Genomic DNA, 115,343 nt, shown 5'->3' with positions numbered 1-115,343 from the left:
CGGGCGCTCCGCAACGTCCTCGACAACGCCTGCCGGGTCGCGGGCCACCGGGTGAACGTCCGGGTCGGCGTCGAACGCGGCTGGGTCGTGCTCCAGGTCGACGACGACGGCCCCGGCTTCGGCCAGGCCCCCGGCGGCCTCGCCTCGCTCGGGCTCGGCATCGTGCACGACCTGGTGTCCGGCTACGGCGGCAGCCTGGAGATCCGCACCTGCGAGATGGGCGGCGCGCGCGTCCGCCTGCTCCTCCCGTCCGCCCCGCCCCCGTCCGTCACCGACGCCCGCGACGTGAGCTTCGACACGGACCTCGACGCAAGCCTCGACGTGGACGCGGGCCGCGACCTGGACCACGGCCTGCGCGCCGGGCTCGGCAGCGACCTGGACGACGCCGACTGGGACGACTGGCGGCCGATCGGATGAACCCGACAGAGCACGCGGGGCACCGGCGGACGGCGCGAACCGGGCGGACGGCATGACGGCCGCCGCCGTCACCGTGGTGGTCTGCGACGACCACCGCGTGTTCACCGAGTCACTGTCGCTGGTGCTCGCCGACGCCGGGTACGCGGTCGTCGGGCAGGTCGACTCCCCCGCCGAGCTGCTCACCGTGCTGCGCGCCCGGCCCGCCGACCTGTGCCTGATCGACCTCAACTTCCCGGGCACCACCGCGCTGGAGTGGATGCCGCGGCTGCGCGCGGCGGCGCCGTCCACCCGGTTCGTGGTGCTGACCGGTTACCTGGAGCCGCCGGTCCTGTCGGCGGGCCTGACCGCCGGGGTGAGCGGGTTCGCGCACAAGGGCCAGCAGGCGGGCGACATCCTCGCGGTGCTGCGCCGGGTCGGCCGCGGCGAGATCGTCGCCGAGCGCGCCGCCCCGCGCCGCCCGGACGCGCGTCCCGGCGTCCCGGGGCAGAGCCAGGCGCAGCGGGTCGCGCGGTTCCTCACTCCGCGTGAGCGCGAGGTCCTGACCCGGCTGGCCCGGGGCGAGTCGACCCAGGCGCTCGCCAAGGCCATGGGCGTCACGCGGAGCACGGCGCGCAGCCACGTCCAGTCGGTGCTCAGCAAGCTCGGCGTGCACTCCCAGCGCGAGGCCGTCATCGAGGCCGCGAGGCACGGCCTGGTCAGCGTGGAGACGGGAGAATGGCTCGCGGGATGACCCCTCCGGGCGGGCTCGGCCGTGTCCCGTGAGCAGGGTCGCGGCGGGTCGCGCAAGGGTCCCCACCTGAAGGTTCGCTGAAACACCGGGCGAGCCCATCTGATCTTGCACATAGGGTAAACATGTGGCTAACCCTCTGGTCGGTAGGGTGACCGCACGGAATCGCCCAGGGCACTCCCGCGCCCCTACGATCCGGTTTCTGAATCTTCGCTGGAACTCTGCCGCATGTTTGCCGAGTTCTCTAAGGGCGCCCGGATGGCGAGGCGAAGCGTGAACCACTAGGGGGACCGACACATGCTGGGATTGACGAGCTGGGGGCTCATCATCCTGCTCTTGGTGATCCTGGCCGCCGCCGTGGGGCTGGTCGCGCTGCGCGGCTGGAACCGGCTGGCGGGACGGGGCCCGCTCGCCCTGGCCGGGCGGATCGGTGTGATGGCGGGCGTCCAGCTGGTGATCGTCTCGCTGGTCCTGACCGCGGTGAACAGGTACTACCTCTTCTACGGCAGCTGGTCGGACCTGCTCGGCGCCGCGGGCGGGAAGTCCCAGGTGCTGGAGAAACCCCCGGCGAACCCGAACGCCGCCGCGTCGTCCCAGGTCACGGTCACCTCGGCGGCGAAGCTCGGGCCGGGCAAGGGCCACACCCCGTCCAAGGACGGCCTGGTCCAGCACCTCGACATCCAGGGCGTCCGGACGGGCCTGAAGTCCGAGGCGTACGTGTACCTGCCGGCGCAGTACTTCCAGAAGCAGAACGCGGCCAAGCGGTTCCCCGTGGTGCTGTTCATCGCCGGTTACCCGGCCGCCGACCGGCTCACCTGGATCGACAAGGGGCACGTCCCCGAGGAGGCGTTCCTCCAGGTCTCGGCCAAGAAGGCGCAGCCGATGATCTACGTGATGATGCGCCCGACCATCGAGAACGGGTGGGACACCGAGTGCGCGGACGTCCCGGGCGGCCCGCAGGTCGAGACCTTCTTCTCCCAGGACATCCCGGACGCGATCTCGAACACCTACAGGAACCGCACCGCCCGCGACCGGCGCGGCTGGGGCCTCGCCGGGTACTCGACCGGCGGCTACTGCGCCACGAAGCTGGCGATGCTGCACTCCGACCGGTTCTCCGCCGCGTCCAGCATGGCCGGGCACTTCCACGCGCTGCTCGACACGACCACGCGTGACCTGTACGGCGGCAGCAAGGCCGTCCGCAACAGCAACAACCTGACCTGGCGCCTGAAGAACCTGCCGCAGCCGCCGGTCTCGATCCTGGTCGCGTCCGCGCTGACCGGCGAGAAGACCTACCCGTCCGCGCAGAAGTTCATGGCGGCCGCCCGGCCCCCGCTGCTGGTGGAGAAGTGGATGCTCCCGTCCGGCGGCCACAACTTCAAGGCGTTCCGCAAGTACATCCCTCCCACGATCACGTGGCTGAGCGATCACCTCCAGGGGGAGTGACGTGGAGCCGTCGAATCTCACGTTCATCGGGCCCGTGTGCCTGCTCGCCGCCGTGCTCGGGGTCGGCACGCTGTGGCTGTGGCCACGGCTGGCCGGCGGCGGGCTGAAACGGCTCGGCGCCCGCACCCTGCTGCTGGGCGTCTCCCAGGTCGCGCTGACCCTCGCGATCACCCTGCTGGTGAACCGCTGGTTCGTCTTCTACAACACCTGGGACGACCTGTTCGGGCCCGTCCGGGCCAACGCCAAGGTGCAGACCGTCCAGCCGAGCCGGGGCAAGGAGAGCACGCTCACCAAGCTGGTCAAGCGCACCACGACCACGCTCGGCCCGCGCCACCCGAACCGTCCCGCCGACCCCAAGGTGGACGGACGCGTCGACAGGCTGCAGATCACCGGCGCGACGACCGGGCTCACCACCGAGGCGTACGCCTACCTCCCCGCGCAGTACTTCCAGCCGCAGAACAAGGGCAAGCGGCTCCCGGTCGTGCTGGCGATCTCCGGAGGGTCCGGGCCGTCCGACGACAAGCTCGCCTGGATCAAGCAGGCGCGCCTGCCGGACGAGGCCGCCAAGCTCACCGCCGCGAACAAGATCCAGCCCGTCATCTACGTGATGCTCCGCTCGGTGAAGGGCCTGACCCAGGCGTCCGCGCCGCCCGCGGGCGGGACGGGCGCCGAGCCGCCCGACGGCCCGACCGGACGCCCCGTCGGCACCGGCGAGAACGGCGTGAAGCCCCCGGCCTCGGCGGGCACGCACCCGGCGTCCTGCCTGAACCTGCCGGGGAAGGGCACCGGGCAGGCCCTCGACTTCTACGCGCAGGACGTCCCGCTCGCGCTCAGCGACCTCTACCACCTGCCGAACGACCACAAGGGCTGGGGCGTGCTGGGCTTCGGCACGAGCGGCCAGTGCGCGGCCCGGCTGGCGATGACCGGCTCCTCCCGGTTCGGCGCCGCCGCGACGATCAACGCGGACTTCGACCTGTCCGCCGAGACGCCGTCCCCCCTCGCCGCCGACGAGACCCCCGGCCGCCCCCGCCCCGGCGACCCGTTCGGCGGCAGCGTCGCGTTCCGCCAGCAGCAGGACCTGTTCTGGCGCCTCGAGCACATGCCCCCGCCCCCGATCTCGATGCTGGTCTGGGTCGGGTCGGACGGACGCCGGGTCCAGCAGAGCGCCCGGTTCGCCTCCCTCGCCAAGGCCCCGATGCAGGTGGAGAAGTACGAGGAGCGCACCCTCCCGCCCGCCGCCGAGGGGACGCTCGGGGCCTGGCGCGGCCAGATCCCGAACGTCCTCAGCTGGTTCAGCCCCCGCCTCCAGGGCGAATGACCCCCTGCCCGGGCCGCGTTCCCGCGCGGCCCGTGGCTCGGCTCCGGCGGCCCGGGCATGGCCGCGCCGCCAGCGCTGTCGGGCCGCGTACTCCCGCGGGAGTACGGATGATCGCGCCCGGTGGGGGACGCGAGGGCGCACGCGGGCGTCCTAATGTGCCCGGGTGAGCGTTTCCGCACCGTCCGCCGCCCCCCGGCGGCTCCGGCCCCGGCTGCGGCCGGCGGCCTGGCCCTTCTGGGTCGTGCCCGTGTTCCTGGCGCTGTTCCAGGTGGGCGCGACGGAGGGGGCGGCGCACCGCCGCTGGGACCACGGCGGCCACCAGGCCCCGCCCGCGACGCCGCTGGACGCGCTGGGGCTCGCGCTGCTGGTCGGGGGTCCGGCCGTCCTGCTGCTGCGCCGCCGGTACCCCGTGGTCTCGCTGGCCTCCACAGGGCTGGTCACGGGCCTGTACTTCCTGCGGGCCTATCCGTACGGGCCGGTGCCGGTCGCGGCCTTCGTGGCGATCCTGGCGGCCCTGTACGCGGGGCACCGGCTGGTCGCCTGGGCCGGGACGCTCGGCGGCCTCGGCGTCTACTTCGCGGTCGCCTGGCTGATCGGGGTCGACCCGGAGCAGCGCGGCCTCTCGGCGAACACCTTCCCGGTCCCCCGTCCGGAGATGGCCGAGGTGCTGTTCGCGCTGGGGTGGGCGCTGGTCGTCCTGGTCTATGGCGAGCTGATGCGGATGCGGGCGCAGCGGTCGGCCGCCGCCGAGCGGTCGCGGGCCGAGCGGGAGCGCCGGCAGGCCAGCGAGGAGCGGCTGCGGATGGCGCGCGAGCTGCACGACGTCCTGGCGCACAACGTCTCCATGATCAACGTGCGGGCCGGGGTGGCGCTGCACCTGCTGGACGACGATCCGGAGGAGGCGCGCGCCGCGCTCACCGCGATCAAGGAGGCCAGCAAAGAGGTCCTCACCGAGATGCGGTCGGTGATCGGGGCGCTGCGCGCGCAGGACGAGTCCGCGCCGCGCTCCCCCACGGCCGGGCTGGTCAGGCTGGACGAGCTGGCCGCCCGCGCCCGCGCCTCCGGGCTGCGGGTCGAGGCCGGGACGAGCGGGGACGTCCGGCCGCTGCCCGCCGCGTGCGACCTGGCCGCGTTCCGGATCGTCCAGGAGTCGCTGACCAACGCGGCGCGGCACGGCGGGCCCGGTCCGGTGACCGTGCGCGCGCACATCGACTACGGCGAGCGCGAGCTGACCGTCCGGGTGGAGGACGATGGACGCGGCGCGCCGGGCCCGGAGGACGACGGTGAGCGGCTGGGCGGCGGCGCGGGCCTGCGCGGGATGCGGGAGCGCGCGGCGGCGCTCGGCGGCTCGTTCCGCGCCGGGCCGCGGCCGGGCGGCGGGTTCCGCGTGGAGGCCGTCCTGCCGATCGACGCTGATGAGGAGCGGGCATGATCAGGGTGTTGCTGGCCGACGACCAGGCGCTGGTCCGGGCGGGGTTCCGGGCGCTGCTGGCCGCGCAGCCGGACATCGAGGTGGTCGGCGAGGCGGGCGACGGCGAGGAGGCCATCGCGGACGCGCGGCGGCTGCGTCCCGACGTGATCCTCATGGACATCCGCATGCCCGGCCTGGACGGCCTGGAGGCGACCCGCCGGATCGCGTCCGACGAGCGGCTGGGCGAGGTCCGGATCGTCATCCTCACCACCTTCGAGCTGGACGAGTACGTCTTCGAGGCGGTGCGCGGCGGGGCCAGCGGCTTCCTGGTCAAGGACACCGAGCCGGTCGAGCTGATCCACGCGGTGCGGGTGGTGGCGGACGGGGACGCGCTGCTGTCCCCGAGCGTCACGCGCCGGCTGATCGCCGAGTTCGCCACCCGGACGCGTCCGGCGCACGTGTCGCCCCGGCTGAACGACCTGACCGACCGGGAGCGCGAGGTGCTCGGACTGGTCGGCGAGGGGCTGTCCAACGAGGAGATCGCGGCCCGCCTGGTGGTCAGCCCGGCCACGGCGAAGACGCACGTCAGCCGCGCGATGGTGAAGCTCGGCGCGCGCGACCGGGCGCAGCTGGTGGTGCACGCCTACGAGTCCGGCCTCGTCCGGCCCGGCTGGCTCACCTGACCCCGGCCGACCGCTGGCACGACCCCGGCGGCCTGTCGCCCTGGGCGCCGGGGCCCGCGCCCGAGGCCCGGAGGGGAATTCTCACTCTGCGACATTCCTCTGTCGCTGAGCGTGCGGACATGCGATGGTGTGAGATCCGGGGGGTGCACGGCGCAGGCTGAGAGGTGTGCTCGGAGGGTTGGCGTGGCCGACGTGACCAGGATCCTCGCGGTCGACGACAGGGCGGACAATCTCGTTGCCTTGCGGGCGGTGCTCGACGCGCTGCCCGTCGAGGTCGTGTGCGCCGACTCGGGCCGCGCGGCGCTGCGCGCGCTGCTCGACGGGGATTTCGGGCTGATCCTCATGGACCTCGTCATGCCGGGCATGGACGGCCTGGAGACCGCGCGGCACATCCGCAGCCGTCCGCGCACCCGGCACGTCCCGATCGTCTTCCTGACCGCCAGCGACACCCCCGACCTGGCCCCGCGCGTGTACGCGGTCGGCGCGGCCGACCTGCTGACCAAGCCGTTCGACCCCTGGCTGCTGCGCGCCAAGGTGACGGCGTTCGCCGAGCTGGACCGGCACCAGCGCGAGCTGCGGCGCCAGGCCGCCCTCCTGCGGGCCGCCGCCACCGCGGCCACCGCCGCGGCGACCGGTTCGTCCACCGTGTCCGTCCCGGTTCAGGTCGCCGACCCCGGTCCGGCGGAGACGCGGCTCAAGCTCGTGGACGCGCGGCTGCGTGAGATCGAGTCGCTCGCGGAGGGCCTGGACCCGGCCGTTCCGCCGCTCTGCGCGCAGGTCCGGGCGCTGCGCCAGGCGCTCGATCCGCTGCTGCGCGGGGGCGTCGCGCACCGAATTTGATCACTGTGGGTAGCGCTTTCCGGTCGCCCCGAACCGCCGCTATTACATGATCAATCGAATATCCCCCCAGCTCAGCCACTGTCAGGTTTTACCTTTAATTTCGGACCTGGGTTTGAGCAAGTAAGTACTTGAGGGTAACTTGCACGATGAGTTACCGAGGTGACGATCGTCACCTGATGACCGTTTCCCACCCCCTCGTCCCCCAGGGAGAGCACATGACCGACTCCAACGAGGCCGCGCTCGGCAAGGTCCGCTGGAAGCGTTTCGCCGCCCTCGCCGGGCCCGCCGTGGTCGGCGCCGGAGCCCTGGTCTTCATGACCGCGCAGGGTGCGCTCGCGTCCTCGTTCGCGGTCTCCGGCGGCAGCTTCAAGGTGAAGGCCGCGGCCCTCGACGGCACCGGCTTCGTCCAGTACGGCGGCGCGGACGAGCAGAAGAACGGCACCAAGCACCTGGTCCAGATCTCCGGCATCAAGAACGCCGAGATCACCAACATGTGCCAGTCGGTGAAGGTGCTGCCGGGCGTGGTCCTGCGGCTCACCGCGGGCGACGCCGGCACCCCGGTCCAGGCCAGCAACCTCACCCTGGACGTCGAGCAGCTCGACGCCGACGCCGAGTTCAAGAACATCGAGATCGGGCGCGACGCGTCCACGATGGACAAGAACACCCAGGCCCTCGGCCGCGCCGGCGCCGGCATGTTCGGGCAGCAGGCCGACGAGGTGCACCTGAAGAACGTCCGCCAGGTCGCGTGGGCCACCACCGCCGGCACGTTCAAGCTCCACAACCTTTCGATGAAGCTCGGCGACGAGTGCTTCTGAGGCGCGCATGAGTTCTCCCACTCCGCACGGGTTCCGCCGGTGGCGGCGCACGCGTCCCTTCTGGGGCGGGCTGCTCGCCGTCCTCGGCGGCCTGGAGATCATCTCCATCCCGCTGGCTCCGATGCCGATCGTGATCCACCAGGGCATGGCCGGGATCGCGAGCTGGCTGTTCGGCGCCCTGCTCGTGGTCGCCGGTCTGCTGCTGTGGTTCCAGCCCGCCCAGCGCTCCTTCTTCGGCGTGCTGGCCGTCCTGCTGTCGCTCGGCTCGTTCCTGACGTCCAACTTCGGCGGGTTCCTGCTGGGCATGCTGCTCGGGCTGATCGGCGGCGCGCTCGGCTTCGCCTGGACGCCCGGCGCCAAGAAGCGCAGGGGCCGCGACCCGGTCCCCGCCTCTGACACGCCGGCCGCCCTGGCGACCGCTCCGCTGGTGGAGGCCGCTCCCCAGGTCGTCCAGGAGTCGCGGAGGGGCGCGCACGCGGCCCCGCGCGGCGGACGGATCCTCGGCCTCGCCCTGCCGATCGCGGCGGCCCCCGCGCTGCTCGGCGGGCACCTGCTGAGCACGTCCCCCGCTCCGACTCCGTCCTCGGCGGCCACTCCGTCCTCCGCGGTCACTTCGTCATCGGCGGTCACCCCGTCATCGGCGGGCACCCCCTCATCGGCGGTCACTCCGTCGGCGTCGCCGAGCCCCAGCGCCTCGCCGAGCACGTCCCCCAGTGCCTCGCCGAGCACGACCGCTTCGCCGAGTCCCAGCGCGACGCCCAGCGCGACGCCGTCGGCGAAGGCCGAGACGAAGTCGGCGGGGTCGGTCCCCGGGATGTACGGCGACGTCTCGACACTGCGCGCGAGCTCGCTCGCGATGTCGGGACTGAGCTACGACGGCGTCGCCGACCTCCAGACCCGGCAGGGGACGGTCAAGGCCCTGAAGTTCAGCATGGACAAGGCCGTGCTGAAGAACGTGAACCAGACCGTCCGGCATGGCGCGGCGTCCTCCTCGATGACCACGCCGAAGCTCACCCTGACCGGCGACGTGGTCATGTACACGACGAAGATGTCGTCGAAGCTGCTCGGGATCCCCCTGACGTTCAGCCCCGAGCACCCGCCGCCGCTCGTCCTGCCGATCATGACGATGACGGACGTGGTGTCGGAGCAGCCCTCGGTGAGCGCGCGCGCCGCGAGCGCCGACGGTCTCTCCATCGGCGCCTGACGACGGCCGGGGGCCGGGCGGTCAGCCGACCTTGAACGTGGCGTACATCGTGTCGCGGGTCTTCTGGCCGGCCGCCCAGTTCTTCTCCGGCGTCCGGAAGTACAGCGCGAACGGACGGCCCTTGATCTGGACGAACCGGTCCACCACGTGGAACCGGGCGTCCCGGGTGAAGGTGAACTCCCAGTCGGCGGCCGGAACGCCCTGGTAGGACACCGGGGTGACGCCGATCTCGTGGTAGCCGGGCAGCCGCGACGACCCCGGCGCCAGCCTGCTCTGCCTCCGGGCCTGCAGGACGGGCGTCGAGGCGTCGGTCGTCCAGGACGTGATGTCCACCTGGAGGAACGAGGTGCCGTCCGGGGACTGGATCTTCGGCGCGCCGTCCGCCGAGTCCGTCCACTGCCAGTCCACCGGCGCCGACAGCGAGTACCCGTCCCGCGTGAAGGTCTTGTAACCGGCGGGCGCGCCCCCGCCCGTGACCCGCTGGCGGATCAGGTACGCGGCGGCCAGCACGGCCCCCACGACCAGCAGGACGATGATCGTCACCAGGACGGTATGGCGGTGGCGTCCCTGGGACGGCGACGCGGGCTGCGGCGCCGGCGACCGGGTGTACGGCTCCCGCTCGAGGGTCTCGGAGGCGTGGGAGGCGGGCCGGGTGGACGGCTCGTCCGGGGCCGTCCGGGCGAGGGGCACGTGCGGCGTGTCGCGGCGGACCGACTGCGGGTCGCGATGGACCGACGGCGGGTCGCGATGGACCGACTGCGGCTCGCGCCGGACGGGCGGCGGCTCCTGCCGCACCGCCATCCGGTGCATCTCGCCCGGGTCGGTGACCGTCTCGACGGGGCCGTCCATGACGGTCCGCGGCTCGTCGCCCATCGTCTCCCCGGCCGACGGCTCGGGCGTCGAGGCGACCCGCGCGAGCAGCGGCTCGGCCTGCTCACCGCTCATCCGGTGCATCGGCTGCCGCGCCAGCAGGCCGTCCAGGACCTGCCGCAGCGGGCCCGCGTTGCGGGGCGGCGGCACCGGCTCCAGGAGGGCGGCCTGCAGCGACGCCATCGCGTCCGACCGCTCGTACGGCGACCGTCCCTCCAGCGCCGCGTACATGGTCGCGCCGAGGGACCACAGGTCCGACGCCGGGACGGCCCGCACCCCCTGCGCCCGCTCCGGCGGGATGTACGCGGGAGACCCCATGACCAGCCCGGTCTGGGTCAGCGTCGCGTCCCCCTCCATCTGCGCGATGCCGAAGTCGGTCAGCACCACGCGGCCGTTGTCGCACAGCAGCACGTTCGACGGCTTGACGTCCCGGTGCAGGATCCCCTTGGAGTGCGCGTGCCGCAGCGCCCCGAGCATCTGCAACCCGATGTCGGCGACGCGCGCGTGCGCGAGCGGCCCCTCCTCGTCGAGGACGTCCTGGAGCGACGGCGCGATCAGCAGCTCCATGACGATCCACGGCCGCCCGTCCTCCTCGACGACGTCGTGGACGACGACCACCCCGGGATGGCTCAGCCGCGCGGACGCCCTGGCCTCCCGCAACGTCCGCTCGTACATGACGGCGCGCTCGTCGTCGGCGAGGCCGGGCGGCAGCAGGACCTCCTTGACCGCCACCTCCCGGTGGAGCATGGTGTCCCGGGCGCGCCACACCGTGCCCATGCCGCCACGGCCGACCACCGCGTCCAGCCGGTAGCGGCCCGCGAGCAGACGTCCCTCTCCCATGACCAAATGGTCCCCCGTCGGAGCAAATGCTGCTGAGTGGGACGCTCCGCGGCGTCCCCCGGTTCATTGGACCAGCATTATCCGGCGCTTTCGAGCACTTGCCGGAGCGTGGGACGCATCGCCGCCCACCGCGTCTCGGGCGCGACGACGATGATCGCGTAGGGCTGGCCCGCCTTGCGGAAGCCCCGGTCCAGAGCGTGCGTGGGCTCGTTGCTGCGGAGCCAGGTGAACTCCAGGTCGGACGCCGGCTGGTTGTTCCTCGCGACGGACGGGCGCAGGTCGAGCTGGGTGAAGCCCTTGAGGGTCCTGAGGGTGTTCGGGTCGCGCACCCAGGTCCTCCAGTGCTGCTCGGGCGTTCCGGCCCAGAAGTTGTCCTGGACCTGGACGTAGCTGGAGGTGTTCGGGTCGACGAAGGTCTTGGCGTCCTGGCGCCGCCACCCCTTCGGGACGGCGACTCGGAGGCCCCCGACGTTCTGCAGCGTCATGCCGGGCGGCGCGCTAGGGGGCCGCTTCACCGGCGTCCCGGAGTGGCCGCCGCCGCCCTTCGGGGGCGTGGTGCCCGACTGCGTCGGCGACGGCTTGGCCCCGGGCTTCTGGTCCTCTCCGGACCGTCCGAGGGCGTAGTAGCCCACCCCGCCGACAAGGGCCAGGGCGGCGAGAACCCCGACCACGGACAGGACGGCCTTGCCCGATCCTCCGCCGGTCGCCACCGCTTGCGTGCCGTCCTGGGGCGAGACGTGCGGAACGCCCCCCTGCGGCGAGACATGCTGCGTGGCGCCCTGCGGCGAGACCTGCTGCGTGACCGGCTCGGCCGTCCAGGCCGGCGGAACCGGCACCTGCGCCTGCGGGGCGGGGACCTGCGGAGCGGGCACCGGCGCCGGGAGAAGGGGCGTCTGCGCGTCCCGCACGGTCGGAGGGCCGGTGGAGACGGCGAGCCGACCGAGCTCCTGCTCGACCCGGTCGATGTCCGGACGGCGCGCGGGGTCGCGGTCGAGCATCGCGGTCAGCAGCGGCGACAGCTCCCCGGCCTGCCGCGGCGGCGGCGCGTCCAGCGTCATGATCGCGGCCAGGACGGCCATGGCGTCGCTGCGGTGGTGCGGCGCCTTGCCCTCCACCACGGCGTACAGCGTCGCGCCGAGCGCCCACACGTCCGACGCGGGGCCCGCCGCCTCGCCCTTGACCCGCTCGGGCGCCATGTAGGCGGGCGAGCCCATGACCATGCCCGTCCGGGTGAGCGTCGCGTCCCCGGACAGCTGCGCGATACCGAAGTCGGTGAGGACGGCCCGTCCGTCGGCGGTGACGAGCACGTTGGCGGGCTTCACGTCCCGGTGCAGGATCCCGACGGCGTGCGCGGCCCGCAGCGCGCCCGCCAGCTGGCGGCCGAGCGCCGCGACCCGCTGCGGCGGCTGCGGACCGTCCTCGTCCATGATGTCCTGCATCGACCGCGACGGGACGAGCTCCATGACGAGCCACGGCCGGTCGTCGTGCACCACCACGTCGTGGACGGTCACGACCCCCGGGTGCCCGAGCCGCGCGGACGCCCGCGCCTCCCGCATCATCCGCGCGTACGCGGTGCTCCGCTCCTCGTCGGTCAGCGAGGGATGAAGCCGGATCTCCTTGATCGCGACCTCGCGGTCCAGCGTCTCGTCCGTGGCCCGCCAGACCGTCCCCATCCCGCCTCTGCCCAGCACGGACAGCAGCCGGTACCGGCCAGCGAGGGGGACGTCGGTCCCCGGTCCCGTCACTTCACCCTCCGCCATGAGCAGCGACTTTACCGACAACGGGTAACGGATCGGCGAACCAGCGGCATTCCGCGCCCGGTCAACCCCGGAAAAATCCACCTTGCCACCCCCGCCCCCCTGTGCTCGCACACCCCACGATCACCATCGAGCGAAGGAGCGACGCGGGCAGGGCCCCTGGTCATGGGAGTCGGCGGGGGCCGGGGGATCACTTGTCGGAGGTGAATCCGGCGTAGACGGGTTGTAGGGCGGACCAGGTCTTGTCCCAGTCGCTGTCGGGCGCGTAGAGGACGATCGCGTAGCCGTGGCCGCTCATCACGAAGCCCCGGTTGAGGGCGTGGAGGCGGCCGTTCTTCCCGTCGAACGTCCACTCCCAGTCGGCGGAGCGCACTCCGGTCGGGTCGCTGACGGGCTTCCCGGTGCGCACCGGCTGGATCGCGATCAGCTTGTAGCCCTTGAAGACGTGCTTGCGGGCGGGCTCGAGGTCCTTCCAGTCCTGGAGCGCGCTGGTGTCCGCCCTCTCCGCCCGGTCGACCTGGATGTAGGACTGGCGGTCCGGCGAGTAGAAGAACAGCCCGCCGCCGCCCTCCCGCCGCTCCGGCTTGCTCCAGTCCTGCGGGATCGGCAGAGAGTATCCCTGCGGGTCCTTGTAGGTGCGGAAGCCGGCGGGGACCGTGGGGGACGCCGGGGGCGCGCTCGACGAGGCCGGCTTGACGGGAGTGGTGGCCGTGGTCGTGGGGGCGTGGGACGCCGGGTGCGACGGGCCGCTCCCCGTCTTCGGGTCGCCCTTGCCGCGCGCGGCGCCCCAGACGATGCCCGTTATGGCCAGGATGATCACGATGATCATCGCGACGACCAGGAGGGCGCGGCGGGCGGAGACGCCCGCGAGCGCGGACGGGAGTCGCGGAAGCTGCGGACGGGTCGTCGGGCGGTCCGGGGACGGGGTGGTCTCGACGGACGGGGCCTGGTGGGTGTGCTCCTGCACGGCCGGGGGCGCGGGCGTCCGGTCCCTGGACGCGGGGGCCGGGGCCGGGGGCTCCACCGGGGTGTACTCGACGGCGATGGTGCGCTGGGTGTCGACCGTGGGGGCGCGGACGATGTCGTCGAGGAGGCGTCCGGCCTCGATCGCGTCCATGCGCTCGTCGGGGTTCTTGCGCAGCAGGCCCTGGATCACCGGGGTGAGGGGGCCGGAGCGGGTCGGCGGGTCGGGCTCCTCGGAGATCACCGCGACCAGGGCGGCCATCGGCTCGTTGCGCTCGAACGGGGAGCGGCCCTCGACCATGGCGTACATGGTGACGCCGAGCGACCAGAGGTCGGAGGCGGGGCCGGCGGTGCGTCCGCGGGCGCGCTCGGGCGCGATGTACGCGGGCGAGCCCATGACCAGGCCGGTCTGGGTGAGGGTCGCGTCGCCGGCGGCGGTGGCGATGCCGAAGTCGGTGAGGACGGCCCGGTCGCCGCCCGCGAGCAGCACGTTGGACGGCTTGACGTCGCGGTGCAGCACGCCCGCGTCGTGCGCGGCGTGCAGGGCCGCGAGCATCTGGCGGCCGATGTCGGCGGCCCGCTTGGGCGGGAGGGCCCCCTCCTGCTTGATCACCTGGTCGAGGGAGCGCGCGTGGATGAGCTCCATGACGATCCAGGGCCGGCCGTCCTCCTCCACGACGTCGTAGACGGTGACGACGCCGGGGTGGCCGAGGCGGGCGGCGGTGCGGGCCTCACGGAAGGTCCGCTTGTACTGGACGGACCGCTCCTCGTCGGTGAGACCATGCGGGAGGATGACCTCCTTCACCGCGACGTCTCGGCCGAGCACCTCATCATGGGCCTGCCAGACCGTTCCCATGCCACCACGACCGACCTGGGTCACCAGGCGGTAGCGGCGGGCGAGCAACCGCTCCCCGGTGGTCTCCTGTGGCATATCCGCGACCATATCGACTTTTGATGACAATCTTGGACCCGGCCCGCGAACGATCCTCTCACCCGCCGGCGCCGGCCGTGGCGAACCTCGCCGAAGACGGCCACGGCACACCGGGCCGATCGTCACCCTACCCAACAGACATAGGGGACGGACCGGACGGGATGGTGACTATCGTCAGCGGTAGGCGTGCTCAAGGCGTCACCCGGTACAAATATCCCTACATTCCGACAGTCCTGACGGGAGAACCATGGCGGCAACAGGCGAAACGGGGAGCCTGCGCACCGGTTGGCGAAGACTCGTGGAGGCGGCGCCCACCGTCTTCTTCTGGTACACCCGGCTCTCCGGGATCGTGTCCATCCTCTCCTGGCTGTCGTCGGACCTGATCGTCCGACTCGCCGACATCTGGGCCCTGCGGTGGCTCTACTACCTGGCGGTCTTCCCCAGCATCCCGTGGGGGCTGCTGTTCATCCTGCTGTCGATGGGGATCCGGCGGCGGAAGAAGGCGGCCTGGCGGGTGCTGGTGCTGCTGTTCGGCCTGTACACCGCGTTCTCGGTGGCGCTGCTGCTGCACACGGCGCTGGATCCGAGCCAGCCGACGGCCCTCGGGGAGGTCGCCACCACCGCCGCGTACGCGCTGGTGCTCGGCACGGCGCTGGCGTCGCGCAGCCAGTTCACCTCGCTGCCGGACCGTGCCAACCGCCGCCTGGCCGCCGTGGTGTTCTCGGTCCTGCTGGTGCTGAGCGGCGGCATCGGGACGTTCCTGGTCACCGTCACCGACGAGGACAAGGCGGGCAGCTTCTGGACGCACCCCTGGTACGTGGCGGCGCAGACCGTCCTCGGTGCGGGGATCACCGGGGAGCCGATAGACGTCAAGGTGCCCGGCTGGGTGGACGTGATCATCGGCGTGCTCGGCACCGGGCTGCTGATCGTCACCATGTGGGCGCTGTTCCGGCCCGGACGGCGGGACGCGGTGCTCAGTCCCGAGGAGGAGCTCGCCGCGCGCGGCCTGCTCGCGGAGTACGGCGACCAGGACTCCCTCGGCTACTTCGCGCTGCGCCGCGACAAGGACTTCATCACCGCGCCGAACGGCAAGGCCGGGATCGCCTACCGGGTCGAGGGCTCGGTCTCGCTGGCGTCCGGCGACCCGCTCGGCGACCCCGAGTCGTGGGACCAGGCGATCGAGGCGTGGCTGAACGAGTGCCGCACGCACTCCTGGATCCCGGGGGCGGTCAGCGTCGGGGAGCGCGCCGCCCACATCTACGCCCGGCACGGCTTCGATGCGCTGGAACTGGGCGACGAGGCGATCCTGGACCTCACCGACTTCAACCTGGACGGCCGGGAGATGCGGCAGGTCCGGCAGGCCGTCCACCGGGTGGAACGTGCCGGGTACACCGTGCGCATCCGGCGTCACTCGCAGATCCCGGACTGGGAGATGGCCAAGCTGATCCGCAACGCGGACGCCTGGCGCGGCGAGGCCACCGAGCGGGGATTCTCGATGGCCCTCGGCCGCCTCGGCGACCCGACCGACGGACGCTGCGTCATGGTCGAGGCGTTCGACTCCAGGGGCGAGCTGCGCGGCCTGCTGTCGTTCGTCCCGTGGGGACGGGCCGGGCTCTCGCTCGACCTCATGCGCCGCGACCGGGGCGCCGAGAACGGCCTGAACGAGTACATGGTCGCCAAGCTGGCCGAGCGCGCGGCGGCGGTCGGCGCGCAGCAGCTCTCGCTGAACTTCGCGATGCTGCGGTCGGCGTTCGAGCGCGGCTCGCAGATCGGCGCCGGGCCGATCGCGCGCTTCTACTACAGGCTGCTGTCGTTCGCGTCCCGGTTCTGGCAGCTGGAGTCGCTGTACCTGTCGAACTCCAAGTACATGCCGCACTGGCGGCCGCGGTTCATCTGCTACCGGCAGTCCCGCGACCTGATGCGGCTCGGCCTGGCCTACGCCCGCGCCGAGGGGTTCGTCCCGTCGCTGAACCGGATCAAGCTGGAGCGGGCCGCCAACCGCGTCCCGACGCCGGAGCTGGTCTCCAAGATCGCCGAGATCGAGGAGGCGGCGGAGGCCCGGCGCGCCCCGCAGCGCCGCCTGTCGGAGCAGGAGCGGGTCCGGCACGCCAAGCTCGCGCAGATCCGCGAGGCCGGGATGGAGCCCTACCCGCTCGGCTTCGAGCGGACCGACTTCGTCGCGGACGTCCTCGCCGCGCACCCGGGCCTCGCGCCCGACACCCGGACAGGGACGCGGGTCGCGATCGCCGGGCGTGTCGTCCTCGCCCGCGAGCACGGCCGCCTGGTCTTCGTCCGGCTGCGGGACGAGACGGGCGACATGCAGGTCATGCTGACCTCCGACGAGCTGGGCGACGAGCCGCTCGAACAGTGGAAGCGGCTGATCGACCTCGGCGACCAGGTCGGCGTGACCGGCGAGGTCGTCACGTCCCGGCGCGGTGAGCCGTCGGTGCTGGCGTCCCAGTGGAAGCTGACCGCCAAGTGCCTGCGTCCCCTGCCGAACAAGCGGACGGGCCTGTCCGACCCGGAGGCGCGCGTCCGGCAGCGGTACGTCGACTTCATCGTCAACGACGAGTCGCGGAAGATGCTGCGGATGCGCGGCGACGCCGTGGCGGCCGTCCGGGACACGCTCCGCGACGGCGGGTACCTGGAGGTCGAGACGCCGATGCTCCAGCCGATCCACGGCGGTGCGACGGCGCGTCCGTTCACGACCCGCATCAACGCCTACAACATGCAGCTCTACTTGCGGATCGCGCCCGAGCTGTACCTGAAGCGGCTGCTGGTCGGCGGCGTCGGCAAGGTCTACGAGCTGAACCGCAACTTCCGCAACGAGGGCGTGGACGCCACCCACAACCCCGAGTTCACGATGCTCGAGGCGTACGAGCCGTACGGGAACTACGACACGATGGCCGTCCTCACGCGCGACCTCGTCGTGAACGCGGCGCTCGGGGCGACCGGCGGGACGGTCGTGGTCCGCGACGGCGTGGAGTACGACCTCGGCGAGCCGTGGAAGGAGATCACCGTCTACGGCTCGGTGTCGGAGGCCCTCGGCGAGGAGGTCACCCCGGACACGCCGCTCCCCGCCGTCCGGCGTCTGGCCGACCGGATCCACCTCGGGTACGCGCCCGAGTGGGGGCAGGGACGGATCGTCCAGGAGCTGTTCGAGGAGCTGGTCGAGGGCGACCTGATGTTCCCGACCTTCGTCCGGGACTTCCCCGCCGAGACATCGCCGCTGACCCGCCCGCACCGCAAGGACCCTCGGCTCGCCGAGAAGTGGGACCTGATCGTCTTCGGGCTGGAGCTGGGCACCGCCTACTCCGAGCTGATCGACCCGATCCTGCAGCGGCGTCGGCTCACCGAGCAGTCGCTCCAGGCCGCCGGGGGGGACCCCGAGGCGATGGAACTGGACGAGGACTTCCTGCGCGCCCTGGAGTACGCGATGCCCCCCGCGGGCGGCATGGGCATGGGGATCGACCGTCTGCTGATCACGCTCACCGGGCGGTCGATCCGGGAGACCGTTCCGTTCCCGCTGGTGCGTCCCGGTATGTAGTTGTTCATTGCTTCTCGCTGACCCCGGCCCGGATTCCTTCCGGCCGGGGTCTTCTCTTTGGGGCAGGGCCTGCTTAGAGGAAGGGCCTGTGGACGGCGCGGAGATTGTGGTCGGCGAGCCACTGGCGGGCGCGTCCGCGTTGCCTCTCCTCACGGAACAGCTCCCAAGCGAACTCCAGGTGGGTTCCGGCCAGGGCGTCGGTGTAGGTGTGGACGGTCTGCATGGGGGCGGGGGTGTTCGCGCTCGTTTCGGCGAAAGCGAGCATGTCGTCGTGGGCCGACGCCATGTCTCTGTAGAGGGCTATGAGGTCGTGAGGGTCGGGGGTGCTGTGCGTGGCGTCCGGTTCCGGTTCCAGGTCGTCTTCGGCCAGGAGGTCGCCTGTCCGGAGGTCGAGGATCGTGATCGGATCGCCGTCCGCGAGGGCGTACGCCAGGGCTCCCAGGTCCACCGGGACGGGTTGGGCGTCGCCGTCGGGCTGGGAAGCGTCGGCGGAGCGGGCGTCCAGCGCCTGGCGGAGGGTCGCCGCTAGGAGCGCGTCACCGGGGGCGTCGCGGGCGTCCAGCGCGTCCAGGCATCTGCGGGCCAGGGGTTCGGCCTCGGTGCGACCCTCGCGCAGCGCGGCCGTCAGAAGGTCGCCCGCGAACTGCAGGACGGGTTCGACCGGACGGTTCCGGAGCATGCCGAAGGCGGCGGCCCCGTCCCCACGGAAGGCCGCCGCACGCAGCTCTGCCAGCGCGTCCGCGTCCCAAATCGCCACAGACCCCAGCCCCGTCCTCCCAGCGGAATGCGGTCGTGGCGCACCCTACGGCACACCTCTGACGATTCGCGTCCGGCCCCGTCCGGGGTCACCAGACGTACGGGACGAGGCGGGCGCGGGTCCGGGCGAACTCGCGGTAGGCGTCGCCCAGTTCGTCCGACAGGACGCGTTCCTCGACCCGGATGCGGACGAGCATCGCGATCGACACGCAGACCAGGAAGACGACCAGGGCGACAAGGTTCCCGAAGCTCAGCGCGGCCCCGACGAACACCAGCATCAGCCCGGTGTAGGACGGGTGCCGGACGACCCGGTACGGACCGCTCGACACCACCTGGTGCCCCTCCTGCACATGCACGCTGGACCGGAAGAACTTCCCCAGCGTCACTATGGCCCAGAACCGCACGGCCAGCCCGGCCAGCATGACCGCCGCCGCGACCAGGTAAACGGTCGTGCCTACGCGCCAGTCCAGGGACGGCACCGCGTGGCCGACCAGCGTGCCGACGACCGCGCCGCCGACGCCGAGGACGACGAAGAGCCCGAGCGTCCCGTGCTCGCTGACCCGCACCGTCGCGGCCTTGCGCATCTCCACGATCCGGAGGCCGATCTCGCCGCCCAGCCAGAGGATCAGTACCGCGTCGAAAATCCAGACACCCATGTCCTTCACCGCCGATTTCTCCGCCCGACGATTACCGACGGTAGCCGGGATGGTGGGTCGCGGTCATCGGCGGTGGGGTGGAGTCACACGCGTCCACCCGGGGGACGAGTCACCCGGGACCCGTCGCGCGGCGGCTAGTCGTCCTCCTGTTGACGCGCCATCACGATCGCTATCACGTAGGGCGCGAGGAGTTGCGCCACGGCCTCGGCGGCGCGGTCGGCCTCGCGGCAGGGGGCCAGCCAGACGCCCGTCCCGGAGCGGAACCAGCCTCCGTCGATCACCACGCTGTCGCCGATGCAGGTGCTCACCGGGGACAGCACGCGGAGCAGCGGGCGCTCGTCCTCGTAGCGGCGCACGACGTCCCAGCCGAGGCCGAGCAGGCAGTGGCGCAGGCGCTCCATCCACCGCCGCTCCCGGCGCGTGGCACTGGTTCTCATGACCGCCTCCGTGGGACGGGCTCCTCGACGCCCCGGCGAGCGGGACGTCCGGCTCAGCGGTCATCGTCGGCCACCGCCGGTTCCGCCCCGAGGCTCGTCCGAACGGCCTTGTCCTCCCCGGACGATTCCGGGGCCCGTCCATGACCGGCCCCGGCCCCCGCGTCCGGCGTCCTGGCTCGGGCTCGGCTCGTCCGCACGACGGCCGACGCCGCCAGGACGGGCGGGACGATGACCCTATCCGGGGCAGTGTGACGGAAGGCTTACCCTCAGGGACCCCGAACTCTCACCTTCGGCATGGGACCAGACGGGCATCGAACACCCGATTCCAGGATGACCCCGAGCAGGCGTCAACCGACGCTCCCGGCCCTCGCCTCCGCTCCCTGGGCGACGGATTCGGATTCGGCCTCGGGCTGCGCCGGGGCGGCGGGCGTCCGCCAGGGCAGGAAGACGACCGAGCCCATGACCAGGACGCCCGCGACCGCGACCGCCGTCCGGGCGCCCGTCGCGGCGGCCAGTCCGGCCCAGGCCAGCGTCGCCGCCGCGATGCCGACCTGCCCGCCGACCTTCCACGCGGTGAGGACGCGGGCGGTGGTGCGGTCGCCCGACAGCTCGAGGCGGCGCGTCGCGAACGCGGGGGTGAAGATCCCCGAGCCGACGATGAGATCGAGCTGGGACACCATGAACACGAGCAGTCCGAGCGGTCCGGGCCCGACGAGGGCCAGGCCGAGCAGCCCGGGGAGGCGTCCGGCGCCCGAGCCGACCAGGACGGCGCGCAGCCCGAACCGCGCCACCAGCGGACGCGACACGCGCGCGCCGAGGAGCCCGCCGAGGCACGGGACCCCGACGCCGAGGCCGTACTCCAGCGGCGAGAAGCCCAGGTCGTCGATCATCCGGAAGGTCATCAGCGGGGACACCGCCATGATCAGCGAGTTGCTCAGGACGGTGGCCGCGAACAGCAGGCGCAGCTCGCGGTCCGCGGCGATCACCCGCCAGCCCGCGGCGATCTCGGCGCGGCGGGACGTCCCGGCGCGCCGTTCGGGCGGGGCGGGCTCCGGCCGCTCGATCCGCCGGATCGCGAACGCGGAGCCGAGGAAGCTGAGCGCGTTCAGCACGACCGTCGCGACCGGCCCGAACAGCCCGATCAGAGCACCGCCCGACGGTGGCCCGATCGCCGTGGACAGCCAGTTCACGGACTCGAAACTGCCGTTGGCGTCGCCCAGCCGGTCGTTCGGGACGAGCGCCTTGAGGTGCGAGCCGGACGCCCCGACGAACACGATGTTCGCGACCGCGACGACCACCGCGACGACCAGCAGGTGCGTGTAGGTCAGCGCGTCCGCGAGGTAGGCCAGCGGGACGGTCGCGAGGGCGGCGAACCGCACGAGGTCCGAGCGGACCATCAGCCGCCGCTTCGGCCGGTACTCCACCCACGGGCCGAGCGGGAAGGCCAGCAGCGCGGCCGCCGCGCCGCCCGCCACCGCGATCAGCGACACGCGCGCCGCGTCCACGTGCAGGGCGAGGACCGCGATCATCGGGAACGCGTCCAGCGCGAGCCACGTCCCGAGGGCGCTGACCGCGTAGGCACGCCAGAGCCAGGCGAAATCCCGTCCGAGGGACAACCGGAGAGCCACATCCGGGATCCAACACCCACCCGTGACCTGCGCTCAAACAACGCGAACCGGCTTCCCCACAACCCGCGGTTGTACCCCGAGGTCGGCGGCGGTGGCCCGCATACCGCGTTCAGGCGCGGGCGTCCTGCCGCCGATGTGTTCCGGCGCGAGGCTGATGCCGGACGCGGAGCTGATGCCGGACGCGGAGCTGATGCCGGACGCGGAGCTGATGCCGGACGCCGGCGTTGTGACACGGGCGCTGGGTCAGGCGCGGGCGTTCCAGTCGATGTGGAACTTGTGGACGGGGGCGAACATCTGCTCCGGCGTCGGGAAGGACGGCTTGTCGCCCGTCTTCCCCGCCTTGGCCTTGTTCTTGCGCTGGGCGTCGCCGGTGATGGCCTCGACGCGCGGGCGGCGCAGGGCCTCGTAGGCGGCGAACGCCTCGGCGGCGGTCGGACGGTCACGGAGGCAGCGGGCCAGTTCGACGGCGCTCTCAGCGGCCAGCGACGCGCCCTGCCCGGAGCTGGAGGACGGCGCGTGCACCGCGTCCCCCAGGAGGACGATCCGGCCGGTGTGCCAGGTCGGGACGTCCGGCATGAATTCCATCGGGCCGACCACCATGAGGTCTTCCGGGGCGGTCCGTCCGATCAGGGCCTCGCCGGGGACGTGACCGGTGTACAGCTCGCGCAGGCGCGCGAGCCATTCCTCGTTGGGCACCTCACGGACCTCGGCGAACGTCAGCGACTCCTCGCGCGGCAGGCTTCCGAACCAGACGACGCGTCCGTCGGGGAGTGACCAGAACCCGAGGAACGTCCGGCCGAACGCGAAGTACATCATTCCGGACTCGATCGGGACGTCCAGGCCGCCTGACGCCGCAGCGTCCACGATGCCGCCGAAGCTGAGGACACCGCCGTAGCCCGGGGCGGGCGCGTCGGGGTCGATCAGGCCGCGGACGGTGGAGCGGATGCCGTCCGCGCCGATGAGGATGTCGGCGGTGGCGGTGGTCCCGTCGGCGAACTCGGCCGTGACGCCGTCCGCGTGCTCGACGACGTTGACCAGGCGCTTTCCATAGCGGATGTCGATGCCGCCCGCGATGGCGTGGTCGGCGAGCGCGCGGAACAGGTCGGCGCGGCGGAGGGCGAGCGACTCGGGCAGGCCGGGGAAGCCGTGGAAGTCGGCGAGGGTGCGTCCGGTGCCGTCCTGCATGACGACGCCCGGGACGGGCTGGCCGACCTCGCGGACCGCCTCGTCCGCTCCGACGACGGCGAGGGCCGCGAGGCCGTTGGGGGCGATGCTGAGCATCGCGCCGACGCCGTCGGCGGCCTCGGGACGCCTCTCGAAGACGGTGGCCTCGATGCCCGCCCTGGCGAGCGCGAGGGCGGTGACGGGGCCGGCGATGCCGCCGCCGATGACCAGGGCCGTGCGAACGTCGGTGATGCGAGTTCCGGTGGAGTTCGTCATGAATGGATAGTCACACTGAAACTAGTGTTGTGTCAACTAGTTGCGTGTCCTAGGCTGGCCGCATGGCCGTACGAAGCTCACCGCTCGCGCTGACCGTCCTGGCGTTGCTGCAGTACAAGCCACTGCACCCGTACGGGATGCAGCGGCTGATCAAGGAATGGGGCAAGGACCAGGTCGTCAACGTCGAGCAGCGGACGAGCCTGTACCGGACGATCGACCGGCTGGCCGAGGCGGGCCTGATCCGCGTCCACGCGACCGAGCGCGACCAGGCGTACCCCGAGCGGACCGTCTACGAGATCACCGGCGAGGGCCGCTCCACGGCGCGCACGTGGCTGGACGAGATGCTCGCGACGCCGCGCCGGGACTTCCCCGACTTCCCGGCCGCGCTCTCGAACCTGCTGATGATCGCTCCGGAGGAGGCGCTGTCGGCGCTGGAGCGGCGCGTCACGCGCGTGTCCGCCACGCTGGACGAGCACGACCGGATCCTCGCCGAGAGCGCGCGGACGGGGCTCGACCGGGTGTCCGGACTCGAGACCGAGTACGCGCGGACGGTCGCCGCCGCCGAGCACGCCTGGCTGCTGTCGGTGATCGACGATCTCCGTTCAGGCGCCCTCACCTGGACCGGCGCGACTCCGTAACCGTCCAGGCGGCGCGAGGCCATGAGCGGCGCCCTGAGGCTCCAGCACGAACCGCTGAAACCTTGCCAGGAGTAACGCGACCGCTGGGGACGCGAAGTCGCCGGGTCGCGTTTTCGGCCTTCTCTCCTTGCGCGACCAGTGCCGCAACACCACGGGCGACGGAGTTATCCACAGTTCGGGCGAGCAGTTCCGTGGGGCCGTCCGGCCGGGTCATCCTCGTCGTAGGAGGTGAGACCGATCCGACCCACGACACTCATCGCGACACGCGACCGCCGACCTCGATCAGGCCGTCCTCGAGCGGTCTGGTGAAGATCTGCGACCCGCGTCCCTGCGTCACGACGAGCGGCCGTCCCAGCTCGGCCGTCAGCAGCAGCGCGGCGGCGCCGGTCGCCTCGTCCTCGTCGATCCCGTCGTCCCGTCCGGGGAACCCCCGGGCCCTGATCCCCAAGGAGTCCCCGACCGCATCGTCCGTTCGCGCCCAGGCGTAGATCCACTCGCCGGGCGGCGGCACCTCCAACGCGTCCACCTCGCCGGACGACCCGTACTCACGCAGCGTCCGCGCGGGCGCCCAGTCCACCCGCGCCGCGATCCACGTGACGTCCCCGTCCCGGCGCACCGAGACCGTCCCGGCCGCCGTCACGAGTTCCGGCACGCCCAGCAACCACGCCGTCCCCACACACGGATGCCCGGCGAACGGCAGCCGCAGCGTGGGCGTGTAGATGTCGATCACTCCCCGCGCCGCGTCCTCCACGAACACCGTCTCACTGAACCCCAGCTCGCCCGCGACGGCCTGACGCTCCTCCCGCGTCGCCACCGCCGGGCCGTCCAGCACCACGCCGAGTTCGTTCCCGAACCGCCCGTCGGCCCCGCAGAAGACCCGGAGCACCTCATGATCCGTCACACACCGGAGTCAACCACGCTCATGCAACGCATACCGAATCCGCACCTCCACCAGCTCGGTCTCGTCCGCCGGACACGCCAGCAGCCGTGTGGCCCGAGCCACCACCTCGTCCTCCGAGAGCCCCGGAGCCGCCCGCAGCAACCTCTCCACCAGAATCCGCAGATCCTCCCGCGCATAGCTCACGATCGACCGGCCCGGCTCGATCCGAACCGCCGGCACGACCTCGTCCGCCCGGCCTCCGCCCGTCGCAGGCCCCTGCCCACCCGCGGAACCGCCCTCTTCACCCCGCGCGTCCGCTGCCTCGTGCACACCCTCGTCGACCGGCCCCTCATCCCGCGCATGCCGAGGTCCTGGCGCACCCCGCCCACCGGGGCCCTCCCCTCGCGCGGAGCCCGGGCCCGTCCCCTCGCCATGCACGCCCGCGTCACCCCGCGCATGCCTGGGAGCAGACGCGTGCCCCTCCGCAGGGCCCTGCCCGTGCGCAGAGTCCTCAACGCGCTCGCTCTCCTCACCACGCGCGTGTCTCGGTCCGGACGCGTGCCTCTCATGAGAAGCGCCGCTCCCAGCGTCCCCCTGCCCCCCACCACTCGCCCCCCGTGCAGAGCCCTCCTGGTCAACGTCCCCTCGAACATGCGCAGACCCGTCGCCACTCACAAGCCGCGCAGCGGAAGTCCGGCTCGGCAAAGCTGCACTCTCCGGCGTAGACGCCACGCCGGATATCCGGCGTGGCGAAGCCGTGTTAATCGGCGTGGACGCCACGCGTCCAGGAAGCGACCCGCCTTCCCCTTGCCCGCCTCCCTCGCCACGCACGTCGCCCCCAGCCCGGTCAGCACCCCCACCCACCGCGACACCGCTAGCCCGCGCAAGCCCCTGCACCGAGCCGTCACCTCGCACGTCACCCCCAGCCAGGTCAGCACCCTCGCCCGCCCCGACATCGCCTGCCCGCGCGGACTCCGGCCCCTCGACCGAGCCGTCCCCTCGCACGTCGCCCCTAGACAGGCCAGCACCCTCGCCCGCCGCGACGCCGCTTACCCGCGCGGGCTCCTGCACCTGCACCGAGCCGTCGCCTCGCGCAGAGCCCTCCACGCCTCCAGAGCCGCCGTCCTCGGACGCGTCCTGCACCTGCGGGGCATCCTCCGCACGCGCGGACATCCTGCCTCGCACATGCTCCTCAAGGCGCGACTCAGACCGCCCTCGCGCGTTCCCCAGAGCCGGGCCAGCCGCCTCCCCCTGCCCGGAGTCTTCAGTCTCTCCGCCGCTCCCGGCATGCGGAGCCGCCTGAGCAGGCCCGCGCCCTTCGGAACGCACCGCCTCGCGCGCGTCGCCCTGCACAGCGCCCGGGCCGCCCGGAGGCGCGAACACCGCTGGCCGCGCGCCCACCCATCCCTCACCCGAGCCCTCGCCCTGGTCCGCCACCTTGGCCAGCGCCGAACCAGAGGCACTCCCAGAGCCCTCGGCACCCACACCACCACGCGCGCCCGCCCGGCCGCCTCCACCGTCCCCGGCGTTCGACAACATCTCGGCCCGCACGGCATCAGACACGCCCGCAACGCTCGCGGCATCCACTTCACCAGACGCGCCCGCCATCCCGTCCGCACCACCCGTGACGTGCGACAGCGCCTCGGCCTGCGCGGCACCCGACGCGCCCGCCAAGCCCTCAAGGGCCACACCACTGTGTGCGCCCGACGGGCCGTCCGCACCGCCCGTGGCGTACGACGACCCCTCGGCCTGAGCGGCATCCGACGCGCCCGCAACGCTCTCCGCACTCACATCCGGGTATGCGCCTGCCGTGCCCTGCGCGGCACCGCCAGCTCGCGCCCGCACGTCACCGTCCACGCTCTGAGGCGCGCCATTCCGGGCAGCGCCAGGCTCGTGGGTGCTCCTTCCCGAATCCCCATCCTCCGCTTCGCGCCCGTAATGCGCCCGGGGCTCGCCCCCCACCGCGCCCTCGCCACCACGCGCGATACCGCCACTCGACACCACCCCGGGAACACGCGGACCAGCCCCCACGCCTTCCCCCGGCCCGCGCGGGCCAGCCTCCACTCCAGTTCCCGGCCCGCGCGGGCCAGCCCCTGCCCCCCGGCCCGCCGCGAGCGAGCCAGCTTCTACTCCAGTTCCTGGCCCACGCGGGCCAGCCTCTGCTCCCCCGCCTGGCCCGCGCGGGCCGCCCTCAGCGCCCGCTCGCGGCGCGTGCGGGCCGGTCTCCCTCGCGCCTGGCACGCGCGAGGCAGCGCCGGCTTCCATACGTGCGCCACGTCCGGATCCCGCCGTGGACGCCTCACTCCGCGCAGAGACGTCCGAGGGCTCGAAGCCCTCCGCGTCCTCACCAGCGTGCGCGATCGGGCCACTCGGTGCGTGGCCTTGCATCTGCGCGTCCTCGGCCTCCGTGGCTTGCACGGCGCGGGCGGAATCGGCGACATGTGGCGTCCCCTCGTGGGGCCGAGGACCCCCGCCCGGACGCGCCCGTGCGGCTTCTTCCTCACTCGGGGCGACCTCGGCACGTCCGGAACCCTGCGTACGCGCATTGGGCTCAGCGTCACGCGCTTGATCGCGTCCTGGTGCTTCAGCGTCCGCAGCTTCGGCCCCCTGCGTGGGCCCGTTGTCCGACTCAGAAGTCCGTGGGTACGCGGTGTCCTCAGCAGACGCCAAGTCCCGCGCTGGCCCAGCTGTCCCATCCCGCACGTCCGGCTCACCACGAGCCCCAGACTCCGCGCGCACGCCATGCTCGGCACGAACATTCGGCTCCACAGGTACACGCGGTTCGGTAGGCGCGCTGGGCTCGGTGGGCGCATCGGGTTCAGCAATGACGCCTGGCTCCGTAGGTTCACCCGGCTCGAGGCGCACGCCTGGCTCCGCACGCACGCTCAGCTCCGTGTGCGCGCCTGGCTCCGCAGGTACACGCGATTGGATGCGCGCGCTGGGCTCGGTGCGAGCGTCGGGCTCAGCACGGACGTCGGGGTTGAGGTGCTTGTTGGGGGCGGGGTGGGGTGGGGCTTTGGTTGGGGGGAGTGCGGAGGCGGGGTGGGTGGGCTGCGAGCTCGATGGGTTGTCGGCGTCTGGGCGGGTGTGGGTGTTTGTTGGGGGTTTACGGGGTTCCAGGGCTCGGGAGAGGAGGGCCTGGTAGAGGGGGGTGGTGGGGGACAGGGATTCGTGGAGGTCCTGTGGGAGGGGTGGGCGTGGGGCGTCCAGGGGTGGGAGGTCCTCGCCCGGACGGCCCAGGAGGATCACGCGGGGGGTGTACCAGAGGAGGAAGAGGGCTTCGGGGCCGGCGTCGTGGACGCCGTCGAGGATGATCGCGTCGAGGGAGTCGGGGGCCGCGGGGACGGCTGCGGGGACGTCCCAGAGGGGGACGGCGTCGGGGTCGATCCGGCGGGCGGCGGTCCACGAGGTCGTCCAGGTGCGGGGCAGGGACGCGAAGGCGGACGGGTCGGCTGCCATACGGGCAGTGAGGTCGGGGTGGACGGTGTGGAGGCGGCCGAGCAGGGCGTCGCGGCGGGTCCGGATGCGCTGGGAGTCCGCCAGGGCGTGGAGGGCTCGGGCGTAGGCGTCCGGGTCGCGGGCGTCCAGGGTGGCGCGGAGGTCGGTGAGGGACGGGTCGATCGCGTCCCTCAGGTGGGTGAGGGCGGCGGAGGCGCGGTCCGCCTCGGTGGCGAGGTGGGCGGCGGCGAGGCCGATGGTCAGGCCGTGCCACTGGAGGGGGTGCGTCAGCGGGATGCCGAGTTCGGCGACCTCGTTGAGGACCGGGGAAAGGATGCGGACGCGGGCCAGGCGGGCGTGGGCCTCGGCGAAGCGGGCGGCGCGGTCGGCGAGGGGAAGGTCGGCGCGGAAGGGGACGCCCGCCGCCTCCCAGGTGTAGTGCAGGTCCTGGCAGGTGACCTCCGCCGTGAGGTGGGTGAGGGCGATCTCCAGCAGGGGGAGCGTGGTCGGCGGCTGGCCGTCGACGGTGGCGGAGGCGAGGAGGGGTTCGGCCTTGCGCTGCGCGGCGGAGCGCATCGGGCCGCGTTTGAGGGTGCCGCCGGTGAGGAGGTGGGCGCGGAGTTCGTGCGCGGCGTCGGCGAGGTCGCGAGCGGACACGTCCGGCGGGAGGAGGACGCGGTGGCCGCGCAGCGAGCGGAGCGCGCGCTGGGCGCGGTCGGCCTGGACGGCCATCTCGAAGACGCGGTCCCAGGCGGGGAGGTTGCGGCGGGCGAGGATGTCGGCGAACGCGCGGGCGGCGGGGTCGGCGGACGGCCAGCGCGACGGGTGCCCGCCGAGGCCGAGTTCGTTGAGGATGCCGTCCACCTGCGCGACGCGTCCGGTCAGGCGGGTCAGCACGGCGGGGTCGAACTGGCGGAGGCGGCGCGCGACCTCCCCGGACGCCTCCGGCGGGACGGCCCGTTCGACGTTCACGAGCGCGCGGATCCGGTTCGGGTCGGGGAGCGCGGCGGTGTCGGCCGGGGGCGCGAGCGTGCGCTGGGTGAGCAGGCGCAGGAGTTCGGCGGCCTCGCCGTCGGTGAGCGGCGGGACCTCGGGCAGGTCCGGGCGCGGCGGGATGCCGCCGGTGTCGGTGTCGGGCCGGACGACCAGGACGCGGCGTCCCTGCGCGGTCATCCCGGCGAGCATCCTGGCGGCGGCGTCCGGCTCCGGGTCCGGAACGTGCAGGACCATCAGGTCGGCGGCCAGGAAGCGGACCAGGCCGTCCGGCGGCGGGTCGGCGAGGCTGGAGATCAGCAGGTCGTAGTGCGCGGCGAGGCCGGTGCTGCGCGGCCTCTGGCGGACGACCAGGGCGGGCGCGAGCCGCACCGCCGGGATCTCCCCCGGCTGCCCGCCCGGCGCCCAGTCGTCGCGGTAGACGAACGCCGGGTCGTCGTCGGTGGCGAACGCGGCGGTGCACCATTTGCGCAGGACGTCCGAGACCGAGGCGCGCAGCGCGAAGCCCTGGCCCGCCTGGACGGCGTCCCAGACCCAGGCGGCGTGGCCGGGCTGGTAGCCGGGCACGTCCGCGAGCAGCTCGTGGTCGAGCGGAGTCGTCGGCCCGGACACGATCACGTCGACGCGCTCGGTCCGGTCGTCCAGGACGATCTCGACGGGCGTGGACAGCAGGTGCCCGCGCACCGGCGGACCGTCCGGGGGACGCCACGACAGCAGACCCGTGACCAGCGCCAGGTCCTGGTCGGCGAGATCGCGCAGGGCCCGGTACCAGTGCCGCATCTCCAGCCAGGTGTCGAACTCGACCGGCACGGACGGAGGCCGCAGCGGGATCAGCGGCACGCTGAACAGCACCTGCCCGGGCCCCGCCTCCGCCTCCACGAACACCTCGGCGGGCAACTCAGACAACCAGTGCACGCCGGACGCCGCCGCGTGCCCGCCGGCCCCGGACGCCACCAGATGGCCGCCAGAGGCCCGCCCGGCGGCCGCCGCGTACCCACCCAGATGATCACTGCCACCCACCGCGTGCCCGCCCGACGCGGCCGCCTGAGGCCCCGACACGCGACCACCCGGCGCGTGGGCACCGGACGCGTTGGCACGCTCCCCGGAGCCGTACTCGGACGCCCCCGCACCCGAGCCGTACTCGGACGCGCCCCCGCCAGAGACGCGCTTGGGCGCGCTCGCGCCGGAACCGTACTCGGGCCCGCTCGGGCCAGAGCCGTACTCGAGCGCGCTTGCGCCAGAGCCGCGCTCGGACGCGCTCGCGCCAGAGCCATACTCGAGCGCGCTCACGCCAGAGCCGTGCCCGGACGCGCTCGCGCCAGAGCCGCGCTTGGACGCGCTCGGGCCGGGGCCGTACTCGGGCGCGCTCGGGCCGGAGCCGTGCTTGGGCGCGCTCGGGCCGGGGCCGTACTCGGGCGCGCTCGGGCCGGAGCCGTGCTTGGGCGCGCTCGGGCCGGGGCCGTACTCGGGCGCGCTCGGGCCGGAGCCGTGCTTGGGCGCGCTCGGGCCGGGGCCGTACTCGGGCGCGCTCGGGCCGGAGCCGTGCTTGGGCGCGCTCGGGCCGGGGCCGTACTCGGGCGCGCTCGGGCCGGAGGCGTGCTTGGGCGCGCTTGCGCCGGGGGGGTGCTCGGGCGGGTGGGTGTGGCCTTCGGAAGCGTGGGCGGGCGTGTCGGGGGTGGGAGGGGTGGGGCCGGATGGGCCGCGGCGGGAGCGCGCGCGGGCCAGCTCGCCGAGGTGGCGCAGGAGGGCGCGCGTCACGGCGAGCGGGTCCGGGGCGGCGTGCGCGCCGGTCGCGGTCGGCGGGGGGAGATCCGGCACAGGACGTCCTTTCCGGAAGTACCCCCAGATCTAACACCCCGCCGGGCCCCCGTTCCAGCGAACGGGGCGTATCCGCCCGGTGCGGCGGCGCCGCCTTGACTCGGCCGGGTCAACGCGGCCCGCCGTGCGGCGGCCGGACGTCCCGTCGACCCGATGCTCCTGGACCGCAGGGACCGCGCCAGCATGGCCGTCGGGGCGCTACTCGCTCGGGAGCATGATCCAGAGGACGATGTAGACGACGAACTGCGGGCCCGGCAGCAGACAGGACAGCAGCGCGAGCAGCCGGACGGTCCACGGGCTCATCCCGAAGCGCCGGGCGAGGCCCGCGCAGACGCCACCGATGACGCGGCCGTGGCGAGGACGGTAGAGGCCGTTCATGTCGTTGTTCTCCCTCGGGGATCGTCGGACCGCGCGTTCGCGGTCACGACAACGACACTATGAATCGGACACCCGGCCCCACATCGCCCTTCCGGCTGGTTCGCACGCCCTACTCCGGGTCTAGGGGGCTTCCCCTAGGGGGAGTTGAACTCGGCCACGCGCGCGGGGAGGGAGGCCAGGTCGTCCAGGACGAAGGTGGCCTGGGCCTCGGCCTCCGGATCGCGCCAGATGTGGCCCCAGGGGCCGCGGCGCAGGAAGGCGGTGCGCATCCCGAAGCCGGCGGCCGGGAGGACGTCGTTGTCCAGCCGGTCCCCCACGTACAGGACGTGTTCGGGCAGCGCGTCGGCGAGCTGGGCGCAGCGTTCGAAGAACTCCTGGTCGGGCTTGCTGACGCCCCACACGTCGGAGATCCCGAGGACGTCGGCGTCCAGGTCGAGCGCCTCGATCTGCTCGGCGGCCTCGACCGGCTGGTTGCCGGCGATGCCGATGAACAGTCCCTGGGCGCGCAGCCCGGCGAGGCATTCGCGCACGTCCGGGTACAGGTCGGACGGCCCGAACCCGTTGGGGACGCCCGCCTCCGCGCGCGCCTTCTCCTCCCGCTCCAGATCGAAACCCGGACGGAAGTACTCGAACACGTCCATGTTGGACGCGCCCTCGGAGATGAACGCGCCGAGGACGGTGAGGAAGGTGTGCCGGGGGACGCCGAGCCAGTCGGCCCAGCGGGCGTAGATCTCGCCCTCGCTGATCAGGGTCTCGCCGATGTCGAAGAAGACGGCCTCGACGCGCACGCTCGTCACAGCTCCACCGACTCACCGGGCGCGAGGCGGCGGAAGTCGCGGCCGAGCTCCTCGCCCGCCGCGTCGACGTGCTTGTTCATGACGCCGATCCCGGCGTCGTTCAGCAGGCCGTCGTGGATCACGAACGCGCGCTCGGGGTTCACGGCGCGGGCGTAGGCGTACAGCTCGGGGACCTTCATCCAGGGCGCGTTGCCGGGCAGGCACAGCGTCCGGACGGTCTCGGACGGCACGGTCAGCGCGTCCCCGGGGTGGAAGACCTCGCCGTCGACCAGGAAGCCGGAGTTCGGGATCGGCGGGACGTCCGGGTGCAGGATCTCGTGCTCCTCGCCGTAGACGTGCACGTCGAACCCGGCGACGGTGACCGCGTCGCCGTGCCCGACCTCGTGGACGCGTCCGCCCAGGTCGGCGAGGGACGCGGCGACGGCGCGGGAGCACCAGACGTCCAGCCGCGGGTCGGCGGACATCGCGGCGCGCAGCCGGTCCGGGGCGAAGTGGTCGAAGTGCTCGTGCGTGATCAGCACGGCGTCCGCGCCGTCCAGCGCGCCGGTCTCGGGCGTGAGCGCGCCGGGGTCGATGACGAGGGTCCGGTCGTCCTTCTGGAGCCGCACGCAGGCGTGGCCGAGCTTGGTGAGCCGCATTCGCCGATTTTTTCACGCCCGCCCCGCGCCCCCGCACACCGGTCGGCATTGACCGGAACGGGGGCCGTTGATAGAACACGTTCTAGTTTCACCTTCCGGAGGTGCCCGTGCCGGTGCCCGACCTACGTGATCCCGAGGTGACCCGCGACGCGCTGACGCGGTGGCTGGCGGGCCGGCTGCCCGGCGCCCGCATCCCGGTGATCGAGACCCCGGAGACCAGCGGGTTCTCGTCCGAGACGCTGATCTTCGACGCCGTCTGGACGGACCCGAGCGGCATGGAGAACCACGAGCCGCTGGTCGCGCGGGTCGCGCCGTCCCGCTACCAGATCTTCCCCGAGCCGCGGTTCGGCGAGCAGTACCGGCTGATGCGCGTGCTGGACGAGCGGACCGACGTGCCCGTCCCGCCGATCCGCTGGTACGAGCCGTCCGACGGGCCGCTCGGCGCGCCGTTCTTCGTGATGGGACGCGTCGAGGGCCGCGTCCCGACCGACATGCCGCCGTACCACATGGACGGCTGGGTCACCGGGGTCCCGGAGGCGGAGCGGGCCGCGATGTGGTGGTCCACGCTGGAGATCCTCGCCCGGCTGCACACGCTCGATCCCGACGCTCTCGGCCTCGGCTTCCTGGACCAGCCGAAGTGGGGCGAAACGGGCCTGGACCAGCGGCTGAACTACTACGAGCACTACCTGCACTGGGCGTACGACGGCCCGCAGGAGACCGCCCTGCGCGCGCTCGACTGGCTGCGCGCCCACCGTCCCGCCGAGCCGGACGGCCCGAAGGTCCTCTGGGGCGACGCCCGGATCGGGAACGTGATCTTCCGGGAGGGCCTGCCCGCGGCCGTCCTGGACTGGGAGAACGCCGTCCTCGGCGCGCCCGAGGAGGACCTCGCCTGGTTCCTGTTCCTGGACCGGCACCACAGCGAGGGGATCGGCGTCCCGCGGCTTCCGGGATTCCCGTCCGCCGCCGAGACCGTCCGCCGCTACTCCGAGACGCTCGGCCGTCCGATGCGGGACATGGAGTTCTACGAGGTCCTGTCCGGTTTCAAGTTCTCGGTGATCATGTCCCGGATCGGGCAGGCGATGATCGACTTCGGCTGGATCCAGCCGGACGACGCCTTCCCCCACGACAACAACTGCACCCGCCTGCTCGACCGCATCCTGGGAGGTCTCGCGTGACGCTCTCGCCGCTGGACGACTACCCGATCCACCAGGCCCCGGAGGTGATGCGGCACGTCGCGACCTCCGACCGCAACTTCTACGACCGCTACTACTTCAACGTCCACGACACCTCCGGCGAGTTGATGATGCTGATCGGCGTCGGGCAGTACCCGAACCTCGGCGTGACGGACGCGTTCGCGGTCGTCCGGCGCGGGCCGTGGCACAAGGTCGTCCGCGCGTCGCGCGAGCTCGGCGCGGACCGCATGGACACCACCGTCGGGCCGTTCCGCGTCGAGGTCATCGAGGGCCTGCGGAGGCTGCGCGTCGTCCTGGACGAGACCGAGCACGGCCTGTCGTTCGACCTGACCTGGGACGCGTCGGTCCCGGCGCAGCTCGAACCGCCGCACTACGTCCGCTGGCAGGAGCGCGTCATGTTCGACTCGCGCCGCCTCGCCCAGACCGGCCGCTGGACGGGCCACATCCTCCTGGACGGCGAACGGATCGACGTCACACCCGACGCCTACTGGGGATCGCGCGACCGCTCGTGGGGCATCCGCCCGGTCGGCGAGCCCGAGCCGCCCGGCATCCAGGCGAAGAACGCGGGCACCTTCTACTGGGTCTACGCGCCGTTCCAGTTCGACGACCACTCGGTGCTGTGCATCCTCCAGGAGGACGAGAAGGGACGCCGCGTCCTCGAGGAGGCCGTCCGGATCTACCCGGACCCCGAGCGCGAACCCGAGCATCTCGGACGCCTGGACTACCGTCCCGTCTACGCCGAGGGCACGCGGGACGTCGTCACCGCGACGCTCGGGTTCCATCCGCCGGGCGGCAAGCCGTTCGAGATCAAGGTGACGCCGATCCTGCCCGTCCACCTGATGGTCGGCACCGGCTACGGCCTCGAACCGGACTGGAAGCACGGCATGTACCAGGGGCCGGGGCCGGTCGTCCAGGGCGTCGCGTACGACACCCGCGTCCCGGCGGACGCCGCGCGCATGTGGGGCATGGTCGACGCCGTGGGCCGCTACGAGTACCAGGACGGCTCGGGCCGGACCGGCTACGGCCTGTTCGAGTACTGGGCGCTCGGACCGCATCCCACGTTCCCCGGGTGACGCTTCCGGCGGACGCCCGCCCGGCGTGACGGGCGTCTGCCAGACTGACCGCCGTGGACACCGGAGACGACGCGGGCCGGGCCCCGCGAGAGGAGCTGGACCGGCAGGTGCGCGGCCACTACGGCAACTGGCGCGACCAGCCCAAGGGGCTGGCCTGCGCCGTCGTCGCCGCGTTCTGCCTGCTCACGACCCTCGCGCTCGGCGTGGTCGTGCTCCTGATCGTCCTCGCGATCAACCGCTGAGAGCCCGCCCGTGAGCCCCCCGTGAGGCCGCGAAGCGGGCTGAGAGGCCGTACAGGCGGCCCTGAGAAGGTCGTGGGCGGCCGGATCAGGTTCCGGCGGCGGTGTCCGCGAGGGTGAACGCGACGTCCCCTCCGGCGTCCACCTTGGCGTCAAGGGTCATGTCGGAGAGCATCTCGGCGGTGCTGCGCTCCAGGTAGACCCGCGCGCCCTGCTCCTCGACGACCTCGTCGCCCGCCTCCGGCGCGGGCGCGACCGAGAGTTTGAGCGAGTCGGAGCCGTCGATGCCCTGCTGGATGCGGATGCCGCTCTCCGGCGGGAGCTGCGGATCGGCGGTGACGGTACGGATGACCTGGACGGCGTCGTTGGTCAGGGTGAGCATGGGAGCTGACTTCCTCTTTGCCTATGGGTTCGGACCCGCACCCCCTGCCCTGGTTCGGCGTCCGTAAACACTCAGCTCGGGCCCGTCACACGTTGCGTGAGCCACTCGAACGACTTCGGGAGCATCCCTTCCCACACCTTCGGGAGGTGCCCGCCGTTGTCCAGGATGTACTTGAACGTCCGCGTCGGGGGCTGGACGTGCGTGACCATGTCGTCGATCGCGGCGGCCGTCCCCCGGTCGGTCCGGGTGCCGCCGAGCAGCAGGTCCACAGGCGGACGCGTCGCGAGCAGTTCCCTCGGGCTGTTGGCGTGGACGGCGTTCGCGTCGCGGGTGATATCGGGCGAGGTCGGCTTGAAGTAGCCCGCGAGGCTCACCGCCGCGCGGAACAGGTCCGGCCGCTGCTCGGCCAGCTTCACCGCGCAGAACCCGCCGGTCGAGTAGCCCATCGTCGCCCACGACTCGGCGTTCGGCAGCGCCCGGAAGTCGCGCGTCACGGCCGTCCGGACGTCGGTGGTGAGCCAGGTCGCGACGCGCGGGCCGCCCGCGATGTCACTGCACTCGGTGTCGCGGCCGGGCTGGACGGTGATCGTCGGCGAGACCAGGATGTACGGCTTGGCCTGGCCGTTCTTCATCGCCTTCTCCAGCTCGCCGGCCACGTGCAGCGCGCCGAACCAGGTCCAGGACGAGCCGGGGAAGCCGGGCAGCAGCTCGATCACCGGGAACCGGCGTCCCCGGTACTCCGCGTCGTCGTACTGGGGCGGCAGCCACACCCGGACCTCGGCGCGGATCCCGGACATCGCGCCCCGCGGATGCCCGACGTGCGTCCGGCTGTCCCGGTCGAAGCGGAACCCGCCCTCGTCCAGGCCGCGTCCGCCCGCGGGCCGCGTCAGCGTGGGCCCGGCCGCCTCGATGTTCCCGTTGCGCCCGGCAGTCCCGAACAGGTCCGCCCACGTCGGGTACAGGTGCAGGCTGCGGTTCAGCAGCGTCCCGACCAGCAGCAACGCCGTCGCCTGGCACAGCGCGATCATCCCGAGCCGCGCCGCCACCCGCACGGCGTCCGGTCCCGGCACCCGGTTCCAGGCCGCCAGGCAGCCGACCGGCGCCGCCAGGGCGAACACGACGAACAGGACGAGCAGCGGCCAGCCCAACAACGACATCCGGATCGGTCCCCCGTCAAGGTGCGCACCTCCCGAGGGTGCAGCGAGACCCTAGGGAACCCATCCGAATCCGGCGTGAACACCCCGTAAATGAGCGGAGCTCCCGGCGCCTCGACGGCGCCGGAAGCTCCGCGCACCGACCGAATCCACGCGAGCGCGAAGGGGTGGGGCGGGGGTTAGTCGTTGGTGGGGGCCAGGGCTCTCACGGCCTCCGGCAGGGACAGGCCGCCACCGGGGACGACGGCCAGGACGGGGGTCGTGAGGCCGTTGTCGACGTACTCGCGGACGCGGGCGCGGCACGCGGACGGGGAGCCGTGGACGATGAGGTCGTCGACGACCTCGTCCGGGATGACCTCGAGGGCCTTCTTGCGGTCGCCCGCCGCCCACGCCTCGTTCATCGGGGCGAGGGCGTCGCCGCGGCCGAGCCACTCGTGGAAGGCGCGGTAGACGGGGACGGTCATGTACGCGGCGATCATCCAGCGGCCGATGGCGCGGGCCTCGTCCGCGTCCTCGGTGGGGCAGACGAAGAGGCGGGCGATCAGCTCGGGCTCGTCGCCCAGCTCGGCGCGGACCTTCGGGACGTCCGTGGGGGCGAGCCAGTTGGTGATCGCGCCGTCGGCCTCGCGGGCCGCCAGGCGGAGCATGCCGGGACGGAGGGCGGCGAGGACGATCGGGGGCGGCGTCGCCGGGGCCCGCTCCAGCTTGAAGCCCTGGACGGAGAAGGTGGCGTAGTCCTCCTTGACCTTCTCGCCCGCGAGGGCGCGGCGCAGGAACCGCAGGGTGTCGCGGACGCGCTTGTACGGCTCCTCGAACGGGATGCCGTTCCAGCGTTGGACGATCGTGTCGGACGAGGTGCCGACGCCCATGACGAAGCGTCCGGGCGCGAGGTCGGCGAGGGTGGCGGCCTGCTGGGCGAGCAGGGCCGGGCCGCGCGTGTAGACCGGCACGATGGCCGGGCCGAGGCGCAGTTCGGGCGCCCACTGCGAGGCGAGGGCCAGCGGGGTGAACGCGTCGGTGCCGTTCGTCTCGGCCGACCAGGCGTCGGTGTAGCCGAGGGACGGCAGTTCGGCGACGAGCGCGGCGTGCTCGGCGAGCGGGACGCCGGTCAGCGGAATGGTGAGTCCCCAGCGTGACATCGCGTCCCCCTAGGCGATCGAGGGACGGATGGTCGCGCCGCCGTCGACGACCATGGTCTGCCCGGTCATCCAGGACGAGGCGGATCCGGCGAGGAAGACGGCGGCGTTCGCGATGTCCTCGGGCTCGCCGATGCGGCCGAGCGGCATGTACTTGTTGATCTGCTCCTCGTTGTTCTCCCACAGCGCGCGGGCGAGGGCGGTGCGGACGAGGCCGGGGGCGATGCAGTTCACCCGGACCTTCGGCGCCAGCTCCATGCCGAACTGGCGGGTGATGTGGATCACGGCGGCCTTGGTGGCGTTGTAGTAGCCGATGCCATGCTCGGTGACCAGGCCGCCGACGGACGCGATGTTGATGATCGACCCGCCGCGCTCGGCCATGGACGCCCTCCAGGCCAGCTGCGTCCACTGGACGACCGCGAACTGGTTGACCTGGACGGTCTTGGCGGCGGCCTCCGGGGAGATGTCGGTCATCGCGCCGAAGTGGGGGCTGGTCCCGGCGTTGTTGACCAGGACGTCCACGGCGCCGAACTCGGCGACCGCGGCGTCCACGCAGGCGGCGGCCTGCTCGGCGTCGCCGACGTGGGCGGCCTTGGCGAACACGCCCACGCCCGGGTGGGCGGCGCGGATCTCGGCGGCGACCTCGTCCAGGGCCTCCTGCTTGCGCGAGGAGAGCACCACGTTGGCGCCCTCGGCGGCGAACGCGGTCGCGATCGCCCGGCCGATCCCCCGGGACGCGCCCGTGACGAGCGCGGTCTTGCCCTCAAGTCCAGTCCGCATGTGCTGCTCTCCTCGTTCGAATCCGGCTCGGTTTCACTCTACCGAAGTAACTGACGAGTCAGTTAGCTGGCTCCGGGGCCGTCCCGGGGGTGAGCACGAACCGCCGGAACGCCTCGGCGACCGGTGGCCGTGTCCGCCCGTCCGACCAGGTCAGGCCGATCGTACGGACCGCGAGGGGGTCGGCGAGGCGGACATGCGCGACACCGTGCGACTCGCCCGGCAGCGGCGGCGCGACGATCGCGACGCCGAGCCCGGCGGCGACCAGCCCGCGCACGGTCGCCGACTCCTCGCCCTCGAACGGCATCTCCGGCGCGATCCCGGCCCGCGCGAACATCTCCTCGGCGATCGCGCGCAGGCCGGTGCCCTGCTGGAACGCCACGACCGGCTCGCCCGCGAGCTCCGCCGTCCGGACGAGGCGGCGGCGCGCGAGCGGATGCCCCTGCGGGACGGCCAGCAGCAGCCGCTCGGTCACCAGCGGACGCCACTCCAGGTCCGTCCCGGACGGGCGGGGGCTGGTGATCGCGAGGTCGGCGCGTCCGTCCCGGACGGCCGCGACGATCCGCGCCGACCGGTCCTGGATCAGCCGGAACGTCACGCCGGGACGCGTCTCCCGGAACCGCCGGACGAGGTCGGGCACGAACGACGGCCCCTGCGTGTGCAGGAACGCGAGCGCGACCTCCCCCCGCGACGGGTCGGCGGCCTGCGCGAGGACGCGCCGCGCCGCCTCCTCCTCGGCGACCAGGCGGCGGGCGTGCTCGGCGAAGACCCGTCCGTACGGGGACAGCTCGACGCCGCGTCCGACCCGGTCCAGCAGCGGGACGCCGAGGTCGTGCTCCAGCCGGGCGATCGCGCGCGACAGCCCCGGCTGGGAGACGCGCAGTTCGAGTGCGGCGTTGGTCACATGCCCGTGCTCGGCGACGGCCAGGAACCAGCGCACCGTCTGGAGGTCCATACCTTCATGCGTATCACGCATCGATCTCCGCCAGAACCGTCATTGGACGCATCACTCCCGGCGGACGCACGCTTCTCGGCATGACCGCCGTCCTCGAACCCCCTCTCGAACGGCACCGGACGGGTTCGGCCGGGCTCCACCGGATCAACCTCGCCCTCTTCGCCGCCGGGCTCACCACGTTCATGTCCCTCTACTGCACGCAGGCGCTCCTGCCGCAGCTGTCGGAGGCGTTCGACGTCTCCCCCGCGCGCGCCAGCCTGCTGGTCTCGCTCGCGACGGGCGCGGTCGCGCTGGCGGTCATCCCGGTCAGCTCGCTGTCGGAGCGGTTCGGCCGGACGCGCGTGATGATCGTGTCGTCGGTGGCGTCCGCGCTGGTCGGGCTGGCGATCCCGCTGTGCTCGACGTTCGCCGAGCTGGCGGCCGTCCGGGCCGTCCAGGGGGTCGCGCTCGCGGGCGTCCCGGCGGTCGCGATGGCCTACCTCGCCGACGAGGTGCACGGCGCGTCGCTGGGCGGCGCGATGGGCCGGTACGTCGCCGGGACCGGGATCGGCGGGGTGCTCGGACGCCTGGTCCCCGGCCTGGTCTCGGACGTCGCGGGCTGGCGCTGGGCGCTCGCCGCGACCGTCCTCGTCGCGTTCGGGTTCACGCTCGCGTTCTGGGCGCTGCTGCCGCCGTCCCGTTTCTTCACCCCCGGACGCGTCGACTACAGGCCACTGCTCGCCCACCTGCGCGATCCCGGCCTGCGCCGCCTCTACCTCGTCGCACTGACCGCGATGGCCGGGTTCGTGACCGTCTACAACTTCCTCACCTACCGCCTGCTGGACGCGCCGTTCCACCTGCCCATGGCGGTCGTGTCGCTGATCGCGGTGACGAACCTGGCGGGCTCGGCGTTCTCCGCCCGCGCCGGGACGGCCGCCGACCGGCTCGGGAAGCGGCCCGTCCTGCTCGGCTCGATCGCGCTCGCCGCCGTCGGGCTCCTCCTGACCCTGCCGTCGACGCTCGCCCTGGTCGGCGCCGGACTGCTGATCTTCACCTGCGGCTTCTTCGGGACGCACGCGGTGGCCAGCGGCTGGGTCGGCCTGCGCGCCCGCACCGGCCGGGCCCAGGCGTCCGCGTTGTACCTGTTCGCGTACTACTTCGGCAGCTCGATCGGCGGCTCGGCGGGCGGCGTCGCGTTCGAGCACGGCCACTGGACGGCCACCGCCCTCTACGTCCTGGCCCTCTACGGCGTCGCCTTCGCCGCCGCGTCCACCCTTGATTTGAGCGTGCGCTTGGTTGGTAAACTGCGCCGGTGAGCGACACCAGGCGACACGACCCGGGACGGCACGGATCCAAGGAACGGCGGCCCGCCGTCGAAGGATGGTTCACCGCCGCGGACGGCACGACGCGCCTGCTCGGCACGCGCTGCGCGTCCTGCGGCACCCCCTACTTCCCCCGCAACGAGCTGGCCTGCCGGAACCCCGGCTGCACCGGCCCGAAGGACGGATCCGAACTCGTCCCCTACGCGTTCTCGAACCACGGCCGGGTCTGGTCGTACACCGACGCCCGCTACCAGCCGCCGCCCCCGTACGTCGCCGCCGACCCGTTCCGGCCCTTCGCGATCGTCGCGGTCGAGCTGGAAGCCGAGCGCATGGTGGTGCTCGGGCAGGCCGTCCCGGAGGTCACCGTGGACGACCTGTCCGTCGGCATGGAGGTCGAGCTCACCGAGGGCGTCCTCCACGAGGACGACGAGACCGTCCACACGGTCTGGATGTGGAGGCCGGTCTCGTGAACGACGTCGTCATCCTGGGCGCGGGCATGCACCCGTGGGGCAAGTGGGGCCGCAACTTCGTCGAGTACGGCCTCGCCGCCGCCCGCGCAGCCCTCGCCGACGCGGGCCTGACCTGGCCGGACGTCCAGTACGTCGCGGGCGCGGACACCATCCGCAACGGCTACCCCGGCTTCGTCTCGGGCGCGACGTTCGCCCAGGCGCTCGGCTGGTCGGGCGCGCGCGTGTCCAGCTGCTACGCCGCGTGCGCGTCCGGCGCGCAGGCCATCGCGAACGCCCGCGCCCAGATCCTCGCGGGCCTCGCGGACGTCGCCCTCGTCGTCGGCGCGGACACCACCCCGAAGGGCTTCTTCCGGCCCGTCGGCGGCGACCGCCCGGACGACCCGGACTGGCTGCGCTTCCACCTGCTCGGCGCGTCCAACCCGACCTACTTCGCCCTCTACGCCCGCCGCCGCATGGCCCTGTACGGCGCGTCCACCGACGACTTCGCCGCCGTCAAGGTCAAGAACGCCCGGCACGGCCTCGGCAACCCGAACGCCCGCTACCGCAAGGAGGTCACGGTCGAGGACGTCCGCGCGTCCGCCGTCGTCGCCGACCCCCTGCGCCTCCTGGACATCTGCGCCACCAGCGACGGCGGCGCGGCCCTCGTCCTGGTCTCCGCCGACTACGCCCGCCGCCACGGGGTGACGGACCCCGTCCGCATCGCGGGCCTGTCCACGGTCACCCCGACGTTCCCCAAGACCGTCCTGGACCTGCCCGACTTCGCGACCGACTCGGCCATGACCGTCCCGCCGCCCGAGCGTCCGTTCCGCGCCGCGCTGGCCCACGCCGCCTACGAGGAGGCCGGTCTCGGCCCGTCCGACCTCTCCTTCGCCGAGGTCTACGACCTCTCGACGGCCCTCGAACTCGACTGGTGCGAGGACATCGGCCTCTGCCCCGAAGGCGAGGCCGAGGCCCTCCTCCGCTCGGGCGCGACGACCCTGGGCGGCCGGATCCCGGTCAACCCGTCCGGCGGGCTGGCCTGCTTCGGCGAGGCCATCCCCGCCCAGGCCATCGCCCAGGCCTGCGAACTGACCTGGCAGCTGCGAGGCCGGGCCGAATCCCGCCAGGTGGAGAACGCCCGAGCCGCCATAGCCGTCAACCAGGGCCTCTTCGGCCACGGCTCCGCACTCGTCGCCGTCACCTGACGGTGAACCCCGAACAGCCGATCAGGCGCGCCCCGCCGTCGCCCTGCACGTGGTACCAGAGGACGGTCCACATGCCGCCGTCCAGCGGCCATGCCTCGGGCGCGACGAAGCCGGGCGTGCCGTTCCAGGCCCCGGATACCCGCCGACCTGTCGCGGATCACCATCCCGCAGAGCCTCCACGAGCGGATCATGCCACCCCCAACCGGCACGATCCGCCGAAACCCTGATTACTCCACCGCGAACCCCGCTGCGAGGTCAGCTCACCAGGACGCGCCGTGACCGCAGTGTTGGATGTTGACGTCGACGACACAGAGCTCGACCCGGGCCTTCACGGAATTGTTCGAGCCGTCCCAGTGCCAGCCCGTCTTCCGTCCGCCACCACCTGCCGTCATCGTGTCCTTGGACACCTGACGCCATCCCTTGCCACTGTTGACCTCGACCCACCCGTAGCACACGCGATTGAGGCCGGGGGTCTTGTAAAAGACACCCTGAACGTACGCGGTGTGCCCACTCCATTTGGTGTTCATCGCAGCGGAACAGTGGCCTCTGCCCAGATTGATTCGGACGTAGCCGACCTTTGATCCCGCTGAAGCGTCGACCGAACCCGACATGACGGCACCGAAAACGAGCCCCGCCACAGAAACTCCCACAACTCTTCTATGGAATTTCCTCATCACACCCCTTACAGCAGTGATCACAACGCTTTTCCCACAAGATAGGGGCTGTCACGAAGGCCAGAGGAAGTCCTTGACCGAACCCGGCCATCCACCGGGCTCGGATCGCGACACCCGGCCCGGATCAGGGCACCGCGAAGCCGTCGCAGGAGAGGTAGTAGGCGTCCCCGTTGGGACGGACGTGGAGCCAGATGACCGTGTAGTTGCCCTTGACCAGCTCCGCGTGGTCCTTTCGGTTGAAGTCGTCGGGGAAGGTGAAGTCGGCGTAGTCGCCGTCGGTGGGCAGGAGTTTCGGCTTGCTGAGGACGACCCCGCTCGAGTCGCTGCCCGTGAGGGAGTCGGGCTGACGAACCTCGGCGGCGACGTAGTAAGGCGAGGGCCGTTCGTACTTGAACCGCGCGGACAGGGTTGTCGAGCCTCCGGCCTTGACGTCCGACGTCGAGCGCGGCGCGCTGCTCTGGAAGCCGTCGGGCGCTCCTGGTTCGGTCCGGGAGTTCGGGCTGCACGGCGTGAACAAGCTCGTCCACTTGACCTTCAGGAAATGGTCGTCGAGTGGCTGGACGAGGATGTCGTCCGGGGGGACGCCGTTGGTTGCGGCGGGTGGGGAGTTGGTGGGGTTTGTTGCGCTGGACGGGGTGGAGGGGTGGGGGCCTGTCGGGTTCGCCGACGGGCCTTGGGAGCCCTTGGTGGGGGCGTACTGGACGATCAGGGCCACGGCGACGGCCACGGCGCCGACTCCGCCTGCGGCCAGGGCCGGGAGGAGGAGGCTGGAGCGGCGGGGCTGGCTCGGGGCCAGGCCCATCGTGACGGCTTCGGCGCGGCTGGCGGGGAGGCGGTCGCCGGTGCCGACGATGGCCCGGTAGGCGGGGACGGAGCCGGGTGGGGCGGCGTCGGCGGTCAGTTCGAGGAGGCGGGGCAGCGGGACGCGGCGCCTCGGGTCCTTCTCGGCGCACATGCGGATGAGGGCGGCCAGGCGCGGGTCGACGCCCGCGACGTCGATGTCGCCGGTGAGGGTGCGGTGCAGGAGGGCCTCGACCGGGCCCCGGCCGAACGGCGGACGTCCCGTGGCGGCGAAGGCGATGGTCCCGGCGAGGGAGAAGAGGTCGGCGGCGGGGCTCTGGGCCTGCTCGCGGATCACCTCGGGGGCGACGTAGCCGGGCGTGCCCGCCCAGGCGCCGGTGCGGGTGATCTGGGTCTGGTCGGAGCCGCGGGCGATGCCGAAGTCGATGAGGCGCGGGCCGTCGGGCGCGAGGATCACGTTGCCCGGCTTGAGGTCGCGGTGCTGGACGCCCTGGCCGTGGATCTCGGCAAGGCCGCGGGTGAGGGCGGCGAGGAGGGCGAGGCAGAGGGGCACGGGCAGGGGGCCGTTGCGCTCGACGGCCTGCCTTAGGGTGGGGCCCGGGACGTGCTCGGTGGCCAGCCAGAACGGCGGTTCGCCGAGGCCCGCCGCGACCATGGCGGCGGCGTAGCGGCTGCGGACGCGTTCGGCGGTGGCGACCTCGCGGCGGAAGCGGGCGAGGGCCTCCGGGGCGTCGAGCCCGTCGTGGATCATTTTGAGGGCCACGTGACGTCCGCCCCGGGTGACGCCGAGGTAGACCTGGCCCATGCCGCCCGCTCCCAGGCGCGCCAGGACGGGGTAGCCGCCGATCTCCGCCGGATCGCCCGGCCGCAGGGGTTCCACGCGCGAATCCTGCCAAAGCGGTCACGCCGTCGCCAGAGGGCGCGGGTGGTGAAGCTCACCCGGAGTCCTGGACGTTCCAGCCATCCGCCCGCGTTAACGTTTTGTACTGACCGGTCAGTTCAAAAGTTGCGAGGGATCCGAGATGGCGGACGACGAGCACTCCAGGACTCCGGCGGCGGACGGCGCGTCCGGGGGGAACAGCGCCTCCGCCGCCGGTTCGGCCGCTCCGGCGGCCCCGGCCGCCAGGCCCGCGGCCGTGCGTGCTTCCGAGGGGGGCAGGCGCGCACGGCGCGGGCGCACGGCCGGCGCGCCGGTCCGCGTCACCGCGGACGGCCTGGCGATGCGCGGCAGGCGCGGCATGGTCTACTCCGGCGTCACGTTCGACGTCCCCGCGGGCGGGCTGCTCGCGGTCAGCGGCGCGGGCGGCACCGGCCGGACGGCCCTGCTCCTCACCCTCGGCGGACGGATGAGGCCGACCGAGGGCGGAGCCGAGGTCGGACCGTTCCGGCTTCCCGGCGACCTGCGGGCCGTCCAGCGGATCTCGGCGCTCGGGATCGTGCCCGGCGTGAACGAGCTGGACCCGGCGCTGACCGTCCGCGAGCACCTCGGTGAGGCCCTCGACCTGCATGAGGGCATGTTCGGCCGGTGGCGCGGCCGGGCTCAGCGGGCCCGCCACGCGCTGGAGCGCGTCGGCCTCGGCGACCTCGACGTCACGCTGCCCGCGGGTGACCTCACCCCCGAGAAGGCCCAGCTGCTCGGCGCCGCGTGCGCGCTGGTCGGCCGCCCCGGCCTCCTCCTGCTGGACGACGTGGACGAGGGCCTGCCCCTCGACCGGCAGCGCGCCCTCTGGGAGCGGCTGCGCGCCGTCGCCGACTCCGGCGTCACCGTCGTCGCGTCCTGCCAGGATCCCGCCCCCGCGCGCGGCCTGGCCCTCGAACTGCGTTTGGAGACCCCCCGATGAGACTGCCCTCGCTGACGGCGGGCGCGCTGGAGCTGCGACGGTTCCGGCGGCATCCGCTGACGATGATCGCGCTGGTCGGGATGGTCCTGCTGCCCCTGCTGTACGCGGGGTTGTACCTGTGGTCGTTCTGGGACCCCTACGGCCGGATGCACAACCTCCCGGTCGCGCTGGTCGTCGACGACAAGCCCGCGAAGGCGGGCGGCACCAGCGTGAACGCCGGGCACGACCTGGCCGAGCAGCTGAAGAAGCGGCAGGTCTTCGACTGGAAGAGCGTGGACGACGCGACCGCCGAGAAGGGCGTCCGCGACGGGAAGTACTACATGTCGCTGACGATCCCGGCGGACTTCAGCGAGCGCATCGCCGGGGCGTCCGGGAAGGGCCTGCCGACTCCGGCCGACCTGAAGGTCCGGATCAACGACTCGAACAACTACGTCGTCGGGACGCTCGCGCAGGCCGCGTTCAAGGAGATCGGCGCGGCGGCGGGTGACACCGCGGCGAAGGGGTACTTCGACCAGGTCTTCGTGTCCTTCGGGACGATGCACGGGCAGCTGGAGAAGGCCGCGAAGGGCGCGGGCGAGCTGGCCGACGGCAACAGGAAGCTCGCCGAGGCGGGCGGCAAGGTCCAGGACGGCGCGGGACAGCTGAAGCAGGGCATCGACAAGGCGCACGGCGCGTCCCAGCAGATCACCGACGGGCTCGGCACGCTCCAGCAGGGCGCCGACCAGGTCGCGGCCGGGAACAAGAAGCTCGCGGCGGGCGTCCAGCAGCTCGACACGGCCGTGGGGAACGCGGCCGACACGATCGTCCCGCTCCTTCAGAAGCACGCGCCGGAGATCCGGGACGGGGCGCTGCTCGTCGCCCGGGGCGCGGACGCGCTGTCGGCGGGGGCCGGGGAGCTTCCGAAGCAGAGCGCGGACGCCGTCCGGCAGGCCGAGGCCGCGCAGGCGGAGCTGAAGAAGTACCTGGCCGCCCATCCGGAGATCCCGGCGGACGTCCGGGGGCAGCTCACCGGCTCGGCGGAGCGGGTGACCGGCGTCGCGCGGCAGGTGGACGCGTTCGTCCGCTCTCACACCGGTGACCTCAAGCGGCTCGCCGCGAACGCGCGGGAGGTCAAGGCCGCCGCGCAGAAGATCGCCAAGGACGCGCCGACGCTCGCGGGCAAGGTCGAGGCGGCCCGGCAGAACGTGGACAAGCTGAACGCGGGCGCGCAGCAGCTCGCCGGTGGCTCGGCGCAGCTCTCCACGGGTTCCGGCAAGCTTCTGAACGGTTCGACGCAGCTGACGTCCGGCATCGGGCAGCTGTCGGGCGGCGCGGTGACGCTGGAGACGGCGCTCGGGCAGATCAGCGACGGCAACGCCAAGGCCGCGCGCGGCGGCGGGGAGCTGTCCGGGCAGCTCGGCAAGGGCGCCGGGCAGGTCCCGGACTACGGCTCGGACGAGCGGAACTCCCGCGCGGACATGATGAGCAGCCCGGTCAAGCTCGCCAGCACGACCGACAACGCCGTGCCGAACTACGGCACCGGGTTCGCGCCGTTCTTCGTCCCGCTGTCGCTGTGGGTCGGCGGGATGGTCGTCTACATGCTGCTGCGTCCGGTGAACCCGCGCGCGGCGGCCGGGACGGCGCCCGCCTGGCGGGTCGCGCTCGCGGGCTGGCTGCCCGCCGCCGCGATCGGCGTCGCGCAGGTCGCGGTCGTCCTGGCGGTGCTGCGCTGGGCGCCCGCGCTCGGCCTGCACGCCGAGCGGTGGCCGGGACTGATCGCGTTCCTGTCGCTGGCGTCCGCCTCGTTCCTCGCGGTGATCCAGTGGGTGAACGTGAAGTTCGGGCCGGTCGGACGGGTGATCGCGCTGGCGCTGCTGATGCTCCAGCTGACCTCGGCCGCGGGCACCTACCCGATCGAGACCAGCCCCGGGTTCTTCCAGGCCATCCGGCCGTTCCTGCCCATGTCCTGGGTGGTGGACGGGGTCCGGCGGCTGATCAGCGGCGGCGAGCTCACCCCGGTATGGCAGGGTACGGGAGTGCTGGCGGCCTTCCTGGTCGGCGGGCTCGCGCTCACCGCCCTCGCCGTCCGCGGGAACCGGGTGTGGACGATGAAGCGGCTGCACCCCGTCCTCAAGCTCTGAGCGGAGACACAGGAGACACACGTGAGCCGGACCGAGACGCGCGAGCGGCTGTTCACCGCGGCGATCGAGCTGATCGCCGAGCGGGGTTTCGCGGCGGCCTCGGTCGACCAGATCGCCGACCGGGCGGGCTGCGCCAAGGGCACCGTCTACTACAACTTCGGCAGCAAGAACGCGCTGTTCACAGCGCTGCTGGAGTACGGCGTCGAGCGGTTCGGGGCCGCCCTGCGGGACGCGTCGGAGGGCCTCGCGCCCCTCGACGCGCTGTCCGCGGTCGTCCGGGCCGAGCTGGTGTTCATCGGCGAGCACGAGTCGTTCGCGCGGCTGCTGATCGCCGAGACGTGGCGGGCGGGCGGCGACTGGCCGCAGGCCGCCCGGCTGATCCGGGAGCGCACGATCGACGTGGTCGGCGACGTCGTCCGCGCCGCCGTCGCGGCGGGCGACCTGCGCGCCGACCTGGACGTGGGCATGGCCGCGTCCGCGGTGTTCGGGATGGTGCTCACGGTCGCGCTCGACTGGCGCACCCTCCAGCCGGACCGTCCGCTGGACGACGTCCACGCCACCCTCATGGACCTGCTCCGGGGCCGCATCACCACGTGAGCGGCCTCGCCGCGCCGTCAGCCCGTCTCGCGGAGCTCCGTCAGTCCATCCCGCGGATCTTCTCCGTCAGTCCATCCCGCGGATCTTCTCCGTCAGTCCATCCCGCGGATCTCGGCGATGACCGACGGCATGACGCGGTTGTTCTCCTCGATCCAGTCGAGCAGGACGCGCAGCCTGTCGTCGTCCATCCCGGCCATGCGCTCGCCGAACGCGCGCGCGATGGGCTCGAAGTAGGCACCGAACGCGGCGACCCGCTCGGGGACGGGCTCGACGATCACGCGGCGCCGGTCCTCCGGGTCGGGGCTGCGCCGGACGTAGCCCGCGCGCTCCAGCCGGTCGATCACGGTGGTGATCGCCCCGCCGGTGGTGATGCCCATGAGCTGGGCGAGCCGTCCCGGCGTCTGGGGGCCGTCCAGGACCAGCGCGTTGATGCACTGGGCGTCGGTGACGTTGAGCCCCGCCTTGGCCGCCGTGGCGTGGTGCAGCAGCACCGTGTACATCGTGCCGCGCTGCATCGCCGCGCGCAGCTCCTCGACCATCCGGGCCCGTTCGGGGGTCACCGATCACCTCCGGCAAACGTCTCTCAACAGCAGGGACGTTACAACGTTCCCAGCTCACGGACGTGAGGGGTGACCGGTCGGCGCGGTCGGGTCACGGGCGGGCGCCGGGAGCTGGCGCCCGCCCTCATCGGTCAGGTGTCAGTTGGCGGGTCAGTTACAGGACTTGCCCCAGGCCTTCACCAGGTCCGCGGGCACCTTGCCGCAGAGGGCGCCGCCGGTGTCGCCGACGTAGGACCAGCTGTTCTGGCTGTCGTCCTTCTTCCAGACGTGCGGGCCGTCCTGCTGGGAGACCGGGTCGTTCTTGAACCCGATGTCACCGACCGCGTAGAACTGGACGCCTCCGTTCGCGCCGGTCACCTTGCCGAACAGGACGTGCTTCGGCAGCATCACGTTCTCGCGCTTGCGCTTCGCGTCGCCCTTCCCGGCCACCGCGAAGTAGGTGTCCTGCAGCGCGCCGGACAGGTCCCCGGGGACCGGGAGCTTGACCGCCTTCAGCGAGCCCTTGGGCTTGGGGGAGGAGCCCGCCGCCGGAGCGCCGCCGTTGGTGTCAGAGCCGCCCGTGCCATCGGTTCCTCCCGAACCCTCCGCTCCCTTACTGGAAGTGGCCGTGCTTCCGGCTTCCGTCTTGTCGTCGGACTTGGAGTCTCCGCCGCAGGCCACGAGGGCCGGGGAGGCGAGGCACAGCGCCATGGCGAGGGTCGCGCCCCTCACGATCATCTTGTTCATGCGTCATGAGATACAGGACATCGCCGGAAGGTTGGCGACCAGGGTGATCTTTTTCCCCGTTTCCGATCTTCCCGAAACGTGAAAGGCATCACCTCGGACGATCTATACTCGGCAATGGTCTGGACCACTGACCAGCGATCCGTGCCGTACCAGGGCGAACCCGCCCGCGAGCGGCGCGCGCGACGAACACGATTCCGCGCGGGGGCGAGAGCTTGAGCACCAACATCATCTCCACCGAGACCGTCGGCCTCTCGTCCGGCGAGGAGGCCGCCGTATGCCTGCGGCTGTCCGGCCTGGCGCCGGGCGAGCGCGGCACCCGGACGGTCACCGTCCGCTACACCGGCACCTGCGACGCGGTCGTCGCGATGCGCGTCCGCCGCGAGAACGCCCCCTGCCCGCAGGCCCAGGACATCCGCGTCGGCATCTACGAGGCGTCCCGGCGGCGGCTCCCCTACCCGGTCTTCAGCGGCTCGCTCGCCGACTGCACCAGCCCCGAGCGCCCCGAGCGCGGCTTCGGCAACTGGACGGCCCAGGGCGACGGCGCCCCGCACGAGGTCACCTACCAGGTCTGCTGGCACCTCCCCGAGGACGCCCCGGCCGACGACGCCGACCTGACCCTCACCTTCGCCGCCCGCAGCGTCGCCTGACCCGGACGCCCTCGCCCGCCCGCCTGGCCCGGCACCACCGAAGCTGATCAAACGCCTTCGGCGATCTCCCGCGCCCACCGGTAGTCGGCCTTGCCCGCCGGGGAGCGCCTCATCTCCTCCACGAACGCGTACGCGCGCGGCACCTTGTACCCCGACAGGTGCCGCCGGCAGTGCGCGTCGAGATCGTCCGGATCCGGGGACACTCCGGACGACGGCTGGACGACGGCGGCGACCCGGGCGCCCCAGCGCTCGTCCGGGACCCCTGTGACGACCGCGTCGTAGACGTCCGGATGCCCCTTGAGGACGGCCTCGACCTCCTCCGGGAAGACCTTCTCGCCGCCGGTGTTGATCGCCTGCGAGCCGCGTCCGAAGACCGAGATCGTGCCGTCCGCCTCGACCGTCGCGATGTCGCCGGTGAGCAGCCAGCGGCGGCCGTCCGCCTCGGGGAACGTCCGGGCGGTCTTCTCCGGGTCGTTGTAGTAGCCGCGCGCGATGTACCCGGTGCGGGCGAGCTGCCCGATCACCCCCGACCCCGGTTCGACGGGCCGGAGCGCGTCGTCCAGGACGGCGATGTTCGGCACGTCCGGGGTGAAGCGCAGGCCCTTCTCGGGCGAGGTCCCCGCGACGGCCTCGGCGGTGGAGCCCGACTCGGTCGAGCCGAACCGGTCCAGGATCATCGTGTTCGGCAGCAGCGCGGCGATGCGGTCGCGGACCGTCCCGGTGAGGATCGCGCCGGTCGAGACGAACGCCAGCAGCGAGGACGTGTCGTAGCCGCCGCGCGCCAGCTCGTCCGCCATCGGGATCGCCATCGCGTCGCCGGTGATCGTCAGCGAGTTGACCCCCTCGCGCTCGATCGTCCGCCACACCTCGGCGGCCTCGAAGCGGCGCGCGTAGACGACGGTCGCGCCCATGCACCAGGAGATGAACGTGGCCTGCTGGGCCGCGCCGTGCATGAGCGGCGCGATCGGCATCATCACCATCGGCCCGGACGAGCGCGCCAGGTCGATCACGTCGGCGGGCTTGTCCGGGGGCGGGAAGGACGGGTTCCAGAAGGCGCGGAGCATGCTCTCGACGCCCCACATGACGCCCTTGGGCATGCCCGTCGTGCCCCCCGTGTAGATGATGTAGGTGTCGTCGGCGGAGCGCTCCGGGAAGTCGCGCGTGTCCGGCTGGGCGGCCACGGCGTCGTCGTACCGGACGGCCCCGGCGATCGACGACTCCCCGACCGAGACGAGATGCCGCAGGTCAGGGACGTCCGAGAGGGCCGCGGCGACGCGGTCGTCGAACTCGGCGTCGTAGATCAGCGCGACGCTGTCGGAGTCGCGGTAGAGGTAGCGCAGCTCGTCCTCGACGTACCGGTAGTTCACGTTGATCGGGACGGCGCGGATCTTCAGCGCGGCCAGGATCGCGGCGGCGTACTCGATCCCGTTGTAGAGCTGGATCGCGACGTGCCGGTGCGGTTCCACCCCGGCCGCGCGCAGGTGGTGCGCGAGCCGGTTGGCGTGCGCGTCCAGCTCGGCGTACGTCATGCGGCGGTCGCCGCAGACGACGGCGGTACGGTCCCCGACCGCGTCGGAGACCCCCTCGAACAGATCGGCGTGGTTGAACTCCATCGGGGCCTCCGGGGGGTGGGCCGCCGGGACGGCCCGGGCCGTGTTGCCTGTTTCTCTCGGGGTTGCCTGGTTTCTCTAGGGCTTGTCGCTACCGACGATCCACATCGCGAAGAACTGCGCGCCGCCTCCGTAGGCGTGGCCGAGGGCGCGGCGCGCGCCGTCCACCTGGTGCTCTCCCGCCATGCCGCGCACCTGGAGCGCGGCCTCGGCGAACCGGATCATCCCGGACGCGCCGATCGGGTTGGACGAGAGGACGCCGCCGGACGCGTTCCACGGGATGTCGCCGTCGAGCGCGGTCGCGCCCGCCTCGGTGAGCTTCCAGCCCTCGCCCTCGCCGCAGAACCCGAGGTTCTCCAGCCACATCGGCTCGTACCAGGAGAACGGCACGTACACCTCGGCGACGTCGATCTCGCGGCGCGGGTCGCTGATCCCGGCCTGCCGATAGACGTCGGCGGCGCAGTCCTTGCCGCCCTGCGGGTTCACGGTGTCGCGTCCGGCGAAGAAGATCGGCTCGGACCGCATGGCCGTGCCGTGCACCCAGGCGGGCCTGTTCGGGGCCGCTTTCGCGGCGTCCTCGGACGCGAGGACCATCGCGCACGCGCCGTCCGAGGACGGGCAGGTCTCCAGGTAGCGGATCGGCTCCCACAGCATCGGCGTCGACTCGACCATCTCGCGCGAGATGCCGGGGATCCTGAGGTGCGCGTACGGGTTCTTCAGCGCGTTCTGGCGGTCTTTGACCGCGACGAGCGTGCCGATGTGGTCGGGGGCGCCGCTGCGCCGCATGTACGCGCGGATATGCGGGGCGAAGTAGCCGCCCGCGCCCACGACCAGCGACGTCGTGAACGGGCCGGACACGGTCAGCCCCCACGTCGCGTTCGACTCGGACTGCTTCTCCCACGCGACCGTGAGGACGCGGTCGTGGACGCCCGACTGGACGAGGCTCGCGGCGACGATCGCGGTCGAGCCGCCCACCGACCCGGCGGTGTGCACCCGCATGATCGGCTTGCCGGACGCGCCGAGCGCGTCGGCGAGGTACCCCTCGGGCGTCATGACGCCCTCGAACAGGTCGGGCGCCTTGCCGATGACGACGGCGTCGATGTCGGTCCAGGTCAGGCCCGCGTCGTCGAGCGCGCGGCGGGCGGCCTCGCGGAGCAGCCCGGCCATCGACACGTCCGGCCGCTTGGTCCTGTAGGCCGTCTGGCCCACGCCGATCACGGCGCACGGGTTAGCCATCGCTCTGTTCTCCCGACATCACGCAGACGAGGTTCTGCTGGAGGCAGGGTCCGGACGTGGCGTGCGCGAGGACGCGTCCGGCCGTCCCGCCCGCGATCCGGGCGGCGGCCTCGCCGATGCGGATCAGGCCGGTCGCCATCACCGGGTTCGCCGCGAGCGGCCCGCCGGACGGGTTGACCGCGACACCGTCGCCGAGGTCCAGGGCGTCCCGCAGGATCAGCTCCTCGTGGCTGAACTGGGTGTGCAACTCGGCGACCTCCACGCCGCCTGTGCCCCCCGCCTTCGCGGCGGCCAGGCGGGTCGACGGCGAGCACGTCAGGTCGCGGAAGCCCGGCTGGTGCGGCTCGCTCCGATGGTCGATGCCGGTGATCCAGGCCGGACGTTCGACCAGGTCACGGGCCCTCTCCCCGGCCGCGAGCACGATCGCGGCGGCGCCGTCGGTGACGGGTGCGACGTCGTGCGGGCGGAGCGGCGCGACCTCGTAGTCGGCTTCGCCAGGGTCGTCCAGGTGGAGGGCGGACGGGTTGTCGCGTCCGCCCGCGCGGGCCTTGGCGGCGATCTCCTGGAGCCGCCGTTCGTCGGTGCCGGTGTGCTCCAGGTAGGCGCGGGCCTGGAGGGCGGCGAGCGAGACCTGGTCGACGCCGAGCGGCGCGAGGTAGTACGGGTCGAGGCCCTGGGTGAACACCTCGGGGTAGGCGGCCTGCGACGTCTTCCCGAAGCCGTACACGAGCGCGGTGTCGATCTCGCCGTGCTGGAGCTTCACCCACGCCTCGTACAGCGCCCACGCGGCGTCCATCTCGACGTGGCTCTCGGAGATCGGCGGCCACGCGCCGACCGCGTCCAGCGCGGACACGAACGAGAACGGCGCGCCCGCCAGGTAGTCGTTGGAACCGGAGCAGGTGAACCCGAACCGGGTGACGCCGGTGGCCCGCTTGATCTCGGTGATGACCGGGGCGAGCAGCTCGGTCTCGGAGAGTCCCGCGTCCTCGCCCGTGTGCCGGGTCTGCGCGAACGCGACGACCGCTACGGGACGCATCAGTGGTGGTCCTTCGCTACGGGACGCATCAGAGGTAGTCCTTGATCTCGTCGAAGGGGACGTCCGGCTCGCCGGTCGGCTCGAACCACCTGATGTTGGCCATCGACCGGGTCCACTCCTCGCGCGGACGCCACGCCGCGCGGACCCGCATGCCCATCCGCACCTGGTCGGCCGGGACGCCCGCGACCAGCGCCAGCATCGTGAGCCCGGCGCCGTCCAGCAGGATGTAGGCGGACACGAACGGGACCTCGGGCGCGCGCGGGTCGGGCAGGTTGTTCACCGCGAACGTGGTGACGGTCCCGGTGCCCGGAAGCTCGACCTCCTCCGACGTCGGGACGCCGTCCTTCGGGCACAGCCCCTTCATCGGGACGATCACCTGCCCGCACACGTCGCAGCGGTGCCCGAGGATCCTTCCCTGCTCGATCCCCTCCAGGAACCGGTCGAGGGCGCGGCCTCCCTGGAGGCGGTACTCCAGGCGGCTCGGCGCGGTGATCATCGTGACCTCGGGCTGGAAGCACTCGATGTCGCCGATGCCCCCGACGCGTTCCGCCCGCCAGCGGGGACGCACGCGCATCCCCGTCCTGAGCGCGCGCGGCGGCTTCGCGCCCGGTTCGAAGACGCCCATGTCGAGGGCGTGGAGGAGGGCCGTGTCCGCGCCGTCCGGGCGGATGAGCGCCCAGGCGAACGGACGGTCGAGAGGGTGCGTCTTCCGCGGGTTCGGGACCCATGACCAGCTGGTCACTGTCCCGATCGGGCCGACGTCCACGAACTCGCCGGTGACGTCGTCGCCGGTGTCCGGGTCGTACTCGACGGGCGGGAACAGGACGCGGCCCGCTTTCGTCCGCACGCCTGTCAGGCGACCGTCGCGGAGGTCGGACAGGAAGCGTCCGATGACAGGGCCGACCGAGCGCGTGTAACCGCCGGGGAACTCCAGGACGTGGTTCGGCTCGCTCGTCTTCCCGGAGTCGAATGGCACGCTCGCGGGGTCAGATGGCACGCTCGCGGTCCTTCCAGTACGGGTCCCGGAGCTTGCGTTTGAGGAGCTTGCCGTTCGGCTCGCGCGGCATCGTCTCGATGAAGTCGATCGTCCGCGGCCACTTCATCTTCGCGAGACGGCCTTCGAGGGCCGCGAGGATCTCGGCGGCGAGGTCCGGGCCGGGTTCGACGCCCGCGGCGGGCTCGACGACCGCCTTGATCTGCTCGCCCCACTCCTCGTCCGGGATGCCGAACACGGCGACGTCGGCGACCTTGGGATGCAGGACGATCTCGTTCTCGATCTCGGCCGGGTAGATGTTCGCGCCGCCCGAAATGATCATGTCGGACTTGCGGTCGGACAGGAACAGGAAGCCGTCCTCGGTGAGGTGGCCGACGTCCCCGACCGTGAAGAAGCCGTTCAGCCGCGACTCCTCGGTCTTGACCTGGTCGCCCTTGTACTCGAAGTCGCCGCTGACCATCTTCATGTAGATCGTCCCGGGCGCGTTCGCGGGGACGGGCTCGCCGTCGTCGTCCACGAGCAGCAGTTCGCTGATCGGCCACGCCTTGCCGACCGTCCCGGGATGCTCGCGCCAGTCCTGCGGGGACGCGATCGTCCCGCCTCCCTCGGTCGCCGCGTAGTACTCCCAGATGCAGTCGCCCCACCAGTCGAGCATCTGCTGCTTCAGCGGCACCGGGCAGGGCGCGGCGGCGTGGATCGCCCAGCGCATGGACGACACGTCGTACCGCTTGCGGACGTCCTCCGGCAGCGACAGCAGGCGCTTGAAGTGCGTCGGGACCATGTGCGTGTTCGTGATCCGGTGCTCGTCGATGAGGCGGAGGGTGTCCTCGGCGTCCCAGTGGTCGACGTAGACGAGCGTGTGGCCCATGTGCAGCGCCGTCCCGCCGAACTGCGTGACGGCCGTGTGGTAGTTCGGCGAGGTGATCAGGTGCGCCTGCGGGTCCTGCCCGGCGGGACGTCCCGGCTGGATGCCGAACAGGCCGAGCAGGAAGGTCAGCAGCTCGGCCGAGTCGTCCGGGTCGATGCCGTGCAGCTTGCGCTTGACGCCCTTGGGACGTCCGGTCGTCCCGGACGTGTAGTGCATCGTCGCGCCGCTGCTGCGGTCGTCCGGGAGGGTTTCGGGCTGGCCGTCCTCCACCTCGGACGCGGGCCGGAACCCGGGCACGTCCCCGAACGCGAACCGCCGCCGCGCGTCGAGGTCCGACTCCTCGGCGGCCTCCGCGCCCGCCTCCGCGAACCGCTCGTGGACGAAGAACGCCTTCGCCTCGCTGTCGGCGACGATGTAGCCGATCTCGGGTCCGGTCAGATGCCAGTTGACCGGCGTGTAGTACCAGCCCGCCTGGAGCGCGGCCAGGTAGAGCACCAGCCCCTCGACGCCGTTCGGGACCAGGCCGCAGATCCCGTCGCCCGCCTCCAGCCCGAGCCCTCGCAGCCCGTGGACGAGACGGTTGGCGCGGGCGAGCAGGTCCCCCGCGCGGTGCTCGGTTCCGTCCGGATCGACGGCCGCGACCCACTCCGGATCGGCCTGCGCCAGCCGCCAGAAGCCCAACGATCCCATCGGCTCTCCCTCGGTGATCGCGTGCGTCGCCGGAGCCTCGACACCTCCGACGGCAAAAGTAGAGCACGTTCTCGTTTTGTCCGGCAAGACCTGTTGGCGTCGGCGGATCGTTACTAGAATCCGTTCCTGTTTTCTGGACGTCGCCGGAGGTGGCCATGCCCGAGACCCTGCCGATCAGCACCAAGCACTGCACCATCGAGCGGGACGGCCACGTCGTCGTCGTCACGATGAACCGCCCCGAGGCCCGCAACGCGCTGTCGTCCGCGATGCTCGTCGGCCTCGCCGACGCCTGGGCCTACATGTCCGAGACGCCCGAAGTGCGCGTCGGCATCCTGACCGGCGCCGAGGGCCACTTCTGCGCGGGCGCGGACCTGAAGGCCATGGGCAAGCCCCCGTCCGACCCGCGCGTGCAGGAGCGGATGTCGCAGATCCCGAACTTCCACTGGAAGGGCCTGCTGCGCGAAGGCCAGCCCACCAAGCCCCTCATCTGCGCGGTCGAGGGCTACGCGGTGGCGGGAGGCACCGAGCTCCTCGTCGGCACCGACCTCCGCGTCGTCGCCGAGGACGCGACGCTCGGCCTTTACGAGGCGAAGCGCGGCCTGTTCCCGATGGGCGGCTGCGCGATCCGCCTCCCCCGCCAGATCGGCTACGCCAACGCGATGGACATCCTGCTGACGGCCCGTTCGGTGACCCCGTCCGAGGCCCTGTCCATGGGCTTGATCAACCAGGTCGTCCCGTCCGGCACGGCCCTGGACGCGGCCCGCGCCCTGGCCGACCAGATCGCCGCCTGCGGTCCCCTCGCCGTCCAGGCCATCCTCCGCACCTACCGCGAGACGGCCCACCTGCCCGAGGACGAGGCCCTCAAGATCTCCGACGAGATCGGCTGGCCCGTCATCGCGTCCCAGGACGCCAAGGAGGGCTCCCTCGCCTTCAAGGAGAAGCGCCCCCCGCTCTACAAGGGCGAGTGACGCGGCGCGGGGCGCTGGCCAGTGCTCGGCGCGGACGGCCTGGTCGTCGTGCCCGGCTGGCGCGGGCCCACCCGCCCGCCGCGCGGAACGCCTCCGGCGGCTGCGCGGGCACCACGCGTCCGGCGGGACGATCCTCCCCTACGCGATCGGCCCGTCGCCCACGGCCGCCTACGGCGACGCCCTGGTCACCGTCCTCCCCTGGCAGGTAGCCGCCTACGTGACCGCCGCCCTCCTCCCCCTCCCCCTCCCCAAAACCACCACCCCCGCCGCATGACCCAGAACGGCCCGTCCCAACTCATCCAGGACGGGCCACCGCACCGGCCTCAGCGACGCCGGAATCCTTTGAAGACGTGCCCCCGGCGAAACCCGGTGATCTTCCACCCGCGCCCCATAACCTTCCGGCGTGACCACCGAATCCAGCGAGCCGTTCACCACGCTCACCTGGGACTACGACACGATCAGCCTGGGCGGTGAAACCGCGGTCGTGGTGCCCCTGCACGAGTTCCGAGTGCTGCGCGCGCTCGCGGACGCAGCCTCCCCCGAAGCCCTCGAACAGGCCGAAGGGGCGGCCTTTTCAGCAGAACTGAAGGAGTGGCGTGAGGCGGGATGTCCCGGTGCCCTCTCTCACGAGGAATTCATGGCCCTGACCCTGGAATCCCCCCAACAACCGCCGACAACGAATGCGCGAGACGATGGCAACGCCGAGCAGACCGGATCCAGCTGATCCAACCGAGATTCTGGAGACGCTGCCCGAGCCCTGGCACGAGATGTTCCTGAACGAATACCGGGTGGGACCGCGTGGGCAGCGGCTCCGAGACCTGCTTCACCTGTGGCGGCTACGGGCAATCGCCTACTCGACCCCAGGTTTCGAAGCCTCCCTCATGGAAGCACGAACGACACGTCCCGAATCACTCCGGGACCTGCCATCCCTCAGGAGTAAGGGCCGCCGAGGATGACGGCGAAGGTGCCTCGAGGGCGGGGGCCGTTCGGGCTGCGCCAGGATCCGGCGAGGTGACCGGTCGTACCGCCGGGGCGGCGGGTCGCGTCGTGCGGGGCGGGGTGCAGAACGCGCTGCAGGCGCAGGACGGTCCCCTGCGACGCGCGCAGTTCGGTGCCCTCGTCATCGTCGACGGCCGGGGCGGTGAAGTCCGCGGGGTCGAGGGCGTCACCGGTGTAGGTGCGGAAGACATCCCGGTCGGGAGTGTCGCTGAGGTGCTGGTCCTGGGCTTCGGCCCGTCCCTCGATCAGGGCCAGCAGCTGGCCGACCATCACCGGGTCGTGGCATCCGTCGTAGGCCCAGCGCCGTCCCAGCACCCCGTGTTCCATCGTGCCGACGAGGGCGTGCTCGGCCCCGTCCAGCGGCGCGCCCCGATAGGTGAGCGGCACGAAGTACGTGGTCGGACGCGTCCCCGAGGAGTCGGTGACCACCTTGAACTCGATCCCGACCTCGCCCTCGGGATCGTCCAGCCGAAAGCCGCCCACATCGGCCAGCTCCGGCACACCCTCACCCCGGTACCAGGCCCGGGTGGGAAGCCAGGCGGTCAGCAGCTCCAGCTTGGACGGCGTGAGTTCGGTCTGATGTATGACGGCCATGCCGAGGATTCTTCCGGTCGGCCGAGACCGCAGCGAAACGGCCCGTCCCGGAACGCTCCAGGACGGGCCGTCGAGCATGTCGCCTACCTCAGGCGGCCGAGCAACTCAGCGAACGCCTCCCGACTCACCCGCAGATGCCCAGCACCCGGAGCCTTCGAGTCCCGCACACCGACCACGGGCTCCAGCGCCGCCACCTCGACACACTCGCTGCTCCCGGTGTTGCCGGAGTAGCTCGACTTACGCCACCGGCGGACGTGGTCGGTCACGATGGCTCGCGGAGGGACGCGAGCAGGCTCCCGAACGCCTCCCTGCTCACGTGCAGATGCGGCTCGTCCGGAGCCTTCGAGTCGCGGATGCCGATCAGCGGCTCCAGCGCCGCGACCTCGACGCAGGTGCTGCCTCCCGTGTCGCCCGAGTAGCTCGACTTGCGCCACCGAGGAACATGCCTGATCACAGAGCCTCCCTAATCGACCTGATCAGCTCTTCGGTCTCCACCACTGTCAGGGCTTCGCCTCTGGCCTGATCAAACTTCAGGGCGAGACGGAGCACAAGGGGCGGAGGCTCGACGATGTGTCCCTGGTCGACCGCGGCCTCGACATGGCCCAGGTCGGCCGCGTCGTCGTAGCTGAAGATCGTGAACTCGCCCATCACGTAGACGCGCGCACCGGACGGAATCACCTGAATGGTGATGTTCGGGCGCGCGGCGAGTTCGAGCAGGCGGTCGAGCTGTTCCGCATGCACCTCCCGTCCGCCGACCGGCTCCCGAAGAGCCGCCTCCCTGATGAGGACGATGAGGTGAGGAGGATCCTCACGATCGAGAATCACCTGGCGAGCCATGCGGATCTCCAGCATCTGCTCCAGCCGGTCGTCCCGCTCTCCGGCGCGGAGCATGGCTCGCGCGTACGCCTCCGTCTGGAAGATCCCCGGGATGTAGGCGGGCGCGAAGATGCGGATGATGTCGGCCCGTGCCTCCTCCTGCGTGTAGCTGAGCAGGCCGGGGATGAGCTCGGCGTCGCGGAGGATGAGCCAGTACAGGTCCTCGAAGATGTCGACGCCGAAGAGCTGGTCGAGCTTCTTGGCGACGTCGTCGTTCGGGATGCGGTACAGGTTCTCGATCGCGCTGATCGTCTTGTGCGACACGTTGCAGAACGTGCCGACGTCCGTCTGGCTCATCCCTTCGCGCTTGCGGTACGTCCGCAGCTTGTGCGCGAAGAGCGCGAAGTTGCTCGACCGGGGGTCGAAGTCGCGCGGGTCCTGGTCGTCGTCCTGGTCCTTGCGCTGTGGAGGCATCGTCGGCTCCATCGTTTCGATTCTTCTCGGACGCCCTTCTGTTCGCGGAGCGTAACTCGACGCGTGCGCTCCGTGTCAGGCGTTTGTGAAAACCGGTGTCCCGAATTCCTCGCCCGGCGTCCGGATCACGCCGGACGACGCGTCCGAAAACCCGGACGCGGTTTGTTCTCCGAGGCGTGCGGTAGCCCGAACGCGTTGCACAAGTGAGGAGTGAACGGCATGTCTCTCCACCTGGGACGTAGAGAGAAAGAGACGGAGACGACCACTACCGAGGCCCCGTCGCGCCGGTGGCCCTGGTCACCCGGCCCCGACGGCGCCCGACCCTGGACGCGTCGCACGACCACGCTCAAACGCCGTCCGGGACGCTGGCGTCGCATGCGGCACAACCCGATCAGCCTCGCCATTCTGGGAGCCGGAATCGCGGCCGCCGCGATCCTCGTCCTCGGAATTCTGCTGACCCTCGGCGGCGCCAACCCGTCCAACACGCTCGTCCACGCCACCCTGCGCGCGGGGAACTGGCTCGCCACCCCGTTCCACGACCTCTTCATACGCCCCAACCCCAAGCACCAGCTCTACCTGAACTGGGGCATCGCGGCAGGCGTCTACTACCTCCTGGCCCGCGCCCTCTCCTGGCTCACCCGGTTCTGATCAGACGAAGTCGACGGTCTCCAACGGAAAGCCGAACAACTCAGGAAGAGGCAGCGGCTTCCCGAAAGGCACCTGGGCGATCCCCAAATAGTCCTGCTTCTGTTCGTCCGGGTCGCTGAAGAGCGTCACCAGCTTCTCCTGACGGTCCACCAGCATGTAATGCGGAAGCGCGGCCTTCGCATAGCAGTAGCGCTTGATCGTTCGGTCGTGGTCCGCTCTTCCGGACGTGACCTCCACGACCATGGCGACACCGTCCGGGGATATCCAGTTCCCCTCTGGATCAAAGAGATCGAGTTCCATGGGCGCGAACACCCCGTCCGGGATCGCGTAGTTCTTCGTACACCGACCACCACTCTGCAGCACCAGCCCCGCGTTTCCCGAGTAGTCCATGGGCGTCACGGACATCCGAGCGACCTGGCGACTGAGCCGGGAGAGGCACTTCTCGTGACGTGGAGCGGGGGCGGGCGACACGACGACCTCTCCTTCGATGAACTCCGCGCGGATCCCTTCAGGAGGATCGAAGTCGAGGAACCACGTGAGCAGCCTCCGCTCCTCGTCCGAGCAGTCCTTCGCCACCTCAGCCGCCATGCCACGCCCCCTCTGCGCTCGCCTCTTCACCCTAGAAGCCGAGGCTGTGGCAGATCCATGGGCCACACGACGAGCGAGGACAAACATGCACGACACCTCTCCGTGACGGGTCCAGCACCCTGAGCTTCGACCATACGAAGCGCCTACCCACCGCCACCCGCCGTGGCGGCCATTTCGCTGATACAGGGATCCCGTAGCCCGCATCCTGGACATTTGCCCCGCCCTCGGAGATGTCAGTGGCGCGTCAGGGGGTGGGGGCAGGGTTGGTTCTATGACGGAACTTGTTGCGGCTTCGGCTGGTGGGTACCTCGTTCGGGCGCTTGATGAAGGGCGTGGGACGAATGTGTTGGTCGTTCATCCGGGGGGCGGGGATGTGGCGGCGTGGGACGGGGTGGTGCGGCTTCTCAGCGGTGAGTTTCGGGTCGTTCGGGTTCGGCGGCGGATCTACGTTCGTGGGGCCGAGGTCGTGTTGCCGCATTCGATGAGCGTTGAGGCGGCGGACATCGTGGCCGTCGCGCGGTTGCTGGACGGGCCGACGCTGCTTGTCGGGCATTCGTCCGGGGCGGTCGCGGCGTTGGAGGCCGCCCTGCTGGAGCCTTCGGCGTTCGACGGGATGGTTCTGTACGAGCCGCCGATGCCTACGAAACATCTGGTCGCGGGGGCGGCGGGGGTGCGGGCGCGGGCGCTGCTCGATGCGGGGGACGCTGGGGAGGCCATGCGGGTGCACATGCGGGACATCGTCGGGATGCCTGCCGAGATGGTGGACGGGATGTTCGCCGAGCCGCAGGTGAGGGCCATGTTCGCGAAGGTGGCGGCGGCGCAGATCGCGGACGACGAGGCGATCGACGCGCTCGGCACCGGGATCGGGCGCTTCGCTTCCCTGGACGTCCCGGCCGTCCTGGTCGAGGGCGACCAGAGCCCCGCTCACCTGCGCGAACGGCTCGCCGACCTGGCGGACGTCCTGCCGGAGGCGCGGGTGGTCACGCTCGCCGGGCAGGGGCATGTCGCGCACCTGACCGCGCCGGACGTCCTCGCCCGGATCGTCCGCGACGCCGCGGAGCCGTTCAGCTCTTGATCCAGTCGATGGCCACGGCCAGCAGCACGGCGTTGAAGAAGAAGCTCAGGACGCTGTGCACCGTCACCCTCCGTCGCATCGGGGCGTCCAGGACGTTCACGTCCGACACGGCGAAGGACGTCGCGATCGTGAAGGAGAAGTAGACGAACTCGGTGAGGTCGGGGTGGTCGGTCCCGGGGAACTCCAGGCCGCCGTCCGCCTCGTGGGCGCGGGCGTACAGGCGGGCGTAGGCGGAGTGGAGCACCATCCACGAGGTGAAGATCGTTAGGATCGCGAGCGCCTGCTGGGCCCGGTCAGCATGGTGCTCGCGGCCCAGCACGACCGTCAGGCCGCTCAGCATGCCCGAGCCGCTCGCGACGGTCGCCAGGATCGATGAGTACCAGCGGGGGCCGACCAGCTCGGCCAGCTCCGACGCCTGCCGCTCGACGGCGACCTTCCGGTAGGTGAGCAGCCAGCCGGCGGCGAGGTAGCCCACGGCCAGCGCGTTCCACAGGGCGAGGATCCACACCTGCGCCTCGAACCCGCTCGGGAGGAGCCAGCCCGCCCCGAAGACGACCAGCCCCACCTCCATCACCCAGAGTGACCATTTCTCCACGGAGAAGGGATACCACGGAGCCGATATTGCACTGACTGGTTGAGTATTTACACTGGTCGGTGTACTTTCGAGCCACGCTCTCACCAAGGAGGCAGGGATGTCCTATCCACAGGACCGGTACCACGGGGAGAACGGCGAGGTCAGCGCCTCGTTCCGGGCGGCCTCGGAGAAGCCCGAGCTGGCCGGGCCGACCGGCATGGAGACCTACTACCTCGCGACCGGGAAGCCCACCGGACGCGAGAACGACATCTCCACGGACGGGGAGTTCGGGCTCTACCACGTGCGGAACCTGCCTCCGGGCAGCGGCACCGGGACGCACTTCCACAAGACGATGTCCGAGTCGTTCTTCGTCACCGACGGCGGGCTGGCCGTCTTCGACGGCGAACGCTGGCGCGAGGCGTCCAAGGGGGACTTCCTCTACGTCCCGGCGGGCGGGCTGCACTCGTTCAGGAACGAGTCGGACGATCCGGTCTCGTTCCTGATGCTGTTCGCGCCCGGCGCGCCCCGCGAGGGGTACTTCGAGGGGGTCGGCCACCTCGCCGGGCTGTCGCAGGAGGAGCGCGAGGACTTCTTCCTCGCGCACGACAGCTACTTCATCGACCTGGGGAACGGGCCCAGGCTCGGCCGATGACGCCGACTACACTGCACCGGCCAGTGCAGTCAGGCGGAGGAGGCCCGGCGTGACGTCCACCGGACGACCCGAGAAGCGGCGCGCGATCCTGGACGGCGCGCGCCGGGTGTTCGGACGGGACGGCTACACGCGGGCCAGCATGGACGCCATCGCCGACGAGGCGAAGGTCTCCAAGCGCACGATCTACAACCACTTCGCCGACAAGGAGCAGCTCTTCCAGGCCGTTGCGGTCGAGGGCGGGCAGCAGGTCACCGACGCGATCGCGCGGCTGATGGACGTCCACCTCCTCAAGATCCTCGACCTGGAGGAGGACCTGCTCGCCTTCAGCCGCGACCGGGCGGCGACGATCGGCGGGTTCCCCGACCACTTCGCGCTCGTCCGGGCGCTGGAGGCCGAGGTCACGCGGATCCCGCGGCCGGTGCTCGACCGGTGGATCGCGGCGGGCCCGCAGACCGCGCACCAGCGCCTCGCCCCCTACCTGGCGAGGATCGCCGAGCGCGGGCTGCTCGTCCTGGACGATCCGGAGACGGCGGCCCTCCATCTCGACCAGCTGACGGTCGCCGCGATCATCCGGCGGACCTTCTACGGCGCGCTCCCGCTCTCCCCCGAGGAGACCGAACGGATCCTGGCGGACGGCGTCCGCGCGTTCCTCCGCGCCTACCGCCCCGCATCGTCCTGATTCGTGTTAATTTCGTGCCGTTCGGTTGGCACGAAAATAACGGGTGATGTCATGACCGATGCCTGCGAGCACTGCGGGAAGACGCTCGCACAACCCGCCGGACGCGGGCGCAAGCGGCGGTTCTGCGACGCCACCTGCCGGAGTGCGGCACGGCGGGCACGGCACGCGAACCAGGCCACCCCGAGACCGGACGTCAAGGATCGCTTGACATCGATTACCGGCGGTGACAGCTTGGGCGGCCAGGTGCCCGAAGCTCCTGGAGTGCCGGACGACGCGCCGGCGGCGGTGGCAGCCGCCGCCGAGGCCGTCCGACGGGCGGAGGACCACCTGCGCGGGACGGTCGGGACGGCGCGCTCCTCCGGTCTCACCTGGCAGGAGATCGGCGACGCCCTCGGCATCACCCGGCAGGCGGCGTTCCAGCGGTTCGGGCGTCCCAACGAACCGTAGAACGGGGACTGCGATGCCGATCAACGCGCGCACGCGCGCCACAACCGCCTCCCGCAAGCCGGTCACCTCCCACGAGCAGGTCACCGCCCTGAGCGCTTCCCGCAAGCGGGCCACCGCCCTGAGCGTCTCGCGCACGCGCGCCGTGGCCGTGGCCGTCGTCCTGTTGAGCGGGGTGACGGCGTGCAGCGGCTCGAAGGGGCGGGACGCTACCGACGCCGCGCCCGCGGCGGGCAGGCAGCTCGACTGGATCGTGTCGGCGTCCCGGCACCTTCCGATCAGCGACGCCGACGCGAAGGAGCACATCGCCTCGTCCGCGCTGACCGCGTTCGGCGGCACGGCCGGGCTGTCGAAGGAGCTGTCGAGGATCGGGCCGCTCACCGCGCAGTTCCCGCCCACGTCCGGACGGACGCGGGCGGCCGGATGGTTCACCGCGGGGCACGGCGTCTCGGTGTTCGGCATGTTCTCGACGGACCGGGCCGGGCGGATCGCGGGGCTCTACTTCGCCAAGCAGCCCGATTCCTGGCGCGACCTGGACGCCCGGCTGCGCGAGATCGCGCCGGAGGTCTCGTTCGCGACCGCCGAGATCGGGAAGAAGGGACGCTGCCGGGTCGTGCACGGGGTGAACGCGACGACGCAGCGTCCGCTCGGATCGGCGTTCAAGCTGTACGTCCTCGGCGCGCTGTCCGACGCGGTCGCCCGCCAGGAGGTCGCCTGGGACACCCCGCTCCCCATCAACGACGCGTGGAAGAGCCTGCCGTCCGGGACGTTCCAAAACAAGCCCGCCGGGACGACGATGACGCTCGCGCAGTACGCGGACGCCATGATCTCCAACAGCGACAACACGGCCGCCGACCACCTGATCCACCGGCTCGGGCGTGAGGCCGTGGAGCGCGAGGTGGGCGCGCTCGGGAACCGGCGGCAGGACGCCGACCGTCCGTTCCTGACCACGCGTGAGGTGTTCACGCTGAAGGGGTCGGGCTACCCGGCGCGCGCGAAGCGCTACCTGGCCCTGCCCGCGAAGAAGCGGGCCGCCACGCTGCCCGCGCTGAACTCCACGCCGCTGTCCGGCGTCACGGCCTGGCAGCACCCGCGCGACATCGGCACCATCGAGTGGTTCGCCTCGCCGACCGACGTGTGCGCGGCGTTCAAGGGGCTGAACGACCGGACCGCCGTGCCCGGCCAGGCCAACGTGGGCCACGCGCTGAGCCTGTACGACGGCGGGATCGGACTCGACCCGAAGGCGTACCCGACGGTCTGGTTCAAGGGCGGCGGCGAGCCGGGGGTGCTGACCGCGAACTACCTGACCAAGACCTCCGGCGGACGGACGTTCGTCACGAGCGTGATGCTCTCCGACCCGAAGAACGCCTTCCCGGTGAACGCCGAGCTGAACATGCTCGCCGTCGCGCGCGCGGGAATCCAGCTCGCCGGTTCCTGAGCGGGGCCTCCGTCCCCCAGGGCTCCCCTGGGGGACGTTCCCGTTCCGTCAGTCGGCGTTGGTGAGGGTGGTCAGGCGGTCGACCGCCTCGACGTACTCCTCGATGAGGTCGTAGACGACCTGCGCGGCCGGTTTGACCTGGTTCATGCTGCCGACGATCTGGCCGACCGGGAACGTGACCAGCTCGCCGTCGCCGGACCGGGCGATGCGCGGCAGCGCGTCCGCGACCAGCATGAACTGCATCGGCATCGGCAGGGTTCCGGGGGACGTCTCGCTCTCCCACGCGTCCGTCCAGGCCGTCCGGAGGAAGCGCGCGGGCTTGCCCGTCCAGGCGCGCGACCGGACGGTGTCCCGGGACGTCGCGTCCAGCAGCTTCGGGACGGCGCGTTCCGGGGTGTCGGCCTCGTCCACGGTCAGCCAGATGGACCCGCTCCAGACGCCCTCCGCGCCGAGCGCCAGCCCGGCGGCGACCTGCCGTCCGCGGCCGATGCCCCCGGCGGCGAGGACGATCGTGTCGTCGCCCACGGCGTCCACGACCTCGGGGATCAGGACCATCGTGGAGACCTCGCCGGTGTGGCCGCCCGCCTCGGTGCCCTGCGCGACGATGATGTCGACCCCGGCGGCGACCTGCTTGCGGGCGTGCCGGGCGGTCGACGCCAGGCCCGCGACCTTCACGCCGTGCTCGTGGGCGAGCGCGGCGACGTCGGCCGGGGGCGGGCCGAGCGCGCTCGCCAGCAGCGCGATGTCGTGCCGGAGCGCGACCTCGACCTGCGGACGCGCCGTCTGGTCCGTCCAGCCGAGCAGCGCGCGATTGGCCTTCTCCGACGGCGGCTCGACGCCGTGTTCGGCGAGCAGCCCCTCCAGGAAGTCGCGGTGCTCCTGCGGGATCATCGACTGGAGCCGTCCGAGCAGCTCCTCGGCGTCGCCCGCGTCCGCGCCCTCGTACTTGGCGGGCATGACGACGTCCACGCCGTACGGTTTCCCGCCGACGTGCTCGTCGATCCATTTCAGCTCGAGTTCGAGCTCCTCGGGGGTGAAGTACAGGGCGCCGAGGACGCCCATGCCGCCGGCGCGGCTGACCGCAGCGACCACGTCGCGGCAGTGGCTGAACGCGAAGATCGGGTACTCGATGCCGAAGAGATCGGTGACTCGTGTCCGCACCCGTCGAACATAACCCCCGGCGGATCAAAACTGCAACAAGTTCTAGTTGGTGGGATCGCCTGGCATCGGGAGCCTGGCGGGAGACCGATGAGAACACGTACTACAGGAGGGTTCAGCATCCGGCCGCCTCCCGGAGGTCGCGCGGGCGGCACAGCACCGTCAGCCCGGACGGGCGGTACGTGCCCCACGTCGTCGGCGTGAGCGAGTGACGGCGGACCAGGTGGCGGCGGGCCATGAACGCGGCGATGAGGACGAGTTCCACCGAGGCCAGCGACGCTCCTGGACAGGTGCGCGGCCCAGCTCCATAAGGAAGGTAGGCACCGCTTCCCGGACCGTTGGCGGGCCGGAGCCACCGTTCCGGGTCGAAGACGTCCGCGTCGGGGAAGTAGCGGGGGTCGCGGTGCAGCAGGTACGGGGAGACCATCACCCGTTCGCCGGGTTGCAGGTCGTACCCGCCGACCTGGACGGGCCTGGCCACGACACGGGAAAGCAGCCAGTTCGGCGGGTACAGGCGCAGCGTCTCGCGGACGAACGCGTTCGCCGAGGTGAGCCGGGACAGAACGGCGCCGTCGACGTCGTCCGGGCAGGGAAGAACCGCCTCCGCCTCGGCGGCGACGCGTTCGGCCCACCGCGGGTTCTCGGCGAGCGCGGCAAGGACCCAGCCCGCCGCGGGCCCGACCATCTCGCGCGCCGCGACCATCGCCGTGACCATACGGAACGGCAGGTACACGCGAGGATTCACGCCGTTGTCGTCGCAGGTGCGCATCAGCTCGTCTAAGACGTCGCCACCGGACGTCCCATAGGGGGCCGCCCCGGCGCGCCGGTCGATGACGCGCCGGATCCGCGCGGCGAGGTGGTGCTGGGCGCGCCGGACCCGCAGCCGGGACGGAGCCGGAACCCATCCGGGCAGGTGGACGTACCGGGGGCCGAGCGTGGCCCGTAGCTCGGCCAGTTCCTCTTCCCCGTGCATCAGCTCGGCGGCGTCCGGCCCGAAGTGGTAGCAGGCGGCCATCCGCGCGGAGGCGGCGGCGAGCCGGGGCAGCGCCTCGGCCTCGGTTCCCCTGGGCCAGGACTCCGCCAGCTCGGCGGCTCCGATCGCCAGCGTCCCGGCGTGCCGTCCGACCCGGTGGTGACGCAGGGTCCGGATGCGCGCCGCCTCGACGGCCTCGTCCTCGCGGCGGGCGCGCCGGGGAAGCGCGAACGTCCCGCGCGGCGGCTCGAACTCCTCCCCGGTGCGGCGCAGCACCTGCCGGGTGGCGTCCAGCCCGGCGGCGAAGTGGATCCGGGGGACGACCTGCCAGACGTCCCCGAACCGGGCCGTGCCCGCCGCGAGGTAGCCCGGCCGGTCCGCCTCGTACGCGCCCACCCCGGCGATCACGCCGTCGCGCGGGCCCGGTGGCCGTCTCATCGCACACACCTCCGGTTCACGGAAAGGGTTGAGGAAGAACAGAGGAGGAGCACCGGACGGAGCGCCGCCGTCCTTGGCCGCCGGCGTCCGTCCGGTCAGGCGTCCCGCCGCCAGTGGGCGGGAACGGCGGGCTCTACCAGGGGTAGGGCGGGTACGCGCCCATGCGCGCGGCTCGACGGCTCGTTAGATATCGCTTGAAAGCAGTCATTCCTGACACCTCTCCTGGATGATCGGTCTCCACGGCCGGTGGATCTCGATTGACCACACCGGCCGCCGACCAAGAGTAGTTAATCGATCACGGCTGGTGACATACCGGGGAAGTGAGGGAGCCGTCCCCCGGGGACGCCGAAGGTCAGGCAGCGGCGCCAAGGCGCGTCCGGCCCGGTGACCTGGTCGAACGCGGCTGGAGAAGGACGGTCAGGAGCGGCCGAGGCGGCGCGGCCGGCGCTGCGGACGCTGCTGGCGGCGGGCGCGGGCGGAACCGGCGGCGGGGTGGGCGCGGCGGCGCGTGCCGGGCGGCGGGCCGGTCGCGACGCCGCCGAACCGTCCGTCCGGGCCGCGCGGTGCGGTCGGCGGAGGCGGGAGGTCGCGGCGGCGCAGCAGCACCATCGCGGACCCGGTGCCGAGCAGCCCGAGGCCGACGACGAGCGCCAGGACGGGACCGTAGATCCGCGTCCAGCCGATCGCCAGCGCGGACTCGTTCGACAGGTCGGCGAGCTTCTTCTGGTCCTCGGGGACGGTGACCATGTCGGCGTCCGCGACGATCAGCTTGCCCAGGCCGTCCCTGGTGCGCAGGGACTGGGTGACCTTCTGCTCCTGCTTGACCGGGACGCCCGTCCGCGGGTCGACCCACTGGGTGTTGACCGCCTCGAAGTAACGGTCCACGCGCTGCGGGTAGGCGTCCTTGCCGAGGCCGAGCATGTCGCCGGGGAGCTTGACGTTCATCGACTCGACCTTGACGAGCGGGACCTCCTGGATGAACCGGTAGGTCTTCATCCCGCCGAGGTTCTCCTCGCCGCTGAACCTCATCGGCAGGGTGCGGCGGGTGGTCGTGTCGTAGAACGGGTAGTCGCGCTTGTGCACGTTCGCGATCGGGAACAGCAGCCCGTACCCGAACATCTTCACGTTGACGTCGCCGCCGACGTTGACGCCGCAGCAGTTCTCCAGGAGTCCGGTGCGGCGGTCGAAGGCCATCCGGTACGCCTGGAGCTGGACCTGCTTGCCCGTGTCCTTCTCGGTGATGGTGGTCGAGGAGTCCCACACCGCGACGCGGCCGTTGCCGCCGTTGGCCTTCACGTCGCCGCGGATGGTGCTGTCGGCGACCAGGGTGACGCCCGTCCGGAGCTTCAGCTTCGCCATGTCGAAGAGGCTGGCGTTCGGCGCCTCCAGCCGGACCCGCTCGTACCGGTTCAGCGGCGCCTGGACGACCTGCGCGGAGACGTAGAACCGGATCAGCGGGGCGAGCGTGGTCAGGAACGCCCCCGCGACGACGAGCACGAGAGCCGGCGAACGCCGCATCACACCTCCCGGGGCGGCCGGTGCCTCCCGGTCCTCCCGGCGCGTCCGGCCGAACGGCCCTGACCAGGCCCTCAGGCCCGGCATGTCCGGTTACCCTACAGGATCAGACGTCCCTCACCCCCCGTCCCAGGCCCCTGGCAGGAACCCCCACATGACCCGTCTCCCAGGCGTCCCGTGAGCCTGCGCCCGCACCTGCCGGAGCGCCGGTGGCTCGCGCTGCTCGCGGCGCTGACGGCCGCCTTCATGGACCTGGTGGACGTGACGGTCGTGAACGTCGCGCTGCCCCGGATCCAGGACGATCTGCACGCCGGTCCCGCGCTCGGCCAGTGGACGGTGTCGGCGTACGCCCTCGCCTACGCGTCGCTGCTGGTCACGGGTGGACGGCTCGGGGACATCCTCGGGCGGCGGCGCGTGCTGCTGATCGGGCTGGCGGGGTTCGTCTTCGCCTCGTGGGCGGCCGGGGCGGCGCAGTCCCCCGCCGCGCTGATCGCGGCGCGGGCCGCCCAGGGCGTGTTCGCGGGGGCGATGGTCCCGCAGACGCTGTCGGTGATCAACGTCCAGTTCCCGCCCGGACGGGCCCGTGCCCGCGCGTTCACCCTGTACGGGATGCTGCTCGGCGTCGCGCAGGTCGGCGGGCCGCTGCTCGGCGGGATCCTGCTGCACTACGACGTCGCCGGACTCGGCTGGCGGGCGATCTTCCTGGTGAACGTCCCGGTCGGGCTGGTGGCGCTGCTCGGCGTCGACCGCTGGATGGACGACTCGCGCGCCTCGCCGCCGCCTCGGCTGGACGTGGCCGGGGTGCTGCTGGTGAGCGCCGCCGCTCTTGCGCTGACGTTGCCGCTCGTCCAGGGGCGGGCTTCCGGGTGGCCGCTGTGGAGCTTGTTCCTGGCGGGGGCTAGCCTCCCGGCGCTGGTGGCGTTCGGGGTGCTGGAGGCGCGGCGGGAGCGGCGCGGGCTCAGTCCGCTCGTCCCGCCGTCGTTGCTGCGGCGGCGTTCGTTCGCCGCCGGGCTGGTGCTGACCACGGCGATGTTCGGGGCGGTCGCGGCCTGTTTCATCGCGCTGACCTGGGGACTCCAGTCCGGGCTCGGCTGGTCGCCGCTGCGGGTCGCGCTGACCGGGGCGGCCTGGCCCGCCGGGATGGCCCTCACCGCCCAGCCCACGCACCGGCTCGGTCCGCCGCGCGCCCGCGCCTTCGTCCGGACGGGTGTGCTCGTGATGGCGTGCGGGGTCGGGCTGGTCGCCTGGGTGTTCGCGGGGGTCGGGGACGATCTTCGTCCCTGGCATCTGGTTCCGGGGCTGGCGCTCGCCGGGGTCGGGATGGGGCTGGCGCTTCCGGTGCTGGCCAACGCCGTGCTCGCGGACGTCCCGGCGGACGCGTCGGGCGCGGCGTCCGGGGTCTACAACTCGGTCACGCAGTTCGCGGGCGTGCTCGGGGTCGCGGTCGCCGGGATCGCCTTCTACTCCGGGGACGCCGTCGCCGGGCCGGACGCGACCGCCCGGACGCTGCTGGTCGCCGTGGCGGCCCTGGTCGTGGCGGGAGGACTGTCGTCCCTGCTCCCCCGGAGGCTGGCCTGGGCGGAAGCGGGTGGACGGCCGCCGTCCCGGATCAGGGCGGAGGGTGGGAGGGCGCCGTCCCGAATCGGGATGATCCGGGCTAGCCTGCTCCGACACGTCCACCCCGGGAGGTCACGCTGAGCACTCCATGTGACATCCCGCGCGGCACCGTCCGTGTGACCGTCGTGGTCCCGACCCGCGACTCCGCGCGGACGCTGGAGCGCTGCCTGGTCTCGCTGCGCGCGCAGACCGTCCCGGTCGAGGTGATCGTCGTGGACAACGCGTCCGCGGACGGGACACCGGAGATCGCCGCCGCGTACGCGGACACGGTGCTCGCGGGCGGGCCGGAGCGCAGCGCGCAGCGGAACCTGGGGTGGCGGGCGGCGTCCGGGGACGTCGTGGCGTTCGTCGACTCGGACATGGTCCTCTCCGAGGGGGTCGCCGCCGAGGCCGCCGAGGCGTTCGGGGCCGACCCCGGGCTCGGCGGGCTGGTCATCCCCGAGGAGTCGTTCGGGCAGGGGTTCTGGGCCCGGGCGCGGGCCGTGGAGAAGCACGCCTACCTGGGCGATCCCGCCGTGGAGGCGGCACGGATCTTCCGCCGGACGGCGCTCGCCGACGTCGGCGGCTACGACGAGGGCCTCAGCGCCTTCGAGGACTGGGACCTCGCCGACCGGGTCGCCGCGACCGGACGCGCGATCGGCCGGACGGCCTCGGGCGTCCTGCACGACGAGGGCCGCCTGACGCTGCGGTCCGCCTACCGGAAGCGGCGGTACTACGGACGCTGGCTGCCCGCCTACCGGGCACGTCCGACCGCGCGGTCGTTCGGGCGCGGCGGGACGCTGCGGCGGCTTCCGCTGCTGAGCTCCCCGGTCGTGGCCGCCGGGGTGATCGTCCTCAAGGCGACCGAGACGGCCGGGCTGCTCGTGGGCGCGCGCGATGGCGGGAGGGGGCGCTCGTGACGGCGACGGCTTCTTCCCCCGCGCCCGCGGTCTCCCGGCTGCCGGTGATCTCCGGGCGGCAGGACGCGCTGGACGGCGTCCGGGCCATCGCGGCGCTGATGGTTCTGCTGTTCCACGTGGCCGCGAGCACCGGATACCTGACCAAAGAGCCGACCGCTATGACGAGGTTGCTGTCCCGGGGCGAAGTCGGGGTGCCGATCTTTTTCGTGTTGTCCGGGCTGTTGCTGTACCGGCCTTGGGCGGCTGCCGTACTGGGGCAGAACCGTTCGCCAGGCACGGGTAAATACCTGTGGCGGCGGCTGCTGCGGCTCATGCCCGCTTACTGGGTCGTCATGGCGGTCGCGATCGGCATGTACAGCCGTGACCACTTGTCGGACGTCCCGAGCATGGTCGGTCTCGCGACGCTCACCTACGGCTTCGACATGCATCCGTGGTGGACGGACCATCTGGGCCCCAAGGGCCTGGGGCAGATGTGGAGTCTGTGCGTCGAGGCGTCCTTCTATGTGGCGCTGCCTGCGCTGGCCTTCCTGCTAGACCGGTGGGCGCGGCGCGGCACGTCCGTTGACCTGCGTGCTCGGCGGTTGCTCTATGCGTTGGGCGCGATGTCCGTGGGGTCGGTTGTGTACGCGGTCGCGGTGCTCCGGGCGTCCAACCCGGCGTACTGGGGCAGCCTGCTTCCGCAGTACCTCGGATGGTTCGGCGCCGGGATGGCGCTTGCGGTCGTGACGGTCTGGGCGAACGCCTCACCGCTCGGCCCGGCGGCCCGGTTCGCGCGGACGGTCGCCGCCTCGGCCGCGATGTGCTGGGCGGCGTGCGTCCTCGTGTACGCCATCGCGTCCACGCCGGTCACGGGGATCTCGCGGCTGAACTCGACCAACGCCTGGACGACGGGGTTCAGCGTCGTCCTGTACGGGCTGGTCGCGCTGCTGCTGGTCGCCCCGGCGGCGCTGGCCCCGGCAGGCGACCGGCTGGCCGGGCGCGTCCTCGGCAACCCGGTGCTGGCGTTCCTCGGCCGGATCTCGTACGGGCTCTTCCTCTGGCAGTTCGTGGTGATCTTCGTGTGGTTCGACCTCACCGACCACGCGCCGTTCACCGGTGACCTGCTGACCGACTTCCCGGTCTGCCTCGCGCTGACCGTCGCCGTTGCGACCGTGAGTTACTACGCGATCGAGGAACCGATCCGGAAGCTGGGCGGGCGGCTAACCACGCGTCGCGTCCGGACGGGTGAGGCCGTCGCCGGACGCTGATCCCGGCGCGGCGGCCGACCAGCTCAGCGCGACGCCGTCCGCGAGCCAGGTGTCGGGGGCCTCCGGGGCGGTGAGGGCTGCGGCGAGCCGTCCGAGGACGATCAGCCCGCAGATCTGCGGCAGGACGTCCCGGAGCACGGGCAACAGGTCCGCGCGCATGCCGTGCTGGGTCAGCCAGGCCGCGACGGCGACGGAGACACCGCCGACGAGCATGAAGAACGCGGCGATCCAGGCCGACCGGACGTGCCGGGCCGCCCGTCCGCCGGACCACTGCGGCACGGCTCCGACCAGCGCGGACGCCGCCGCGACGCCCAATCCGAGCGGACCCGCCAGCCAGAATCCGAGGGCTGCGGCGAGACCGGCCGGGGCGACGACGCGGAGCGTCCGGGCCGTGCGTCCGGCGGGGGCCGTGGCGGGGACGGCGGCGGGCGGAGGCGGATCGACGCGTCGCGGGCGGCGGACCGAGATCGGGACGAGCAGCGCGAGCAGGGCGAGGCCGCCGAACAGCGCGGTCCGGTAGGCGGTGTCGGGCTTGTACCGGAGGGTGATCGTCCCGGACGTTCCGGCGGGGACCTCGAAGCCCTGCCGCCAGCCGTCCAGGCGGACCGGACGGAGTTCACCGCCGTTAGCGGTCTTCGCGACCCAGCCCGTGTTGAAGTTCTCGTTCACTACCAGGATGGACTTGCGCGCAGCGTTCACCTGGAGCCGCCGCTCGCCCGCGCCCCAGGACTGGACGGTGACCGGGCTCGTCCGTCCGGGCCGGACGGCGGCGAGCGCGCCGCCCGGGTCGACGGTCAGCGAGTCGACGCGGAGGTGGCCACCGGCGCTGACGCGGTTGTCGCCGTTCGCCAGCCGGACCGCGCGGCAGGCCCGGAAGGCGACCGGACGTCCGGCGAGCAGGTCGGCCGCCGTCCCGGAGATCCGCGTCTTGACCGTGCGGCCGTTCACCGTGAGGTCAGGGCCGATGCCGCAGGACGTCGTGAACGGCCGGGAGCCGGGCTCGGGCAGCGCCGGGACGCCCGGGATCGCCACCTCCGACACCTGGACGGGCACCTGGGACGTCACGAACCGCAGCGTCACCCGATCGGTCCGCATCGGCGCGAACCGCAGCCGCCCGTCCCCGTCGAGCAGGCCCTCACGGACCGCGCCGCGCGCGCCGAGGACGGTCACCGTCATCGCGGACCGCGCGCCCGGGGGCCGGATCACTTTCAGCTCGCTCACCTTCAGCTTGCGCCCCCAAGCGAGGGTCAGCGACGGCCGCTTGTCGTCGCCCGCCGCGATCCAGGTGGTCGCGGGGTCGCCGTCGATGGCGGCGCGAGGCTGGGCCGGGGCCTCCTTCGTCCAGGTCGAACTGGCCGCCGTGCGGGTCTCGCCGCGGGTCCGGGTCAGCCTGTCGACCAGGGCCGGGTCGGTGACGACGGCCCGTCCGGTGATCGCGGCGGCGCCGCCGTGGCCGGTGAAGACGCGGCGGAGGGTCGCGCCGTCCTCGTCGCCGCGCGCCAGGTCGGGCGAGCAGACCCAGCGGGACGAACCGCGCATGCACTCCGGTCGCGGCGGCGTCACCCGGCTCATCAGCTGGGGCACCGTCGCGCCCGCCCCCGGGACGGCGGGTAGCCGCAGATAGCGCTCGGCGGTGACACCCGGGATCGACAGGTCGCGGACTCCTACCCGCGCCCCCTCGCCCGGCGTCCCGGCGACCGCGACGATCCGCAGCCGGATCCAGGACGTCGGGCCGGGCGGGGCCGTCAGCGTCTGCGCGCCCGCGACCGGACGGACGTCCTGCTCCCGCGTGCCGCGCTCGGTCTCGACCGCGACCCGCGCCGGAGCCGGTCCGAGCAGGTCGTTGCGGGTGAAGGTGACCTGGAGCGAGCCCGGGTCGAGGGCCGACGGGAGGTCGGCGCGCAACCACTGGCCGACCGGCCCGCGCGTCCCGCCGGTGATCCACTGGCTGTCCGGGTCGGAGTCGACGGCGGCGAAGGGCAGCGCGGACGGGTCCTCGATCCCGGACGGCGTGCCGGGGTCGGCGGCCGAGGACGAGGCCGTGACGTCCTTGATCCCGGTGTACTCGGCGACGGTCCGCGCGTCGTCCCAGGCCGGGTCGCCGGGGTCCGGGCCGAGCCCGCCGGAGGTGTCCGGCCTGCTCCCGGCCGTCAGCGTCGGGCCGATCTGCGTGCGGATCTCCGATCGCGACCGGTCACGCAGCCGCGCGGCGTCGGACGCGACGGGCGTCCCGCCGAGATCGGACGCGTCGTCCCCGACCAGCACCGGACGGCCCTGGAGGGCACCGGCGTCGGCCAGGTCGAGCAGGCCCTCCGACGCTCCGCGCAGCCGGACCGGATCGGCCGCGTCGACCAGCCCGGCCGCCGCCTGCGCGCCGTCCACCTGGTAGATCTCGACCGCCGGGTATGGCTGGTCACGCGCGCTCACGGCGTCGTCGTTCCAGCCCCCGGGCTGGAAGCCGAAGAACGCGACCCGCCTCAGGCCCGGCGAGCCGTCGAGGGCCTGGTGGACGCGGGCGGGCCAGGCTCCGGCCAGGTCGTCCCGCGTGAGGTCGTTCCGGACGAGCAGGTACCGCACCCCCGACCTGGCCAGAACCTCGGTCAGCCCGGACGAGCCCCGGCCCGCCGCGACGCGCTGGTCGATCGCGTCCAGCATCCGCGCGTACCCCGGCGACCCCTGCGGGACCATCTGCCGCGCGCCCCAGCGCGTCCGCAGCAGCGGCTGGACGACGTCGTCCATCGGCCGTCCCCAGGTGTAGTCGCCCGTCCGCGAGCCCGGCAGCGCCAGCACGGACCGCGCCCCGGCGCGCGTGTTCAGCCAGGACGCCGCGTCCCGCCAGTACTTGGGAACCTCCGGGAAGCCGCCGGGCGCGGCCAGGCCGTTCGCCATCGCGGGCGTCGCGACGGCGAGCAGCGTCACGCCCACCGCCGCGATCACACCGACCCGCAGGTTGCGTTTCCGCAGCGTGCCGGGCAGATGCGCGATGCCGAGCGCGAGCGGCAGCCGGATCATCCCGTCGAACTTGTACAGGTTGCGGAGCGGCGCGAGCGGGCCGTCCAGCAGGTCGCGGAGGTGCGGGGCGAGCGGGCCGCCGATCCGGCTCGCGTGCCCGGCCGCGACGATCGCGACCCCGCCGAGCAGCACCAGCAGCGGGAACGTCCGGTCGGGCAGGTCGCGGCGGACGAGCCCCGCGAGCCCCAGCGCGGCCAGGACGGCCGTGACCACGACCAGCCAGGCGTGCCCGGCCAGCGCGGACCCGACGGGCGGCGCCGACGGCAGGTAGTTGATCCAGCGTTCGGTGCCGCGCAGGACGTCCACCAGGCCGGTCGTCGCGGTGGTCGTGTCGGCCTGCTCGGTGTAGCCGAGCCAGGAGAAGCCGTACTTCCCGGTCAGGACGAGCGGCACGAGCCACCACCCGACCGCGACCGCCATGGCGGCCGTCCACCAGGCGAGCAGGCGGAAGCGGCGCGTCCCGCGCGGACGGGTCAGCAGGAACAGGAACGGAACGGTCAGCACCGCCACCGTCGCCGTGCCGTTGATGCCGCCGCACAGCCCGACGGCCAGGCCGGACCGGGCGGCGGCACGGATCCGGCCACCGTCCCGCCGGACGGCCGTCACGAGCGGGACGACCGTCCACGGCAGCATCGCGAGCGGCAGGTACTCCCACGAGTTCTGGCCCAGCGCGGACAGCGCGTGCGGGCTGAGCGCGTACGCCGTCCCCGCCGCGAGCCGCGCCGCCGGGCCGCCGATCTCCAGCCGCGCCGCGAGCGCCCGCACGCCGAGCAGCGCCGCGCACATCAGCAGCGCGAACCACAGCCGCTGGACGATCCAGGGCGGCATCCCGGCCGCGTGCCCGAGCCAGTAGAACGGACCCATCGGGACGAAGTAGCCCGCCGCCTGGTTCTGCAGCTGGCCGAACTGCTCGGCGTCCCACAGGTGCAGCGCCCGGCCGAGGAACGCGCCGGGGTCCAGCACCATGTCGATCTTGGTGTCGGCGAGCAGCAGGCCGGGCTTCGTGCAGACGGCGAGGGCGGTCAGCGCCAGGCAGCAGACGAGCACGCGGATGCGGTCGCGCAGGCGGGGATCGACGTCGGCCTCGGCGGGCACCACCGACACGCCGTCCGGCACGATCGGGACGCCGTCGGGCACGGTCGCGGACGAGTCGCCGACCACCAAAGCGCCCTCCCCGGACCTGTGAACCCTCGCCGTCCGCCGGGTCAGCGGCCGGAGACGTCCCCACCGCCGACGCCGGGCTCGACGCGGCCGAGCAGGCGCTCGAGCGGCGTGGCGGGCCGCACCGGTTCCGCCTCGCCCGCCTCCAGCAGCTCGTCCCGGACCGGGCCCTCCACGACCCGGAGGTGACCGTCACGGTACCGGCGCACGACCTGTGCGTCCGCACCGGCCTCGCCGGTCATGGTGCCCGTGCCGCTCGTCCCGCGGCGGACGGACGCGGCGACCAGCGCGGCCATGCGGTCCGCGGTGTGCTCCCAGTCGAACTCGGCCGCCCAGGCGCGGCAGGCGTCCGCGACCGCGTCCCGGCGGACGGGGTCGGCGAGCTCCTTCAGCGCCCGGTCGAGGGTGTGGACGAGCTCGGCCGCGTCGCCGGTGTCGGCGGCGAGCCAGCCGGTCGTGCCGTCCCGGACCGCGTCGCGCAGGCCGTCCACGTCGTAGGCGATCGTCGGGACGCCCAGCGCGGCGGCCTCCGCGACGACCAGGCCCCAGCCCTCGCCGCGCGACGCGCTCAGGTGCAGGTCGGCGTCCGCGACCACGGCGGCCTTCTCGTCCTCCGGGACGAACCCGAGCAGCTCGACCGCGTCGCCGAGCCCGCGCGCCTCGATCTCGGCGGCGAGCCGGTCCTGATCGGGACCGCGCCCGATGATCCGGAGCCGCAGCCCCGGACGCTCCGGCAGGACGCGTTCGACCAGGTCGAGCAGCAGTCCGGCGCGCTTGTGCGGGACGAGCCGGGTCACGCACACCAGCCTCGGCGCGGACGGATCGGGCGTCCGCCGCTCCACCCGGCCGGCGGGCGGCGTGTCCACGCCGACCGGGACGAGGTAGATCGGGCCCGTCCAGTCGAGCCGCGTCCGCAGCGCCTCGACCGTGGTCGGCGAGATCGCGGTGCAGGCGTGCCGACGGTACGTCCGGCGCGCGACCGGGCCCTCCAGCGTCCGGCCGATCCAGGCGAGCCAGGCCGGGAAGTACATCCCGAACTGCTCGTCGTGCACATGGAAGATCGCGCAGAACACCGGGACGCGGCGCGGCAGCGCCCACGGCGTGAAGAACGGGATGCCGTTCTGGCAGTCCAGGACGGCGTCGAAGCGCCGCCTGTGCGCCAGCATCCAGGCCAGGACCAGCGGATACACGGTGAACCGGCCGCCCAGCCGGACGAGGTCGACGCCGTCCACGCGTTCGCGGCGCGCCTGGCCGGGCGCGCGGCAGGTGACGTAGGTGACGCGGGCGCCACGGGCGGCGAACCGGCGGGCGAGCTCCCACGCGTACCGCTCCGCGCCCCCGGCCGCCGGATGCGCGGGGTCACGCCAGTTCACGATCGCCACGCGCAGGCCGCGGACGTCGTCGCTCATCCGGACCCGGCCCCGCTGATCTCGGTGAGCGGCAGCGCCACCACCCCCGCGGCCTCGGCCGGGAGCGGAGCCGGGGCGGGAGCCGGAACCGGGCGGCGCGCGGACAGCCGGATGGCCACCACGTCGCGCAGGCAGCGCGCGGAGTGCCGCCGCACCGAGAACGTCGAGCCCGGCACGTCCCGCCAGCGGACGGGGATCGCGGTGATCTCCGCGCCGCGCCGCGCGCAGTGCATCAGCAGCTCGACGTCGAACGCGAACCCGCTGGTCGTGAGGTCGGCCGCCGCCGCCCGGACGAGCGGACCGGCGAAGAACTTGAACCCGCACTGGGTGTCGGTCACCCCGCCCGCCAGGTCGCGGGTGAGCCGGTTGAACACGATCGCCCCGACCTTGCGGAGCGGATGGCTGTAGTCCTCCACCAGCGAGGACGGGTGGCGGCGCGACCCGACCACCACCGGGTGGCCGTCGCGGAGCAGCGCGAACGCGTCGTCCAGGCCGGACAGGTCGGTCGCCATGTCGGCGTCGCAGAACCCCACGTACCGGGCGCTCGTGGCGAGCAGACCGGCGCGGACGGCCGCGCCCTTCCCGCGCTCGGGACAGTCGATCACGCGGACCGGGACCGGCCCGCGCCAGGCCGCGGCGATCCGGGCCGTCCCGTCGGTGCTGCCGTTGTCCACGACCAGCACCGACGCGGTGACCGGCAGTTCGGCGAGCCGCGCGCCCAGCGCGTCCAGGCCGCCCGGGAGCCGGACGGCCTCGTTGAAGGCGGGCACGACCACCTCGAGGGCAGGACGCGCGCCGGACGGCGGGGGCGTGGGGACGGCCATCGCGGGGGCGGCGCGAGGCCTACCGGGAGCCGTAGTTGTACAGCGGCTTGATCACCGGGGACTCCTGCGAGGCGTTGGTGTAGTGCACCACGCTCACCGAGGTCAGCAGCGCCAGCAGCGTGCCCGCGATGGCAGCGATCGCTATGCGCATCAGGGGGCCCTTCCACGTCGGGGGATGCGGGGGATGTGTCTCGTCACAGTAGTGCCCTGGGTGACAAATGACCAGGCGATCAACGTAACCATGACAATCCACGACAATGCGGTCGGGAGGAGCGGCGCGCGGGCCTCGTCCGGACGCGCCGGATCCGGGATCCGGTAGAGGACGAGGCCGGATCCGGACACCATCGTCTCCGCCCCCGCGAGCCTCGCGCGCCACGGCGCGTCCGGGCCGGTCTCGGCGTCCACCGCGACGTACCGGACGCCCGCCTCCCGCAGCGCGGGCACGAGCGGCCCGCCGCCCGCCACCACCGGATCGAGTCTCCGCGCCACCGGGTCCTCCGCCGGGACGGTCGTGGAGCCGACCACCACGGCGTCCCGCGTGACGACCCGGCGGCCGAGGTAGCGGGGCAGCGCGTCCAGCGACGTCCGCCCCCCGTTCCAGGGGTAAGCACGGTATGTCGCCCACGGAAGGACAAGCACATCCCCGCGGACAGGGTCGTCTCGGACGATCGCGCGCGCCTTGTCCCAGCCGTCCGGGTACTCGACCGGACGAAGCCGTCCGCCCGCGCCCAGCGCCAGCGACGGCAGCAGCACCACCGGCAGCACCGCGACCACGACCGCGACGCCGCCCGCCAACGCGTCCGCCCCCTCCTTCTCACGCGGCTGGACGAGCCTGACCAGAACATCCGCGACCAGCCCGGCCCCGATCGCGATGACCAGCACGAGCGGCGCGGTGTACTGCTGGCCGTCCCGCAACACGGCGAACCCGGACCAGAGTTCGATCAGGCCCTTGAGCGCGGGCGCGGCGACGACACCGAACGCCGCCACCCCGAACCCGAGCACAGCCGCGACCGCGAGCCCGACTCCCCAGGCAGGACGGTCGGCACGCCACACCCGTCCGGCGAAGGCGGCGAGCGCCGCCACCACGAGCGACGCCCAGCAGAACACCAGGACGCCCGAGCCGTACCCCTTGGGCACGACCTCGGCGTTCCACACCCCGCCGGTGAGCAGCAGGCTTCCGAGCGCGCCGAAGGGCGTGTCCGCGCGCGGCGCGAACGCGTCCACGGCGGACGGCGCGCCCGGCACCCCCGACGGCCGCAACCACCCCGTCACCAGCCACGGCAGACTCGACCCGACGACCACGGCGACGACCCCGGCCACCCCCCGCCCCCACCGCTTCCACGGTCCGGACAGGCCACCCGAGGCGGACCCACCACCCCGCACGGACGCCCCACCTCGGGCGGAGGCACCACCGCGCGCGGAGACACCACTGCGGGTGGAGACGCCACCGCGCGCGGAGGCGGCGATCGCGAGCGTGGGCAGGCCCGCGATCGCCATCGCGGCGAAGCCGCCGATCGCCGCGGGCACGAGCGCCCGCGCGACCCGTTTCGCCTCACCCGTGGACGCGGCGGCGACGGCCCAGGGCAGCGCCGCGTACCCGAGCAGCAGCGCCCAGTGCCCCAGGACGAGCCGCTCCGCCACGTACGGATTCCAGACGTAGCAGACCCCGGCCGCGAGGCGCGGAAGCAGCCGCCGCGTGGGCACCAGCGCCGCCGCACCCGCGCAGCCGAGCACGAAGACGGCCAGGAGCAGGGCCTTCTGCACCAGGTCACCGGGCAGGACGGCCGACAGGGCCGCCACGAACACGTCGCTCGGAACGTGCCGGGGCAGGGTCCCGGTCAGCCCGAAGGTCATGGCCGTGAGCGGCTGGCGCGGCACGGCGACCATGTCGTAGGACAGCAGGAATCCCCGCGCGAGGCCGGGTCCGAGCGCCAGCAGGCCCAGGACCAGGCCGGTCAGCGCGGCGGCCCCGTGCCGGGTGCGCGCGGTCGTCCCGTCAGTCATCCCGTCCGGACGTTATCGGATCCGCAAGGACGAACCGCCCGGAACGTTCCCGCCGGCGGGGGGCCGCCAGGCACGCGGCCCGAAACGCTCCCGTCAGGAACGCTTCGCGCCGGTGAGGGACATCAGCCGGTGCGTGAGGCTCGGGGCCAGCCACGCCTGCGCCATGGTCAGCCGCATCATCAGCGGAAGCGCGGTGCGCGCGCGGTCGCGGCGGACCGCCGCCACCAGGGCCCCCGCGACCTGCTCCGGCGTGACGGTCGGGATGACCGCCGAGATGCCCGGGATCCGCTCCTCCGAGCCCGGGTTGTTCGCGAAGTAGTCGCTGGACACCTTGCCCGGGACGATCTCGGTGACGCCCACACCCGTGCCCCGCAGGTCGACGCGCAGCGCGGCGACCAGGCCGCGCAGGCCCCAGCGGGCGGCGGCGTAGCCGAACGCGCCCGGCCAGGTGGCCCGCGAGACCGGCGAGTTGACCACGACGATCCGGCCGCTCCCCCGGCGGACCATGTCGGCGGCGAACGCCGTGGTCACGTAGCCCGCCGCCAGGTACGGGACGGCGGCCATGTCGCGGAAGTCGTGCGGGGTCGACTCGTCCACGAACAGCCAGCGGCCCGCGCCCGCGTTGTTCACGATCACGTCCGGGACGCCGAGCTCGGCGCGGACGCGGGCGGCCAGATCGACGACGGCGTCCGGGTCGGCGAGGTCGCACGGAAAAACGCGCGCCTGGCCGTCGAGTTCGGCGGCGAGCTCGTCCAGGCGGTCCTTCGAGCGGGCGACCAGCGCGACCGTCGCGCCCGCGCGGGCGAACGCGCGGGCCGACGCCGCGCCGATCCCCGACGACGCCCCCGTGATCAGGACGATTTTCCGGCCCAGCTCCACTGCGGCACCTCCGGGACGACGACATGAAAGATCTTCATGTTAGCCGCCCCGGGAGCCGCTCAGTCGCGCGGCAGGCCGAGGATCCGCTCGCCGATCACGTTCAGGTTGACCTCGGTCGTCCCGCCGCCGATCGACATCGCCCGGGACGCGAGCAGGTGGCGGGTCCAGCGGCGGCGCAGGTCGTCCTTCCAGCCGCCGGTCAGCGCGCCCTCGGCGTCCAGCAGGGTGAAACCGTACTCGGTGACGCGCTGCCCGTGCTCCATCGCGACCAGCTTCCGGACGTTCGCCGTCGCGCCCGGGTCGGTGCCGCTGATCTGCTTCAGCGTCGCACGCAGCCCGAGCAGCCCGAACGCGTGCTCCTCGGCGGCGAGCCGACCCACCTCGTCCCGGACGACCGGGTCGTCCGCGACGCCCAGCTCCCCCGCCACCTTCACGAGTTTCCGCAGGTCACCGCCCAGCTGGAAAGAACTGGTCAGGCCCACGCGCTCGTTCGCGAGGGTGTTGCGCGCGACCCGCCAGCCCTCGTTCACGTTCCCGACGACCAGCTCGTCCGGCACGAACACGCCGTCCAGGAAGACCTCGTTGAACACCGCGTCGCCCGTGCACTCGCGCAACGGCCGGATCTCGATCCCCGGCGACGCCATGTCCACGAGGAAGTAGGTGATCCCGTCGTGTTTCGGACGATCCGGATCCGTCCGGGCGAGGCAGATGCCCCACTGGGCCTCGCGCGCGAGGGACGTCCAGATCTTCTGCCCGCTGAGCGACCAGCCGCCCTCGACGCGCTCCGCGCGCGTGGTCAGGCTCGCGAGGTCGCTGCCCGCCCCCGGCTCGCTGAACAGCTGGCACCACAGGATCTCGCCGCGCAGCGTCGGCCGCAGGAACCGTTTCTGCTGCCCCTCGGTCCCGTACTGGACCAGCGACGGCACGACCCACGCGGCGATCATCAACGGGACCGGCCGGACGTTCGCCGCGCGCAGTTCCTGCTGGATGACGATCTGCTCCAGCGGCCCCGCGTCGCGTCCCCAGGGCCTCGGCAGGTGCGGCGTCACCCAGCCCTCGTCGGCCATCGCCGAGATCCGCTCGATGACGTCCATCGAGGACAGCTCGCGCACCCGCGTCCGGATCCCGGCGCGCATCGACGCCGCGTCGTCCGGAAGCTCGATGTCCCTCTCGCGGCGCACGCCCCGGACGGCAAGTTCCGCGATCTTCGCGCGGGCGCGGCTCGCGCGTCCCAGCAGGGCCCGCAGCGTGAGCGCCCGCCGGTACACCAGATGCGCGTCGTGCTCGAAGGTGTAGCCGACCCCGCCGTGCACCTGGATGTTGCCCTCCGCGCAGGTCACAGCCGCGTCGGCGGCGAGCGCACCGGCCACGGCGAGGGCCAGGGCGCGCTGGTCAGGGTCGTCCTCGGCCAGGACGCGGGCGGCGTCCCAGACCGTGGCGCGGGCCTGTTCGAGGGCGATCAGCATCCGGGCGCACCGGTGCTTGACCCCTTGGAACCTTCCGATCGGACGTCCGAACTGCTCGCGCAGCCTGGCGTAGGCCACCGCGTCGTCCAACGCGCGCGCCGCGACCCCGCACGCCTCCGCGCCCAGCAGGACGGTCGCGAGCGCGTGCCCGTCCACGCCCTCGATCACCCGGCCCGGATCCCCCGCGACGGGCCCCGCGACCGTGACCCGCCCGACCGGACGCGTCAGATCGAGCGATTCGAGCGGCTCGATTTCGGCGTCGTCAGCGTCCACGACCACCCACCGCCCCTCCCCCAGAGGAAGAACGAGCAGGTCAGCGAGCGGAGCGCCGAGCACCGGGCCGACCGTCCCGCCGTCCTCCGTCAGTTCTCCGGTGAGCGCGACGGCCGCCGTCCGCGAGCCGTCCGCCAGACCGGCGAGCAACTCCTCTCCCCCACCACCTGCCGCGATGATCGCCGACGCCAGGACGGTCGGCAGGTACGGTCCCGGAGCGAGCGCACGCCCGAGCTCCTCCAACGCGACCGCCTGTTCCAGCAGCCCCGCGCCCTGGCCGCCGAACCGCTCGGGCAGGTGGAGCCCGGCGAGGCCCTGCCCGGCCAGCGCGTCCCAGAACGCGGGCCGCCGCTCCGGGCCGTCCGCCACGGTGGCTCTGGCCTGCGCTTCCACCCCGTGCCGCTCGACCAGTCCCCGCACGGACGCGGCGAGCGCCGTGTGCTCCTCGGTGAGTCCGATCGCCATGGCCGCACCTCTCCACTCGGAAGTAAGCAGCAGCTTATTAGAACGGCATTCGACTGTCCCTGCACTCAGCGCCAGAGCAGCGCGACGACCAGTCCGAGCAGCAGCACGCCCACGACCCCGGTCATCGCCACGGCCTCGGAGCGCAGCGAGAACCCGCCCGTCTCGAACTCCAGATCGGCGACGGCCTCGCCCGAGCCCGCCGCGTCGTGCCGGACGTCCCGTTCAGGCTCGCCGGAGACCTCGCCCCGCGCGGACGCCACGTCCGGGCCCTGACGCGGCGGCGGCATCACGCCGTCCACGACGGGCCGCCCGGCCCCGGGGAGCACGCGCGGGAGCGGGCCGGTGGGGGCGTCCTCGAACTCCTCCTCGCGCATGCCCTCAACGTAGGCGAGCGATCACCGATCGCCTAGGCGTGCCTCAAGGTCGGCGCCCGTGGCGAGCGGCGTCCAGGTGACTTTGAGACACGCCCTGGCCCCAGAACCTGCGGAAGAGTCACGACATCCCGGTCAGGGGGCGGTGACCTTGAGCCCGTCCAGGAAGGCGTTGAGGTCAGGCCAGAGCTTGCGGCTGGTGTTCGGCAGCGACGCGAACACGACGGCCGGGGCCTTGCGCCCGGTGTCGACCACGGCGGTGATCACGACCTCGCCGGTCGCCTTGACGCCGGGCCGCTTGTACTTCAGGTAGCGCGCGACCAGCCAGCCCTTGTGCGTCCCGACCATCAGCTCCTGCGACGCGAGCGGGGTCGCGTCGTGCTGGAACGCGTAGTAGTCCTTGTCGAAGCCGCCGGCGGCGAGCGCCGTGATCTCCCTGAGGCTCTCCGGGCCCTTGTAGCGCTCCTGGAGCGTGGCGGAGAGGGTGCCGGTCAGCAGCTGGCCGTACCAGATCTGGTCGCCGTGCCTCTCGGTGACGAGGATCTGCTGGCCCGACCACCCGGTCACGCCCAGCTTGTTCTTCTTGGTCGGCGCCTGCCAGGGCGCGGCGAACCGCGGGTAGGACAGCCCGGACTTCGCGTCCGCGACCCGTCCGGCGATCTTTCCGGGCTTTCCGGCGAACTTCGCGAGCGGCTTCTCCGGCGGGAGCTGCGGCTTCGGCGAGTGCGGCTTCTGCGCTGCGGCCGGAAGGCCCGGCCGTTCCTCGGTGGAGCCGGACGAGGGCGCGTCCTTCTTCTGCTGCATGAAGTAGACGCCACCGGCCGCGACCAGCGCCACGACCAGCAGGCCGACGCCGCCGAACAGCGCCACGCGGGACCGCCCGCCGCCGCCGTCGAAGTCGTCGTCGTACCCGCCGGACGGCCCGGACGGCTGCGCCCCGCCGCCCCCGGCCAGCATGTCGTCGGCCGACTTCTCGTCCGCCATCCAGCCCGGCATCTGCCAGTTTCCGCTGCTCGGACGCCCCGGACGCGCCGTCGCGGACGCCGCGGTCGGGTCGGCCACGGGCGCGTACCGCCCATCGCCGCCACCCGCGTCGCCGCCGCCTTCGAACAGCGAGCCCTCCCAGGCGTTCCCGTTGCCGCCCGGCTCGTCCATCGGCGCGACCTTGACGTCGTCGTCGTGCGCGGCCGCCGCCTCGTGGACCGGCCGCACGCCACCCTCGGGCGCGGACGAGCCCATGGCCTCGCGGACGGACGGGGCGCGCTCGTGCGCGGGCGCCGGCTTGGGCTCCTCCCACGCGGGGACGGGCTCGCGCGGCTCGTCGTGCCACCACGGGCCGGACGCCTCGGACGCCGCACCGGCCTGGCGCCGCGCGTCCGGCTCGACGTCGAACTCGACCGCGCCGACGACGTCGGCGAGGTCGCGGGTCTCCTGCGGGAGCTTCGCCTCGACGGACGGCGCGTCCTCGTACGCACGCGCGGCGGGCTCCGCCTCATGAGAACGCGCCGCCTCACGGGGACGCTCTGCCTCACGGGGACGCTCTGCCGCCTGCGCGCGCGAAGCGTGCTCCACGGGGGCCTCGGACGCCTGGACGGCCTCGTCGGCGGCGGGCTCCGGCTCCTCGCGCCTCTGCATGTGCGGGGCCTCGACCTTGCCCCAGACGTCGTGGTACTCGGGCGCCTCGTCCACCGCGGGCGCGGGGTCCGGCTCCGCGGGGACCGGGTCCGGGTCGGAGAACTCGGTGCGGCCGGTGGGCTCGGGAATCGCGACCTCGGGGACCTTCACCTCGACCTCGGGGAACGACATCCGGGACGGGGACTCCGCGGCGGCCCGAGGGGCGCGCCCCTCGGCGGGCTGGGCGGGCAGCGGGCCGGTCGGCGCGTCCGCCATCTCCCCGTCGACTCCGTTCTCGCTCATGTCGGTCCAGCGCGTTCCGCGCTCCCCCTGATCGGACATGCGGCACACGTTACGCGAAGATCACTCATTAGGGACCGGCCGGTAATTACGCTCAGGACACATCTTTCTATCGCCTCAGTGATGTGCCGGTGACACCAGATCCCGGTGCGACGCCGGAATAGCAGGCACGAGCCGTTCCCGCGCGAGGATCGCGCCACCGGCGACCGCGCCGGGCATGGCGAACACGGCGCCCAGCGGAATGAGGAAGACCACGAATGCGGACGCGCCGAAACCCACCGCCAGGGACCGGTGCGCCTTCAGCAACGCGAACCGGTCGCGGCGCAGCAGGCCCCGCCGCTCCAGCATGACGGCCGACAGCTCTCCCGCGAGGAAGTATCCGGAAACGCACGCCGCGAGGACCGGCACGACCGTCTGCCCGACCACCGGCAGGAACCCGAGGACGAAGAACACCAGCCCGAACCCGACCGCGAACAGCCCGAGGATCAGCGCGTCCTTGAGCGCGCGGGCGATCTGCGTGCCGAGCGGGACGTCCGGCTCGGGCGGCGCGCCGCCGAGCGAGTCCTCGACCGCGACCGCGATCCGCTCGTAGAACGGGTCGCCGACCAGCAGCGTCAGCGCGGTGAACGTCAGCACGGCCAGGAACGCCGCCGAACCGAACAGCGTGATCCCCGCGACCACGTGCGTCGTGGTGCGCAGCCCGGACGACCAGTGGTCGGCGAACGGCGTGACCCCGCGCGCCGCGTCGTCCAGGTTCCACGCGAGCGAGCCCAGCAGCGCCGCGTACACGACCAGCACGATCAGCGCCGGGATCAGCCCGAACAGCCACTTCCCCGGACGCCGCGCCACCCACGCCAGCCCACGGAGGAAGTACACGACCCCGGAGCCGAAGTCCTTCAGCCCGCGCCCCTTCACCACCGGCACGAGCGGCCCGGCGGGAACACGCCCGGAAACCCCGCCCCCAGGCCCATACCCAGGACCACCTGGCGCAGCCGCCTGCCCGTACCCGCCCTGCGCAGGCGTCTGCCCATACCCGCCCTGCGCGGGCGCTTGGCCGTAACCACCCTGCGCAGGCGTCTGGCCGTAGCCGCCTTGCGCAGCAGCCTGGCCGTAGCCGCCCTGCGCAGCGCCCTGGCCGCCGTAACCGCCCTGTCCAGGCGTCTGGCCGTAGCCGCCCTGGGCGGGTGGCTGGCCGTAGCCGCCTGGAGCGCCCTGCGCGGGCGGCTGCCCGTAAGCGCCGGGGTGACCCGGTGCCGGGGCCGGGGCCGGGGTCCAGCCGGGCGTGGGAGGACGGCCGGGCTGGTGATGGCCTGGAGGAGGCGTCGACGGGTCGTACGGCTGGCTCACGGGGGCAACGTTAGCGGCAAGGCAGCCCGACAAGTGCGGAGGAACGGTCCCAGACGGCCCGGCGGAGGTCGATGTCCTTCAGGGGCCCGGAGCTGGGCAGGAAGCGCAGGCCGGGTGTGGACGTGACGTACTCGCCCGTCCGCTCCGCGAACACCGGGTCCGTGGCCACCCGGACGACCACGCGCGCGCCCTGCGCCGGGGTCCGCATCGCGGGCGTGTGGGAGAGCAGCCCGGCGACGCGTCCCACGCCGGGGGCGTCGCGGCCGAGGCCGGTTGCGACCATGCCCGGACAGACCGCGTTGGCGGTGACGCCCGTGCCGCCCAGGCGCTCGGCGAGCTCCTGCGTGAACAGGATGTTGAGCAGCTTCGACCGCGCGTACACGCGGAACGATCCGGACGGCCCGTAAGGGTCCGGTTCGGCGAACCGCTCCGGATCCAGGCGGCCCGCCTGGCGGTGCGCCTCGGACGCGACGGTCACCACGCGGGCGCCGTCCGCGTGCCCGGCCTTCTCCAGCGCGCCGAGCAGCAGCTCGGTGAGCAGGAACGGTCCAAGGTGGTTGGTGGCGATCATCCGGTCGTACCCGTCCGCGCTGGTCTTGGCCCGCAGCAGGTGCACGCCCGCGTTGTTCACCAGGACGTCCAGGTGCCCGTAGGCCGCGTGGACGCGCTCGGCCACGTGCCGGACGTCCTCCAGCGCCGACAGGTCGGCCGGGAACAGGTCGAAGATCGCGCCGGGGACGCTCTCGGCCAGCTCCTCGACGGCGCGTTCCGCCCGGGTGGGGTTGCGGGCCACGATGCCGACGCGGAAGCCGCGCCGGGCGAGCTCGCGCGCGGTCTCCTTCCCGATCCCCGACGTGGCCCCGGTGACGAGCGCGATCTTGTCCTCCATGCACCCCAGCCTCCCGGAGAGCTGCGTCACAGTGGAAGCCCCAAACCGAACGTTCGGACGGGAATTCCCGGAAGATCTCCCGCGCAGGGTGCCGTCCGCCCCCGGAAATCCGGTTCTTCCGCCGCATTCGCGGCCGTTCCCGCACCTTCGCGGCACGTTCCCCGTGCGTTCGCCGTCAGCCCCCGGCCGAGGACGCGGGAACGCGTCCGCCCCGTCCGGGAGAGGACGGGGCGGGCACGGGCGGGGGGCGGGTCGTGCAACCGCGCCGGGCCCGGGGCTCGGGGGCTGACCCCGGGCCCGGCGCGGTCAGCCTTCGATGCGGTGCGTGGTCCAGAAGGACGTCAGGTCCGTGCTGGTCGCGGCCTGCGCCGCGGCCTTGAACTCCGCCGTCGTCGAGACCCCGTACCAGTGGGACTGGGCGTAGGTGCGCATCAGGTTCGCCATGGCCGTGTCGCCGAGGACGCGTTGCAGGTCGTGCAGCGCGCACTTGCCGTAGCCGTAGACGACCGTGGAGTACCGCGACGAATGCGCGTCCCAGTACGCCATCGAGTTGGTGATCTTCTCCGCGGACGACGCCCACGAGCCCGACCAGCAGCCCACTCCGGTGTCACCGAAGTACAGGTCGGTCGCGTAGTCGGCGAACGCCTCGTCCAGCCACGGGCCGTTGTACTCGTCGTCGCCCACGATCCCGTACCACCACTGGTGGGCGAGCTCGTGCGCGAGCGCGGTGGAGCTGACCAGGTCGAGGACGAATCCCGGGTACTCCATGCCGCCGAACCAGAAGTTGTTGTCGAGCACGACGTCCGCCTCGCCGTACGGGTAGGCCCCGAACCGCGAGGAGTGCGTGTCCAGCGCGTTCGTCGAGGTGTTCAGCATCGACTGCGCGGACGAGGACGAGATCCCGCTCACCCAGTAGACGTTGACCTTCACGCCGCCGGACGAGGTGCCGGAGATCTTCTGGAACGGCCCGGCCGCCCACGCGAAGTCCCGCACCTTGGTCGCCGTCGCCGTCGTGACCGTCCGGCCGGACGAGCCGGGCGTGTCGGTCGAGGTGCCGGTGGCGGGGACCGAGAGCGAGGTCGGGTGGTCGAGCGTGACCGTGAAGTCGGACGCCAGCGAGTAGAACGACTCGCCGTTGTTGGTGTAGGGGTCGAGGTGCCATCCGGACGCGTCCCTGATGGCGAGCACGGGCAGCGCGTTGCCGATGAAGCTGTACGCGCCGTCGCGGCCGAACCGGTCCGCCCCGGACGGCACGACGACGCTCAGGTCGAAGCCGACCGTCCCGCTCTGGCCCTGGTTCAGCGGCGCGGGCAGGGTGACCTTGAGCGCCGTGCAGCCGACCTCCAGCGATCCGGCCGTCCCGCCGGAGACGTTGGAGACGGTGATCGGCGTGTTGGACGGGCACGTCCCGTGGTAGTTGTCCCAGAGCCGCAGGTAGACCTCGGACAGCGGGGTCGCGGACGCGTTGGTGAACGACACCGACTCGTGCCCGGTCCACGTCGCGCCGGACGCGTCGCTGCTGAGGTTCACCGTGTAGGACGGCGTCGCGGGGGTGCGGTCACCGGCAGGCGGGGTGGATCCGCCGGAGACGTCCAGCGCGACGTCGTCGAGCACGAAGCTGGTCTGGAGGCTCACGTCCTCGGTGCCGGTGAACGTGAGCGTGACGGTCTGGCCCGCGTAGGCGGACACGTCGAAGGTCTTCTTCACGTACCCGCTCGCAGCGTCCCTGTTGGAGTACGTCGCGAGCGTGGTCGTGCCGATCTTCGCGGTGAGCTTGTCGTAGGCGATCGACCCGGGGGACTCGCCGGTGTCGATGTGCAGCCAGAACGACAGGGACGCCGAGGAGCACCCGGCGGGCAGCGTCACCGACTGCGACAGCGTGTCGGTGTGCGTGCTCCCGGTGCCGTCCAGGCGGGCGAACCGGCTGCCGGAGTGCGCGGTCTGGCCGCCTCCGGTGAAGATCACGTTGCTGGACGCCGTCCAGGGCGTGGTGCCGCTCTCGAAGCCGCCGTTGCCGACGACCTGCGCGGGCGTGCAGTCGGTGGCCAGGCGCGGCTTCGGCTTGGCGCCGGGGGCGGCGGGCTGGGCCGAGGCGGGCAGGGACGGGGCGACGAGGCTCGCCGCCACCATCGCGGCCCCCGCCCCGAGGGCGAGGGTCCTTCTCATGCGGAAGCCGATCAGGCGGGGACTTCTCGGGCGGGGGATTCTCGGGCGGGGGGTTCGCGTGCGGCGCGCCACGGGGCGCGCGCCGAGGGGATCGCGGGTCACGGGGGTTCTCCCTCGCGGGCAGGTCCCGAGCGCGGCCGGGGGGATGGGGTCGCGCACGGGACAAGGGGTGGAACCGTCAGGCCGGCCTCCCGGCCAGGGCCTCCGGCCGGGGGGCCTCGCGCCCTGGCCGGGATGGGCCGGCCTTCTCACCGGCTCCGTCGGAGGGCGCCGGCCGCCGCGGGGGGACGGCGGCCGGCGCCGGCGACTCAGGAGGCGTTGACCGCCACGTCGTCGATGACGAAGCTCGTCTGCAGGGACACGTCCTCGGTGCCGCTGAAGGAGATGGTCACCGTCTGGCCCGCGAAGGAGGACAGGTCGACGGTCTGGAGCGAGTAGCCGGTGGCCGCGTTGACGTTGCTGTAGGTCTTCAGCGTCGTGGAGCCCGCCTTGACCGTGAGCTTGTCGTAAGCGGTGCTGCCGCTCTCACTGGTGTCGATGTGCAGGTAGTAGCTCAGCGAGGCCTTGCAGCCGGCCGGGATGGTCACCGACTGGGTCGCGCTGTCGGTGTGGGTGGTGCCGTAGCCGTCCAGCCAGCCGAAGTAGGTGCCGCTGTGCGAGGTCTCACCGCTGCCGTTGGCCGAGCGGACGCCCGCCGTGAGGGTCCACGGAGTGGTGCCGGACTCGAACCCGCCGTTGGTCACCTTGTTGCCGGGGCTGGAGCAGCCGCCGCCGATCGGGTTGACCGTCCACGTGAACGTGGTCGATCCGGTGTTCCCCGCGGTGTTCTTGGCGGTCACGGTCACCGAGGAGGAGCCCGCGGTGGTCGGGGTGCCGGAGATCAGACCGGAGGTGGCGTTGATCGACAGGCCGGCGGGCAGGCCCGTGGCGCTGTAGGTCAGCGTCGTGTTGTTCGGGTCGGTCGCCTGGATCTGCAGGCTGACGGCCGTCCCGACGGTGCTGGTCTGGTTACCGGGGTTGGTCACCTGCGGCGAGCCGGGCTGGCCGGGGCACGTGCCGGGAACCGGGTCGGTGCCGGTCACGCTGACCGCCGCCCACGCGGAGTTCACGGTGTTGTACTCGGTGCAGTGCGTGCCGTACAGGTCCGCGGCGGCCTTCAGCGAGTCGATGCGGGCCTGCGCGTAGTTCTCGCTGCTGTTGGCGTAGGACGCGAGCGCCTTGAACCAGATCTTCTCGGCCTTGTTGTTGCCGAGCCCGGTGACCGTGGAGCTGTTGCAGGTCGGGCTGTTGCCGTAGCCGTGGTCGCCGGAGCCGACCGCGAGCAGGAAGAACCAGTGCGTTAGCGGGCCGAGCGAGTAGTGCGGGTCGAGTCCGCCGTTGCTGCTCGTCCAGCAGTTCGGCGACGCGCCGTCCAGCGACGGGTTGTACATGTAACGGAGCGGCGTGCCGTCACCGTTGATGTCGATGAGCTCGCCCATGGTGTAGTCGGGCGTGTCCTTGGCGTTGTTGGCGTAGAACTCCACCATCGACCCGAAGATGTCGCTGGTGCCCTCGTTCATGCCGCCGGTCTCGCCGGTCTCGTCCCAGCCGGTGAGGGCGCCGCTGACGCCGTGGCTCATCTCGTGGCCGGCCACGTCGATCTCGACGAGCGGCTTGGCATTGCCCGAGCCGTCGCCGTAGGTCATCTGGGTGCCGTCCCAGAACGCGTTCACGTAGGCGTTGCCGTAGTGGGTGCGCGAGGGGACGCCGGCGCCGTTGCCGAAGATGCCGCTGCGGCCGTGGACGTTCTTGAAGTAGTCGAACGTCGAGGCCGCGCCGTAGTGCGCGTCGACACCGGCGGACGCGGCGTCGCTGGTGGTGCCGTTGCCGAACGTGCCGGTCGAGTTGCTGAAGATCGTCCCGGTGCCGCTCGTGGCGTGGTTCAGGTTGGTGGTGGTCCCGTTGCCGTGCGACGGGTCCTTCATCGACCAGGTGCTGCCGGACTGCGTCAGGTCGATCGACACCGAGCCGCTGTAGATCGAGTTGCCGGTGCCGGCGGTGAGGATGCCCTCGCTCGCCTTGGCCTTCTGGGTCTTGGCCAGCTTGGCCGCCTGGGCCGGCGAGAGGAACGAGCTGACCTCGTCCCGCTTGGTGACGACCTTGCCCTTACGCGCGTCCACCAGGACGTGCAGAACGGTCGGCGTCTGGTCGGTCTTGGTGCCCCGGACGACGGTCTCCCACACCAGCTGGGACGACCGGCCGAAGTTCCAGATCGCCAGCTTCGGCGCCTCGGCGGAGGTCACCGTGCCCTTGACCTGCCCGCGCGAGGTCGCCTGCGCCTGCTTCGCGCTGACGTACGGCGCGGTGGGGACGGTCGGCGTCTCGCGGGTGTTGGTGTTGATGTCCTTGTAGGAGCCGCCCGGCTTCAGGTGCACGACCAGGTCGCCGCCGTAGACCGGCAGTCCCTTGTAGCTCCGGTCGAAGCGGACGTCGGCTCCGCCGTCCTTGTTGACGACGACCGTGCGCGGCGTGAACGCGTGCCCGGCCTTCGCGTGCGCCTTGGAGGCGTGCGACGCGAGCGCCTTCTCGGCGTTCTTGATGGCCGCCTTGCGGGTCGCCGGGGACGGGTTGAGCGTGAAGTCGTCCTTGGCGAAGGACGACGGCCCCGCCGGCATACCGGGTTTCGGTTTGGGCCCGGCCTGGGCCGCTGGGGGGAGGGCGACGAGGCCGGCCGCGGCGATCACGGCCGCGCTCGACACCGTCACGATTCTACGTGGGGTCATGTGGATCGGTTCCCTCTCGCCTCGTGGGCAGAGGCCCGCCGCGGGGAACGGCGGGCTGGACAGAACGGGGACGAGGGCGGCGACTTTGGACTAGGAGCTCCTTTCGCGGCATAGCGGGGTAATTCGCCGCAACTCGGATCAAGGTGAGTTTCAGCTCGTTAACTCGTCCAAGGAAGACCGAAGCCCGAACGTTAGGGATATCCCTATGAACAACCCCATGAACCGGACACGACGCCCGCATGACCTCCGACATCGGCGTTTTCCACGCGCCGTGAACGCGATCTCGACCCGCCGTGAGTGAGAATTCCGCGCACCGAAATCGCCTCGGGACCGCGGCGCGGGGCGGCACAGGGTCCGGGCAGGGTCGCGCAGGGTCCAGGCGGGGCCAGGGACAGGGTTCGCGCAGGGTTCCTACGCGTCGCTCCGCGGGGGATCCTGAGGAGGACGGTGCGGAGACGAGGCCAGTCGCGCGAGGTCCACGCGCGACCGGACTCCGAGCTTGCGGTACGTCCGTGTGAGCGCGGCCTCGACCGTCTTGACGCTGATGAACAGCCGCGCCGCGATCTCGCGGTTGGTCGCGCCCTCCGCGACGAGCCCGGCGACCTTCGCCTCCATCGCGCTGAGCACCCCCAGCGCGGCGGACGGCGCGGACGGCGCCTGCGCCGCCCGGTCCAGGTCCCGGACGCGGTCGAGCTCGGTGGTGACCAGCGCGAGCCACGGGCGCGCGTGCGCGTGCGCGAAGACACGGCGCGCCTCGCGCAGGGCCGACCGCGCGCCGGGCGCGTCGTTCTGCCCGAGCCGCAACCGGCCCAGCACCAGCCAGGACCGGCCCTCCTCCAGCCGGAACGGCAGCTCCGCCAGCGCCGTCGCCGACCGCCGCGCGAGGGCGTTCGCCGTGGCCTGGTCGCCGCGTCCGGCCGCGACCAGCGCGGCGGCGCGGTCCATCACCGCGAGCATGACGCGCCGCTCCAGCCGGGTCGCGCGGGCGCGCGTCTCCTCGATCAGCTCGGCCGCCTCGTCCAGGTTCCCCGACAGCGCGAGCGCCTCGGCGAGGTCGCCGTGCCAGCGCCGCATCGCCGGGTCGCCGAGGCCCTGCGCCTCCTCCGACCGCCGGACGCGCCGGAGCAGCGCCGCCGCCGCCTCGTCGCGCCCGGCCATCAGGTGGATGTGCCCGGCGACGAACCACGCCTGCGGCAGGAACAGCAGGTCGCCGTCGTCGGCGCTGTGCTGCTCGGCCCGGCGCGCCGCGTCCGCGGCCCGGTCGGCGTCGCCGCCGGCCGCCTCGGCGAGCGCGAGCGAGAACCAGGACGGGCCCTGGCTCAGGTCGCTGTCCTCGGCCAGCCGGAGACTCTGGCGCGCCACGTCCAGCGCCCGGTCGCACCGTCCGCGGTGGACCTCCACGCGCGCGAGGTTGTGCAGGCAGTGGCACAGGCTCTCGACCGCGCCGCGCCGCCGGACGAGGTAGATCAGCGACCGCAGTTCGGCCCGCGCCTCCTCCAGCCGGTCGGCGAGCAGGTGGTGCCGGTAGCGCTGGAACGCGGGACCGTTGTGATCCACCATGACGCGCGGGTCCTGCGGGGACGACAACGCGCGCGCGAGCGTCCTCTCCGCGTCCGGACGTCCTAGGAAGAACGCCAGATGCGCCTGCTTGGCCAGCGCGAGGATCTCGGTGCGCCTGTCTCCTGCGCGCGCGGCCAGCTCGGCCGAACGCGCGGCGTGCTCGTGCGCCTCGAACGCCGAACCCTCGACGAGCCATGCCCGCCATGCGAGCCGGTAGTGCAGTGGAGCGAGCAGGGCCGGATCGTCCCCGGCGTCCGCGAGCGCGCGCGGGAAGATGTCGCCGAACTCGGCGAGCGCCTGCCCCGCCGAGTCGATCACCGCGAGCCAGCCGCGCACGCGGGGCGCGGGCTCGGACGCGACGGTCAGCGCCTCGTGCGCGATCCGCCGCGCCTCGGGCAGGTCCCCGGCGGCGATCGCGTCCTCGGACGCCGTGAGCAGCCGGTTCACGAAGCCGCCGGTGTCGTCCGGCGGGGTGTGCTCGGCGGCGAGGCGGCCGAGCCGGCACGCCTCCGCCGGGGCCCCGCGCCGCCGCGCCGCGACCGCCGCCTCGTCCAGCGCGGTCGCCAGCTCGGCGTCCGGGCCGGGGGCGATGAGCGCGCGGTGCCGGGCACGCTCGACCGGGTCGGTCACCGCCCCGGCGAGCGCGGCGTGCGCGGCGTGCCGCTCCCCCGGCTCGGCCTCGGCGTACACGACGGCGGCGAGCAGCGGATGCGTGAACCGGACGACCTCGCCCGACCCGATCTCCACGATCCCGTCCCGGACGGCCGCCGCGACGTCCTCGTCCGCGCCGTCCCGCCCGGCCGCGCGCAGCAGCCGCAGCGTCGGACGGGCCGCCGCGCTCGCGGTCAGCAGCGTCCGGCGGGCGTCCTCCGACAGCGTGCCGAGCCTGTCCAGCATGAGATCGCGCAGGCTGTCCGGAAGCGGCAGCTCGTCGTCGGTCGACTCCGGCGGTGACTCCGCCAGGGCGCGTCCGAGCTCCAGCGCGAAGAACGGGTTGCCGCCGCTGACCTCGTGCACGCGCGTCGCGACCGGACGCGGCCACCGGTCGCCCAGCAGCTGCGACACCTCGGCCACGGTCAGGCCGGGAACGTTGATCGCGTGCACCGGACCCGGGCAGAAGCTCGCGTCGTACCGTCCGCGCTGGTCCACCCGGACGGCCACCAGCGCGCGCAGCGGCAGCCCGGCCGCGCGGCGCGCGACGAACGCCAGCAGCTCGGCGCTCGGGCCGTCCAGCCACTGCGCGTCGTCGATAACCAGCAGCACCGGGGACCGCGCGCACAGCACCCGGAACAGGTCGAGGACGGCCAGCCGCAGCGGCAGCGGGCCGCGCTCGGGCGGCGGGTCACCGCCGCGCAGCAGCGCCGACCGCAGGACGGCCCGCTGGTGCCCGGGAAGCAGGTCGAGCACGTCGTCGCCGGTCGTGGACAGCAGGTCGATCAGCCCGAGGAACGGCAGCTGGCTCTCGGACTCGGCGGGCGCGCAGCGCAGCACGGTGTGGCCGGGGTGCTCCCCGGCGAGCCGCTCGAGCAGCGTCGACTTGCCGATGCCGGGCGGACCGGTCAGGACGACCGTCCCGTCGTCGCGGTCCAGGTGCTCCCGCGCCTCGCTGAGCAGGCTCGACATCCCCACGATGTCGACGCCGCGCCGGACGCGGCCGGGACCGACCGGTTCCACGACCACGAACGCCTCGGTCGCCGCCCGTTCGGCGTCCTTGGCGTATCCCCCGGTTGGCCCTGCCGCACGGTCCATCTGGGCGGGTCCTCCGGTTGCTCATGGCCAGGCACGAGTTCCGCGCCGCGAAACTACTCCTCCCGCCGACCATGGTCAACGGAGAAGTCAGCCGTCACCCGGTGCCCGGCGGGCGGTGTCATTTTGGTGGATATGGTGCCGCAACCGTAGTGGAACGGTCTCACCGGGGTCGCGTCCCCCGGACTCGGGCGCTTCGGCAGGCCCCCCACCCGCTCCGGCGTGCGACTCACCGCTCCTGAGCCGTCCGGTTCCGGCCGTTTCCCGAGCGTGGCCGGGCTCGGCCACTCGCGCGAAGCGGACGTCCCCCCGCCGGTGTCCCGGCGTCGCAACCGGGTAGGGCACGACAGGGGGAAATCGTGAAGGTGGACGCTTCGGCGCGTCCGCTCGGAGACGGGCGCGCGGCTGAGGCACAGGGGCTTCGGGGGACAGCACGGCGGCACGGCCCGTTCGCGTTGCTGCTCGCCGCGGCCGTCGTGCCGCGACTGGTCGCCATGGCCGGCTACCCGTCGATGTTGTGGTTCGGAGACTCGGGCACCTATCTACGGGGTGCGCTGGAGCCCGTCCCGTCGATGCTGCGGCCGAGCGGCTACTCGCTCATGCTGTGGATGCTCCGGCCCCTGCACGACTTCGGCACGATCGCGTTCACCCAGCATCTGTTCGGTCTCACCGTCGGCATCCTGCTGTACCTCCTGGTCTACCGGGCGGCGCGCACCGCGTGGCCGGACCGGGTCGTCCTGCCCGGCCTCCTCGGCTGCCTGGCCGCCGCCCCCGCCCTACTGGACGCGTACCAGATCGAGCTGGAGCACCTCGTCCTCTCGGACACGCTCTTCGAACTGCTGGTCGTCGCGGCGATCGCCGTGCTGCTGTGGCGGCCCGCCCCGTCCTGGACGCTGACCCTGGCCGCAGGTCTCCTCCTCGGCGCCGTCGCCATCACCCGGACGGTCGGCCTGCCCCTCGTCGCCATCGCGCTGCTGTTCCTGTTCGTCCGCCGGGTGGGCTGGCGTCCGATCGGCGCCCTGGCCGCCGCGTTCGCGCTGGTCGTCGGCTCGTACGCCACCTGGTACCGGGCCGAGCACGGAAGCTGGGCGCTCACCGGCACCAACGGCCTCTTCCTGTTCGGACGCGTCGCCGCGTTCGCCGACTGCGACCGGATCCGCCCGCCGGACGACGAGCGCGTCTTCTGCCGCGACTGGACGCGCGACACCCCCGGCATGGACCCCGCGTTCGCCGCGATGTGGGGCGTCCACGCGCCGTTCAAGACCTTCCCCGGCGGCGTCTACGACCGGGCCGGGAACGCCCGCGCCGCCGACTTCGCCCAGCGCGCCATCCTCACCCAGCCCCTCGACTACGCATGGACGGTCCTGGTGGACGCCGCACGCGGCTTCGCACCGCACCGCACGGACCGTCCGACGGCCGCGACCGTGGCCGAGTACCGCTTCCCCGTCCGGTACAAACGACCGCCCACCGCCGTGCGGGCGTCCCGCCTGTACGGCGGCGCGACCGCCAGGCCCCGCGTGGTCGAACCCTTCGCGGGCTGGATCCGCGCCTACCAGGACTCGGTCTTCCTGCCGGGGCCGCTGCTCGCCGTCCTGCTGCTCGTCGCCCTGGCCGGGGTCGTCCGGCGCCTCCGCGGCCCGGCGCTCCTGCCGTTCCTGGCCGGGGTCGCGCTGATCGTCGTCCCGTCCGCCACCGCCGACTTCGACCACCGCTACCTGCTCCCGGCCGTCCCGCTGCTCTCGCTGGCCGCCGTCCTCCCCTGGATCACCGGCAAGGCGGACCCCGACGACGGCGGGCGGCCGGCTAGGGCATGAAGCGGAAGCTCCACGCGTAGGGCGGCGCGCCCTCCGTGCCCGCGTGCGGCTCGACGTACTGGTGGCGGCCCTTGCACTTCGGGCGCTTGAAGATCTCCACGGTCGTCCCGGTCCGGTTGCTGAACTTCGTGCCCCTTTCCCTCAGGGAGTGGCAGGGACCGTCCGGCGCGTTGTGCAGGCGCTGCGGCGTCATGCCCTCCCTGTACGTGAAGTCCCCGACCGACGCCGACGCCGCGCCGGCGGCGCTCAGGGCGCACGCCGCGCAGCCGAGCACCAGCGCCCCCTTGAGTACGAGCGTCGTCGTACCCGTCGTCATCATGAGTTCGCTCCTCTTATCAAGGGCAGGCGGACGAGGACCACCTGCGGATGTGAACGCGGCCGCGATGGTGCCCGTCGCCGATGGAGATCCGTCCCCGCAAGGTGCTCCTGCGCCTAATGGACGAGCCGGGCGAAGACCACGTAGCGGTGGCTGTCCAGTCCGCGTGGATAACAGGTCACGAGCGTCGCCCACCCGTCCGTGGCGCGCCGCCCCGGCTGCATGGGGACGGGCGCGAGCACCTGGCGGTCGGTCGGCAGGATGATCTTCGACCCGACCACCTGGTACACGTACCGCCGGTGCCCGGAGACCAGGACGACCTCGTCGCCGTACGTCAGGTGCTCCAGGTCGTCGAAGGGCGCCCGCCCGGTCGTCCGGTGTCCCAGGTACACCGCGTTGCCCACCTGCCCCGGGAACGCCGTGCCCGGGTAGTGGCCGACGCCCAGCTTGAGGTCCGACTCCGAGATGCCCTCGCGGACCCGGTCGTCGAAGCGCAGCTTCGGAATGATCATCTCGACGAGGTCCCGGTCCCGGACGGCCCGCGCCTTCCGCACGCCGCGCCGGTGCGGCTCACCACCGTGCCGGCCCGCCCGCGACGTCCGGCCACGCCGCGCCGCCGCGTTCCGGCGCGCCGCCTTCCGGGCGCGGTGCCCCGCCTTCCCGGCCCGGTGGTCGGTCGTTCCGGCGTGGCGCGCGGCATGGACGGGAACCTGCTCGGCGTGCGCGGGCCCGACGGGACCGGCCCAGCCGAGGACGCCGGCGACCGCGCCGGCGAGAAGCTGTCTGAACCGCACGTACTCCTCCTGGCGATGCTGTTCTCCCGGGACCGCCGCCCCGGGTGGACCCGGCCGGACGGCCCCGACGACGGCGACAGCGCACCGCCGCGCCGGGCTGCGAGGAGATCGAAGCCCGGCCGGACGGTGCGCTGTCGCGGGATGGAGCGGGACCGGCGCCGCTCAGGCGTCCGGCCCGCTCACGTCACGAAAGGCCCGGAAGCCCCTTGCCCAAGAGGCTGAGCGGCAGGCCGTCGATCAGCTTCGGCGGAACCTGCGGGTCGTTCGGGCCGGCGTCCGAGCCCGGGACCGGGACGCCGACGCCGCGGATCAGCCCGCGGACGGTCTTGGCGGCCTCCGGCATCTTGCTCGCGTCGGGTCCGTTGCCGTGGGGCGCGCCGGCGACGACCTGCCGCACCGGCTGGCCGCCCACGGCGGTGGAGGCGGTGTCGGCGAGGGCGGAGCCGCTGGACAGCCCCATGCCGACGACGGTCAGGCCGCCCGCGACGAGCGCGGCGCGACTCACGTTCTTGGTCCGGTTGCGCATGATGTTCTCCTTCGGAGGTTCGGCGGAACGCGTCGCCCACGCCCGGCGATGCGGGGATTCAGGCGCTCGTGGTCGACCGCCGCCTGTCGATATCGGGGTGGCCGTGTACGGCTGTGCGCGAATTCGCGCGGCGGCGGGCCGGGGTCGGGCCCGTGCTTATGACCGCACATTTCGGAGGAATCCGGCGACCGGAGTCCCACTTTCGCACCTTCACTTGTCCGGCCCGGGAACCGTGAACCGGAACTCGTGGCCGTGACAGCACAGTGTGCCACTCGAAGCGTCCCCCCGACCGGCAACACGCCGCATCGACGAACCCGCCGATGCCGTTCCCGGACGCCGTTTTCGGTGGATATGAACCGGGCGCGCGACGTCCTGGAAACCAAATCGACTTGATCAACACATGGGCTTACCAAGATGGGCGCCAACGACCGTTCCAGCTGTCGCGACTTTTGCCCTGCTGCCGGAAATGCCCGAAGCATCTGAAGAACATTCCTGCAACAGGCAACGGTTTCGCAAAACGCGTTTGTCCCTCCAGGCCTCCGGTGAGGCTGTGAGGTGCGATGGTCGAACGCTGTGGCGCGCTTCGCGTCGGCGGCAACGCAACGACAGTTGAATTGGAGCACTCATGCGCAAGCGACAGGCTGCTGTGGCCCTCCTCGGCGGCGTGGGTCTGATGACCCTGATGCCCGCGCCCGCCATGGCGGGCAACAAGCCGGAGCCGCCGCGCAACCTGCAGATCATCGGCATCCAGACCTGCCGCAGCGTCGACATCGTCGGCCTCGGCGCCGCCATCCACAACCTCCTGGGCATCGAGGACGAGCACGGTGACTGCGTGAACGGCGGGGAGCTGGAGAAGTACCACAACAAGTACGTGGGGAACTACCCGGAGAAGTACCACAACAAGTACGTGGGGCACTACAGGGCCAGGACCCGGTAACCGGCCCGTTCTCGACGAGGGTGCGGACGGGGCCGCCGAGTCTCGTCCGCACCCTCGCCGTCTGTACGGCACCCGAATTGTCGGACATCTGCTCCACCATCCGCCCTCGGTCATCACCCGCACCCACATCACAGGCACCGCAGCACAGGCACCCGCACAACAGGCACTCGGACTCCCCCCTGGGCAAGGCGAGGATGAGTCAACCCATGGGCAGCCCGGAAGAACCGGGCGAAAGCGACCAAGGCCGGACGCTCTGGTGCGCCATCGGCGAGGGAGCCCTCGGCGGACTGCTCACCGCCCTGCTCGCGCTCGCCCTCTGGTATCTCATCCCCGTTCCGCCCCCGACCCCGGTCGAGCGCTGGCTCGCCGTCATCGCCACCGCCACCGCCGGTGGAATAGCCTCGATATCCGGACGTTTCCGGCGCGATCCCGGGTCCGGCGGCCCCACTTCCGAGAACGAATAGGGTCGCTCCGCACGCTTCCGTTTCCCGAATCCCCGCTCGCACCGGTTCCGGTTCACCTACGATGCGAAGGCACGTGCCGGCCCACAGGGGGGTGGTCGACACACCGCGCACGTCAGCACACGGAATTCCGCGCCATCCGATATCCGCCGGCGTCCGAGTCGCTCTGATCCGGCCGGCCACCGAAACAGATCCTCGAGAACGGACCGAGGCCGCGTTCCGCCGATGTGACGGACGCAGGCCCTCCCTTCCCCGGTTCCGGACTTCGCACCCAGTTCGCGATATCACCGTCAGCGCCCAGTGCCGTCTCCGGCCGGGCGAACCGAAGTATCAGGTCGTCCGGGGGGCCGATCCAATGTCGTGGATTTCCGACTGGTTCCATCGTCCGGCTCTGACCGCGGGCCCGGTCCCGAGCGGCGTCGGCGGGCCGCCGGGAACCGTCGCTCCCGACCTCCCCCGGCTCCGCCTGGGGCCGGACGCGGACGAGCCGACGCCCGCGGGAGGCACCCGCCACCTCGAGGAACTACAGGTCGTCGTCCTGAAGCTGTCCGGACTCCGGTGCAGCCTCCAGGTGCCCGACGACGGGCCGCCGTTCCTCAGCGTCTGCCGCGCGGAGGCCGTCCGGATGAGGCAGACCGTGTGGTGCGAGCCCCCGCGGATCCCCGCCGGGATCCTGGCCGACGGGACGGAGGGCTGCTGCACGGACGCGTCCGAGGACACCTCGTGCATGTTCGTCTGGGAGGCCGGTCCCATCGCGCCCGCGTACGAGGTGTTCGAGGCGGCGATCGTCATCATCGCCGCCATGACGGCGGCTCACCCGTCCGGGGGACCTGCTCCGGACTGATCCCCTCCGGCGGGGGAGTCGGCGGCCCGGTCCGGGTCGGCAGGGTGGTTCCCATCCAAGATCGCCGACCGGGTGTACAGAACGGACCACGCCGATGAACGTCAAGAAGATCACCGTGCTCGCCCTCGCCGCCGCCGCGTCCGGCACCGCCGCCGTCGCCGTCGCGACCACGGCGTCCGCCGCGTCCGCCGCCACGTCCCACGAGCCGTCCGCCCGCAGGGCCGGGGCCGCGAGCGTGGTCGGGGCGGCGGAGATCCGCCGCACCTACCAGCGTGACGACGACGTCCGGGCGTTCACGATCGACGCGCACGCCGCGCCCTACACCCGTCCGCTTCCCGGCCCGAACGGGCAGCCGGGCCTTCCCGGCTCGCCGAACGACGCCGCCGGGACGGTGACGGTCTCGCACACGAGCGTCGTCCAGGGCAAGAAGGTCACCTTCAGGGCGAGGGGCACGGTCGACTCGCTGGTGACCGCGCCGGGGTACGCGTCACTCACGGCGGTCTTCACCTGGACGAGCCCGGGCGGCCCGCCGTGGGTCGGCAAGCGCCTCGGCTTCAGCGTGTACGACGCCGGCAAGGACGCGCCGGGCCGCTCCCGCGACCGGCTCGGCTACTCCTGGGAGTTCGTGAACCTGACGAAGGGCGCCGACGGGAGCTGGAGCGACGAGACGCCGGTCGGCACGGCGATGGCGCCCGCGCCGTTCGCCCCCGTGACCCGGGGCGGCTTCACCGTGACGCACGCGGACCTGCCGCCCGTCCCTGGCAACTGACCGGGCCGCGAGACCCTGCTCCCGCAGGGGAAAGAGCCACCTACCAGCGCGGATAGATCTCGCCCAGGGCGTCCCCGTCCGGCGGCCGGGTTCGGGCGTGGCGGGCGCGACGCAGGCCAGTATTCGGTGTACGCCGCGTGCGCCCCGCCGGGTCCCCGGCGCCAGCACGCGCCCAGGCGCCGGTGTTTCGCCTCTCCCGCCCGAGGAGGACATGTGAGCTCGCTGGACCCCTACTGCCCGGACTGCGGGGCCGCCGTCGCACGGCCGCACACCGACGGGTGCGCGATCGCCCGCTGCCTCTACCACGGCGGACGGCGGCTCGCCTGCGGGAGCCATCATCGGGCCGACCTCGAGCTGGACCACGCCTGCGGCCGGGACCTGTGGACGGGACGGTGGCCCGGCGAGGCCGAGGCCGCCGAGTTCGGCTGGTGGGCCTGCTGGGACGGCCCCGGCCCCGAGCGCGGATGGGACTACCAGGGGCAGGGCTGGATCCCGGTGCCCGCGGGCACGCCCGGCGCCGTCCCCGACCTCGACCGCCTCAGGACCGACGCCCGCTGGGACCGCGACGCGCTCCGCTGGGTGCGGCGGGTCAAGCACTGAGCCGGACGAGTCCGAGCCGGACGGAGGCGGGGGCGGGTGCGCGCCCGCTCCCGGGACGGTTCAGTCCCTCCCGGGGCAGAGCCGCCGGGTGATCCTGCGGGCGCAGAAGTCGGTGCCGTGGACGAACCGCATCACCGGCCCGAAGCTCGCGGCGGCGGCGAGGCCGGTGAAGAACAGCCCGGGGACCGACGACTCGAACCCCGCGTCCAGCCGGGGCGAGCGTCCGATGCGGGTGATCTCGCGGCGGAGCCCGGGTGAGAGGATCCCGACACGGTCGACGTCCGGGGTGAACCCGGTGGCGGCGATGACGTGGTCGACGTTGAGGATCCAGGGCATCCCGGTGCGGTCGACCGTGGAGAGCGTCACCCGGTCGCCGACGACGTCCGCCCCGGAGAGCCGCTGGCCCGGCCGCACCGTGACCGCGCCCTCGAACCGGTCGCGCAGCCACCACGCCCCGGCGGGCCCGAGCGTGTTCCTGACGATCCTCGCGCGGGCCGCGTCCGAGAGCAGCCGGGTGTACCGCGGCCGTTCGGACCACACCCACGTGCGCCAGCCGCGTCCGAGGCCCGACCGCGGGCCGCGCAGCAGGCGCGTCAGCGGGGACGCGCCGACGCCGGGCGTCGCGTTCCACGCCAGCCTCGTGGTGCGCGTGACCAGGTGCGGTTCCGCGCCGTGCTCGGTGAGCAGCACCGCGGTCTCCAGCGCCGACTGGCCCGCGCCGACCACGGCGACCCGGCGTCCCTTGAAGACCGACAGGTCGCGGTACCCGCTGCTGTGTCCGCACACCTCGCCGGGAAGGTTCCGCAGCTCGGGCGGCATGTCGGCGAACGCCCCGACCCCGATGCCGAGGACGACGTTCGCCGCGGAGACCACCTCACCGGTCTCCAGGGCGACCTCGAACCGGTCGCCGGTGCGGCTGACGTCGGCGACGAGCGTCGGCTCGGCCGGCAGCCCGGCCTCGCGCGTGAACCACTCGCCGTAGGAGGTGAAGGTGTCGAGGGGGATGGGCTGCCCGGTGCGCCAGCCGGGACGGAAGTCGAGGAAGCGCGTCCCGGCGTCCGGGGAGCTGAGGCTGGACGCGAACGGCTCGGACTTCAGGAACATGCCCTCGGGCATGGCGGTGTTCCAGAAGCGCATGGGCGTGCCGATGATCCGGCAGTCCATGCCCGCGCCGCGAAGGTGCGCCGCCACGGAGAGCCCGTAGGGGCCGGCGCCGACGACGACGGTCTCCGCGCTGGAGGTGGACACGTCCTGGACTCCGTTCACTGGGCGGCGTTCACTGGGCGGCGTTCACTGGGCGGCGTTCATGGATGGCGACGGCCGTGGTCCGCAGCGGCGGACGAGTCGGGCGGGACGGGCGGGAGGGGCGTTTCGGGCGCGCGGCGGGCGAGGCGCCGTCCGAGGCGTTCCGCGGACGGGACCCGCCCGGCGGCCCGGCGCGCGGCGACCCGCAAGCTCTGCCGGACGAGCGTCGTCATCGGGGCGAGGTCGTCCGCCGCGAGCCAGGCCAGTTCGCTCTCGCGCAGCGCGGCGAACCCGCGCGGCCGGGTCGTGGCCATCAGCGGGAGGTAGTGGTTCTCGACGAGGATCTTCCGGCCGAACACCGGCCGCGCCGGCGGGACGGGCCGTCCGGACGCCAGCAGGTGCATGACGCGGACGAGGTCGGTGCCGACGCGGTCGGTGAACAGCCGGAACTGGGCCCCGAGCCGGGGGTTGTAGTCGAGCAGGCTGTAGGTGCCGTCCCGCTGGTCGTACCGGAAGTCGAGGTCGGCGGGGCCGGTGTAGCCGAGCCGCTTGGCGAGCGCGCGGACGTGGCCTTCGAGGCGCGGGTTGGGCAGCCACTCCCCCACGACGGTCGCGCCCGTCCGGCGGGGGTAGGCGAGCCGCTTCTTCCCGACACCGCCGAAGACCAGGTTCGAGTCGTCGTCGAAATAGCCCTGGAAGAACCAGTCGTGCCGGGTGTCGCCGACGACCTGCTGGAAGATGACCGGGCCCGCGGCGCGGTGGTCCTCCGCGAGGGAGAGGTGGTGCAGCGCGCGGGCCTGGCGGAAGTCGTGCGCCAGGGTGGTGCTGCGGGAGCCGCGCGGCAGCATCCACGGACGCGCCCATTTCACGATCAACGGGTAGCCGAGCGCGTCCAGCTCCGCCTCGGAGAGGCGCGTTCCGGACGGCACGTGACTGGGCGGGACGGGGATCCCGGCCCGGCGGCAGCATTCCAGCAGCGAGGATTTGTCGGCGACCTCGCCGGGGGCGTGGCTCATACCGGGAAGCCGGAAACGGTTCGCGAGGACGGTCCGGTGGTCGGCCGAGAAGAGCGCGGCGGCGTCGTCCATCGGGATCAGGAGCGGGGCCCGTCCGATGCGGCCGGCGACCCGGGCGAGGTGGCCGAGCAGCCCGGACGCGTCGGACGGGTGCGGGCCGAACTCGTGGGATCGTCCCAGGTAGCGGGACCGGCTCACGGGGCTGGCCCGTCCCTCCAGCAGCGCGTGGACCTCGATCCCGGCGCGTCCGAGGGACCGGACGGCCGCCAGCGTGCCGTGGTGCAACGGGTAGTGGTTGGTGCGGAAGAGAAGCACCGGAAGCCCGGTGTCGAATTCGGGCACGGATCGAGAGTCGAGCAGCGTGGGCCGGTTTGCCGCCTCCGCCAAGATTCACCCCGCTTCGACGTTGGTAAAGAGTTCTTCATTCGGCGAGACCCGCGGTTCGTCAACCAAAGTCATCGGGCATATTTTACGCATGAGGAACGGCCCCGCGCGCGCAGACGGACCGCGTTTCGCCCCACCGGGACCGAGGTCTCCCACGTTCTTGGGGGCGATCTCTCTCGCAGGGATCACCGTTTTTCTCGCACTTGGCGTCGGCACCCCTTCTCGGACGGCGACGCAATCGGTCGGGCAGGCGCAGCACGCCGTTCCACTCGGGGCGTTCCTCGGGTCGGGGGGCGAGGGCGTCGAGGCCATCGGCCACTTCCAGCGCTGGCTCGACTCGCCGGTGGACGTGGGCCACACCTACCTGCCCGGCGACAGCTGGCACGACATCGAGGGCGCGCCCGGAGTGCTGGAACCCTGGCTGGCCTGGAAGCGCGCCAATCCGGGAAAACTCCTGGTGCTGAACCTCCCCATGCTGCCGCGCAACGAGGGCGGCGTGGAGGACGACGAGGTCTCGGCGCTGCTCGAGGAGGGCGCCGAGGGCGCCAACGACCAGCACTTCCGGGAGCTGGCGACGCGCCTGGCCACCGGCGGCGCGGCCGACGCGATCATCGTGCCCGGCTGGGAGATGAACGGCGCCACCTATACCAGCCGATGTGCGCCCAACCCGATCAAATGGACGGCCTACTGGCGGCGGATCGTCACGACGATGCGCGCCGTCCCGGGCGCGAAGTTCCGCTTCGATTTCACGGCGACGCGCGGACTCGACGCCATTCCGTGGCCGCGCTGCTATCCGGGTGACGATGTCGTCGACATCATCGGTTCCGACACTTATGACCAACCCGAGGGCGCCGACTTCGACCACTTCGTCCAGGAGCCCTACGGCCTGGGCGAGCAGGCCCGTTTCGCCACCGTGCACAACAAGCCCATGTCCTTCCCGGAATGGGGGATGTTCCGCAATTCCGATGACCCGGACTTCGTGCGCGGCATGCACGACTGGATCTCCACCCATCCGGTCGCCTACCAGACCATCACCGACTACTGCCCGCACGGCGTGTGGAGCTGCCAGATGAACCCGCGCGCTTCCGCCGAGTACCGGAGACTGTTCGGCGGTCGCGGCATCGCGCTCACGCCGACCGCGCCCGCGTCCGGCACGACCACGGTTCTCCCGGCGAGTCCAGCGGCGAAGGGCCGCTAGCTGACCGGGACGGGGCTGCTCAGCGCCGGTGCGTCGGCGGTGCCCATGGCCACGGCCAGCGTCAGCGCGCAGAGCCGGAGCTGCGTCTCGGCCATGTCGAAGTCGCGGACACGGACTCCGGCCGCCTCCGCCTCGGACGCGGCCAGCCCCGGGTCCTGGAGGCGCAGCGCGAGGGCCCGCGCCAGCTCGTCCGCGTCTCCGCAGGTCACCAGGGCTCCGACATCGGACGTGACGACCTCGGTCAGCCCCGGGATCCGGGACGCGACGACACTGCGCCCGACCGCCAGCGCCTCCAGCGCGACCAGCGGAAGGCCCTCCCAGCGGGACGGCAGCGTGACCACGTTCGCCGCCGCGTACCAGTCGCGCGGGACGACGGCCTCCGGGACGAACCGCACCCGATCCCCGGGCCCGCGACGCCGCAGCTCGTCCAGCGCGTCCCCTGAGCCGACGATCACGAGCTCGGCGTCCGGACACGCCTGACCCACCCGGTCCCAGGCGTCCAGGAGGATGTCCTGGCCCTTCTGCCGGGTGACGCGGCCGAGGCAGACCACGAGCGGGACGCCCTGGGGAAGCCCGAGGCGTTCCCGGGCCAGCTCCCGTTCGCGCTGGTCAGCAGGGGGGAAGCGGCTGAGGTCGACGCCGTTGCGGATCGTCCAGAGCCGGTCCCGGATCCCCTTCCCGGTTCCCTGGCGGCGCTCGCCCTCGCCGACGCAGACGATCGCGTCCGTGCGATGCGCCGCCCTCCGCTCCCACCACGCGCTCGCGCGCGCGAGGACGCCGCCTCCGGACAGCCACGACCAGCCATGCGGCTGGAAGATCACGGGACGCCGCGTGGCGACGCCGGGCAGCCGTCCGGCCAGTCCCGCCTTGGACGAGTGCAGATGGACCACGTCCGGACGCACGACGGCGATGATCCGGCGCAGCATGCGCGCCTCGTCCAGCGTGCCCGGCCCGGGCGCGCGGCCCGCCTCCCACAGGTGGTGCGGGACGCCTTCGGCCCGCAGGTCACGCGGGAGCGCGCCGTCCCGCGGGCAGGCCACGAAGACCTCCCACCCGCGTCGGCGCTGCGCGGCGACGGTCTGGGCGACGTACCCGGCGACCCCGCCCGTCGTCGGCTGGGAGACGTGCAATACCCGCAGCGGACGGTCCTGAGGACCGGTCTCGACCACGGAGGCGGATTCATCGGTCATGATGTGCGGCCCACTCGCTCGGGGACGGAGTCGTTCAAGGACGGGACTGCCCGGCGGCACGCGCGACCGCCTCTTCTCCGGAGACCGGCCCGCGCGTTCGCGCGATCCTCCTCAGCCGCGCCACCCCCGCGCGTCCGGCCACGATGCCCAGGTAGGGGGCCGAACGAGCCGAACGGCACAGGACGATCCGCTCGTTGGGGACGAGGTCCGGCTGCCACTTGAGCTTGTAGTCCTCCTGGCCGCGCAGCAGGTTCAGGGACGGCAGACCGCCCCGGTAGGCGAGACGCAGATCGTTGCTGAGCAGCATCAATGCCACGTCCATGTCGTTCCGGAGGCCGGGCTCCGCGCCGTACAGGTACGCGCCGACCCAGTCCGGGCCGATCACCGCGAGGTCGGCGGCGACCAGCCGCCCGTCCCGCCGGTACTCGGTGAGCGCCGCCTGCCCGGCCGCGATCATCACGGCCGCCGCGTCGCCGAGCATCGCGGCGAAGCGCGGCCGCAGGTGCTCGGGGTTGACGTCGCGCCCCTGCCACTGCCGCCGGTGCAGCCGCAGCATCTCCACGACCGCCCGCCGGGCCTCGGCGGCGCCCGCCTGCCGGACGTCCAGTCCCAGCGCCTCGATCTTCCGGAGCCGCGCGCGGACCTTGCCCGCCGTCCGGCGCGGGAACCGGGCGCAGAACTCGGCGGGCCCGCACGCCGGAAGCCGCAGGCACACCGAGGACGGCACGCGGCGGCCCGGACGCGGCCAGTGCTCGGCCAGCAGGCCCGCCGAGCCGTTCGGCATCACCTCGGGGAAGTCCAGGACACCCCAGCCCGGCTCGTCCAGCAGCGCCTTCACCAGGTGCTCGACCGCCAGGGCCGCGTGCGCCCCGTCGACCAGCACGTCGGTGTGGTCGCTCTGGGCGGCGGCGAGCGGGACCAGGACGCGGTGTCCGTGGCGCCACCGCACCATGAGCGGGGCCAGCGCGATCAGCCGGTCGTCCCGCCAGACCGCGACGAGGCGCAGCCGCCCCGGACGGCCGTAGTGCCGCCACCAGGCGGCGTTCCAGGCCAGCGTCTGGAACGGGGTGGCGCGGCTGCGGCCGTACAGGTCGTTCCAGCCCGCGCCCAGCGCGTCCCACGCGCTGTCGTCGCGGTGCACCTCGGTGCGCCAGCGGGCCGTGTCCACCCGGCAGGCGGACTGCTGAAGGCTCACTGCCCGGCCTCCGGCGCGGCCTGTTCGCCACGGTTCCGGCGCGCCTTCGGGCCGTCCTCCCCGGGCAGCGCGTCCTCAGCGGCGTCGTCGTCCGGTTCGATGCCCGGACCGCCTCCCTGCCTGCGGCGACCTACCGGCGCCTGCGGCCACCGCAGCCCCGCGAGCGCGGCCAGCGCCGCCAGCAGTCCCCCGGACGCCGCGCCGACGGCGATGTCCAGGACGAGCCTGGGCGAGCTGGCCGTCGTGGGGGCGAGCGCGTTGCTCATGAGGATGACCCGGACACCGGTGTCCCTCTGGTGACCGGCGCCGTAGCGGACGAGCGCGGCGGCGGCGGCGTTCGCCAAGGTCGCCGCGCGACGCGCCTCCGACGCGGACGCGGTCAGCCGGATGAGCGGCGTGTCCGGCGAGGTGGACGTCCGCAGCCGCTTGGCCGCCGACTCCACCGCCGTCCCCCACGGCGCCGGGGACGGCGCCCACGTGAGCGTCTCGGGCAGGCTCGCGAGCCTGCCGTACGCCTGCGCGTAGTTGACCGCGTCGGCGCCGGTGCTCTGCTTGTCCGGCGCGATCAGCACGTTCGCGGACGCGTCGTAGGAGGGCGGGGTGAGCAGCCCGTACACGGTCCCGGCCAGCGCGCCGAACACGATCACGGCCATCGGGAGCGCCGCCCCGCGAGCCGGGGCCGACGGCCCGCGCGACCGCCCGGCCGCGTGCGGGAGCCCGGTGCCCGCCGGACCGGCGTCCGGCCCTGTGGCGGGCCCTGTGCCGGGCCCGTCCTCCGCCGTCCGGGTCTTGGCCGTGGTCATCGATGTGCCTCCTCGGAAGTCGTCATGAGGCCGGGCTGGTCGAGCCGTTCGGCCTGGTAGAGCGCGACCAGCCGGGCTACGGGGCCGTCGACCGCGTAGGCCCGCGCGGCGGCGGCGCAGGTGCGCGCCGTGAAGGGCAGGTCCCCGAGTTCGAGGAGCGCCGCCGCGTACTCCCCGGCCGTGCAGGGCACCCGCCGGACGAACGGCTCGCCGGGCTGGTCGCCGGGAGGCCGTCCGGCCAGGTCCTGGAGGGCCGGGCAGGTGGTGTGGAGCGTGGGAAGCCCGTTGGCCAGGGCCTCCAGGACGCTGACCCCGAAGGTCTCCTGCTCCGACGGCGAGGCGAACACGTCCATGGCGGACAGGTGCGCGCCGATGTCCTGCCGCGCGCCCGCGAAGATGACGCGATCCCCCGAGGCGGACGCCAGCGCGTGCAGGCGCGGCGCGTCGGGGCCGTCCCCGACGATCAGCAGCTTGACGTCCGGCACCTGCGCGATGGCCTCGATCAGGACGTCCACGCGCTTGGTCGGGACGAGCCGTCCGACCGTCCCGACGACGAAGTCCCCGGGCGCCACCCCGAACCCGTTCCGGACGCGCTCGCGCGCCACGGGGTCGAAGGCGAAGGCCGCCGGATCCAGCCCGTTCGGGATCGTGACGACCCGCCGCGCCGGGACACCCCAGTCGCGCAGACGCCGTTCGACCGTCGGCGACACCGCGACCGTGGCCGAGCCGAGCCGCTCGCTCGCGCGGTACAGCATCCGCACCGGCCAGGTGGTATCCCTGCCCTCGATGTGCCCGTCGCCGAGGGAGTGCTCGGTCGCGATGACACGCCCGATGCCCGCGATCCGCGCGGCGACGCGTCCGTACAGGCACGCCCGGTAAAGGTGGGTATGGACGGCGTCGTACCCGCCGCTCCGCATCAGCGACACCAGCCTGGGCAGGACGGTCAGGTCACGGTTGTGCGCCATCCCCAGGTTGTGGACAGGAACGCCGAGGTCGCGCAGCTCGTCCGCGAGCGTGGTCGGCCCGGCCAGCGTGGCCACCTCGCACTGCACGGGAAGGTGCCGCGCGAGCAACACCAGCTGTCGTTCCGCACCCCCCAGCCCCAACCCGGTGATGACATGCAGAACACGCGTCACCCCCGCCCCGAGCGTCACCCCGCTCCCGCGCGCCAACCCGCTCCCCCGCGACAATCCAGCCGCCCGCGTCATGCGAGCTTCCTTTGGCGGAACCGGTGGCGGGCGAACTTGAGGCGCATCCGGAGCGGGTCGTCGCGCTCGCCGATGTAGGTGCGGGCGAGGGCGTGCCGGTCGGCGCCCGTCCCCCAGATCGCGCATCCGTAGTCATAGCCCGCGTCCCGGACGGCCTCCGCCTCGCGCGGCGTCACGTGCCCGTAGGGGTAGGCGAACCCCGAGACCGGCCGCCGGAGCAGCTCTTCGAGCCGGGCCCGGCTCTCCCGCAGCTCCCCGGCCAGGACGTCGTCGCTCGCGTCCGGAAGCGAGAGGTGCCGGACGCCGTGGGACGCGACCTCCATGCCCGCGTCGGCGGCGGCGCGCAGCTGCCCGGCGTCCATGAGCCGCCTGCGGGGACCGTCGTCCCAGGAGTTCCCGCCGCCGATCTCCCCGGACACCATGAACACCGTCGCGGTGAACCCCAGCCCGCGCAGCACCGGGACGACATGCCGGACGAAATCGTCGTAGCCGTCGTCGAAGGTGAGGCCGACCAGTCCCCGGCGCCGTCCGGCGGCCCGCGCCGCCAGCAGTTCCGCGACGCCGACGCCGCGCAGGCCACGGGCCTTCATCCAGCGCATCTGCCGTTCGAACCGGCCGGGCGTGACGGTGATCAGATACGGATCCTCGAGGCGGTGGTCCACGGAGTGGTACATGAGCACCGGCGGCATCCGGCCCGGCGGGGCCGCCCGGGTCGCGCCCGGCCCCGGTCCGCCCTGCGGCTGGTCCCTGGTCGTCCACTCGATGCCCATCAGCCGATCACCCTTCGCATGGCCGGCAGTCGTTCCGCTGACGGAGCCGGCCCGGCCTCGCCGGCTCCCCCCGTTCCGCTCTCCGCCCCGCGCCGTCCCGGCAGACCACCCCGCAGGCATTGCGAACCCCTGACGACCAGGGCGAGCGTCGCCGCCATGACCAGCAGCAACACCGCTCCCCCCACCACCAGCCGGACGAGCGGCGGAGCGTCCCCGACCACCAGCCGCGTCACCTGCCCAGAGCCGAACCCGGCGACGAGAGCGCAACCCACGCCGATGACGAGACGCCGTCCCAGCAGGCCGAACCGGATGGGCGCCACCCGCCGCCGGACGGTCACCAGTTGCAGGACGGCGGCGACGCTGATCCCGGCCGCGTTGCCCACGGCGAGCGCGCCCGCCCCATGGCTCGCGCCGAACAGCGCGGCGATGCCGAACGTCACGCCGAGACCGGCCAGCATCGCCACCGGCGTGCGCCAGTTGGGCCGCCGTCCCGCCGACAGGGCGCGGACGCTCACCCCCAGCAGGCACTGGGCGAGCAGGCCGAGCGAGTAGATCCGCAGGATGTGGGCCGTGCTCAGGGAGTCGGACCGGGTGAACGCCCCGTGCTCGAACATCACCCGGGTGATCAGCGGCGCGAACGTCCACAGGTAGGTGATCGCGACGAGGATCAGCAGCCCGACGACCGTCAGGTCGCTCTCGATG

Annotated in this window: 100 protein-coding genes (2 of these 100 only partly in view); 39 read left to right on the top strand and 61 right to left on the bottom strand. The window is 72.7% G+C overall.

Annotated elements, in window-relative coordinates; genetic code table 11:
* From P696_RS53245 to P696_RS0133945, 9 genes are all read left to right on the top strand, one after another.
* Positions 1-417 carry the 3' portion of a sensor histidine kinase gene (locus P696_RS53245; RefSeq protein ID WP_051468489.1) on the top strand. Its footprint begins 345 nt before the window's first position, so only the last 417 of its 762 coding nucleotides appear in the window; its start codon lies beyond the left edge, outside the window; it ends in the stop codon at positions 415-417.
* Between the two features lie 52 nt (positions 418-469).
* The gene (locus P696_RS49930; RefSeq protein ID WP_051468488.1) at positions 470-1,147 is read left to right on the top strand and encodes a response regulator; all 678 of its coding nucleotides are present in this window, start codon (positions 470-472) and stop codon (positions 1,145-1,147) included.
* 294 nt (positions 1,148-1,441) lie between these two features.
* Positions 1,442-2,587, top strand: a complete 1,146-nt coding sequence (locus P696_RS0133975) for an alpha/beta hydrolase (protein ID WP_051468487.1) — start codon at positions 1,442-1,444, stop codon at positions 2,585-2,587.
* A 1-nt stretch (position 2,588) separates the two neighbouring features.
* Positions 2,589-3,905, top strand: a complete 1,317-nt coding sequence (locus tag P696_RS0133970) for an alpha/beta hydrolase (protein WP_026415814.1) — start codon at positions 2,589-2,591, stop codon at positions 3,903-3,905.
* A 163-nt stretch (positions 3,906-4,068) separates the two neighbouring features.
* A complete protein-coding gene (locus tag P696_RS0133965; protein ID WP_051468486.1) occupies positions 4,069-5,337 on the top strand; it encodes a sensor histidine kinase in 1,269 nt (422 codons plus the stop codon).
* On the top strand, positions 5,334-5,999 hold the full coding sequence (locus P696_RS0133960) for a response regulator transcription factor (RefSeq protein ID WP_026415812.1): 666 nt from the start codon (positions 5,334-5,336) through the stop codon (positions 5,997-5,999). The genes P696_RS0133965 and P696_RS0133960 overlap by 4 nt, the downstream gene beginning before the upstream one ends.
* Positions 6,000-6,182: 183 nt before the next feature.
* A complete protein-coding gene (locus P696_RS0133955) occupies positions 6,183-6,839 on the top strand; it encodes a response regulator (RefSeq protein ID WP_026415811.1) in 657 nt (218 codons plus the stop codon).
* A gap of 176 nt (positions 6,840-7,015) precedes the next feature.
* A complete protein-coding gene (locus P696_RS0133950; RefSeq protein ID WP_245627919.1) occupies positions 7,016-7,654 on the top strand; it encodes a DUF6230 family protein in 639 nt (212 codons plus the stop codon).
* Between the two features lie 7 nt (positions 7,655-7,661).
* The gene (locus P696_RS0133945) at positions 7,662-8,858 is read left to right on the top strand and encodes a DUF6114 domain-containing protein (RefSeq protein ID WP_026415809.1); all 1,197 of its coding nucleotides are present in this window, start codon (positions 7,662-7,664) and stop codon (positions 8,856-8,858) included.
* Between the two features lie 21 nt (positions 8,859-8,879).
* Here the strand turns inward: P696_RS0133945 and P696_RS49925 are convergent, their stop codons facing one another.
* The 3 genes from P696_RS49925 to P696_RS0133930 form a co-directional block, all read right to left on the bottom strand.
* Entirely contained in the window at positions 8,880-10,568 is a 1,689-nt protein-coding gene (locus P696_RS49925; protein WP_064744182.1) for a protein kinase domain-containing protein, read from the bottom strand.
* 77 nt (positions 10,569-10,645) lie between these two features.
* Positions 10,646-12,328 carry a serine/threonine-protein kinase gene (locus P696_RS49920; protein WP_064744181.1) on the bottom strand — a complete coding sequence of 561 codons (1,683 nt, stop codon included), beginning with the start codon at positions 12,326-12,328 and terminating at the stop codon, positions 10,646-10,648.
* 187 nt (positions 12,329-12,515) lie between these two features.
* Positions 12,516-14,219, bottom strand: a complete 1,704-nt coding sequence (locus tag P696_RS0133930; RefSeq protein WP_034488302.1) for a serine/threonine-protein kinase — start codon at positions 14,217-14,219, stop codon at positions 12,516-12,518.
* A 247-nt stretch (positions 14,220-14,466) separates the two neighbouring features.
* Between P696_RS0133930 and lysX the strand changes: the two genes are divergently transcribed.
* On the top strand, positions 14,467-17,766 hold the full coding sequence (gene lysX / locus P696_RS0133925; RefSeq protein WP_051468485.1) for a bifunctional lysylphosphatidylglycerol synthetase/lysine--tRNA ligase LysX: 3,300 nt from the start codon (positions 14,467-14,469) through the stop codon (positions 17,764-17,766).
* A 73-nt stretch (positions 17,767-17,839) separates the two neighbouring features.
* Here the strand turns inward: lysX and P696_RS0133920 are convergent, their stop codons facing one another.
* From P696_RS0133920 to P696_RS0133900, 5 genes are all read right to left on the bottom strand, one after another.
* Positions 17,840-18,523, bottom strand: coding sequence for a hypothetical protein (locus tag P696_RS0133920; protein WP_026415806.1), 684 nt, complete (start codon positions 18,521-18,523; stop codon positions 17,840-17,842).
* An 88-nt stretch (positions 18,524-18,611) separates the two neighbouring features.
* Positions 18,612-19,178 (bottom strand): methyltransferase family protein, encoded by a 567-nt coding sequence (locus tag P696_RS0133915; protein ID WP_026415805.1) that lies wholly within the window; start codon positions 19,176-19,178, stop codon positions 18,612-18,614.
* A gap of 134 nt (positions 19,179-19,312) precedes the next feature.
* On the bottom strand, positions 19,313-19,615 hold the full coding sequence (locus P696_RS0133910; protein ID WP_157430085.1) for a hypothetical protein: 303 nt from the start codon (positions 19,613-19,615) through the stop codon (positions 19,313-19,315).
* Positions 19,616-19,962: 347 nt separating this feature from the next.
* On the bottom strand, positions 19,963-21,243 hold the full coding sequence (locus P696_RS49915) for an MFS transporter (RefSeq protein WP_157430084.1): 1,281 nt from the start codon (positions 21,241-21,243) through the stop codon (positions 19,963-19,965).
* A gap of 243 nt (positions 21,244-21,486) precedes the next feature.
* Positions 21,487-22,683: an FAD-dependent monooxygenase gene (locus tag P696_RS0133900; protein WP_026415803.1), complete on the bottom strand. Its 1,197-nt coding sequence runs from the start codon at positions 22,681-22,683 to the stop codon at positions 21,487-21,489.
* A 62-nt stretch (positions 22,684-22,745) separates the two neighbouring features.
* Between P696_RS0133900 and P696_RS0133895 the strand changes: the two genes are divergently transcribed.
* Positions 22,746-23,321, top strand: a complete 576-nt coding sequence (locus P696_RS0133895; RefSeq protein ID WP_026415802.1) for a PadR family transcriptional regulator — start codon at positions 22,746-22,748, stop codon at positions 23,319-23,321.
* A 253-nt stretch (positions 23,322-23,574) separates the two neighbouring features.
* Here P696_RS0133895 and P696_RS0133890 read toward each other — a convergent pair whose 3' ends face one another.
* From P696_RS0133890 to P696_RS0133870, 5 genes are all read right to left on the bottom strand, one after another.
* Complete coding sequence (locus tag P696_RS0133890; RefSeq protein WP_026415801.1) at positions 23,575-24,222, bottom strand: PhzF family phenazine biosynthesis protein; 648 nt, start codon at positions 24,220-24,222, stop codon at positions 23,575-23,577.
* A gap of 9 nt (positions 24,223-24,231) precedes the next feature.
* Entirely contained in the window at positions 24,232-30,450 is a 6,219-nt protein-coding gene (locus tag P696_RS0133885; RefSeq protein WP_026415800.1) for a hypothetical protein, read from the bottom strand.
* A gap of 198 nt (positions 30,451-30,648) precedes the next feature.
* Positions 30,649-30,828 carry a PspC domain-containing protein gene (locus P696_RS0133880; RefSeq protein WP_026415799.1) on the bottom strand — a complete coding sequence of 60 codons (180 nt, stop codon included), beginning with the start codon at positions 30,826-30,828 and terminating at the stop codon, positions 30,649-30,651.
* Positions 30,829-30,962: 134 nt separating this feature from the next.
* Positions 30,963-31,625: an HAD family hydrolase gene (locus P696_RS0133875; RefSeq protein ID WP_342669050.1), complete on the bottom strand. Its 663-nt coding sequence runs from the start codon at positions 31,623-31,625 to the stop codon at positions 30,963-30,965.
* On the bottom strand, positions 31,622-32,263 hold the full coding sequence (locus P696_RS0133870) for an MBL fold metallo-hydrolase (protein WP_026415797.1): 642 nt from the start codon (positions 32,261-32,263) through the stop codon (positions 31,622-31,624). Before P696_RS0133870 ends, P696_RS0133875 begins: the two co-directional genes overlap by 4 nt.
* A 113-nt stretch (positions 32,264-32,376) precedes the next feature.
* Here P696_RS0133870 and P696_RS49910 point away from each other — a divergent pair, with 113 nt between their 5' ends.
* The 3 genes from P696_RS49910 to P696_RS0133855 are packed head-to-tail and all read left to right on the top strand — an operon-like array spanning position 32,377 to position 34,771.
* Complete coding sequence (locus tag P696_RS49910; protein WP_157430083.1) at positions 32,377-33,438, top strand: phosphotransferase family protein; 1,062 nt, start codon at positions 32,377-32,379, stop codon at positions 33,436-33,438.
* The gene (locus P696_RS0133860) at positions 33,435-34,529 is read left to right on the top strand and encodes an Rv3169 family protein (protein WP_026415796.1); all 1,095 of its coding nucleotides are present in this window, start codon (positions 33,435-33,437) and stop codon (positions 34,527-34,529) included. The genes P696_RS49910 and P696_RS0133860 overlap by 4 nt, the downstream gene beginning before the upstream one ends.
* 53 nt (positions 34,530-34,582) lie before the next feature.
* Positions 34,583-34,771: a hypothetical protein gene (locus P696_RS0133855; protein WP_026415795.1), complete on the top strand. Its 189-nt coding sequence runs from the start codon at positions 34,583-34,585 to the stop codon at positions 34,769-34,771.
* 85 nt (positions 34,772-34,856) lie between these two features.
* On the opposite strand, the gene P696_RS0133850 is transcribed toward P696_RS0133855, so the two are convergent.
* The 5 genes from P696_RS0133850 to P696_RS0133830 all read right to left on the bottom strand — a co-directional run bounded on the left by P696_RS0133850 (position 34,857) and on the right by P696_RS0133830 (position 39,172).
* Positions 34,857-35,150, bottom strand: coding sequence for a Fe-S cluster assembly protein HesB (locus P696_RS0133850; RefSeq protein WP_026415794.1), 294 nt, complete (start codon positions 35,148-35,150; stop codon positions 34,857-34,859).
* Between the two features lie 71 nt (positions 35,151-35,221).
* The gene (locus P696_RS49905; protein ID WP_051468483.1) at positions 35,222-36,307 is read right to left on the bottom strand and encodes an alpha/beta hydrolase; all 1,086 of its coding nucleotides are present in this window, start codon (positions 36,305-36,307) and stop codon (positions 35,222-35,224) included.
* Positions 36,308-36,483: 176 nt separating this feature from the next.
* The gene (locus P696_RS0133840; RefSeq protein ID WP_026415793.1) at positions 36,484-37,443 is read right to left on the bottom strand and encodes an LLM class F420-dependent oxidoreductase; all 960 of its coding nucleotides are present in this window, start codon (positions 37,441-37,443) and stop codon (positions 36,484-36,486) included.
* 9 nt (positions 37,444-37,452) lie between these two features.
* Complete coding sequence (locus P696_RS0133835) at positions 37,453-38,220, bottom strand: SDR family oxidoreductase (protein WP_026415792.1); 768 nt, start codon at positions 38,218-38,220, stop codon at positions 37,453-37,455.
* A 58-nt stretch (positions 38,221-38,278) separates the two neighbouring features.
* Positions 38,279-39,172: a LysR family transcriptional regulator gene (locus P696_RS0133830; RefSeq protein ID WP_026415791.1), complete on the bottom strand. Its 894-nt coding sequence runs from the start codon at positions 39,170-39,172 to the stop codon at positions 38,279-38,281.
* A gap of 80 nt (positions 39,173-39,252) precedes the next feature.
* Between P696_RS0133830 and P696_RS0133825 the strand changes: the two genes are divergently transcribed.
* From P696_RS0133825 to P696_RS0133815, 3 genes are read left to right on the top strand one after another with little or no spacing between them, the layout of a single operon-like run.
* Positions 39,253-40,467 (top strand): MFS transporter, encoded by a 1,215-nt coding sequence (locus P696_RS0133825; protein ID WP_026415790.1) that lies wholly within the window; start codon positions 39,253-39,255, stop codon positions 40,465-40,467.
* Positions 40,464-40,943, top strand: a complete 480-nt coding sequence (locus P696_RS49900; protein WP_034488292.1) for a Zn-ribbon domain-containing OB-fold protein — start codon at positions 40,464-40,466, stop codon at positions 40,941-40,943. Before P696_RS0133825 ends, P696_RS49900 begins: the two co-directional genes overlap by 4 nt.
* A complete protein-coding gene (locus tag P696_RS0133815; RefSeq protein WP_026415789.1) occupies positions 40,940-42,127 on the top strand; it encodes a lipid-transfer protein in 1,188 nt (395 codons plus the stop codon). Before P696_RS49900 ends, P696_RS0133815 begins: the two co-directional genes overlap by 4 nt.
* A gap of 260 nt (positions 42,128-42,387) precedes the next feature.
* On the opposite strand, the gene P696_RS56525 is transcribed toward P696_RS0133815, so the two are convergent.
* Both P696_RS56525 and P696_RS0133800 read right to left on the bottom strand, forming a co-directional pair.
* Positions 42,388-42,765 (bottom strand): hypothetical protein, encoded by a 378-nt coding sequence (locus tag P696_RS56525; RefSeq protein WP_157430082.1) that lies wholly within the window; start codon positions 42,763-42,765, stop codon positions 42,388-42,390.
* Between the two features lie 160 nt (positions 42,766-42,925).
* Complete coding sequence (locus P696_RS0133800) at positions 42,926-44,482, bottom strand: serine/threonine-protein kinase (RefSeq protein WP_026415787.1); 1,557 nt, start codon at positions 44,480-44,482, stop codon at positions 42,926-42,928.
* 142 nt (positions 44,483-44,624) lie between these two features.
* Between P696_RS0133800 and P696_RS49890 the strand changes: the two genes are divergently transcribed.
* Genes P696_RS49890 through P696_RS56520 form a run of 3 tightly spaced genes read left to right on the top strand, consistent with a single transcriptional unit; the run spans position 44,625 to position 48,160 of the window.
* Positions 44,625-45,443 carry an ATP-binding cassette domain-containing protein gene (locus P696_RS49890; RefSeq protein WP_245627918.1) on the top strand — a complete coding sequence of 273 codons (819 nt, stop codon included), beginning with the start codon at positions 44,625-44,627 and terminating at the stop codon, positions 45,441-45,443.
* A complete protein-coding gene (locus P696_RS0133790; protein ID WP_026415786.1) occupies positions 45,440-47,563 on the top strand; it encodes a YhgE/Pip domain-containing protein in 2,124 nt (707 codons plus the stop codon). The genes P696_RS49890 and P696_RS0133790 overlap by 4 nt, the downstream gene beginning before the upstream one ends.
* Positions 47,564-47,584: 21 nt before the next feature.
* Positions 47,585-48,160, top strand: coding sequence for a TetR/AcrR family transcriptional regulator (locus P696_RS56520; RefSeq protein ID WP_026415785.1), 576 nt, complete (start codon positions 47,585-47,587; stop codon positions 48,158-48,160).
* A 92-nt stretch (positions 48,161-48,252) separates the two neighbouring features.
* Here P696_RS56520 and P696_RS0133780 read toward each other — a convergent pair whose 3' ends face one another.
* Both P696_RS0133780 and P696_RS0133775 read right to left on the bottom strand, forming a co-directional pair.
* Positions 48,253-48,720 (bottom strand): MarR family winged helix-turn-helix transcriptional regulator, encoded by a 468-nt coding sequence (locus tag P696_RS0133780; RefSeq protein ID WP_211245918.1) that lies wholly within the window; start codon positions 48,718-48,720, stop codon positions 48,253-48,255.
* Positions 48,721-48,870: 150 nt separating this feature from the next.
* Positions 48,871-49,446: a hypothetical protein gene (locus tag P696_RS0133775; protein WP_157430081.1), complete on the bottom strand. Its 576-nt coding sequence runs from the start codon at positions 49,444-49,446 to the stop codon at positions 48,871-48,873.
* Between the two features lie 212 nt (positions 49,447-49,658).
* Here P696_RS0133775 and P696_RS0133765 point away from each other — a divergent pair, with 212 nt between their 5' ends.
* A complete protein-coding gene (locus P696_RS0133765; protein WP_026415782.1) occupies positions 49,659-50,093 on the top strand; it encodes a hypothetical protein in 435 nt (144 codons plus the stop codon).
* Between the two features lie 47 nt (positions 50,094-50,140).
* On the opposite strand, the gene P696_RS0133760 is transcribed toward P696_RS0133765, so the two are convergent.
* The 5 genes from P696_RS0133760 to P696_RS0133740 form a co-directional block, all read right to left on the bottom strand.
* On the bottom strand, positions 50,141-51,706 hold the full coding sequence (locus P696_RS0133760) for an acyl-CoA synthetase (protein WP_026415781.1): 1,566 nt from the start codon (positions 51,704-51,706) through the stop codon (positions 50,141-50,143).
* Between the two features lie 75 nt (positions 51,707-51,781).
* Positions 51,782-52,939: a thiolase domain-containing protein gene (locus P696_RS0133755; RefSeq protein WP_026415780.1), complete on the bottom strand. Its 1,158-nt coding sequence runs from the start codon at positions 52,937-52,939 to the stop codon at positions 51,782-51,784.
* Positions 52,932-53,975, bottom strand: a complete 1,044-nt coding sequence (locus P696_RS0133750) for a thiolase domain-containing protein (RefSeq protein ID WP_026415779.1) — start codon at positions 53,973-53,975, stop codon at positions 52,932-52,934. Before P696_RS0133750 ends, P696_RS0133755 begins: the two co-directional genes overlap by 8 nt.
* A 28-nt stretch (positions 53,976-54,003) precedes the next feature.
* Entirely contained in the window at positions 54,004-54,972 is a 969-nt protein-coding gene (locus P696_RS0133745; protein ID WP_245627917.1) for a Zn-ribbon domain-containing OB-fold protein, read from the bottom strand.
* On the bottom strand, positions 54,962-56,527 hold the full coding sequence (locus tag P696_RS0133740) for an acyl-CoA synthetase (RefSeq protein ID WP_026415777.1): 1,566 nt from the start codon (positions 56,525-56,527) through the stop codon (positions 54,962-54,964). Before P696_RS0133740 ends, P696_RS0133745 begins: the two co-directional genes overlap by 11 nt.
* 155 nt (positions 56,528-56,682) lie before the next feature.
* On the opposite strand from P696_RS0133740, the gene P696_RS0133735 reads away from it, so the two are divergent.
* Together P696_RS0133735 and P696_RS56515 are read left to right on the top strand one after the other, a co-directional pair.
* Positions 56,683-57,495 carry a crotonase/enoyl-CoA hydratase family protein gene (locus tag P696_RS0133735; protein WP_026415776.1) on the top strand — a complete coding sequence of 271 codons (813 nt, stop codon included), beginning with the start codon at positions 56,683-56,685 and terminating at the stop codon, positions 57,493-57,495.
* 403 nt (positions 57,496-57,898) lie between these two features.
* Complete coding sequence (locus P696_RS56515) at positions 57,899-58,219, top strand: hypothetical protein (RefSeq protein WP_026415775.1); 321 nt, start codon at positions 57,899-57,901, stop codon at positions 58,217-58,219.
* Between the two features lie 206 nt (positions 58,220-58,425).
* Here P696_RS56515 and P696_RS0133725 read toward each other — a convergent pair whose 3' ends face one another.
* The 4 genes from P696_RS0133725 to P696_RS0133710 form a co-directional block, all read right to left on the bottom strand.
* Positions 58,426-59,088: a maltokinase N-terminal cap-like domain-containing protein gene (locus P696_RS0133725; protein WP_026415774.1), complete on the bottom strand. Its 663-nt coding sequence runs from the start codon at positions 59,086-59,088 to the stop codon at positions 58,426-58,428.
* Positions 59,089-59,171: 83 nt separating this feature from the next.
* Positions 59,172-59,354, bottom strand: a complete 183-nt coding sequence (locus P696_RS55165) for a DUF397 domain-containing protein (RefSeq protein WP_026415773.1) — start codon at positions 59,352-59,354, stop codon at positions 59,172-59,174.
* The gene (locus tag P696_RS0133715; protein ID WP_026415772.1) at positions 59,351-59,542 is read right to left on the bottom strand and encodes a DUF397 domain-containing protein; all 192 of its coding nucleotides are present in this window, start codon (positions 59,540-59,542) and stop codon (positions 59,351-59,353) included. The genes P696_RS55165 and P696_RS0133715 overlap by 4 nt, the downstream gene beginning before the upstream one ends.
* The gene (locus P696_RS0133710; protein ID WP_170026659.1) at positions 59,539-60,378 is read right to left on the bottom strand and encodes a helix-turn-helix domain-containing protein; all 840 of its coding nucleotides are present in this window, start codon (positions 60,376-60,378) and stop codon (positions 59,539-59,541) included. The genes P696_RS0133715 and P696_RS0133710 overlap by 4 nt, the downstream gene beginning before the upstream one ends.
* A 375-nt stretch (positions 60,379-60,753) precedes the next feature.
* Between P696_RS0133710 and P696_RS49885 the strand changes: the two genes are divergently transcribed.
* A complete protein-coding gene (locus P696_RS49885; RefSeq protein ID WP_051468481.1) occupies positions 60,754-61,026 on the top strand; it encodes a hypothetical protein in 273 nt (90 codons plus the stop codon).
* On the opposite strand, the gene P696_RS0133700 is transcribed toward P696_RS49885, so the two are convergent.
* Positions 61,027-61,614, bottom strand: a complete 588-nt coding sequence (locus tag P696_RS0133700) for a Uma2 family endonuclease (RefSeq protein WP_051468480.1) — start codon at positions 61,612-61,614, stop codon at positions 61,027-61,029. It abuts the gene before it with no gap.
* 271 nt (positions 61,615-61,885) lie between these two features.
* Here P696_RS0133700 and P696_RS0133695 point away from each other — a divergent pair, with 271 nt between their 5' ends.
* Complete coding sequence (locus P696_RS0133695; RefSeq protein ID WP_026415769.1) at positions 61,886-62,689, top strand: alpha/beta fold hydrolase; 804 nt, start codon at positions 61,886-61,888, stop codon at positions 62,687-62,689.
* Here the strand turns inward: P696_RS0133695 and P696_RS0133690 are convergent.
* A complete protein-coding gene (locus P696_RS0133690) occupies positions 62,679-63,284 on the bottom strand; it encodes a DUF1345 domain-containing protein (RefSeq protein WP_026415768.1) in 606 nt (201 codons plus the stop codon). The genes P696_RS0133695 and P696_RS0133690 overlap by 11 nt on opposite strands.
* 97 nt (positions 63,285-63,381) lie before the next feature.
* On the opposite strand from P696_RS0133690, the gene P696_RS0133685 reads away from it, so the two are divergent.
* From P696_RS0133685 to P696_RS53240, 4 genes are all read left to right on the top strand, one after another.
* On the top strand, positions 63,382-63,915 hold the full coding sequence (locus P696_RS0133685) for a cupin domain-containing protein (protein WP_026415767.1): 534 nt from the start codon (positions 63,382-63,384) through the stop codon (positions 63,913-63,915).
* 49 nt (positions 63,916-63,964) lie between these two features.
* Complete coding sequence (locus tag P696_RS0133680) at positions 63,965-64,594, top strand: TetR/AcrR family transcriptional regulator (protein WP_026415766.1); 630 nt, start codon at positions 63,965-63,967, stop codon at positions 64,592-64,594.
* Between the two features lie 261 nt (positions 64,595-64,855).
* Complete coding sequence (locus P696_RS57635; protein ID WP_034488280.1) at positions 64,856-65,041, top strand: helix-turn-helix domain-containing protein; 186 nt, start codon at positions 64,856-64,858, stop codon at positions 65,039-65,041.
* A gap of 13 nt (positions 65,042-65,054) precedes the next feature.
* A complete protein-coding gene (locus P696_RS53240) occupies positions 65,055-66,476 on the top strand; it encodes a serine hydrolase (protein ID WP_051468477.1) in 1,422 nt (473 codons plus the stop codon).
* 48 nt (positions 66,477-66,524) lie between these two features.
* Here the strand turns inward: P696_RS53240 and P696_RS0133665 are convergent, their stop codons facing one another.
* The 3 genes from P696_RS0133665 to pgfA all read right to left on the bottom strand — a co-directional run bounded on the left by P696_RS0133665 (position 66,525) and on the right by pgfA (position 70,563).
* A complete protein-coding gene (locus P696_RS0133665) occupies positions 66,525-67,637 on the bottom strand; it encodes an NAD(P)H-dependent flavin oxidoreductase (RefSeq protein WP_026415765.1) in 1,113 nt (370 codons plus the stop codon).
* A gap of 112 nt (positions 67,638-67,749) precedes the next feature.
* Positions 67,750-69,045, bottom strand: coding sequence for a cytochrome P450 (locus P696_RS49870; RefSeq protein ID WP_051468476.1), 1,296 nt, complete (start codon positions 69,043-69,045; stop codon positions 67,750-67,752).
* A gap of 417 nt (positions 69,046-69,462) precedes the next feature.
* Positions 69,463-70,563 carry a cell envelope lipid trafficking protein PgfA gene (gene pgfA, locus P696_RS49865; protein ID WP_051468475.1) on the bottom strand — a complete coding sequence of 367 codons (1,101 nt, stop codon included), beginning with the start codon at positions 70,561-70,563 and terminating at the stop codon, positions 69,463-69,465.
* Positions 70,564-70,737: 174 nt separating this feature from the next.
* Here pgfA and P696_RS49860 point away from each other — a divergent pair, with 174 nt between their 5' ends.
* Genes P696_RS49860 through P696_RS49855 form a run of 3 tightly spaced genes read left to right on the top strand, consistent with a single transcriptional unit; the run spans position 70,738 to position 74,323 of the window.
* Positions 70,738-72,258 (top strand): MFS transporter, encoded by a 1,521-nt coding sequence (locus tag P696_RS49860; RefSeq protein ID WP_064744179.1) that lies wholly within the window; start codon positions 70,738-70,740, stop codon positions 72,256-72,258.
* A gap of 35 nt (positions 72,259-72,293) precedes the next feature.
* Positions 72,294-73,076: a glycosyltransferase family 2 protein gene (locus tag P696_RS0133645; RefSeq protein ID WP_245627916.1), complete on the top strand. Its 783-nt coding sequence runs from the start codon at positions 72,294-72,296 to the stop codon at positions 73,074-73,076.
* Entirely contained in the window at positions 73,073-74,323 is a 1,251-nt protein-coding gene (locus tag P696_RS49855) for an acyltransferase family protein (RefSeq protein ID WP_051468474.1), read from the top strand. The genes P696_RS0133645 and P696_RS49855 overlap by 4 nt, the downstream gene beginning before the upstream one ends.
* On the opposite strand, the gene P696_RS49850 is transcribed toward P696_RS49855, so the two are convergent.
* From P696_RS49850 to P696_RS0133570, 14 genes are all read right to left on the bottom strand, one after another.
* The gene (locus tag P696_RS49850) at positions 74,276-78,496 is read right to left on the bottom strand and encodes an alpha-(1->3)-arabinofuranosyltransferase domain-containing protein (protein ID WP_051468473.1); all 4,221 of its coding nucleotides are present in this window, start codon (positions 78,494-78,496) and stop codon (positions 74,276-74,278) included. The two genes, P696_RS49855 and P696_RS49850, sit on opposite strands and share 48 nt — an antisense overlap.
* Before the next feature lie 44 nt (positions 78,497-78,540).
* Positions 78,541-79,905: a glycosyltransferase family 4 protein gene (locus P696_RS0133630; RefSeq protein ID WP_034488278.1), complete on the bottom strand. Its 1,365-nt coding sequence runs from the start codon at positions 79,903-79,905 to the stop codon at positions 78,541-78,543.
* Entirely contained in the window at positions 79,902-80,675 is a 774-nt protein-coding gene (locus tag P696_RS49845; protein ID WP_245627915.1) for a glycosyltransferase, read from the bottom strand. The genes P696_RS0133630 and P696_RS49845 overlap by 4 nt, the downstream gene beginning before the upstream one ends.
* 73 nt (positions 80,676-80,748) lie before the next feature.
* The gene (locus P696_RS58935; RefSeq protein WP_281175016.1) at positions 80,749-80,880 is read right to left on the bottom strand and encodes a hypothetical protein; all 132 of its coding nucleotides are present in this window, start codon (positions 80,878-80,880) and stop codon (positions 80,749-80,751) included.
* Complete coding sequence (locus P696_RS49840; protein WP_034488272.1) at positions 80,880-82,733, bottom strand: MmpA family trehalose lipid delivery protein; 1,854 nt, start codon at positions 82,731-82,733, stop codon at positions 80,880-80,882. Before P696_RS49840 ends, P696_RS58935 begins: the two co-directional genes overlap by 1 nt.
* Positions 82,734-82,826: 93 nt before the next feature.
* Positions 82,827-83,612, bottom strand: a complete 786-nt coding sequence (locus P696_RS0133610) for an SDR family NAD(P)-dependent oxidoreductase (RefSeq protein WP_026415762.1) — start codon at positions 83,610-83,612, stop codon at positions 82,827-82,829.
* 59 nt (positions 83,613-83,671) lie between these two features.
* Entirely contained in the window at positions 83,672-85,816 is a 2,145-nt protein-coding gene (locus P696_RS0133605; protein ID WP_026415761.1) for an acyl-CoA dehydrogenase family protein, read from the bottom strand.
* 65 nt (positions 85,817-85,881) lie between these two features.
* Entirely contained in the window at positions 85,882-86,190 is a 309-nt protein-coding gene (locus P696_RS0133600) for a hypothetical protein (RefSeq protein WP_026415760.1), read from the bottom strand.
* 132 nt (positions 86,191-86,322) lie between these two features.
* The gene (locus P696_RS0133595) at positions 86,323-88,143 is read right to left on the bottom strand and encodes a hypothetical protein (RefSeq protein WP_026415759.1); all 1,821 of its coding nucleotides are present in this window, start codon (positions 88,141-88,143) and stop codon (positions 86,323-86,325) included.
* Between the two features lie 75 nt (positions 88,144-88,218).
* Positions 88,219-89,448: an EI24 domain-containing protein gene (locus P696_RS0133590; protein ID WP_245627914.1), complete on the bottom strand. Its 1,230-nt coding sequence runs from the start codon at positions 89,446-89,448 to the stop codon at positions 88,219-88,221.
* Positions 89,449-89,458: 10 nt separating this feature from the next.
* A complete protein-coding gene (locus P696_RS0133585) occupies positions 89,459-90,337 on the bottom strand; it encodes an SDR family NAD(P)-dependent oxidoreductase (protein WP_026415757.1) in 879 nt (292 codons plus the stop codon).
* A 306-nt stretch (positions 90,338-90,643) separates the two neighbouring features.
* On the bottom strand, positions 90,644-92,503 hold the full coding sequence (locus P696_RS0133580) for a M1 family metallopeptidase (RefSeq protein ID WP_026415756.1): 1,860 nt from the start codon (positions 92,501-92,503) through the stop codon (positions 90,644-90,646).
* A gap of 308 nt (positions 92,504-92,811) precedes the next feature.
* The gene (locus P696_RS49835) at positions 92,812-95,241 is read right to left on the bottom strand and encodes a M4 family metallopeptidase (protein WP_211245917.1); all 2,430 of its coding nucleotides are present in this window, start codon (positions 95,239-95,241) and stop codon (positions 92,812-92,814) included.
* A gap of 435 nt (positions 95,242-95,676) precedes the next feature.
* The gene (locus P696_RS0133570; protein WP_211245916.1) at positions 95,677-98,574 is read right to left on the bottom strand and encodes a helix-turn-helix transcriptional regulator; all 2,898 of its coding nucleotides are present in this window, start codon (positions 98,572-98,574) and stop codon (positions 95,677-95,679) included.
* Between the two features lie 356 nt (positions 98,575-98,930).
* Between P696_RS0133570 and P696_RS49830 the strand changes: the two genes are divergently transcribed.
* Positions 98,931-100,385, top strand: a complete 1,455-nt coding sequence (locus P696_RS49830; protein WP_157430080.1) for a hypothetical protein — start codon at positions 98,931-98,933, stop codon at positions 100,383-100,385.
* Here P696_RS49830 and P696_RS0133560 read toward each other — a convergent pair.
* The 3 genes from P696_RS0133560 to P696_RS0133550 form a co-directional block, all read right to left on the bottom strand.
* A complete protein-coding gene (locus P696_RS0133560; RefSeq protein WP_026415754.1) occupies positions 100,375-100,704 on the bottom strand; it encodes a hypothetical protein in 330 nt (109 codons plus the stop codon). The two genes, P696_RS49830 and P696_RS0133560, sit on opposite strands and share 11 nt — an antisense overlap.
* A 113-nt stretch (positions 100,705-100,817) precedes the next feature.
* Complete coding sequence (locus P696_RS53230; RefSeq protein ID WP_051468469.1) at positions 100,818-101,495, bottom strand: class E sortase; 678 nt, start codon at positions 101,493-101,495, stop codon at positions 100,818-100,820.
* 184 nt (positions 101,496-101,679) lie between these two features.
* Positions 101,680-102,021: a hypothetical protein gene (locus P696_RS0133550; protein ID WP_026415753.1), complete on the bottom strand. Its 342-nt coding sequence runs from the start codon at positions 102,019-102,021 to the stop codon at positions 101,680-101,682.
* A 625-nt stretch (positions 102,022-102,646) separates the two neighbouring features.
* Here P696_RS0133550 and P696_RS0133545 point away from each other — a divergent pair.
* The 5 genes from P696_RS0133545 to P696_RS49820 all read left to right on the top strand — a co-directional run bounded on the left by P696_RS0133545 (position 102,647) and on the right by P696_RS49820 (position 105,632).
* A complete protein-coding gene (locus tag P696_RS0133545) occupies positions 102,647-102,958 on the top strand; it encodes a hypothetical protein (protein WP_211245915.1) in 312 nt (103 codons plus the stop codon).
* Between the two features lie 206 nt (positions 102,959-103,164).
* On the top strand, positions 103,165-103,422 hold the full coding sequence (locus P696_RS0133540; protein ID WP_026415751.1) for a hypothetical protein: 258 nt from the start codon (positions 103,165-103,167) through the stop codon (positions 103,420-103,422).
* A 352-nt stretch (positions 103,423-103,774) separates the two neighbouring features.
* Positions 103,775-104,263 (top strand): hypothetical protein, encoded by a 489-nt coding sequence (locus P696_RS0133535; RefSeq protein WP_026415750.1) that lies wholly within the window; start codon positions 103,775-103,777, stop codon positions 104,261-104,263.
* A gap of 94 nt (positions 104,264-104,357) precedes the next feature.
* Positions 104,358-105,032: a hypothetical protein gene (locus P696_RS0133530; RefSeq protein WP_026415749.1), complete on the top strand. Its 675-nt coding sequence runs from the start codon at positions 104,358-104,360 to the stop codon at positions 105,030-105,032.
* Positions 105,033-105,245: 213 nt separating this feature from the next.
* A complete protein-coding gene (locus P696_RS49820; protein WP_034488263.1) occupies positions 105,246-105,632 on the top strand; it encodes a hypothetical protein in 387 nt (128 codons plus the stop codon).
* A 60-nt stretch (positions 105,633-105,692) separates the two neighbouring features.
* On the opposite strand, the gene P696_RS0133520 is transcribed toward P696_RS49820, so the two are convergent.
* Positions 105,693-106,880: an NAD(P)-binding domain-containing protein gene (locus P696_RS0133520; protein WP_026415748.1), complete on the bottom strand. Its 1,188-nt coding sequence runs from the start codon at positions 106,878-106,880 to the stop codon at positions 105,693-105,695.
* A gap of 56 nt (positions 106,881-106,936) precedes the next feature.
* The gene (locus P696_RS49815; RefSeq protein WP_051468468.1) at positions 106,937-108,235 is read right to left on the bottom strand and encodes a carboxylate--amine ligase; all 1,299 of its coding nucleotides are present in this window, start codon (positions 108,233-108,235) and stop codon (positions 106,937-106,939) included.
* A gap of 19 nt (positions 108,236-108,254) precedes the next feature.
* Here P696_RS49815 and P696_RS49810 point away from each other — a divergent pair, with 19 nt between their 5' ends.
* Positions 108,255-109,475, top strand: a complete 1,221-nt coding sequence (locus P696_RS49810) for a glycoside hydrolase family 26 protein (RefSeq protein ID WP_245627913.1) — start codon at positions 108,255-108,257, stop codon at positions 109,473-109,475.
* Here P696_RS49810 and P696_RS49805 read toward each other — a convergent pair.
* From P696_RS49805 to murJ, 6 genes are all read right to left on the bottom strand, one after another.
* The gene (locus P696_RS49805) at positions 109,472-110,665 is read right to left on the bottom strand and encodes a glycosyltransferase (RefSeq protein ID WP_051468466.1); all 1,194 of its coding nucleotides are present in this window, start codon (positions 110,663-110,665) and stop codon (positions 109,472-109,474) included. The genes P696_RS49810 and P696_RS49805 overlap by 4 nt on opposite strands.
* Before the next feature lie 34 nt (positions 110,666-110,699).
* Positions 110,700-111,860: a GNAT family N-acetyltransferase gene (locus P696_RS49800; protein ID WP_157430079.1), complete on the bottom strand. Its 1,161-nt coding sequence runs from the start codon at positions 111,858-111,860 to the stop codon at positions 110,700-110,702.
* Complete coding sequence (locus P696_RS49795; RefSeq protein ID WP_051468465.1) at positions 111,857-112,663, bottom strand: YveK family protein; 807 nt, start codon at positions 112,661-112,663, stop codon at positions 111,857-111,859. Before P696_RS49795 ends, P696_RS49800 begins: the two co-directional genes overlap by 4 nt.
* A complete protein-coding gene (locus P696_RS49790) occupies positions 112,660-113,739 on the bottom strand; it encodes a glycosyltransferase (protein WP_245627912.1) in 1,080 nt (359 codons plus the stop codon). Before P696_RS49790 ends, P696_RS49795 begins: the two co-directional genes overlap by 4 nt.
* Positions 113,740-113,867: 128 nt before the next feature.
* Positions 113,868-114,641, bottom strand: coding sequence for a polysaccharide deacetylase family protein (locus P696_RS49785; protein ID WP_245627911.1), 774 nt, complete (start codon positions 114,639-114,641; stop codon positions 113,868-113,870).
* Positions 114,641-115,343: the 3' end of a murein biosynthesis integral membrane protein MurJ gene (murJ, locus tag P696_RS49780; RefSeq protein ID WP_051468464.1), read on the bottom strand. Its footprint extends 971 nt past the window's final position; 703 of the gene's 1,674 nt are visible here — the last part of the coding sequence; the start codon falls outside the window, past its right edge — the gene reads right to left on this strand; the stop codon is at positions 114,641-114,643. The genes P696_RS49785 and murJ overlap by 1 nt, the downstream gene beginning before the upstream one ends.

This window comes from Actinomadura oligospora ATCC 43269 (assembly GCF_000518265.1).
Classification (GTDB): Bacteria; Actinomycetota; Actinomycetes; order Streptosporangiales; family Streptosporangiaceae; genus Spirillospora; species Spirillospora oligospora.
The sequence above is the reverse complement of the archived record's forward strand: the minus strand, read 5'-3'. Positions and strand labels throughout refer to the sequence as shown.

Bases quoted from the DNA above. Each gene is read 5' to 3' on its own strand.
- P696_RS49930 (WP_051468488.1), top strand. From the start codon at position 470: ATGACGGCCGCCGCCGTCACCGTGGTGGTCTGCGACGACCACCGCGTG.
- P696_RS0133975 (WP_051468487.1), top strand. From the start codon at position 1,442: ATGCTGGGATTGACGAGCTGGGGGCTCATCATCCTGCTCTTGGTGATC.
- P696_RS0133960 (WP_026415812.1), top strand. From the start codon at position 5,334: ATGATCAGGGTGTTGCTGGCCGACGACCAGGCGCTGGTCCGGGCGGGG.
- P696_RS0133950 (WP_245627919.1), top strand. From the start codon at position 7,016: ATGACCGTTTCCCACCCCCTCGTCCCCCAGGGAGAGCACATGACCGAC.
- P696_RS0133945 (WP_026415809.1), top strand. From the start codon at position 7,662: ATGAGTTCTCCCACTCCGCACGGGTTCCGCCGGTGGCGGCGCACGCGT.
- P696_RS49925 (WP_064744182.1), bottom strand. From the start codon at position 10,568: ATGGGAGAGGGACGTCTGCTCGCGGGCCGCTACCGGCTGGACGCGGTG.
- P696_RS49920 (WP_064744181.1), bottom strand. From the start codon at position 12,328: ATGGCGGAGGGTGAAGTGACGGGACCGGGGACCGACGTCCCCCTCGCT.
- P696_RS0133930 (WP_034488302.1), bottom strand. From the start codon at position 14,219: ATGCCACAGGAGACCACCGGGGAGCGGTTGCTCGCCCGCCGCTACCGC.
- lysX (WP_051468485.1), top strand. From the start codon at position 14,467: ATGGCGGCAACAGGCGAAACGGGGAGCCTGCGCACCGGTTGGCGAAGA.
- P696_RS0133915 (WP_026415805.1), bottom strand. From the start codon at position 19,178: ATGGGTGTCTGGATTTTCGACGCGGTACTGATCCTCTGGCTGGGCGGC.
- P696_RS0133910 (WP_157430085.1), bottom strand. From the start codon at position 19,615: ATGAGAACCAGTGCCACGCGCCGGGAGCGGCGGTGGATGGAGCGCCTG.
- P696_RS0133900 (WP_026415803.1), bottom strand. From the start codon at position 22,683: ATGACGAACTCCACCGGAACTCGCATCACCGACGTTCGCACGGCCCTG.
- P696_RS0133895 (WP_026415802.1), top strand. From the start codon at position 22,746: ATGGCCGTACGAAGCTCACCGCTCGCGCTGACCGTCCTGGCGTTGCTG.
- P696_RS0133880 (WP_026415799.1), bottom strand. From the start codon at position 30,828: ATGAACGGCCTCTACCGTCCTCGCCACGGCCGCGTCATCGGTGGCGTC.
- P696_RS0133870 (WP_026415797.1), bottom strand. From the start codon at position 32,263: ATGCGGCTCACCAAGCTCGGCCACGCCTGCGTGCGGCTCCAGAAGGAC.
- P696_RS0133850 (WP_026415794.1), bottom strand. From the start codon at position 35,150: ATGCTCACCCTGACCAACGACGCCGTCCAGGTCATCCGTACCGTCACC.
- P696_RS49905 (WP_051468483.1), bottom strand. From the start codon at position 36,307: ATGTCGTTGTTGGGCTGGCCGCTGCTCGTCCTGTTCGTCGTGTTCGCC.
- P696_RS0133840 (WP_026415793.1), bottom strand. From the start codon at position 37,443: ATGTCACGCTGGGGACTCACCATTCCGCTGACCGGCGTCCCGCTCGCC.
- P696_RS0133835 (WP_026415792.1), bottom strand. From the start codon at position 38,220: ATGCGGACTGGACTTGAGGGCAAGACCGCGCTCGTCACGGGCGCGTCC.
- P696_RS0133830 (WP_026415791.1), bottom strand. From the start codon at position 39,172: ATGGACCTCCAGACGGTGCGCTGGTTCCTGGCCGTCGCCGAGCACGGG.
- P696_RS0133825 (WP_026415790.1), top strand. From the start codon at position 39,253: ATGACCGCCGTCCTCGAACCCCCTCTCGAACGGCACCGGACGGGTTCG.
- P696_RS49890 (WP_245627918.1), top strand. From the start codon at position 44,625: ATGGCGGACGACGAGCACTCCAGGACTCCGGCGGCGGACGGCGCGTCC.
- P696_RS0133790 (WP_026415786.1), top strand. From the start codon at position 45,440: ATGAGACTGCCCTCGCTGACGGCGGGCGCGCTGGAGCTGCGACGGTTC.
- P696_RS0133775 (WP_157430081.1), bottom strand. From the start codon at position 49,446: ATGAACAAGATGATCGTGAGGGGCGCGACCCTCGCCATGGCGCTGTGC.
- P696_RS0133760 (WP_026415781.1), bottom strand. From the start codon at position 51,706: ATGGAGTTCAACCACGCCGATCTGTTCGAGGGGGTCTCCGACGCGGTC.
- P696_RS0133755 (WP_026415780.1), bottom strand. From the start codon at position 52,939: ATGGCTAACCCGTGCGCCGTGATCGGCGTGGGCCAGACGGCCTACAGG.
- P696_RS0133750 (WP_026415779.1), bottom strand. From the start codon at position 53,975: ATGCGTCCCGTAGCGGTCGTCGCGTTCGCGCAGACCCGGCACACGGGC.
- P696_RS0133740 (WP_026415777.1), bottom strand. From the start codon at position 56,527: ATGGGATCGTTGGGCTTCTGGCGGCTGGCGCAGGCCGATCCGGAGTGG.
- P696_RS0133735 (WP_026415776.1), top strand. From the start codon at position 56,683: ATGCCCGAGACCCTGCCGATCAGCACCAAGCACTGCACCATCGAGCGG.
- P696_RS0133725 (WP_026415774.1), bottom strand. From the start codon at position 59,088: ATGGCCGTCATACATCAGACCGAACTCACGCCGTCCAAGCTGGAGCTG.
- P696_RS0133710 (WP_170026659.1), bottom strand. From the start codon at position 60,378: ATGCCTCCACAGCGCAAGGACCAGGACGACGACCAGGACCCGCGCGAC.
- P696_RS49885 (WP_051468481.1), top strand. From the start codon at position 60,754: ATGCGGCACAACCCGATCAGCCTCGCCATTCTGGGAGCCGGAATCGCG.
- P696_RS0133700 (WP_051468480.1), bottom strand. From the start codon at position 61,614: ATGGCGGCTGAGGTGGCGAAGGACTGCTCGGACGAGGAGCGGAGGCTG.
- P696_RS0133695 (WP_026415769.1), top strand. From the start codon at position 61,886: ATGACGGAACTTGTTGCGGCTTCGGCTGGTGGGTACCTCGTTCGGGCG.
- P696_RS0133685 (WP_026415767.1), top strand. From the start codon at position 63,382: ATGTCCTATCCACAGGACCGGTACCACGGGGAGAACGGCGAGGTCAGC.
- P696_RS53240 (WP_051468477.1), top strand. From the start codon at position 65,055: ATGCCGATCAACGCGCGCACGCGCGCCACAACCGCCTCCCGCAAGCCG.
- P696_RS49870 (WP_051468476.1), bottom strand. From the start codon at position 69,045: ATGAGACGGCCACCGGGCCCGCGCGACGGCGTGATCGCCGGGGTGGGC.
- pgfA (WP_051468475.1), bottom strand. From the start codon at position 70,563: ATGCGGCGTTCGCCGGCTCTCGTGCTCGTCGTCGCGGGGGCGTTCCTG.
- P696_RS0133630 (WP_034488278.1), bottom strand. From the start codon at position 79,905: ATGAGCGACGACGTCCGCGGCCTGCGCGTGGCGATCGTGAACTGGCGT.
- P696_RS58935 (WP_281175016.1), bottom strand. From the start codon at position 80,880: ATGCGCATAGCGATCGCTGCCATCGCGGGCACGCTGCTGGCGCTGCTG.
- P696_RS49840 (WP_034488272.1), bottom strand. From the start codon at position 82,733: ATGACTGACGGGACGACCGCGCGCACCCGGCACGGGGCCGCCGCGCTG.
- P696_RS0133605 (WP_026415761.1), bottom strand. From the start codon at position 85,816: ATGGCGATCGGACTCACCGAGGAGCACACGGCGCTCGCCGCGTCCGTG.
- P696_RS0133600 (WP_026415760.1), bottom strand. From the start codon at position 86,190: ATGCGCGAGGAGGAGTTCGAGGACGCCCCCACCGGCCCGCTCCCGCGC.
- P696_RS0133595 (WP_026415759.1), bottom strand. From the start codon at position 88,143: ATGTCCGATCAGGGGGAGCGCGGAACGCGCTGGACCGACATGAGCGAG.
- P696_RS0133585 (WP_026415757.1), bottom strand. From the start codon at position 90,337: ATGGAGGACAAGATCGCGCTCGTCACCGGGGCCACGTCGGGGATCGGG.
- P696_RS0133580 (WP_026415756.1), bottom strand. From the start codon at position 92,503: ATGAGAAGGACCCTCGCCCTCGGGGCGGGGGCCGCGATGGTGGCGGCG.
- P696_RS0133570 (WP_211245916.1), bottom strand. From the start codon at position 98,574: ATGGACCGTGCGGCAGGGCCAACCGGGGGATACGCCAAGGACGCCGAA.
- P696_RS0133560 (WP_026415754.1), bottom strand. From the start codon at position 100,704: ATGATGACGACGGGTACGACGACGCTCGTACTCAAGGGGGCGCTGGTG.
- P696_RS0133550 (WP_026415753.1), bottom strand. From the start codon at position 102,021: ATGCGCAACCGGACCAAGAACGTGAGTCGCGCCGCGCTCGTCGCGGGC.
- P696_RS0133545 (WP_211245915.1), top strand. From the start codon at position 102,647: ATGCGCAAGCGACAGGCTGCTGTGGCCCTCCTCGGCGGCGTGGGTCTG.
- P696_RS0133540 (WP_026415751.1), top strand. From the start codon at position 103,165: ATGGGCAGCCCGGAAGAACCGGGCGAAAGCGACCAAGGCCGGACGCTC.
- P696_RS0133535 (WP_026415750.1), top strand. From the start codon at position 103,775: ATGTCGTGGATTTCCGACTGGTTCCATCGTCCGGCTCTGACCGCGGGC.
- P696_RS0133530 (WP_026415749.1), top strand. From the start codon at position 104,358: ATGAACGTCAAGAAGATCACCGTGCTCGCCCTCGCCGCCGCCGCGTCC.
- P696_RS49805 (WP_051468466.1), bottom strand. From the start codon at position 110,665: ATGACCGATGAATCCGCCTCCGTGGTCGAGACCGGTCCTCAGGACCGT.
- P696_RS49795 (WP_051468465.1), bottom strand. From the start codon at position 112,663: ATGACCACGGCCAAGACCCGGACGGCGGAGGACGGGCCCGGCACAGGG.
- P696_RS49785 (WP_245627911.1), bottom strand. From the start codon at position 114,641: ATGGGCATCGAGTGGACGACCAGGGACCAGCCGCAGGGCGGACCGGGG.